Source organism: Xanthomonas sp. AM6, assembly GCF_025665335.1.
GTDB lineage: Bacteria > Pseudomonadota > Gammaproteobacteria > Xanthomonadales > Xanthomonadaceae > Xanthomonas_A.
Genome location: NZ_CP106869.1, coordinates 2,169,969 through 2,285,311 on the forward strand (window position 1 = coordinate 2,169,969; position 115,343 = coordinate 2,285,311).

Annotated in this window: 91 protein-coding genes, 1 tRNA gene and 2 pseudogenes (2 of these 94 cut by a window edge); 41 read left to right on the top strand and 53 right to left on the bottom strand. The window is 70.4% G+C overall.

The window, feature by feature from the left end; translation table 11 throughout:
- The 4 genes from OCJ37_RS09055 to OCJ37_RS09070 all read right to left on the bottom strand — a co-directional run.
- Nucleotides 1–597, bottom strand: partial view of an NAD-dependent epimerase/dehydratase family protein gene (locus tag OCJ37_RS09055; RefSeq protein WP_263113314.1) — the 5' portion only. The gene continues 297 nt to the left of window position 1, outside the view; 597 of the gene's 894 nt are visible here — the first part of the coding sequence; the start codon lies at nt 595–597; its stop codon lies beyond the left edge, outside the window.
- A 76-nt stretch (nt 598–673) separates the two neighbouring features.
- Nucleotides 674–3,424 carry a methionine synthase gene (gene metH, locus OCJ37_RS09060; RefSeq protein ID WP_263113315.1) on the bottom strand — a complete coding sequence of 917 codons (2,751 nt, stop codon included), beginning with the start codon at nt 3,422–3,424 and terminating at the stop codon, nt 674–676.
- A gap of 110 nt (nt 3,425–3,534) precedes the next feature.
- Nucleotides 3,535–4,650, bottom strand: a complete 1,116-nt coding sequence (locus OCJ37_RS09065) for a homocysteine S-methyltransferase family protein (RefSeq protein ID WP_263113316.1) — start codon at nt 4,648–4,650, stop codon at nt 3,535–3,537.
- On the bottom strand, nt 4,647–5,636 hold the full coding sequence (locus OCJ37_RS09070; protein ID WP_263113317.1) for an ArsR/SmtB family transcription factor: 990 nt from the start codon (nt 5,634–5,636) through the stop codon (nt 4,647–4,649). The genes OCJ37_RS09065 and OCJ37_RS09070 overlap by 4 nt, the downstream gene beginning before the upstream one ends.
- Nucleotides 5,637–5,763: 127 nt before the next feature.
- On the opposite strand from OCJ37_RS09070, the gene OCJ37_RS09075 reads away from it, so the two are divergent.
- Nucleotides 5,764–6,912, top strand: coding sequence for an acyl-CoA dehydrogenase family protein (locus OCJ37_RS09075; RefSeq protein WP_263113318.1), 1,149 nt, complete (start codon nt 5,764–5,766; stop codon nt 6,910–6,912).
- Nucleotides 6,913–7,079: 167 nt separating this feature from the next.
- Here OCJ37_RS09075 and OCJ37_RS09080 read toward each other — a convergent pair whose 3' ends face one another.
- Genes OCJ37_RS09080 through OCJ37_RS09090 form a run of 3 tightly spaced genes read right to left on the bottom strand, consistent with a single transcriptional unit; the run spans nt 7,080 to nt 12,190 of the window.
- Entirely contained in the window at nt 7,080–10,253 is a 3,174-nt protein-coding gene (locus OCJ37_RS09080) for a multidrug efflux RND transporter permease subunit (protein ID WP_263113319.1), read from the bottom strand.
- Between the two features lie 12 nt (nt 10,254–10,265).
- Nucleotides 10,266–11,540 (bottom strand): efflux RND transporter periplasmic adaptor subunit, encoded by a 1,275-nt coding sequence (locus tag OCJ37_RS09085; RefSeq protein WP_263113320.1) that lies wholly within the window; start codon nt 11,538–11,540, stop codon nt 10,266–10,268.
- Nucleotides 11,537–12,190 carry a TetR/AcrR family transcriptional regulator gene (locus tag OCJ37_RS09090; RefSeq protein WP_263113321.1) on the bottom strand — a complete coding sequence of 218 codons (654 nt, stop codon included), beginning with the start codon at nt 12,188–12,190 and terminating at the stop codon, nt 11,537–11,539. The genes OCJ37_RS09085 and OCJ37_RS09090 overlap by 4 nt, the downstream gene beginning before the upstream one ends.
- 252 nt (nt 12,191–12,442) lie before the next feature.
- On the opposite strand from OCJ37_RS09090, the gene OCJ37_RS09095 reads away from it, so the two are divergent.
- From OCJ37_RS09095 to OCJ37_RS09115, 5 genes are all read left to right on the top strand, one after another.
- A complete protein-coding gene (locus tag OCJ37_RS09095) occupies nt 12,443–17,563 on the top strand; it encodes an NAD-glutamate dehydrogenase (RefSeq protein ID WP_263113322.1) in 5,121 nt (1,706 codons plus the stop codon).
- Nucleotides 17,564–17,738: 175 nt separating this feature from the next.
- Nucleotides 17,739–18,440, top strand: a complete 702-nt coding sequence (locus tag OCJ37_RS09100; RefSeq protein WP_263113323.1) for a hypothetical protein — start codon at nt 17,739–17,741, stop codon at nt 18,438–18,440.
- 180 nt (nt 18,441–18,620) lie between these two features.
- Nucleotides 18,621–19,391, top strand: coding sequence for an NAD kinase (locus OCJ37_RS09105; RefSeq protein ID WP_263113636.1), 771 nt, complete (start codon nt 18,621–18,623; stop codon nt 19,389–19,391).
- Between the two features lie 180 nt (nt 19,392–19,571).
- Nucleotides 19,572–20,537 (top strand): 5'-nucleotidase, encoded by a 966-nt coding sequence (locus OCJ37_RS09110; RefSeq protein ID WP_263113324.1) that lies wholly within the window; start codon nt 19,572–19,574, stop codon nt 20,535–20,537.
- Nucleotides 20,534–21,343 (top strand): fused MFS/spermidine synthase, encoded by an 810-nt coding sequence (locus tag OCJ37_RS09115; protein ID WP_263113325.1) that lies wholly within the window; start codon nt 20,534–20,536, stop codon nt 21,341–21,343. The genes OCJ37_RS09110 and OCJ37_RS09115 overlap by 4 nt, the downstream gene beginning before the upstream one ends.
- A gap of 383 nt (nt 21,344–21,726) precedes the next feature.
- Here the strand turns inward: OCJ37_RS09115 and OCJ37_RS09120 are convergent, their stop codons facing one another.
- From OCJ37_RS09120 to asnS, 12 genes are all read right to left on the bottom strand, one after another.
- Entirely contained in the window at nt 21,727–22,263 is a 537-nt protein-coding gene (locus OCJ37_RS09120; RefSeq protein WP_263113326.1) for a DUF2939 domain-containing protein, read from the bottom strand.
- A gap of 109 nt (nt 22,264–22,372) precedes the next feature.
- A complete protein-coding gene (locus tag OCJ37_RS09125) occupies nt 22,373–23,059 on the bottom strand; it encodes a DUF2461 domain-containing protein (RefSeq protein ID WP_263113327.1) in 687 nt (228 codons plus the stop codon).
- A complete protein-coding gene (gene sbcB, locus OCJ37_RS09130; RefSeq protein ID WP_263113637.1) occupies nt 23,056–24,495 on the bottom strand; it encodes an exodeoxyribonuclease I in 1,440 nt (479 codons plus the stop codon). Before sbcB ends, OCJ37_RS09125 begins: the two co-directional genes overlap by 4 nt.
- A gap of 137 nt (nt 24,496–24,632) precedes the next feature.
- Nucleotides 24,633–25,997, bottom strand: a complete 1,365-nt coding sequence (locus tag OCJ37_RS09135) for an FAD-dependent oxidoreductase (protein ID WP_263113328.1) — start codon at nt 25,995–25,997, stop codon at nt 24,633–24,635.
- A gap of 49 nt (nt 25,998–26,046) precedes the next feature.
- Entirely contained in the window at nt 26,047–27,318 is a 1,272-nt protein-coding gene (gene kynU, locus OCJ37_RS09140) for a kynureninase (protein WP_263113329.1), read from the bottom strand.
- A 30-nt stretch (nt 27,319–27,348) separates the two neighbouring features.
- Nucleotides 27,349–29,481: an FUSC family protein gene (locus OCJ37_RS09145; RefSeq protein ID WP_263113330.1), complete on the bottom strand. Its 2,133-nt coding sequence runs from the start codon at nt 29,479–29,481 to the stop codon at nt 27,349–27,351.
- A gap of 28 nt (nt 29,482–29,509) precedes the next feature.
- Nucleotides 29,510–30,034 (bottom strand): 3-hydroxyanthranilate 3,4-dioxygenase, encoded by a 525-nt coding sequence (locus tag OCJ37_RS09150; RefSeq protein WP_263113331.1) that lies wholly within the window; start codon nt 30,032–30,034, stop codon nt 29,510–29,512.
- 39 nt (nt 30,035–30,073) lie between these two features.
- Nucleotides 30,074–30,736, bottom strand: coding sequence for a carbonate dehydratase (gene can / locus OCJ37_RS09155; protein ID WP_263113332.1), 663 nt, complete (start codon nt 30,734–30,736; stop codon nt 30,074–30,076).
- A 208-nt stretch (nt 30,737–30,944) separates the two neighbouring features.
- Nucleotides 30,945–31,568, bottom strand: a complete 624-nt coding sequence (locus OCJ37_RS09160; RefSeq protein WP_263113333.1) for an FMN-binding negative transcriptional regulator — start codon at nt 31,566–31,568, stop codon at nt 30,945–30,947.
- Between the two features lie 7 nt (nt 31,569–31,575).
- On the bottom strand, nt 31,576–31,890 hold the full coding sequence (locus tag OCJ37_RS09165) for a hypothetical protein (RefSeq protein ID WP_263113334.1): 315 nt from the start codon (nt 31,888–31,890) through the stop codon (nt 31,576–31,578).
- The gene (locus tag OCJ37_RS09170; protein ID WP_263113335.1) at nt 31,887–32,192 is read right to left on the bottom strand and encodes a hypothetical protein; all 306 of its coding nucleotides are present in this window, start codon (nt 32,190–32,192) and stop codon (nt 31,887–31,889) included. The genes OCJ37_RS09165 and OCJ37_RS09170 overlap by 4 nt, the downstream gene beginning before the upstream one ends.
- 19 nt (nt 32,193–32,211) lie before the next feature.
- Nucleotides 32,212–33,612 carry an asparagine--tRNA ligase gene (asnS, locus tag OCJ37_RS09175; protein WP_263113336.1) on the bottom strand — a complete coding sequence of 467 codons (1,401 nt, stop codon included), beginning with the start codon at nt 33,610–33,612 and terminating at the stop codon, nt 32,212–32,214.
- Between the two features lie 143 nt (nt 33,613–33,755).
- Between asnS and OCJ37_RS09180 the strand changes: the two genes are divergently transcribed.
- From OCJ37_RS09180 to zipA, 6 genes are all read left to right on the top strand, one after another.
- Nucleotides 33,756–34,109 (top strand): HesB/IscA family protein, encoded by a 354-nt coding sequence (locus OCJ37_RS09180; protein ID WP_263113337.1) that lies wholly within the window; start codon nt 33,756–33,758, stop codon nt 34,107–34,109.
- 268 nt (nt 34,110–34,377) lie between these two features.
- The gene (gene rpsF / locus OCJ37_RS09185; RefSeq protein ID WP_263113338.1) at nt 34,378–34,812 is read left to right on the top strand and encodes a 30S ribosomal protein S6; all 435 of its coding nucleotides are present in this window, start codon (nt 34,378–34,380) and stop codon (nt 34,810–34,812) included.
- 11 nt (nt 34,813–34,823) lie between these two features.
- Nucleotides 34,824–35,054, top strand: a complete 231-nt coding sequence (gene rpsR, locus OCJ37_RS09190) for a 30S ribosomal protein S18 (RefSeq protein ID WP_002804494.1) — start codon at nt 34,824–34,826, stop codon at nt 35,052–35,054.
- Nucleotides 35,055–35,294: 240 nt separating this feature from the next.
- Nucleotides 35,295–35,744 carry a 50S ribosomal protein L9 gene (gene rplI / locus OCJ37_RS09195; protein WP_263113340.1) on the top strand — a complete coding sequence of 150 codons (450 nt, stop codon included), beginning with the start codon at nt 35,295–35,297 and terminating at the stop codon, nt 35,742–35,744.
- 228 nt (nt 35,745–35,972) lie between these two features.
- Nucleotides 35,973–39,476 carry a chromosome segregation protein SMC gene (gene smc / locus OCJ37_RS09200; RefSeq protein WP_263113341.1) on the top strand — a complete coding sequence of 1,168 codons (3,504 nt, stop codon included), beginning with the start codon at nt 35,973–35,975 and terminating at the stop codon, nt 39,474–39,476.
- Between the two features lie 58 nt (nt 39,477–39,534).
- A complete protein-coding gene (zipA, locus tag OCJ37_RS09205) occupies nt 39,535–40,275 on the top strand; it encodes a cell division protein ZipA (RefSeq protein WP_263113342.1) in 741 nt (246 codons plus the stop codon).
- A 181-nt stretch (nt 40,276–40,456) separates the two neighbouring features.
- Here the strand turns inward: zipA and OCJ37_RS09210 are convergent, their stop codons facing one another.
- The gene (locus OCJ37_RS09210; RefSeq protein WP_263113343.1) at nt 40,457–41,578 is read right to left on the bottom strand and encodes a pyridoxal phosphate-dependent aminotransferase; all 1,122 of its coding nucleotides are present in this window, start codon (nt 41,576–41,578) and stop codon (nt 40,457–40,459) included.
- 440 nt (nt 41,579–42,018) lie between these two features.
- Here OCJ37_RS09210 and ligA point away from each other — a divergent pair, with 440 nt between their 5' ends.
- The 6 genes and pseudogenes from ligA (at nt 42,019) to OCJ37_RS09240 (ending at nt 53,517) form a co-directional block, all read left to right on the top strand.
- Nucleotides 42,019–44,535, top strand: coding sequence for an NAD-dependent DNA ligase LigA (gene ligA, locus OCJ37_RS09215; protein WP_263113344.1), 2,517 nt, complete (start codon nt 42,019–42,021; stop codon nt 44,533–44,535).
- A 40-nt stretch (nt 44,536–44,575) separates the two neighbouring features.
- Nucleotides 44,576–45,535 (top strand): EF-P lysine aminoacylase EpmA, encoded by a 960-nt coding sequence (gene epmA / locus OCJ37_RS09220; protein ID WP_263113345.1) that lies wholly within the window; start codon nt 44,576–44,578, stop codon nt 45,533–45,535.
- Between the two features lie 133 nt (nt 45,536–45,668).
- Complete coding sequence (locus tag OCJ37_RS09225; RefSeq protein WP_263113346.1) at nt 45,669–46,376, top strand: DUF3011 domain-containing protein; 708 nt, start codon at nt 45,669–45,671, stop codon at nt 46,374–46,376.
- A gap of 95 nt (nt 46,377–46,471) precedes the next feature.
- On the top strand, nt 46,472–47,536 hold the full coding sequence (gene mtnA / locus OCJ37_RS09230; protein ID WP_263113347.1) for an S-methyl-5-thioribose-1-phosphate isomerase: 1,065 nt from the start codon (nt 46,472–46,474) through the stop codon (nt 47,534–47,536).
- A 211-nt stretch (nt 47,537–47,747) separates the two neighbouring features.
- A pseudogene (gene gyrA / locus OCJ37_RS09235) lies at nt 47,748–50,459 on the top strand (DNA gyrase subunit A); the annotation flags it as partial.
- 574 nt (nt 50,460–51,033) lie between these two features.
- Nucleotides 51,034–53,517, top strand: a complete 2,484-nt coding sequence (locus OCJ37_RS09240) for a membrane-bound PQQ-dependent dehydrogenase, glucose/quinate/shikimate family (RefSeq protein ID WP_263113349.1) — start codon at nt 51,034–51,036, stop codon at nt 53,515–53,517.
- Between the two features lie 493 nt (nt 53,518–54,010).
- On the opposite strand, the gene OCJ37_RS09245 is transcribed toward OCJ37_RS09240, so the two are convergent.
- Complete coding sequence (locus OCJ37_RS09245) at nt 54,011–54,865, bottom strand: tetratricopeptide repeat protein (protein WP_263113350.1); 855 nt, start codon at nt 54,863–54,865, stop codon at nt 54,011–54,013.
- 142 nt (nt 54,866–55,007) lie between these two features.
- Here OCJ37_RS09245 and OCJ37_RS09250 point away from each other — a divergent pair, with 142 nt between their 5' ends.
- Entirely contained in the window at nt 55,008–55,409 is a 402-nt protein-coding gene (locus OCJ37_RS09250; protein ID WP_263113351.1) for a hypothetical protein, read from the top strand.
- A gap of 446 nt (nt 55,410–55,855) precedes the next feature.
- Here OCJ37_RS09250 and OCJ37_RS09255 read toward each other — a convergent pair whose 3' ends face one another.
- The 10 genes and pseudogenes from OCJ37_RS09255 to hutI form a co-directional block, all read right to left on the bottom strand.
- Entirely contained in the window at nt 55,856–56,248 is a 393-nt protein-coding gene (locus OCJ37_RS09255; protein ID WP_263113352.1) for a DUF3037 domain-containing protein, read from the bottom strand.
- Nucleotides 56,226–57,002, bottom strand: a complete 777-nt coding sequence (locus OCJ37_RS09260; RefSeq protein ID WP_263113353.1) for a HipA family kinase — start codon at nt 57,000–57,002, stop codon at nt 56,226–56,228. The genes OCJ37_RS09255 and OCJ37_RS09260 overlap by 23 nt, the downstream gene beginning before the upstream one ends.
- Nucleotides 57,003–57,146: 144 nt before the next feature.
- Nucleotides 57,147–57,281 (bottom strand): annotated as a pseudogene (locus OCJ37_RS09265) (tropinone reductase); the annotation flags it as partial.
- Nucleotides 57,282–57,405: 124 nt separating this feature from the next.
- On the bottom strand, nt 57,406–58,032 hold the full coding sequence (locus OCJ37_RS09270) for a TetR/AcrR family transcriptional regulator (protein WP_263113354.1): 627 nt from the start codon (nt 58,030–58,032) through the stop codon (nt 57,406–57,408).
- On the bottom strand, nt 58,032–58,289 hold the full coding sequence (locus tag OCJ37_RS09275) for an acyl-CoA-binding protein (protein ID WP_184410100.1): 258 nt from the start codon (nt 58,287–58,289) through the stop codon (nt 58,032–58,034). The genes OCJ37_RS09270 and OCJ37_RS09275 overlap by 1 nt, the downstream gene beginning before the upstream one ends.
- A gap of 215 nt (nt 58,290–58,504) precedes the next feature.
- Nucleotides 58,505–59,233, bottom strand: coding sequence for a hypothetical protein (locus OCJ37_RS09280; protein ID WP_263113355.1), 729 nt, complete (start codon nt 59,231–59,233; stop codon nt 58,505–58,507).
- A 455-nt stretch (nt 59,234–59,688) separates the two neighbouring features.
- Nucleotides 59,689–61,356 carry a urocanate hydratase gene (hutU, locus tag OCJ37_RS09285; RefSeq protein ID WP_263113356.1) on the bottom strand — a complete coding sequence of 556 codons (1,668 nt, stop codon included), beginning with the start codon at nt 61,354–61,356 and terminating at the stop codon, nt 59,689–59,691.
- Nucleotides 61,353–62,201: an N-formylglutamate deformylase gene (gene hutG / locus OCJ37_RS09290; RefSeq protein ID WP_263113357.1), complete on the bottom strand. Its 849-nt coding sequence runs from the start codon at nt 62,199–62,201 to the stop codon at nt 61,353–61,355. The genes hutU and hutG overlap by 4 nt, the downstream gene beginning before the upstream one ends.
- Before the next feature lie 108 nt (nt 62,202–62,309).
- On the bottom strand, nt 62,310–63,848 hold the full coding sequence (gene hutH, locus OCJ37_RS09295) for a histidine ammonia-lyase (RefSeq protein WP_263113358.1): 1,539 nt from the start codon (nt 63,846–63,848) through the stop codon (nt 62,310–62,312).
- On the bottom strand, nt 63,845–65,047 hold the full coding sequence (gene hutI / locus OCJ37_RS09300) for an imidazolonepropionase (RefSeq protein WP_263113638.1): 1,203 nt from the start codon (nt 65,045–65,047) through the stop codon (nt 63,845–63,847). The genes hutH and hutI overlap by 4 nt, the downstream gene beginning before the upstream one ends.
- A 63-nt stretch (nt 65,048–65,110) precedes the next feature.
- Between hutI and OCJ37_RS09305 the strand changes: the two genes are divergently transcribed.
- The 3 genes from OCJ37_RS09305 (at nt 65,111) to OCJ37_RS09315 (ending at nt 69,442) form a co-directional block, all read left to right on the top strand.
- Complete coding sequence (locus tag OCJ37_RS09305; RefSeq protein ID WP_263113359.1) at nt 65,111–66,508, top strand: formimidoylglutamate deiminase; 1,398 nt, start codon at nt 65,111–65,113, stop codon at nt 66,506–66,508.
- Between the two features lie 40 nt (nt 66,509–66,548).
- On the top strand, nt 66,549–67,280 hold the full coding sequence (hutC, locus tag OCJ37_RS09310; protein ID WP_263113360.1) for a histidine utilization transcriptional repressor HutC: 732 nt from the start codon (nt 66,549–66,551) through the stop codon (nt 67,278–67,280).
- A gap of 173 nt (nt 67,281–67,453) precedes the next feature.
- Nucleotides 67,454–69,442: an SDR family oxidoreductase gene (locus OCJ37_RS09315; protein ID WP_263113361.1), complete on the top strand. Its 1,989-nt coding sequence runs from the start codon at nt 67,454–67,456 to the stop codon at nt 69,440–69,442.
- Nucleotides 69,443–69,612: 170 nt separating this feature from the next.
- Here the strand turns inward: OCJ37_RS09315 and OCJ37_RS09320 are convergent, their stop codons facing one another.
- From OCJ37_RS09320 to OCJ37_RS09330, 3 genes are all read right to left on the bottom strand, one after another.
- The gene (locus OCJ37_RS09320) at nt 69,613–70,644 is read right to left on the bottom strand and encodes a restriction endonuclease (RefSeq protein ID WP_263113639.1); all 1,032 of its coding nucleotides are present in this window, start codon (nt 70,642–70,644) and stop codon (nt 69,613–69,615) included.
- Nucleotides 70,645–70,872: 228 nt separating this feature from the next.
- Nucleotides 70,873–71,508, bottom strand: a complete 636-nt coding sequence (locus tag OCJ37_RS09325) for a phasin family protein (RefSeq protein ID WP_263113362.1) — start codon at nt 71,506–71,508, stop codon at nt 70,873–70,875.
- Nucleotides 71,509–71,593: 85 nt separating this feature from the next.
- Nucleotides 71,594–72,868, bottom strand: a complete 1,275-nt coding sequence (locus tag OCJ37_RS09330) for a patatin-like phospholipase family protein (RefSeq protein WP_263113363.1) — start codon at nt 72,866–72,868, stop codon at nt 71,594–71,596.
- Nucleotides 72,869–72,955: 87 nt separating this feature from the next.
- On the opposite strand from OCJ37_RS09330, the gene OCJ37_RS09335 reads away from it, so the two are divergent.
- On the top strand, nt 72,956–73,675 hold the full coding sequence (locus OCJ37_RS09335; protein WP_263113364.1) for a DUF8198 family protein: 720 nt from the start codon (nt 72,956–72,958) through the stop codon (nt 73,673–73,675).
- A 79-nt stretch (nt 73,676–73,754) separates the two neighbouring features.
- Here OCJ37_RS09335 and OCJ37_RS09340 read toward each other — a convergent pair whose 3' ends face one another.
- The gene (locus OCJ37_RS09340; protein WP_145706328.1) at nt 73,755–74,030 is read right to left on the bottom strand and encodes a polyhydroxyalkanoic acid system family protein; all 276 of its coding nucleotides are present in this window, start codon (nt 74,028–74,030) and stop codon (nt 73,755–73,757) included.
- A gap of 119 nt (nt 74,031–74,149) precedes the next feature.
- On the opposite strand from OCJ37_RS09340, the gene OCJ37_RS09345 reads away from it, so the two are divergent.
- Nucleotides 74,150–74,950, top strand: a complete 801-nt coding sequence (locus OCJ37_RS09345; RefSeq protein WP_263113365.1) for an FHA domain-containing protein — start codon at nt 74,150–74,152, stop codon at nt 74,948–74,950.
- On the opposite strand, the gene msrQ is transcribed toward OCJ37_RS09345, so the two are convergent.
- On the bottom strand, nt 74,919–75,548 hold the full coding sequence (gene msrQ / locus OCJ37_RS09350) for a protein-methionine-sulfoxide reductase heme-binding subunit MsrQ (RefSeq protein ID WP_263113366.1): 630 nt from the start codon (nt 75,546–75,548) through the stop codon (nt 74,919–74,921). The two genes, OCJ37_RS09345 and msrQ, sit on opposite strands and share 32 nt — an antisense overlap.
- Nucleotides 75,549–75,655: 107 nt before the next feature.
- Nucleotides 75,656–76,624 (bottom strand): protein-methionine-sulfoxide reductase catalytic subunit MsrP, encoded by a 969-nt coding sequence (gene msrP / locus OCJ37_RS09355; protein WP_263113367.1) that lies wholly within the window; start codon nt 76,622–76,624, stop codon nt 75,656–75,658.
- A 147-nt stretch (nt 76,625–76,771) separates the two neighbouring features.
- Here msrP and serC point away from each other — a divergent pair, with 147 nt between their 5' ends.
- The 3 genes from serC (at nt 76,772) to aroA (ending at nt 80,572) form a co-directional block, all read left to right on the top strand.
- Nucleotides 76,772–77,857 (top strand): 3-phosphoserine/phosphohydroxythreonine transaminase, encoded by a 1,086-nt coding sequence (gene serC / locus OCJ37_RS09360; RefSeq protein WP_263113368.1) that lies wholly within the window; start codon nt 76,772–76,774, stop codon nt 77,855–77,857.
- Between the two features lie 76 nt (nt 77,858–77,933).
- Complete coding sequence (pheA, locus tag OCJ37_RS09365) at nt 77,934–79,100, top strand: prephenate dehydratase (protein WP_263113369.1); 1,167 nt, start codon at nt 77,934–77,936, stop codon at nt 79,098–79,100.
- Nucleotides 79,101–79,255: 155 nt separating this feature from the next.
- Complete coding sequence (gene aroA, locus OCJ37_RS09370) at nt 79,256–80,572, top strand: 3-phosphoshikimate 1-carboxyvinyltransferase (RefSeq protein ID WP_263113370.1); 1,317 nt, start codon at nt 79,256–79,258, stop codon at nt 80,570–80,572.
- Between the two features lie 79 nt (nt 80,573–80,651).
- Here aroA and OCJ37_RS09375 read toward each other — a convergent pair whose 3' ends face one another.
- Nucleotides 80,652–80,876 (bottom strand): hypothetical protein, encoded by a 225-nt coding sequence (locus tag OCJ37_RS09375; protein WP_263113371.1) that lies wholly within the window; start codon nt 80,874–80,876, stop codon nt 80,652–80,654.
- A gap of 106 nt (nt 80,877–80,982) precedes the next feature.
- Nucleotides 80,983–81,636, bottom strand: coding sequence for an energy transducer TonB (locus tag OCJ37_RS09380; RefSeq protein WP_263113372.1), 654 nt, complete (start codon nt 81,634–81,636; stop codon nt 80,983–80,985).
- A 140-nt stretch (nt 81,637–81,776) separates the two neighbouring features.
- Here OCJ37_RS09380 and serS point away from each other — a divergent pair, with 140 nt between their 5' ends.
- Nucleotides 81,777–83,057 (top strand): serine--tRNA ligase, encoded by a 1,281-nt coding sequence (gene serS / locus OCJ37_RS09385; protein WP_263113373.1) that lies wholly within the window; start codon nt 81,777–81,779, stop codon nt 83,055–83,057.
- Nucleotides 83,058–83,101: 44 nt separating this feature from the next.
- On the opposite strand, the gene OCJ37_RS09390 is transcribed toward serS, so the two are convergent.
- Complete coding sequence (locus OCJ37_RS09390) at nt 83,102–83,665, bottom strand: hypothetical protein (RefSeq protein WP_263113374.1); 564 nt, start codon at nt 83,663–83,665, stop codon at nt 83,102–83,104.
- Between the two features lie 145 nt (nt 83,666–83,810).
- Between OCJ37_RS09390 and OCJ37_RS09395 the strand changes: the two genes are divergently transcribed.
- The 3 genes from OCJ37_RS09395 to OCJ37_RS09405 all read left to right on the top strand — a co-directional run bounded on the left by OCJ37_RS09395 (nt 83,811) and on the right by OCJ37_RS09405 (nt 86,272).
- Complete coding sequence (locus OCJ37_RS09395) at nt 83,811–84,797, top strand: LysR family transcriptional regulator (protein ID WP_179564979.1); 987 nt, start codon at nt 83,811–83,813, stop codon at nt 84,795–84,797.
- 122 nt (nt 84,798–84,919) lie between these two features.
- A tRNA-Ser gene (locus tag OCJ37_RS09400) sits at nt 84,920–85,009 on the top strand.
- Nucleotides 85,010–85,624: 615 nt separating this feature from the next.
- The gene (locus OCJ37_RS09405) at nt 85,625–86,272 is read left to right on the top strand and encodes a response regulator (RefSeq protein WP_145706360.1); all 648 of its coding nucleotides are present in this window, start codon (nt 85,625–85,627) and stop codon (nt 86,270–86,272) included.
- Nucleotides 86,273–86,750: 478 nt separating this feature from the next.
- Here OCJ37_RS09405 and OCJ37_RS09410 read toward each other — a convergent pair whose 3' ends face one another.
- Entirely contained in the window at nt 86,751–90,308 is a 3,558-nt protein-coding gene (locus tag OCJ37_RS09410; RefSeq protein ID WP_263113375.1) for an Rne/Rng family ribonuclease, read from the bottom strand.
- 394 nt (nt 90,309–90,702) lie between these two features.
- Between OCJ37_RS09410 and OCJ37_RS09415 the strand changes: the two genes are divergently transcribed.
- Complete coding sequence (locus tag OCJ37_RS09415; RefSeq protein WP_263113376.1) at nt 90,703–91,695, top strand: RluA family pseudouridine synthase; 993 nt, start codon at nt 90,703–90,705, stop codon at nt 91,693–91,695.
- Nucleotides 91,696–91,830: 135 nt separating this feature from the next.
- Here OCJ37_RS09415 and OCJ37_RS09420 read toward each other — a convergent pair whose 3' ends face one another.
- The 4 genes from OCJ37_RS09420 to OCJ37_RS09435 form a co-directional block, all read right to left on the bottom strand.
- The gene (locus OCJ37_RS09420; protein WP_317633231.1) at nt 91,831–93,612 is read right to left on the bottom strand and encodes a DUF3300 domain-containing protein; all 1,782 of its coding nucleotides are present in this window, start codon (nt 93,610–93,612) and stop codon (nt 91,831–91,833) included.
- 123 nt (nt 93,613–93,735) lie between these two features.
- Nucleotides 93,736–94,557, bottom strand: coding sequence for a zinc transporter ZupT (gene zupT, locus OCJ37_RS09425; RefSeq protein WP_263113377.1), 822 nt, complete (start codon nt 94,555–94,557; stop codon nt 93,736–93,738).
- A 117-nt stretch (nt 94,558–94,674) separates the two neighbouring features.
- Nucleotides 94,675–95,118 carry an energy transducer TonB gene (locus tag OCJ37_RS09430; protein ID WP_263113378.1) on the bottom strand — a complete coding sequence of 148 codons (444 nt, stop codon included), beginning with the start codon at nt 95,116–95,118 and terminating at the stop codon, nt 94,675–94,677.
- A gap of 5 nt (nt 95,119–95,123) precedes the next feature.
- A complete protein-coding gene (locus tag OCJ37_RS09435) occupies nt 95,124–95,465 on the bottom strand; it encodes a 4a-hydroxytetrahydrobiopterin dehydratase (RefSeq protein WP_263113379.1) in 342 nt (113 codons plus the stop codon).
- Between the two features lie 91 nt (nt 95,466–95,556).
- On the opposite strand from OCJ37_RS09435, the gene OCJ37_RS09440 reads away from it, so the two are divergent.
- The gene (locus OCJ37_RS09440) at nt 95,557–96,153 is read left to right on the top strand and encodes an NfuA family Fe-S biogenesis protein (protein ID WP_263113380.1); all 597 of its coding nucleotides are present in this window, start codon (nt 95,557–95,559) and stop codon (nt 96,151–96,153) included.
- Nucleotides 96,154–96,686: 533 nt separating this feature from the next.
- Nucleotides 96,687–97,868 (top strand): hypothetical protein, encoded by a 1,182-nt coding sequence (locus tag OCJ37_RS09445; protein WP_263113381.1) that lies wholly within the window; start codon nt 96,687–96,689, stop codon nt 97,866–97,868.
- Between the two features lie 462 nt (nt 97,869–98,330).
- Here OCJ37_RS09445 and OCJ37_RS09450 read toward each other — a convergent pair whose 3' ends face one another.
- Both OCJ37_RS09450 and OCJ37_RS09455 read right to left on the bottom strand, forming a co-directional pair.
- A complete protein-coding gene (locus OCJ37_RS09450) occupies nt 98,331–98,792 on the bottom strand; it encodes a c-type cytochrome (RefSeq protein WP_263113382.1) in 462 nt (153 codons plus the stop codon).
- A gap of 7 nt (nt 98,793–98,799) precedes the next feature.
- On the bottom strand, nt 98,800–99,216 hold the full coding sequence (locus OCJ37_RS09455) for a c-type cytochrome (protein WP_263113383.1): 417 nt from the start codon (nt 99,214–99,216) through the stop codon (nt 98,800–98,802).
- Between the two features lie 218 nt (nt 99,217–99,434).
- On the opposite strand from OCJ37_RS09455, the gene OCJ37_RS09460 reads away from it, so the two are divergent.
- From OCJ37_RS09460 to OCJ37_RS09470, 3 genes are read left to right on the top strand one after another with little or no spacing between them, the layout of a single operon-like run.
- Nucleotides 99,435–100,559, top strand: coding sequence for an efflux RND transporter periplasmic adaptor subunit (locus OCJ37_RS09460; protein WP_263113384.1), 1,125 nt, complete (start codon nt 99,435–99,437; stop codon nt 100,557–100,559).
- A complete protein-coding gene (locus OCJ37_RS09465) occupies nt 100,559–104,077 on the top strand; it encodes an efflux RND transporter permease subunit (protein WP_263113385.1) in 3,519 nt (1,172 codons plus the stop codon). Before OCJ37_RS09460 ends, OCJ37_RS09465 begins: the two co-directional genes overlap by 1 nt.
- A complete protein-coding gene (locus OCJ37_RS09470) occupies nt 104,074–107,160 on the top strand; it encodes an efflux RND transporter permease subunit (protein WP_263113386.1) in 3,087 nt (1,028 codons plus the stop codon). Before OCJ37_RS09465 ends, OCJ37_RS09470 begins: the two co-directional genes overlap by 4 nt.
- A 159-nt stretch (nt 107,161–107,319) precedes the next feature.
- On the opposite strand, the gene OCJ37_RS09475 is transcribed toward OCJ37_RS09470, so the two are convergent.
- The 6 genes from OCJ37_RS09475 to ykgO form a co-directional block, all read right to left on the bottom strand.
- Nucleotides 107,320–108,612, bottom strand: coding sequence for a TraB/GumN family protein (locus OCJ37_RS09475; RefSeq protein WP_263113387.1), 1,293 nt, complete (start codon nt 108,610–108,612; stop codon nt 107,320–107,322).
- On the bottom strand, nt 108,605–109,141 hold the full coding sequence (locus OCJ37_RS09480; RefSeq protein ID WP_263113388.1) for a GNAT family N-acetyltransferase: 537 nt from the start codon (nt 109,139–109,141) through the stop codon (nt 108,605–108,607). The genes OCJ37_RS09475 and OCJ37_RS09480 overlap by 8 nt, the downstream gene beginning before the upstream one ends.
- 12 nt (nt 109,142–109,153) lie before the next feature.
- Nucleotides 109,154–110,056: a carbon-nitrogen hydrolase gene (locus tag OCJ37_RS09485; RefSeq protein ID WP_263113389.1), complete on the bottom strand. Its 903-nt coding sequence runs from the start codon at nt 110,054–110,056 to the stop codon at nt 109,154–109,156.
- Between the two features lie 291 nt (nt 110,057–110,347).
- Complete coding sequence (locus tag OCJ37_RS09490; protein WP_263113390.1) at nt 110,348–111,385, bottom strand: agmatine deiminase family protein; 1,038 nt, start codon at nt 111,383–111,385, stop codon at nt 110,348–110,350.
- Between the two features lie 118 nt (nt 111,386–111,503).
- On the bottom strand, nt 111,504–111,830 hold the full coding sequence (locus tag OCJ37_RS09495) for a hypothetical protein (protein ID WP_263113391.1): 327 nt from the start codon (nt 111,828–111,830) through the stop codon (nt 111,504–111,506).
- Nucleotides 111,831–111,958: 128 nt separating this feature from the next.
- Nucleotides 111,959–112,084, bottom strand: a complete 126-nt coding sequence (gene ykgO / locus OCJ37_RS09500) for a type B 50S ribosomal protein L36 (RefSeq protein ID WP_010342887.1) — start codon at nt 112,082–112,084, stop codon at nt 111,959–111,961.
- Nucleotides 112,085–112,257: 173 nt separating this feature from the next.
- On the opposite strand from ykgO, the gene cmk reads away from it, so the two are divergent.
- The 4 genes from cmk to OCJ37_RS09520 form a co-directional block, all read left to right on the top strand.
- Entirely contained in the window at nt 112,258–112,929 is a 672-nt protein-coding gene (cmk, locus tag OCJ37_RS09505) for a (d)CMP kinase (protein WP_263113392.1), read from the top strand.
- 238 nt (nt 112,930–113,167) lie between these two features.
- Complete coding sequence (gene rpsA, locus OCJ37_RS09510; RefSeq protein WP_128420018.1) at nt 113,168–114,847, top strand: 30S ribosomal protein S1; 1,680 nt, start codon at nt 113,168–113,170, stop codon at nt 114,845–114,847.
- A 78-nt stretch (nt 114,848–114,925) separates the two neighbouring features.
- Nucleotides 114,926–115,231 carry an integration host factor subunit beta gene (locus OCJ37_RS09515; RefSeq protein WP_003468670.1) on the top strand — a complete coding sequence of 102 codons (306 nt, stop codon included), beginning with the start codon at nt 114,926–114,928 and terminating at the stop codon, nt 115,229–115,231.
- Nucleotides 115,232–115,314: 83 nt separating this feature from the next.
- Nucleotides 115,315–115,343, top strand: the 5' end (the start) of a protein-coding gene (locus tag OCJ37_RS09520) for a hypothetical protein (RefSeq protein ID WP_263113393.1). 271 nt of this gene lie beyond the right edge of the window; the window shows 29 of its 300 coding nt (coding positions 1–29); its start codon is at nt 115,315–115,317; its stop codon lies beyond the right edge, outside the window.

A 115,343-nucleotide genomic window follows, 5' to 3' on the forward strand; every position in this document is an offset into this window, starting at 1 on the left:
ACCGGCATGGACCAGCGCCGCGGCGTGCGCGTCGGCCACGTCGCGCGCGTCGATGCCGCGGTGCAGGCGGAACACCGCCATCAGGTTGGCCGGTTCGGGGAAGCAGCGCGACATGCGCAGGATGCGCACGCTCGGCCCGCCCTGGGCGGCGGCCTCGCGCAGCAGCGCTTCGGCCTCCAGCTTGGTGTGGTGGTAGATGGTCTGCGGCTGCGGCGGCAGCGTTTCGTCGACCCAGGCGGCGCCGTCGCTGGGGCTGGCCGCGCTGCCGTACAGCGCGGTGGTGCTGGTGAAGACGATGCGGCGCACGCCGGCCGCGCTCGCCGCATCGAGCACGCGGCGGGTGCCGTCGACGTTGACCTGACGGAAGCGCGCGGCCGCGACGTGCGGCACGTGCGGCGCATGCAGCGCGGCGGTGTGCACCACCGCGTCCGCGCCCTGCATGGCGCGCGCCAGCAGCGCAGCATCGGCCAGGTCGCCGACCCAGGCGCTGGTGGAGGAGGGCGCGCTGTCGAAGCCCGCGACGCGGTACTGCCGCGACAGGCGGATATGGATCGCGCGGCCGATGCGGCCGCTGCTGCCGGTGACCACGATGTTCATGCGTGCCGTTCCGATGTCATGCGGCGAACCGCGCAGGCGCCGGGCGGACGAGGCCGCTGCGCGAACCCGGCGCGGTTCATTCCGGATCGTAGTCCAGGTTCGAGGCCAGCCAGCGTTCGGCCTGCAACAGCGGCACGCCCTTGCGCCGCGCGTAGTCGGCGACCTGCTCCTTGGTCAGGCGCCCGACCACGAAGTACTGGCTCTGCGGATGGCTGAAGTAGTAGCCGGACACCGCCGCGGTCGGCAGCATCGCGAAGCTCTCGGTCAGCGACATGCCGGCGTTGCGTTCGGCGTCGAGCAGCGCGAACAGGGTCTTCTTCTCGCTGTGTTCGGGGCAGGCCGGATAGCCGGGGGCGGGGCGGATGCCGCGGTACTTCTCGGCGATCAGCGCCTCGTTGTCCAGCGCCTCGTCCTCGGCGTAGCCCCAGAATTCGCGGCGCACGCGCTGGTGCAGGCGCTCGGCCAGCGCCTCGGCCAGGCGGTCGGCCAGCGCCTTGAGCAGGATCGCGTTGTAGTCGTCGTGCGTGGCCTCGAACCGCGCCACGTGCGGCTCGATGCCGAGGCCGGCGGTGACCGCGAACGCGCCGATCCAGTCCTGCTTGCCGCTGTCCCTGGGCGCGATGAAGTCGGCCAGGCAGAAGTCGGGGCGCTCGACGGGTTTGTCGACTTGTTGGCGCAGGAAGTGCAGGAGGAGCCGGGATTGGGAATTGGGGATTGGGGATTGGGCGGGCGGTTGCGCATCTCCAATCCCGATTCCCGAATCCCGGTGGTCCGCCAGGACCACCTCCACATCATCGCCCACGCTGTTCGCCGGCCACAGCCCGAATACCGCCTTGGCGGTCAGCCACTTCTCGCCGACGATGCGCTTGAGCATCGCGCGAGCGTCGCGGTACAGGTCGCTGGCCTGCTGGCCGACGACCGCGTCGCTGAGGATCGCCGGGAACTTGCCGGCCAGTTCCCAGGCCTGGAAGAACGGGGTCCAGTCGATCAGCGGCAGCAGTTCCTCCAGCGGGTAGTCGTCGAACACGTGCAGGCCCGGCTGGCGCGGCGCCGGCGGGGTGTAGGCGTCCCAGCCGCCGTCGAAGCGCTGCGCGCGCGCCTTCTCCAGCGACACCAGGCGCTTGGCGTCGCCGCGGTTGCGGTGGCGCTGGCGGATCTCGGCGTAGTCGGCGTCGTTGGCGGCGACGAAGGCCGCGCGCAGGTCCTTGGAGATCAGCGACTGGGCCACGCCGACCGCGCGCGAGGCGTCCTTGACCCATACCGTCGGCGCCGCGTAGTGCGGGTCGATCTTCAGCGCGGTGTGCGCGCGCGAAGTGGTGGCGCCGCCGATCAGCAGCGGCATCGAGAAGCCCTGCCGCTGCATCTCGCGCGCGACGTGGCTCATCTCCTCCAGCGACGGGGTGATCAGCCCGGACAGGCCGATGATGTCGGCGTTCTCGGCGCGGGCGCGGTCGAGGATGGTCTGGGTCGGCACCATCACCCCCAGGTCGATCACGTCGAAGTTGTTGCAGGCCAGGACCACGCCGACGATGTTCTTGCCGATGTCGTGCACGTCGCCCTTGACCGTGGCCATGACGATCTTGCCGTTGGACTTGCCGGTGTCGCCGGTGCGCAGCTTTTCCGCCTCGATGTACGGCAGCAGATAGGCCACCGCCTTCTTCATCACCCGCGCCGACTTCACCACCTGCGGCAGGAACATCTTGCCGGCGCCGAACAGGTCGCCGACCACGTTCATGCCGTCCATCAGCGGGCCTTCGATCACGTCCAGCGGGCGGGCGGACTGCTGCCGCGCTTCCTCGGTGTCCAGTTCCACGTAGGCGTCCACGCCGTGCACCAGCGCATGCGCCAGCCGCGCGCGCACCGGCTTGTCGCGCCAGCTCAGGTCCTCGACGCTGCTCTGGCCCTTCTTGCCCTTGTAGCGCTCGGCGATCTCCAGCAGGCGCTCGGTGCCGTCGCGGCGGCGGTTGAGGATCACGTCCTCCACGCGCTCGCGCAGGTCCGGGTCCAGGTCGTCGTAGATCGGCATGCCGCCGGCGTTGACGATGCCCATGTCCATGCCCGCGGCGATGGCGTGGTACAGGAACACCGAGTGGATCGCCTGGCGCACGGTCTCGTTGCCGCGGAACGAGAACGACACGTTGGACACGCCGCCGGACACGTGGCAGTGCGGCAGCGTCCGGCGGATGATGCGGGTGGCCTCGATGAAGTCCACAGCGTAGTTGTCGTGCTCCTCGATGCCGGTGGCCACGGCGAAGATGTTCGGGTCGAAGATGATGTCTTCCGGCGGGAAGCCGACCTGCTCGGTCAGGATCCGGTAGGCGCGGGTGCAGATCTCCACCTTGCGCGCGCAGGTGTCGGCCTGGCCCTGCTCGTCGAAGGCCATCACCACCGCGGCGGCGCCGTAGCGCAGCACCTTGCGCGCGTGCTCGACGAACACCGCCTCGCCTTCCTTCAGCGAGATCGAGTTGACCACGCTCTTGCCCTGCAGGCACTTGAGCCCGGCCTCGATCACGCTCCACTTGGAGGAGTCGACCATGATCGGGATGCGCGCGATGTCCGGCTCGGACATGATCAGGTTGAGGAAGCGGGTCATCGCCTTCTCCGAATCGATCAGGCCCTCGTCCATGTTGACGTCGAGGATCTGCGCGCCGCTGGCCACCTGCTGCCGCGCCACCTCCACGGCCTCCTCGTAGCGCTCTTCCTTGACCAGCTTGCGGAACTGCGCGCTGCCGGTGACGTTGGTGCGTTCGCCGACGTTGACGAACAGCAGGTCCGGGGTCAGCAGCAGCGGCTCCAGGCCGGACAGGCGGGTAATGCGGACGGACATGGGCTCAGCCTTGCGGGATCGTTGCGGTGGGCGCGCATGCGCCAGCGGCGGGTGCGGCGCTGGCAGCGCCGCGGGCGAATGCATGCAGCGGCAGCGGATGCGGCCTCATCTCAGGCCGCCTGCGCCTGCGCCGCCAGCGGCACGCGCGGCCGCAACCCGCGCACCGCCTCGGCGATCGCCTGGATGTGCGCCGGGGTGGTGCCGCAGCAGCCGCCGACCAGGTTCAGCAGGCCGGACTCGGCGAACTCGCGCAGCGTCGCCGCCATTTCCTCCGGCGTCTCGTCGTATTCGCCGAAGGCGTTGGGCAGGCCGGCGTTGGGATGCGCGCTGACGTAGCCGTCGGCGATCCGCGCCAGCGTCTCCACGTGCGGGCGCAGGTCGCTGGCGCCGAGCGCGCAGTTCAGCCCCACCGACAGCGGCCGGCCGTGCGCGACCGAGGCGTAGAACGCTTCGGCGGTCTGCCCGGACAGGGTGCGCCCGGAGGCGTCGGTGATGGTGCCGGAGATCATCACCGGCAGGCGCCCGCCGCGCGCGTCGAACACTTCCTCGATCGCGTACAGCGCCGCCTTGGCGTTGAGCGTGTCGAAGATGGTCTCCACCATCAGCGTGTCGGCGCCGCCGTCGATCAGGCCCTCGACCGCCTCGCGATAGGTGCCGCGCAGTTCGTCGAAGCTGGTGTTGCGGAAGCCCGGATCGTTCACGTCGGGGCTGATCGAGGCGGTGCGGCTGGTCGGGCCGAGCACGCCGATGACGAAGCGCGGCTTGTCGGGGGTCAGCGTCTCGACCGCATCGCAGCATTCGCGCGCGACGCGCGCGCCGGCCTTGTTCAGTTCGTAGACCAGGTGCTCCAGGTGGTAATCGGCCTGGCTGATGGAGGTGGCATTGAAGGTGTTGGTCTCCAGCAGGTCGGCGCCGGCGTCGAGATAGGCGCGGTGGATGCCGGCGATCACCTCCGGCCGCGACAGCAGCAGCAGGTCGTTGTTGCCCTTCAGGTCGTGGCCCTGCGGCGCGTGGTCGCAGCCGGGGCCGTGCACGTGCGCGCTGTCGTAGCCGGCGGCGAAGCGCTCGCCGCGGTAGTCGGCCTCCTGCAGGTCGTGGCGCTGGATCATCGTGCCCATCGCCCCGTCGATGATCAGGATGCGCTCGGACAGCGCCCGCAGCAGCTTCTCGGCGCGCTGCGGGCGCAGCCAGGGGAGTTGAGACTGGGGAGGTACGGTGGCGGTCATGCAGTCGCTCCTGCTTTCTCTTTTGCTTTTGCCATTCCCGAAGCCCCATTCCCCAATCCCGGCTTCACCGCGATCAACGAGATCACCTCGAAATGCGGCGGCCGCTTCTCGCGGGTCACGGTCTCCAGGCTGGACACGTCCAGCCCGGCCTTGTCCACGAACTTGCGCAGTTCCTTGGAGGAGAAGCCCAGGTTGACGTGGCCGTAGGCCTGCACCGCCGCCTTGTGCTCGTGGCGGGCCAGGCTGCACAGCAGCAGGCGCCCGCCGGGGCGCAGCACCCGCGCCGACTCGGCCACCGCCTGCGCCGGCCTGGCCGCGTAGGTCAGCGCATGCATCATCACCACCAGGTCGAAGCTGGCGTCGGCGAACGGCAGCGCGTGCATGTCGCCTTCGCGCACTTCCACGTTGCCCAGCCGGCGCAGGCGTTCGCTGGCCGCGGCCACCACCCGCGCGCTGGTGTCGATGCACACGTAGCGGCGCGCGTGCGGGGCGACCAGCTCGGCCAGCACGCCGTCGCCGGAGGCGATGTCGAGCACGTCGCCGGTCTCCAGCAGCGGCAGCGCGGTGCGCGCCAGCGCTTCCCAGGTGCGCCCGGGCGAATAGTGGCGTTCCATGTCGCCGGCCACCGAGTCGGCCCAGTTCTGGTCGGCGGCGCGGTTGGCTAGCACCGCGGCCACGCGTTCGGCGTCCTGGCGCAGCAGCGGGTCGTCGCTGCCGGTGCTCAGCGCCAGCCACAGCGCGCGCTGCGCCGGGTCCAGCAGGGTCTCGTCGAAGCGGTAGTAGGCCGACACCCCGGCGCGGCGGTCGCGCACCAGCCCGGCTTCCTTCAGCTTGGCCAGGTGGGTGGAAACGCGCGGCTGCGCCAGGCGGGTGATCGCCGACAGTTCGGCCACGGTCAACTCTTCCTGCTCCAGCAGCGCCAGCAGGCGCACGCGGGTGGCATCGGCGAACACCTTGAGCCGGGTCGACCAGTCCTCCAGGTCCATAATATCTTCCTATCGCGATATAGAGATATTCTGGTCCCGCAGGCGCGGCGGGTCAAGTCGTGCACACGCCGGCGTATGGTCCGGGTCGCTACAATGGCCTTACCAATATGCCCGGGAGGGGTTCTACGTGGATTTCAGCTTTACCGAAGAGCAATTGATGATCCAGGACGTGGCGCGACGCATCGCCCAGGAACGGATCGCCCCCAGCGCCGAGCACCACGACCGCACCGGCGAGTTCCCGTTGGAGAACATCCGCCTGCTCGGCGAGAACGGGCTGATGGGCATCGAGGTGCCCGAGGAATACGGCGGCGCGGGGATGGACCCGATCTCCTACGTGCTGGCGATGGTCGAGATCGCCGCCGGCGACGCGGCCCATTCCACCATCATGTCGGTCAACAACTCGCTGTTCTGCGCCGGCATCCTGAAGAACGGCAACGAGGCGCAGAAGCAGACGTACGTGCGCGCGATCGCCGACGGCAGCCAGATCGGCGCGTTCGCGCTGACCGAGCCGCAGTCCGGCTCCGACGCCACCGCGATGCGCTGCCGCGCCGTCCGCCAGGACGACGGCAGCTTCGTGATCAACGGCAAGAAGAGCTGGATCACCTCCGGCCCGGTCGCCAAGTACATCGTGCTGTTCGCGGTCACCGACCCGGAGCAGGGCTCGCGCGGCATCACCGCGTTCGTCGTGGACACCGACAAGCCCGGCTTCCACCGCGGCAAGACCGAGCCCAAGCTCGGCATCCGCGCCTCGGCCACCTGCGAGATCGAATTCCAGGACTACGTGGCGACCCCGGACGAGATCCTGGGCGCGCCGGGCGAGGGCTTCAAGATCGCGATGAGCGTGCTCGACGCCGGCCGCATCGGCATCGCCTCGCAGGCCATCGGCATCGCCCGCGCCGCCTACCAGGCCACGCTGGACTACGTGAAGGAGCGCAAGGCGTTCGGCTCGCCGATCGGCGCGTTCCAGATGACCCAGGCCAAGATCGCCGACATGAAGTGCAAGCTCGACGCGGCACTGCTGCTGACGCTGCGCGCGGCGTGGGTGAAGGGGCAGGGCCAGCGCTTCACCACCGAGGCCTCGGTAGCCAAGCTGACCGCCTCCGAGGCGGCGATGTGGATCACCCACCAGGCGGTGCAGATCCACGGCGGCATGGGCTATTCGAAGGAAATGCCGCTGGAGCGCTACTTCCGCGACGCCAAGATCACCGAGATCTACGAAGGCACGTCTGAGATCCAGCGCCTGGTGATCGCCCGCAACGAGACCGGGCTGCGCTGAAGAGCTGGGAGTAGGGAATCGGGAATCGGGAATCGGACCCGCACTGCGGCAGGCATTGCTGACCGATAAAACAAAAAAGCGGCCGTCAAGGCCGCTTTTTTGTTTGCATCAGGAATTGCGCGGCGCTCAAGGACCGGGGATTCCTGACGAATCCCCAATCCCGGCCCTCACCGATCCGGCTGGTTCCGCGACTGCCCTTCCTGCTGCAGCGCCGCGTATTCCTTCGACGGCTCGTCCAGCTTGTCGCCGAGCATGCGCCGCACCACCACGAAGAACAGCGGGATGAACAGCACGCCGAGCACGGTGGCGAACACCATGCCGCCGATCACGCCGGTGCCGATCGAGTGGCGCGCGTTGGCGCCGGCGCCGGTGGAGATCGCCATCGGCAGCACGCCGAGGATGAACGCGAACGAGGTCATCAGGATCGGGCGGAAGCGCAGGTGCGCCGCCTCGGTGGCCGCCTCGCGCAGGGTCTTGCCGGCCGCGCGCTGCTCCACCGCGAATTCCACGATCAGGATCGCGTTCTTCGCCGCCAGGCCGATCACCGTGATCAGGCCGATCTTGAAGTAGATGTCGTTCGGCAGGCCGCGCAGCAGCGAGAAGGTGATCGCGCCGAGCACGCCGATCGGCACCACCAGCAGCACCGACACCGGGATCGACCAGCTCTCGTACAGCGCCGCCAGGCACAGGAACACCACCACGATCGACAGCACCAGCAGCAGCGTGGCGGTGTTGCCGGCGATGATCTCCTGGTAAGACATGCCGCTCCAGTCGAAGCCGAAGCCCGGCGGCAGGTCGTTGTTGACGATCTCCTCCATCGCGCTCATCGCCTGGCCGGAACTGCCGCCCGGGGCCGGGTTGCCGACCACGTTGACCGCCGAATAGCCGTTGTAGCGGCTCAGCGACGGCGAGCTGTAGATCCAGTCCGACTTCACCACCGTGCTCAGCGGGATCATCTGCGGCAGGCCGTTGCTGTCGGTGGCGCTGCTGCTGGGCACGTAGAAGTTGCGCAGCGACTCCGGGCCGGTGCGGTACGGCGCGTCGGCCTGCAGGTTGACGCGCTTGATGCGGCCCTCGTAGAAGAAGTCGTTGACGTACACCGGCGCCAGCATCATCTGGATCGACTGGTAGATGTCGCTGACCGACAGGCCCATCGACTGCGCCTGCACGCGGTCCACGCTCAGCTGCAGCTGCGGGGCGTTCTCCAGGCCGTTGGGGCGCACGCCGGCCAGGGCATCCTGGCGCGCGGCGGCCTTGCCGAGCAGGATGTTGCGCGCCTGCAACAACGCTTCTTCGCCGGCGCCGGTGCGGTCCTGCAGCCACATGTCGAAGCCGCCGAACTGGCCCAGGCCCTGCACCGTGGGCAGGTTGACCACGAAGATCTGCGCGCCCTTGATGCCGTAGAAGGCGCCGTTGAGCTGCCCGATCAGGTCCGCGGCGGTGACGTCGCGGTCGGCCCATGGCTTGAGCCGGATGAAGCCCATGCCGACGTTCTCGCCGCGGCCCAGGAAGCTGAAGCCGGCGATCTGCAGCATGCCTTCCACCGCGTCCTGCTTGCCGAGGATGCCGCGCATCTGCGTGAACACCTCGTTGGTGCGCGCCTTGGTCGCGCCCGGCGGCAGCTGCACGATCGCCAGCGCGAAGCCCTGGTCTTCCTCGGGCAGGAAGCTGCCCGGCATGCGCGTGAACAGGAAGCCGCACAGCACCACCAGCAACGCGAACACCGCCATCCAGCGCGGCGCGCGGCGGATGGTGCCGCCGACCGCGCCGACATAGCGGGTGGCGAGCTTGTCGTAGTACTTGTTGAAGTTGCGGTAGACCCAGTTCGGGTTGTCGTTGTGGGTCGGCTTCAGGAACGCCGCGCACAACGCCGGGGTGAAGCTCAGCGCCAGGAACGCCGAGAAGCCCATCGACATGGCGATGGTGATCGCGAACTGCTTGTAGATCGCGCCGGCTGCGCCGGGCTGCATCGCCGAGGGGATGAACACCGCCGCCAGCACCACGGTGATCGCCACCACCGCGCCGGTGATCTGGGTCATCGCCTTCTGCGTGGCCGCCTTCGGCGCCAGGTGCTCGTCGGACATGATGCGTTCGACGTTCTCGATCACCACGATCGCGTCGTCGACCACGATGCCGATCGCCAGCACCATCGCGAACAGGGTCAGCTGGTTGATGGTGAAGCCGATCAGCCACATGCCCAGGAAGGTGCCCAGCAGCGCGACCGGGATCACCAGGGTGGGGATGATGGTGGCGCGGAAGTTCTGCAGGAACACCAGCATCACCAGGAACACCAGCACGATCGCCTCGATCAGCGTCTTGACCACTTCCTCGATCGAGATGCGCACGAAGGTGGTGCTCTCGTACGGGGTGAACCAGCTCACGCCCTGCGGGAAGCTGGGCTGCAGTTCGTCCATCTTGGCCTTGACCGCCTCGGACACGCTCAGCGCGTTGGCGCCGGGCAGCAGCTGGATCGCGAACGCGCCGGTGGGCTTGCCGTTGTACTGGGTGTCGAAGCCGAAGCTGGTCGGGCCGAACGCCACCCGCGCCACGTCCTTCAGCCGCACCACGGTGCCGTTGCCGTCCGCGCGCAGGATGATGTTCTCGAACTGCTCGGGCGAGCTGAAGCGGCCCTCGGCCGAGACCGTGGCGGTGAACGACTGCCCGGTCGGGGCCGGATCCGAGCCGATCGAGCCGGCCGCGAACTGCACGTTCTGCGCGCTGATGGCGTTGTACACGTCCGTCGCGGACATGTGGTAACCCTGCAGCTTCTCCGGGTTGAGCCAGATGTCCATCGCGTATTCGGCGCCGAACTGCTGGGTGCTGCCGACGCCGGGCACGCGCGAGATCTGCTCCAGCACGCGCGAGCCGACGATGTCGTTGAGCGCGTCGCGGTCGACCGACGGGTTCTCCGAGCGCAGCGCGAACACGGCGAGGAAGCCGGCGTTGGCCTTGGCCACCACCACGCCCTGCGCGGTCACTTCCGAGGGCAGGCGCGGCGTCGCCAGCGACACCTTGTTCTGCACCTGCACCTGCGCGATGTCGGCGTTGGTGCCGGTCTCGAAGGTCAGGGTGATGGTGGCGGTGCCGCTGGAGGACGACGAGGAGTTGAAGTACAGCAGGTGGTCGATACCGGTGAGCTGCTGCTCGATGACCTGGGTGACCGCGCGCTCGGTGGTGCTGGCGCTGGCGCCGGGGTAGGTCGCGGTGACCGTGACCTGCGGCGGGGCGATCGAAGGATAGGACTCGACGCCCAGGTTGAGGATGGCGATCACGCCGCTGAGCGAGATCAGGATCGCCACCACCCAGGCGAAGACCGGGTGTTCGATGAAGAACTTAGGCATGGCGGGGGTCCGTTACTGCTGCTCGGGCTTGGAATCGGCCGCGGCGGCCGGCGTGTCGCCGGTCGCTGCGCCCTGCGGTTGGGCGGCGGCCTGGCCCTGCGGCGCTGCGGCCTGGCCTTGCTGGCCTTGCGGCGCGCCAGCGCCCTGGCCCGGCGCGCCGCCCGGCGTCCACGGCGTGGCCTTGGCCGGGGTTCCTTCCTTGGCCTTCTGCAGGCCGCTGACGATCACCTGGTCGCCGGCCTGCAGGCCGGAGGTGATGATCCACTTGCCCTCCTGCTGGCCGACCGTGACCACGTCCTTGCGCCCCACCTTGCCGTCCTTGCCGACCACCAGCGCATAGGCGCCCTTGGCGTCGCGCAGGATCGCTTCCTGCGGGATCAGGAAGGCGTTGTTGCGCTGGCCCAGGTTGGCGGCGAAGGTCACGAACGCGCCGGGCAGCAGCACGCGGTCCGGGTTCGGCAACAGCGCGCGCAGGGTCACCGAGCCGGTGCTCGGGTCGACCGCGGTGTCGGAGAAGTCCAGGGTGCCGGACTGGGCGTAGGTGCTGCCGTCGCCGAGCTTGACCTGCACGGTCGACTTGCCTTCCGCGTTCAGCGCCACGTTGCCCTGCGCCTGCGCCTGGCGCAGCTGCGCCATTTCGTCCGAGCTCATCGAGAAGTTCACGTACAGCGGGTCGAGCTGGTCGATCGTGGTCAGCAGCGTGGTGTCGCCCTGGCCGACCAGCGCGCCTTCGGTGACCTGCTGCTTGCCGGCGCGGCCGGAGATCGGCGCGGTGACGGTGGCGTAGCCCAGGTTGATGCGCGCCGATTCCACCGCCGCGCGCGCCTGCTGCACCGACGCGGCCGAGGTGCGCTCGGTGGCTTCGGCGGCGTCCAGGTCGGACTTGGACACGTAGGACTGCGGGGCCAGGCTGCGCGCGCGGGAGGCGGCGACCTTGGCGTTGGCGTAGGTCGCCTCGGCCGCGGCCAGCTGGCCCTGCGCCGAGGCCAGCGAGGCGCGCAGCGGCGCCGGATCGATCTGGAACAGCGGCTGGCCCTCCTTCACGTCGGTGCCTTCGGTGTACAGGCGCTTCTCCAGCACCCCGGCCACGCGCGCGCGCACGTCGGCGCTGCGGTATGCGGACAGGCGCCCGACCAGTTCGCGCTGCAGCGGCAGCGACTGCGGCTTGGCTTCCAGCACGCCGACTTCCGGCGGCGGCATGGCCTGCTGTTCCTCTTTCTTCTTGCAGGACGCCAACACCACCACGACGGCGCAGGCCAGGGCGAGGGAACGCAACGGGGAGGTCATCGGGTGGTACTCCGGTCTGGTGTTGAAAACGAAAGGGAAGGGCGTGCGGCGAACGCGCGCAGAAAACTGTCGACGGCGAATTCGGCCCAGGCGCGCTGCGCGGCGGCATCGCTGCGATGGGCGGTGTGGAAGCGCTGCCGCTCGAAATCCATGCCGACGATCATGCTCAACAGCAGTTCGGCCATGAAGTGCGGATCGTCATGCCGCAACTGGCCGGCGGCGATCGCCAGCTGCAGGCGCTCGCTCAGGCTGTGCATCAGCGCCTGCGCGCTGTCGCGGAACAGGGCGCGGGCTTCGTCGGGGAAATGCCGCGATTCGGCGGCGATCAGCTGGGAGCTCTGCAGCACGCGCGGCTCGGACAGCTGCTCCAGGTGCTCGCAGGCGAAGCGCAGCAGGCTGCCGCGCAGGTCGCCCTGCGCCGGGCCCAGGTGGGTGATGCTCAGTTCCATGTGGTTCTGCAACACCCGCTGCAGCAGGTCCTGCTTGCTGCCGTAGCGGCTGTACAGGGTCTGCTTGGAACAGCCAGCGCGGGCCGCCACCGCGTCCATGCTCAGGCGCATGCCTTCCTCTGCCAGCAGTTCGCGCACGGCGTCGTACACGCGCTGATCGCGCGCCTGACGCAGGGAGGCGGGGGCGGGGGAGGTGCTCATCGAATGTGGACTATACCGTCCAGTTTAGAATTGGAACAGCCTTGACAGGAGCGCGCCGATCGCGACAAGGCGCGACAGCGGCGACGCTCCGCGGGCCCAGGTTATGGCGGCGTGAGGAGGGCGCGCCGCGACTTTGCGCGATATGGCGCGTCGGCGCGCGCCGGGCTCCGGTTTGCGCCATGCAGCAAGGTAGTTGAACGCGCCCCCGGTACAATTCCGGCTTTCCCATCGAGCATCGTTGTTGCTCCCGTCATGAAACCCAAACAAGCCGCTTCCCGTTCCCGCACGTCCTCGGCCGGATCCTCCAGCAAGTCCGCGTCCAAGCCCGCTTCCAAGTCCGCTCTGCCCACGCCCAAGACGCCCTCCCGGCCTGCGCTCAAGAAGGCCCCGGCCGCGCCGGCCGCCGGCAAGCGCGGCGCTGCGCGCGCGGACGCCAATGCGCGCGTGATCGACGCGGCGCCGGCTGCCGCCGCTGCCGGTTTCAGTCTGGAGCCGGTGTACGCGGCGCTGCGCAAGCGCTACCCGAGCGCGCGCCAGGCCGAGGCGCAGGCGTTCGCCGAGGAGTTCTACCGGCGCATGGAGGAGGACGAGTTCCCCCACCACAGCGCGCAGGAATGGGCGGCGCTGGCGGCCTCGACGCTGGAGTTCGCGCGCAGGCGCAAGCCGGGCACGGTCAACGTGCGGGTGTTCAACCCGAGCCTGAAGGAAGACGGCTGGGAGTCCTCGCACACGGTGCTGCAGATCGTCAACGACGACATGCCGTTCCTGGTGGACTCGGTGAGCATGGCGCTGTCGGAACTGGGCATCGGCGTGCACGTGCTCGGCCACCCGGTGCTGCGCATGAGCCGCGACAAGGGCGGCAAGCTGGAGGCGGTGGGCGAGGGCAAGCCGGAATCGCTGATGCTGCTGGAGATCGACCGCCAGCCGCCGGAGGACATGCCGCGGGTGGACGCGGCGATCCAGCGCATCCTCGGCGAGGTGCGCAACATCGTCCGCGACTGGAGCGGCATGCGCGAGAAGATGCTGGCGCTGGCCGACGACCTGACCACGCGGCGCCTGCCGGTGGACGACAAGGGCCGGCGCGAGGCGCAGGAATTCCTGCGCTGGGCCGCAGCCGACCATTTCACCTTCTTCGGCTACCGCGAGTACCGGGTCGAGAAGCAGGGCGGCGAAGACGTGCTGGCGCCGCTGGAGGACAGCGGCCTGGGCCTGCTGCGCGGCCACGACAAGTCGCCGGCGCGGCCGGTGCGCACGCTGGCCGCGCACGGCCTGAGCGAGTCCGGGATCAAGGACGCGCTGATCCTGACCAAGACCAATGCGCGCTCGCGGGTGCACCGCAGCGGCTACATGGACTACATCGGCGTGCTGGAGTTCGACGCCAAGGGCCGCATCGTCGCCGAGCAGCGTTTCCTCGGCCTGTTCACCTCCAGCGCCTACAACCGCCGGCCGTGGGAGATCCCGCTGGTGCGCGAGCGCTACGACTACGTGATGCGCAAGTCCGGGCTGACCCCCAGCAGCCACAGCGGCAAGGCGCTGCGCCACATCCTGGAGACGCTGCCGCGCGAGGAGCTGTTCCAATCCAACGAGGAAGAGCTGTACCGCACCGCGATGGGCATCCTCGGCCTGCAGGAACGGGTGCGCAGCCGCCTGTTCCTGCGCCGCGACAAGTACGGCCGTTTCATCTCCGCGCTGGTCTACATCCCGCGCGAACGCTTCAACACCGACGTGCGCCTGCGCATCGAGGCGCTGCTGAAGGACGCGCTGCACGGCGAGTACATCGACTCCAGCGTGGTGCTGGGCGAATCGCCGCTGGCGCAGCTGCACCTGATCGTGCGGCCCAAGCCTGGCGAGGCGCTGGAATTCGATACCACCGAGCTGGAATCGCGCCTGGCGCACCTGCTGCGCAACTGGCAGGACGACCTGCGCGAGGCGCTGGTCGCCAGCCGCGGCGAGCGCGACGGGCTGCGCCTGTCGGCCAGCTACGGCCGCGCGCTGCCGGCCGGCTACATCGAGGAATCCACCGCGCAGATCGCCGCGCGCGACGTCGAGCGCCTGGCCGCGCTGCGCGGCCCCGACGACCTGCACCTGAGCCTGCAGGCGCTGCGCCGCGACGGCGCCGACAGCCTGCGGCTGAAGCTGTACCGCCAGCGCGACGACCTGCCGCTGTCGGACGTGCTGCCGATGATGGAGAACCTGGGCCTGCGGGTGATCTCCGAGCGCCCATACCGGCTCACCGTGGACGGCACCGTGCTGTACATCCAGGACTTCGAGGTGGAGCCGCTGGCCGGCAGCATCGACGTGGAGCGCGCCGATGCGCCGCTGTGCGAGGCGTTCGTGCGCATCTGGCGCGGCGACGCCGAGAACGACGGCTTCAACCGGCTGATCGTCGGCGCCGGCCTGGGCTGGCGCCAGGTGGCGATCCTGCGTGGCTACTGCAAGTACCTGCTGCAGACCGGCGTGCCGTTCTCGCAGGCCTACGTGGAAGAGACCTGCAGCCGCTATCCGCTGCTGGCGCGGCTGCTGGTGGAACTGTTCGAAGCGCGCTTCGACCCGGCCACCGGCAACGAGAGCAAGGCGCAGATCGCCGACGGCCAGGCCGCGCTGGCGGCGCAGCTGACCCTGCTGGCCGGCGGCGACGAGGCCGCGCTGAAGGCGCTGCAACCGGTGATCGACGCGCGCCGCGGCAACCGCGACGCGCAGCTGGAGGCGGCCAACGCGGCGCTGCTGAAGCTGTTCGACCAGGTCGCCAGCCTCGACGAGGACCGCATCCTGCGCAGCTTCAAGGGCGTGATCGAGGCGACCCTGCGCACCAGCTACTACCAGACCGGCAAGGACGGCGGCCCGGGCCACTGCATCAGCTTCAAGCTCGATTCGGCCAAGGTGCCGGAGCTGCCCAAGCCGCGCCCGTACCGCGAGATCTTCGTGTACGGCCCGCGCGTGGAAGGCGTGCACCTGCGCTTCGGCGCGGTGGCGCGCGGCGGCCTGCGCTGGTCGGACCGGCGCGAGGATTTCCGCACCGAGGTGCTGGGCCTGGTCAAGGCGCAGATGGTCAAGAACACGGTGATCGTGCCGGTCGGCGCCAAGGGCGGCTTCTTCTGCAAGCGCCCGCCCGCCGGCGGCGACCGCGACGCGGTGCTGGCCGAGGGCATCGCCTGCTACAAGCTGTTCATCCAGGGCCTGCTCGACATCACCGACAACATCGTCGGCGGCAAGATCGTGCCGCCGCCGCAGGTGGTGCGCCACGACCAGGACGATCCGTACCTGGTGGTCGCCGCCGACAAGGGCACCGCCACGTTCTCCGACATCGCCAACGGGCTGGCGCTGGACCACGGCTTCTGGCTGGGCGACGCGTTCGCCTCCGGCGGCTCGGTCGGCTACGACCACAAGGGCATGGGCATCACCGCGCGCGGCGCCTGGGAATCGGTCAAGCGCCACTTCCGCGCGCTGGGCCGCGACTGCCAGAGCGAGGACTTCAGCGTGGTCGGCATCGGCGACATGTCCGGCGACGTGTTCGGCAACGGCATGCTGCTGTCGCGGCACATCCGCCTGCTGGCCGCGTTCGACCACCGCCACATCTTCCTGGACCCGAACCCGGACGCGGCCGCCTCGTTCGCCGAGCGCGAGCGCCTGTTCAAGCTGCCGCGCTCCAGCTGGGCCGACTACGACGCCAAGCTGATCAGCGCCGGCGGCGGCATCTATCCGCGCACGCTCAAGTCGATCGAGATCAGCGCGCCGGTGCGCGAGGCGCTGGGCCTGGAAGCGAGCGTCAAGCAGCTCTCGCCGAACGAGCTGATGAACGCGATCCTCAAGGCGCCGGTGGACCTGTTCTGGAACGGTGGCATCGGTACCTACGTCAAGGCCGCCAGCGAGACCCATGCCGATGTCGGCGACCGCGCCAACAACGGCCTGCGCGTCAACGGCGGCGAGTTGCGCTGCAAGATCGTCGGCGAGGGCGGCAACCTGGGCCTGACCCAGCTCGGCCGCATCGAGGCCGCGCAGGTCGGGGTGCTGCTCAACACCGACTTCATCGACAACTCCGCCGGCGTGGACACCTCCGACCACGAGGTCAACATCAAGATCCTGCTCAACGACGTGGTGCAGGCGAAGAAGCTGAGCGTGGAGGCGCGCAACACGCTGCTGGCGTCGATGACCGACGAGGTCGCCGAGCTGGTGCTGTGGGACAACATCCGACAGAACCAGGCGCTGAGCCTGATGGAGCGGATGAGCGCCAAGCGCCTGGGCTCCAAGCAGCACTTCATCCGCACCCTGGAAGCGCAGGGCCTGCTCGACCGGCAGATCGAATACCTGCCCTCGGACGCGGAGATCTCCGCGCGCAAGGCGCGCGGCCAGGGCCTGACCCGGCCGGAGCTTGCTGTGCTGCTGTCCTACTCCAAGCTGGTAGCGTTCCAGCAGCTGCTGGAATCGGACATCCCCGAGGACCCGTACCTGTCCAAGGAGCTGCAGCGCTACTTCCCGCAGCCGCTGCAGAAGAAGTACGCCGATGCGATGGAGCGGCACCGCCTCAAGCGCGAGATCATCGCCACCGCGGTCACCAACACCACCATCAACCGCATGGGCGCGACCTTCCTGATGCGCATGCAGGAAGACACCGGGCGCAGCATCGGCGAGGTGGCCAAGGCGTACACGATCAGCCGCGAGACGCTGGACGCGCGCGCGCTGTGGACGCAAATCGACGCGCTGGACGGGCAGGTGCCCGAGTCGGTGCAGATCGATGCGCTGGAAGTGATCTGGAAGCTGCAGCGCGCGTTCGTGCGCTGGCTGCTGTTCCGTCCCGGCCCGATGCCGGGCATCACCGCGGCGGTGGACCGCTACCACGAGCCGTTCAACGACATCCGCGTGGCCTCCGGCGTGCTGCCGGACGCGCAGCGCCCGCTGTACGAGGCGCTGGTGCAGGAATGGCAGGACAAGGGCCTGCCGCCGGCGCTGGCGCAGCAGCTGTCGGAACTGCGCTTCCTGGAGCCGGCGTTCGACATCATCGAGATGGCGCGCACCCGCAAGCTCAAGCCGGTGGAGGTGTCGAAGGTGCACTTCCGCCTCGGCGAGGCCCTGCAGCTGCCGTGGCTGTTCGAGCAGATCGACGCGCTGGAGGTCAACGGCCGCTGGCACGCGGTGGCCCGTGGCGTGCTGCGCGACGAACTGGCCAAGCACCACAGCGCGCTGGCCGGCCAGGCGCTGGCGTTGCCGGGCGCCAATGCCGAGGCCAAGGTGCAGCACTGGCTGCAGCGCGACGACAGCAGCCTGCGCTTCACCTTGAACATGCTGCAGGAACTGGCGGCGCAGAAGACGCTGGACTACCCGACCGTGTCGGTCGCGGTGCAGCGGCTCGGGCAGCTTGCGGCGCACGGGGTCTGACCCCGCGGTCAGGTCCGCGCCGCGGGCCTGACCGAACGTTGCAGGCGTCGGCTACGGCGCCCAGTCCCTGCAGCCGACGCCGCGCCCCCTTCGCCAAGGGGACTTTGCCTCAGAGGCCGCTGGTCGCAAGCCAGCGGCGCTCTTCGGTGCCGACGCCACGCTCCCGATGTGGGGCATGCGCCGTCGCGCCGGTCCATCCGGTTCGGCGCATGGCCGTTCGCCGCGCTTGCAGCGGCTCTGCCGGAAAAAGACCGTGATCTATCTTGCCATCCTCGCCATCGCCCTGCTGCTGATCGTGATCCAGGCCCGGCGGCCCTCGCTGGGCGTGCGGCTGGAGCGCGCGCTGCACGAAGCACGGCAAGGCAAGCTGGCGCCGTTGCGGGCGCTGTCAAAAAAATCCTTCGGCGATGCCGCGTATGCGCTGTTTCTGCATCTGGACGGCAACGGCGAGCAGGCAGCGGCCCTGGCCGCGTTGAAGCGCGCGGTCTATGCCCGTACCTGGCTGGACAACCGCTACAGCCTCGCGCAACGGGAATACGGCCGGCGTCGTTTTCTGGGGGTGGGCACCGAACCGGATCACGCCGCGCTGCTGGCGCAATGGGGCAGCCCTGGCTGGCGCGAGGGGGCTGGCTGGGAGCCCGAGCTGGCCTGGATACAGGCCTGCGGCCCGGAGGCGTGCAGGGACCTGCCGCGCGCGTGGTACTGGTTGTGCCTGGCCGATGCGCGCCAGCGCGAAAGCGTGGGCGACATCCAGTCCGTGGAGCTGGCCGACCGGCTCCGGGCAAGCCTGAGCGGCGTTCTGCCGGCGCCGGTACGGCAGGAAATGCAGGAACAGGCCGCGCGCACCGTCCACAACGATTACATGTCCGGGCGATAGCGCTGGCGGTATCGATGGAGCGCAGACTGCCCGGCCGAACACGCGGCGCAGGCCATCGGACCGTTGTCGGCCGGTACGCCGCGCAGACGCGCAATGGCGCACGAGCGCGGCCCGGTGTGCGGGGCCGCGCGCGCCGGTAACGGCGCGCCGGGTATGATCGGGGCCATGAATGCTTCCGTGCTGCCTTCCGCTCCCCGTATCTGTTTTCTTGCCAGCAGCGCGCCGCCTGCGCTGCAGGCGCGCGATCAGCTGATCGCGCGTTACGGCGACCACGCGCCGGCCGACGCCGACGTGCTGTGCGCGCTCGGCGGCGACGGTTTCATGCTGCAGACGCTGCATCGCCACGGCGGCCTGGGCAAGCCGGTGTTCGGCATGAAGCTGGGCACGGTCGGGTTCCTGATGAACCAGTTCCGCGACGACGACCTCGCCGTGCGCCTGGCGCAGGCCGAGCCGGCCAAGCTGCGGCCGCTGGAGATGCTGGCGCAGACCGAGTCCGGCACCACCACCGGCTCGCTGGCCTACAACGAAGTATCGCTGCTGCGGCAGACGCGCCAGGCTGCGCACGTCAGCATCGACCTCAACGGCCAGACCCGGGTCGACGAACTGATCTGCGACGGGGTGATGGTGGCCACGCCGGCCGGCAGCACCGCGTACAACTCCTCGGCGCACGGCCCGATCCTGCCGCTGGGCTCGCACACCCTGGCGCTGACCCCGATCGCCCCGTACCGCCCGCGGCGCTGGCGCGGCGCGATCCTCAAGGCCGATACCGAAGTGCGCCTGCGCGTGCTCGACCACTACAAGCGCCCGGTCAGCGTCACCGCCGACTCGCACGAGACCCGCGACGTGGTCGAAGTCACCATCCGCGAATCGCGCGACCGCCTGGTCACGTTGCTGTTCGATCCGGAGCACAATCTGGAGGAGCGGATCTTGAGCGAGCAATTCATGGTGTGAGGCGGGGATTGGTGCGTCGGGATTGGGGATTCGCAACAGCGGGTCTGCTGCTCCGATGCGCTCTCTCTTGCGTCCCGCCAGCAAGCCGCTTTTCCAATCCCCGATCTCCGATCCCAACAAGTCCGATCCAGCAAGCCGCTGTTGCCAATCCCGAATCCCCAATCCCGAATCCCCGCCCAAATGTCCGACAACGCCCCCCGCCTGCTGACCGTCGCGATCACCTCGCGCGCCCTGTTCGATCTGGAGGAGGGCCACGCGCTGTTCGAGCAGCAGGGCGTGGACGCGTACAGCGCGTATCAGCGCGAGCGCGAGGACGACGTGCTCGCGCCGGGCGTGGCGTTCCCGGTGGTGCGCAAGCTGCTGGCGTTGAACCAGGGCACGCCGCCGGAGACGCCGCCGGTGGAGGTGATCCTGCTGTCGCGCAATTCCGCCGACACCGGGCTGCGCATCTTCAATTCGATCCAGCACTACGGGCTGGGCATCGTCCGCGCCACCTTCACCTCGGGCGAACCGACCTGGCCCTACGTCAAGCCGTTCGGCACCGACCTGTTCCTGTCGGCCAATCCGGACTCGGTGCGGCGCGCGCTCAGCCACGGCATCGCCGCGGCGACGATCCTGCCCAAGCCGCCGGGCGAGCGCGCGCAGGAGGCGGCCGCGGCGGCCGGGGCGATCGATTCCGAACGCCTGTCCACCCAGCTGCGCATCGCCTTCGACGGCGACGCGGTGATCTTCGGCGACGAGGGCGAGCGTTTCTCGCGCGAGCAGGGGGTGGAGGCGTTCGGCCGCTACGAGCGCGAGAACGCGCGCGAGCCGCTGACCGGCGGGCCGTTCCGCAACTTCCTGTCCGCGCTGCATGCCCTGCAGTCCGCGTTCCCCGCCGGCGAGGCCTCGCCGATCCGCACCGCGCTGGTCACCGCGCGCTCGGCGCCGGCGCACGAGCGGGTGATCCGCACGCTGCGCGAGTGGGGCGTGCGCCTGGACGAGGCGCTGTTCCTCGGCGGCCGCCACAAGGGGCCGTTCCTGCAGGCGTTCGGCGCCGACATCTTCTTCGACGATTCGCAGCACAACATCGACAGCGCCGCGCGCGAGCGCGTGGCCGCCGGGCACGTGCCGCACGGCGTGGCCAACCTCATCGCCAAGCCGTGAGCGCGGCGTCCGGCAGCGGCGGCGGCCGCTGGGCCACGTTGCGCCGGCTGCTGCGGCCGGACCGCTCCGAGGCGGGCGCCGTGCGTCCGGGGCGGCCCTACGTGGAGCGCGGCTGGCGCTACACCAGCCTGCAGTTCAAGGGCGAAGTGACGCAGAGCCGGATGCACACCTGGTGGCCGCACGTGCTGCACGTGGGTTATACCCGCAGCATGCTCGGCGCGCTGCTGCTGCGCCCGGATCCGCGGTGCGTCGGCATCGTCGGCCTGGGCGGCGGCTCGCAGGCCAAGTTCTGTTATCGGCACCTGCCGCAGGCGCGGATCGAGGCGATCGAGGCCGATGCCGACGTGCTGGCGCTGCGCGCGGCCTTCCACATCCCGGCCGACGACGCGCGCTTCCAGGCGCTGCACGGCGACGGCGCGCAGCTGTTGCCGCAGCGCCGCGGCCGCTACGACCTGCTGCTGCTCGACGCCTACGACGCCGACGGCATCCCCGCGGCGCTGCGCACCCGCGGCTTCTACGACGACTGCCACGCCGCGCTGGCGCCCGGCGGCGTGCTGGCGGTGAACCTGTACGACACCGACACCCGCCAGCACCTGGCGCACCTGCGCAAGAGCTTCGGCGGCCGCGTGCTGCGCCTGGACGAGCCGGAGATGGACAACCATGTGGTATTCGCCTGGACCGGCGACGTGCAGGCGCTGGATGCGCGCGCTGCGCTGGCGCGCCTGCCGTGGTCCGCGCGCTGGCAGCTGCGCCCTGCGTTCCAGCGCCTGCAGCAGGCGTTCGAGGCGACCGCCTGGCGCCGCTGAGCGGTGCGCCCCCTGCGCCCTGCCGCAAGCCCCTGTGGAGCGACTTCACTCGCGACGCGCGGAGCCGGACACTGCCATGGCGTCAGTGCCTTGTCGGGCGGACACATTGAGCAGTCGGGACTGAAGTCCCTCCCACAGTGCACCCAGCCGGCTTGACGCAAGCCCCTGTAGGAGCGACTTCAGTCGCGACGAGCGGAGCCGGATATCGGCATGGCGTCGGAACCTTGTCGGAGCCGATGCATTGAGCAGTCGGGACTGAAGTCCCTCCCACAGTGCGCCCAGCCCGCGTGCCGCAAGCCCCTGTAGGAGCGACTTCAGTCGCGACCCGCGGAGCCGGACCGACACGCCGATGTCGCGGCTGGGCTAGGCCACGCCGCGCGGCTCTACAACGGCAGCAGGATGTTGCTGAGCTTCCAGCGCAGCCCGTCGCGGGTGAACACGCACGGCACGGCGGTGCCGTCGTCGGTGTGGAGGGTGGCGACGAAGCGCGAGGTCGATTCGAAGCGGTGCTCGGCCTGCCGCAGCGGCTGGACCGGGCGCGGCGCGGCGTAGGTGTCGCCGCCGACGGTGTCGCCGCGGGCGCGCTTCCACAGCGCATCGCCCTGCAGCAGCGCGCCGATCCCGGCCGGGGTGACCATCGCGTCCACGCCCATGCCGCCGACGCTGCCGGCCAGCGACAGCAGCGCGCCTCCGAACAGGCCGGCCTGCAGGTCCGGTCCCGCGCGGCGCAGCAGCGCATCGTCGACCTGCGCCTTCAGGTTGACCCGCAGGGTAGGGAAGTCGACGTAGCGCTCCAGCGCCGCCGCGTCGCGCTGTTCCAGCGCCTGGCTGATGCCGCGGATCGCCAGGTACGGCCCGGCGACGACGTAGCCGCCGAGCGCGAGCAGGGCGAGGAACAGCAAGGCCAGCCATTTCTTCATCGCGTGTCTCCCGGGTGGCAAGCTTTTGTAGGAGCGGCTTCAGCCGCGACAGGCATACCGACAACGCCCGTCGCGGCTGAAGCCGCTCCTGCAGGAAACGGTGCCGTCACTAGAATTCCAGATCCAGCGCCGCGCACAAGTAATCCACGAACGGCCCCAGCGTCTGCAGGTCGGCGGCGATCAGCGCACGCAGCTTCGGCCCGGTCATCGTGGCGTCGTCGAGCTGGCGCCAGAACACCCAGTTCTTGTGCTTGAGGTCGTCGATGAACTCGAACTCGGCCGGGAAACCGCGCGGCGGCCGCACCAGCACCTCGGTCTGCTCCAGTTCGAAGCGGCGGCGCAGCTTGGGTGCGTGCGCGGCCGCCTTCCAGCTGCCGGGATTGTCGAAGATGAACTGGCGCACCTTGCGCTGCGTGTCCGGTTCCGGATGCCACAGGCCGGCGCCGACGAAGCTCTCGCCCGGCTGCAGGTGGATGTAGAACGACGGCGCCGGCACCTGCTTGCGCCGCTCGTGGAACAGGCGCGCGCCCTGCCAGGTCTTGTACGGCGACTTGTCGTGGGAGAAGCGCGCGTCGCGATGGATGCGGAACAACGAGCCGCCGACGCCGCGCGGGTCGGAACGGAAGTGTTCGCTGACCTGGGCCAGGTCCGGCTGCAGGTCGGTGATCAGGCGCAGGAACGGCTGGCGCACGTGGTCTTCGTACTTGTGCCGGTTGTCGTTGAACCAGGTCTTGTCGTTGTGCCGCGCCAGGGCACGCAGGAACTTGAAGCTGGCGTCGCTGAAGTAGGTGGTCATAGGGTGCGTTGCAGGTCTTTGCCCCAGGCGGCCAGCTGGTCGAGCAGGGCCTGCTTAGTAGCATCGGTGGAATGAGCCAGACGTAAATCGGCGAGCTGCGCGTAGTAGGCGTCGAAATTCAGCTCGGACAGGCCGCTGTCGTCGACCAGACGCCGCCGCCGGTAGTCGTCCCAGCGGCTTTGTTCGACGATCGACAGGGTCTGCGGCCAGTTGCGCGCGCGGTAGCGGAACAGCAGCTCGGGCAGGCGCGGATCGCGGAAGGCGCCTTCCAGCGGCGCCAGCTGCGCCGGCGGGGTCGCGCGCACCTGCGCCATCGCGCGCTTGTCGGCGTCGGCCAGGAAACCGTCGTACAGCGAGGCATCCACGTCGGCCGGGGCCGAGGCGCGCTCGTTGCCGAACACGCGGCGGACCTTCTCGGCCAGCTCCGGCCCGGCCTCGCGCAGGCGCGCGGCCTTGGCCAGGACCTGCGCCGGATCGATCTGCAGGCGGGCGAAATCGGGCTCGCGCAGGTGCGACCAGGCGACCAGCGCCGGCGCCTTGTTCAGGTGCACTTCCTTCAGCGGGATGCGCTGCTCGCCCTCGGGCAGGTCGGCCTGCGGCGTGTACAGGCGGTCGGCGATCTGCTCGGGCGTGTAGCGCAGCAGCGGTTCGACGTCGCCTTCCAGGTCGAACACCAGCACCCGGCTGTCGATGCGCGGGTGCCGCGCCAGCGGCAGCACCGGCGCCGCGCACAGGCGCGTGGCCGGGTAGCGCATCGACACGTGCAGCACCGGCTGCATCGCCACCACGTCGAGCAGGCCGCCGCAGAAGCGTTTGTCGCGCAGCTTCAGCGCGTAATCCCACAGCCGCGGCTGGCGCTCGCGGAAATGCCGGGCCATGCCGATGGTGGCGTACACGTCCGACAGCGCCTCGTGCGCGTCGCCGTCGCGCACGCCGTTGGCCAGCGCCAGCTGTTCCAGCTTGAACGAGGTGGCGCCGTCCTCGCGCTGCGGCCAGACGATGCCGTCCGGACGCAGCGCGTGCATCAGCCGCAGCATGTCCAGCAGGTCCCAGCGCGAATTGCCGCCGCGCCACTCGCGCTCGTACGGGTCGTGGAAATTGCGGAACAGCCCGTGGCGCACGAACTCGTCGTCGAAGCGCAGCGAGTTGTAGCCCAGCGTGCAGGTCTGCGGACGCGCCATCTGCTCGGCGATGCGCGCGAACGCGTCGGCCTCGTTGACTCCGTCGCGCCGCGCCTGCTGCGGGGCGATGCCGGTGATCAGGGTGGCGATCGGCGAGGGCAGCAGGTCGTCGGCCGGTTGCACGAAGAAGCTGATCGGCTCCTCGACCACGTTCAGCTGCGCATCGGTGCGCACCGCCGCGAACTGGGCGATGCGCGTGCGCCGCGGATCGGCGCCGAAGGTTTCCAGGTCGTAGAAGAGGAAGCTGTCGGGCATCGGGAGGTGGGCGGTGGGTGGTGGCGGACCTGGGTGACGCATGGCCCGCCTGCATGGGAGCGGCTTCAGCCGCGACAGGCGTTACCGGGAATGCCTGTGGCGGCTGGAACCGCGCCTACAGGGTAAGGCAGATCGGCTCAATGCGCGCCGTCCAGCGGCGCCAGGCGCTCGTGCACGATCCGCTGCAGCCAGGCCCAGTCGATCCGCGACAGGTCGCGGTGGCCCTGCGTGGCCTGCACCAGGATGTCGCGCTGGATCTCGCTGCGCTGCAACGCCAGGGCGTACGGCGTACGCAGGAAGGTGACCATGGTGTAGTGCGGCACGAAGCGGGTCGGGTGGCGCGCCTGCAGCGCCTGCTCCAGCTCGCGCTGCAGCAGGAAGCCGGCGTCGCCGACGCGGTCGCGCATCTCGATGTAGTTCTCCAGCGCCATCTGCTGGATCGCGCTGGCGTTGGGCTTGCGCTCGGCCTCGAACGCGGCGTAGGCGCGGCCCAGGTCCGGTTCGCGCTGCAGGTGCGCGGCCAGCGCCACGCAGTCCTCGAACGCGCAGTTCATGCCCTGGCCGTGGAAGGGCACCATCGCGTGCGCGGCGTCGCCGAGCAGCACCGCGCGCCCGTCCAGGTGCCAGCGCTGCAACCGCAGCGTGCCGAGCAGGCCCGGCGGATGCTGCTCCCAGTGCTCGGCCAGTTGCGGCATCAGCGGCAGCGCGTCGGCGAAGTCGCGCCCGAACAGCGCCAGCGCCTCCTCGCCGTTGCGGGTGGTGGCGAAGCTGGGCTCGCCGGTGTTGGGCAGGAACAGGGTGACGGTGAAGGTGCCCTCGTCGTTGGGCAGGGCGATGCACATGTAGTGCCCGCGCGGCCAGATGTGCAGCGCGTTGGCCTCGATGCGGAAGCTGCCGTCGGCGTTGGGCGGGATCTCCAGTTCCTTGTACGAATGGTCCAGGAACTCGGTGTGCTCGGCCATCGGCGCCTTGCGCTGCATCGCCGCGCGCAGCGCCGAGCCGGCGCCGTCGGCGCCGATCATGCTGTGGAAGCGGATGTCGTGCGGCTGGTCGTCGCGGTCGTCGATGAAGCGCGCGTAGCCGGCGTCGAAGTCCACCGTGTGCAGGCGGCGGTAGAAGTGGATGCGCGCGCCGGCCTGCTCGGCCAGTTGCAGCAGGGTGATGTTGAGGTCGTTGCGGTGCACCGACCAGATCACCTCGCTGTCGTCGCGGCCGTAGCGCTGCAGCTGCTGGCGGCCGTCGGCGAAATGCACCATGCGCCCGCGCATCATCACCGCCTTGGCCATCACCGCGGCGTCGGCGCCGGCCTGGCGCAGCGCGTGCAGGCCGCGTTCGGCCAGGGCCAGGTTGATCGAGCGGCCGCGCTCGTAGTCCTGGATGCGCGGATCGCCGCGGCGTTCGTAGACGGTGACGCGCCAGCCCTGGCGCGAGAGCAGGATGGCGAGCAAGGAGCCGGCCAGGCCGGCGCCGATCAGGGTGATGCTGCGGGGGGAGTCGCTCAAGGAGAAATCCGGCAAGACGCGCGGCCGCGGCCGCGCAGGAGAGGGCGGCTCAGACGCCGGCCCAGGTTTCCACTTCCTCGACGAAGCGGTAGACGTCGCGATAGCGGGTGTACAGCGGCACCGGGCTGATCCGGATCACGTCCGGTTCGCGCCAGTCGCCGAGCACGCCGACCGATTGCAGGTATTCGAACAACGCACGGCCGTGCTCGCGCCCGCCGGCCACGCGCAGCGACAGCTGGCAGCCGCGCTGCGCCGGGTCGGCGGGGGTGAGGATCTGCAAGGTCTCGCCCAGGCGTGCGCGGATCAGCGTTTCCAGGTAGCCGGTGAGCTGCAGGGACTTGCACCGCAACGCCGGCAGGCCGGCACGCTCGAACAGCTCCAGCGAGGCGCGCAGCGGCGCCATGCTCAGGACCGGCGGATTGCTCAGCTGCCAGCCGTCGGCGCCGGGCGCGGCGACGAAGTCCGGCCCCATCTGGAAGCGCGTGCGCTTGTCGTGGCCCCACCAGCCGGCGAAACGCGGCGTGTCGCCGTGGCCGTGGCGCTCGTGGACGAAGGCGCCGGCGACCGCGCCGGGGCCGGCGTTGAGGTACTTGTAGTGGCACCACACCGCGAAGTCGGGCGCGGTGTCGTGCAGATGCAGCGGGACGTTGCCGACCGCATGCGCCAGATCGAAGCCGACCGCCGCGCCGGCCGCGCGCGCCAGCCGCGTGATCGCGTCCAGGTCGAAGGCCTGGCCGGTGCGGTACTGCACGCCCGGCCACAGCACCAGCGCCAGGCGCGGGCCGTGTTCGGCGATGGCGCGTTCGATCGCGGCCATCGACACGATGCCGTCGTCGCCGTCGGGCCGCACTTCGATCAGCTCGGTGGCCGGATCGAAGCCGTGGAAGCGCAGTTGCGAGGCCACCGCGTGCTGGTCGGACGGGAACGCGCCGGCCTCGATCAGGATCGCCGGGCGTTCGCGGGTGGGGCGGTAGAAACTGACCATCAGCAGGTGCAGGTTCACCGTCAGCGTGTTCATCGCCACCACTTCGTGCGGCAACGCGCCGACCAGCCGCGCCAGCGGCGCGGCGAGCAGCTCGTGGTAGGTCATCCACTGCGTCTCGCCGGTGAAGTGGCCCTCCACCGCCAGCGTCGACCACTTGTCCAGCACCTCCTGCACCGCGGCGCGAGCGCCGCGCGGCTGCAGGCCCAGCGAGTTGCCGACGAAGTAGGCCTGGTCGGCGCCCTGGTGCTGCGGGAACAGGAATTCGCGGCGCAGCTCGCGCAGCGGGTCGGCGGCGTCGAGCGCGGTGGCGTGGGTGCGGGTCAGGATGTCGTTCATCGGCGGCGGGTGACGGGACGAGGGCACAGTCTACCGGTCGCGGCGCGGCGCTTCGTCGGCGCCCGCGGCGGCCGGCAGCATCGCACCGCGCAGCAGGTGGGTGAGGGTGCCGACGCTGTCGGCGACGCGGTCGCTGGTATCGGCCAGCGCGGACAGGGCCGCGGCATCGGCGGCGTCGGCCTGGCGCGCGGCCAGCGCCTCGGCCAGGCGCCGTTCGTCGGTGCGCAGGCTGGCCTGGGCCGGGGCGTTGCCGCTGCGCAGGCTGTCGGCCAGCTGGGTCAGCGCCGCATGCGCCTGGCGCTGGAACTGCTGCAGTTCCGGCAGCGGCGGCAGCGCCGGGCTGTCGCGCAGCACCGCCTCCAGCGCCAGCGAGGCGCGGATCAGGCGGTTGCCGTTGGCCAGCACCGATTCGGCCAGCGTCAGTTCGCGCAGGTTGCGCTTGCGCCGCGGTTCGCCGCGCAGGCGCTCGATCGAGGCCTGCACGTTGGTGCGCGCGGTGCGCGCCGCCGCGCGGGTTTCCGACAGCGCCTGCAGGCGGCCCTCCAGCAGCGCGGCGAGGTGGTCGCGGTAGGCCAGCAGCAGTTGCGCCAGGGTGGCGCGGATGTGCCGCCGCTCCCAGGTCGGCCACAGCGCATAGGCGACCAGCGCCAGCGCGCTGCCGAGCACGGTGGCCTCGATGCGCGCGCCGATCGCCTCGCCCGGCGCCACGCCTTCGAACGACAGCAGCAGCACCAGCATGCCGGTAAGCGAGGCCACGCCCAGGCCGTAGTTGACCTGGGTCAGCAGGCGGAAGCCGAGGCAGAACACGGTCAGCAACAGCAGCCGCACCACCGTGCCGTCCATCGTGAAGTGGGCCAGCACGGTGGCCAGCAGCAGCCCGGCGAAGGTGCCGGCCACGCGCAGCGCGCCGAAGCTCAGGGTGCCGCCGAAATCCGGCTTGAGCACGATCGCGGTGGTCATCGGGATCCAGTAGCCGTGCGGGATCGCCTGCCAGCGCTCGAACAGCACCGCCAGGCTCAGGCACACGCCGCAACGCAGCGCATGCCGGAACGCGACCGAGGAGAAGCCCAGGTTGGCGCGCAGGGTCTGCAGCGGCGCCAGCGGGCGCAGCGCCGCCGGCAGCCGCGCCTCGGCCAGCTCGGCCTGGATCTCGCCGCGGCTGCTGGCCCAGTGGCCGTTGCGCACCAGCGCGCGCAGCTGCCCGCCCAGGCCCTGCGCGCGGGCCACGGCGATGCGCAGCAGGCGCCGCTCGCGGGTGTCCTGCGCCTGCGCCTGGACCTGCGCGGCGGCCTCGACCAGGTCGTCGAAGCCGGTCATCGAGGCCTCGGCCGCGGCCGGATCCTCGGCGTTGTCCAGCGCGTGGGCGAGCTGGTCCAGCACCACCGCGCTGCGCTCCAGCACGCGCTCGATCGGCAGCCGCGCCGGCGACGCCGCGTCCAGGCGCCCGTGCAGGTCGGCCAGGGTCAGCAGTTCCAGCCGCGCGCGTTCGCACAGCTCGGCGATGATCCGGAACGACTGCACCGCCAGCCCGCGCGAACGGTGCTCGCCGTGCAGCATCACCATCGCCTCGAGTACCGCCTCGGTGGCCGGCGGCGCCAGCGTCGCGCTCGGCCGCTGGCGGGCGATGCCGGCCAGCTGGCGCATCAGTTCGGCCAGCGCGAAACGCTCCGGGCGGTAGCGCTGCAGCGGCCAGGCGGCCAGCGCCATCAGCATCTGCAGCACGCCGCCGGCGAAGATCAGCGCGGCCACGCCCGCGCTCTGCGCCGCCGGCAGGCGCACGTCGGCGCTGACCACCAGCAGGATCATGCTGGTCAGCCCGACCCGCGCGGCGACCGGGCCCAGCGCCACCAGCAGGCCGCCGCCCAGGCCCAGCAGCAGCGCCGCCAGCGCCAGCGCCGGAGTGTGCGCGCCGATCAGCATGCCCAGCAGCGCCGCGCCGCCGGCGGCCAGCGCCGCCATCAGCATGCGCTGCATGCGCGCCCGGTAGGGCCCGGGCTGGTCGGAGAACATCGTGTTCAGCGCGCCGGTGGCCATCGCCAGGCCGAGCGCGGCGTGGCCGCTGGCCACGCCCAGCGCGAGCGGGGCGACCACCGCGAAGGTGTTGCGCAGCGCGACGCGCAGCGGGACGTCGCGCGGTTTCAGCGCGATCAGGCTGTGCAGCATCGCGGCCTGGGATGGTCGGCGAGGGCGCTCACGGCGCGGCGGCGGGCGCCGGCGCCGGGTGCACCTGCCCGCAGCGGCCGCAGGTGCGCAGCGCCTCGGAGGCGTAGAAGCGCGCGAACACCGGCGGGAAATCGGTCTCGATGTCGCGCAGCGGGAAGTATTCTTCGTACAGCAGGTGGTTGCAGTGCTCGCAGTACCACTGCAGGCCGTCGTTCTCGTGCGGCAGGCGGCGCCGCTCGATCACCAGGCCCACCGAATCGGGCAGCCGCTGCGGCGAATGCGGCACCTTCGGCGGCAGCAGGAAGGTCTCGCCGGCGCGGATCGGGATCTCGCGCACCGCGCCGTCCTCCTGGATCTTCAGCACCATCTCGCCTTCGAGCTGGTAGAACCACTCCGGGCCTTCGTCGTAGTGGAAGTCCGAGCGCGCGTTCGGCCCGCCGACCGCCATCACGATGAAGTCGCCGGCGTAGATGCACTTGTTGCCCACCGGCGGCTTGAGCAGGTGCCGGTGCTGTTCGATCCAGGCGTGCAGGTTCAGCGGGGCAGGAAGCATGGCGTGTCCTTCGAAGGAGGCGTCGGCGCGGGCGCCGGGTCAGCGGTCCTCGCGATCCTGGCTGATCCGCGCCAGCGCCGCATCGTAGCGCGGCGCCAGGTCCTCGATGCGTTCCAGTTCCATGCCCAGGTCGTGCACGCGGCCGTCGCGCAGGCTGTAGACCCAGCCGTGCACGGTCAGTTCCTGGCCGGCGCTCCAGGCGTCGCGCACGATCGAGGTGCGGCTGACGTTGACCACCTGCTCGAGCACGTTGAGCTCGCACAGCCGCGCGTGCTGCAGGCTCAGGTCGCCGGCCTGCTGCAGGCAGGCCTCGTGCTTTTCCGCCACGTCGGTGACGTGGCGGATCCAGTTGTCGACCAGGCCCAGGCGCGCGCGGGTCAGTCCCGCGTGCACGCCGCCGCAGCCGTAGTGACCGACCACCAGGATGTGCCGCACCTTCAGCACCTCCACCGCGAACTGGATCACCGACAGGCAGTTGAGGTCGGTATGCACGACCACGTTGGCGATGTTGCGGTGGACGAACACCTCGCCCGGCGCCATGTCGATGATCTGGTTGGCCGGCACCCGCGAGTCCGAGCAGCCGATCCACAGGTATTCGGGGGTCTGCTGCTTGGACAGGCGGCTGAAGAACTCCGGGTCCTCGCGATTGATGCGCTCGGACCAGGCGCGGTTGTTGTGCAGCAGCTGATCGATTTTGCTCATAGCTGCGCATTATTCCAGAAGCCGGCGCGGGCATGGGCGTGGCGCGCCGGCCGCGGGCGTGGCGCGGTTCATCGGCGCGGCGGCGGGCCGCTTGCGCACGCCGGCGTATGGTGGATCGGGACGGCAGGCGCCTGCGCGATCGGGCGACGCCGCCGCCGCAGGCGCGCGGCGCCGCGTCGGTGGTCGATGGCGCCGCGGCAGGCGCCGCTCAGCGCTGCGGCAGGCGTTCGCGCATCAGTGCGGCCACGGCCTGCGCGCCGGGATCGGCCTGCGCCTGCAAGGCCGCGCTCACCGCCGCCACGTTCGCGGCCGGGTGGTTCTGGCTGAGCTTGAATTTCAGCTCCACCCGCTCGGGTTCGAAGCGGAAGCCGACGATGCCGCGCAACTGGCGGCGATGCGTCTGGCGCTGCGGCTCGTAGCGCCAGTCGCTGCCGATCGCGGTTTCGTGGCGCTCGCTGAGCCGCGCCACGATGTCGGCCAGCAGCGCTTCGTCGTCGCTGATCTGCAGCCGGCCGTGCAGGTGCGCGGTGGCGTAGTTCCAGGTCGGCACGCGCGCCATCGGCTCCTTGTCCGGATACCAGCCCGGCGACACGTAGGCGTGCGGGCCGTGCACGATCAGCAGCGCCGGGCCGGCATGCCGCGACTGCGGGTTGGCGCGCGCCCAGTGGCCCTCGATCACGATGCGCGTGCCGTCGCGCCGGTACAGCACCGGCAGCGGCGTGGCGCAGGGCAGGCCGTCGGCGACGGTGACCAGGGTGACGAACGGATCGCGCGCGATCAGCGCGTCGAGCGCGCCCAGGTCGGTCTCGGCGAACGCCGGCGGCACGTGCATCGGCGGCTCAGACGCGCGTGCCGAGGGTCTGGGTCATGCGCCCGCGCAGCGCCGCGTCGTCGTCGGCCTGCGGCGGCGCCACTTCGCTGAGCGAGAAGCCGCGCGCCAGCGCGTCGTCCTCGTCCAGGCCGTCGTAGGCGACGAACTCGGCGTCGAACAGCGCGGCCTGCGCGGTGTCCTCGCTGTCGTAGCTGAGCGTGTTGCCGTCGCTGTCCAGCACCTCGGCGGTGCCGGCCTCGCGCACGCGCAGGCGTGCCCACACCAGGATGCGGCCGAGGCTGGCCAGGTACCAGCGATCGGCGGCGGAAGCGTCTGAAGTCATGAAGTCACCACAGAAAGCAGCCAGAGCAGGGCGGCCATGCCCAGGCCGAAGAAGATGGTCAGCAGCGACAGCCAGGCCGGCGTGGCCAGCCCGGACAGCGAGCGGTCGCGCAGCGGGCGGTAGCGCCGCGCCAGCAGCCAGCCCAGCGCCGCCGGCTTGAGGAAGGCGCCGGGACCGAACGCGGCCACCAGCGGCGGATGCCGGTCGCGGATGTGCACCAGGGTCAGCGGCCAGAAGATCACGAACGCGCTGAAGCCGGCGATCGCCACGCCGACGAAGCACAGCGCGAAGAACAGGATCATGGCGTGGCCCCGGGCCGCATCAGAACTCGGCGCTGCCCGGCGCGCGCGGGTAGGGGATCGCGTCGCGGATGTTGCTCAGCCCGCAGACGTAGACCACCAGGCGCTCGAAGCCCAGGCCGAAGCCGGCGTGCGGCACCGTGCCGTAGCGGCGGAAGTCGCGGTACCAGCCGTAGTGCTGCGGGTCCAGGCCGAACTGCACCATGCGCGTGTCCAGCACGTCCAGGCGCTCCTCGCGCTGGCTGCCGCCGATGATCTCGCCGATGCCCGGCGCCAGCACGTCCATCGCCGCCACGGTCTTGCCGTCGTCGTTCAGGCGCATGTAGAAGGCCTTGATGTGCTCGGGGTAGTTGGTCACCACCACCGGGCGGCCGACGTGCTGCTCGGTCAGCCAGCGCTCGTGCTCGGTCTGCAGGTCCAGGCCCCATTCCACCGGGAACTCGAACTTGTGCCCGGACTTCTGCAGCAGCGCGATCGCATCGCTGTATTCGATGCGCTCGAACGGCGAGTTGATGAACGCCTCCAGCTTGCTGATCGCGGTCTTGTCCACGCGCTCGGCGATGAACGCCAGGTCGTCGCCGCGCTCCTCCAGCACCGCGCGGAACAGGTACTTGAGGAAGTCCTCGGCCACCCGCGCGTCCTCGGCCAGGTCGGCGAAGGCGATCTCCGGCTCGATCATCCAGAACTCGGCCAGGTGCCGGGTGGTGTGGCTGTTCTCGGCGCGGAAGGTCGGGCCGAAGGTGTAGACCTTGCTCAGCGCCAGGCAGTAGGCCTCCACGTTGAGCTGGCCGGACACGGTCAGGAAGGTCTCCTTGCCGAAGAAGTCGCGGCCGAAATCGACCTGGCCCTTGCCGTCGCGCGGCAGGTTGGCCAGGTCCAGGGTCGACACGCGGAACATCTGCCCGGCGCCTTCGGCGTCGGAGGTGGTGATGATCGGGGTGCTGATCCAGTTGTAGCCATTGAGGTGGAAGTAGCGGTGCACCGCCTGCGCCAGGCAGTTGCGGATGCGGGTCACCGCGCCGAACAGGTTGGTGCGCGGGCGCAGGTGCGCGACCTCGCGCAGGAACTCCAGCGAATGCGCCTTGGGCTGGATCGGGTAGGTCTCCGGGTCCTCGACCCAGCCCACCACCTCGATGCCCTCGGCCTGGATCTCGAAGCTCTGGCCCTGGCCCTGCGAGGCGACCAGGCGCCCGCGCGCGACCACCGCGCAGCCGGCGGTCAGTCGCTTCACTTCCGACTCGTAGTTGGGCAGTTCGGCCGGCGCCACCACCTGGATCGGGGCGAAGCAGGAGCCGTCGCTGACGTTGACGAAGGACAGCCCCGCCTTGGAATCGCGCCGGGTGCGGACCCAGCCGCGTACCGTCACCTCGCCGCCCGCCGGGATCTTCCCGGCCAGCGCATGCTCAACGCTCACCACCGTCATGACTTGAATCCTCGCCGTAGCGACTCGATATGGAACGGGCAAGTGTACTGGCTGAACCGCAGCGCTTGCGAGGCGCGGCGCGCAGCCGCCGTCCCGGTTCCTCCCTATAATGACCGTTCGCTGTTCCCGGAGTCGTTCTCGCCATGGCCATCCACCTCACTCCCGCCGCCTTCGAGCGCGTGCAGCGCTTCCTCGCTCAGACCCCCGGCGCGCTGGGCCTGCGCTTCGGCGTCGCGCGGACCGGCTGCTCCGGCTGGGGCCACGTCACCGACCTGGCGCGCGAGGCGCATTCGGACGACGCGGTGTTCGAGCAGGACGGGGTGCGCATCTACGTCGATGCCGCCAGCCTGCCGCTGGTCGACGGCACCGAGATCGACTTCGCCAAGCAGGGCCTGGGCGAGACCTTCATCTTCCGCAATCCCAACGCCACCGCCGAATGCGGCTGCGGCGAGAGCTTCACCACCGACGCCGAGCATGCGGCTGCCGACCAGCACTGAGCGCTGAATGCCGAAGCCAGCGCCGCGCACAGCGGATCGCTGCCAGGTCCCCAGGCAGGGACACGTCCAGGCGCGGAGCTGAGCGCGCCACGGCCAGCATGGCGCCCGGCGCGCCCGGCGCGCGGGCGTCCGGCCGTGGCCTTGCGGCCCGGCGCCCACGCTGCCATACTTTCCGGCTTCCTGCGCCTGTCGTGGCGGGAACCCTTGCCCCACCGCAGCCCGCGGGGGGCTGTCCGGCCCTCGGGCCACATCCGAAAGGTACAACCACATGAGTCGTCATTACGAAATCGTGTTCCTGGTCCATCCGGACCAGAGCGAGCAGGTCCCGGCCATGATCGAGCGCTACAAGTCGCTGGTCGAGAACGGCAGCGGCACCATCCACCGCCTGGAAGACTGGGGCCGCCGCCAGCTGGCGTACCCGATCCAGAACCTGGTGAAGGCGCACTACGTCATGCTCAACATCGAAGTGGACCAGGCCATCCTCAGCGAGCTGGTCGAGAGCTTCCGCTTCAACGACGCCGTGCTGCGCCACCTGGTGATCAAGCGCGACGGCCCGGATACCGAGCAGTCGCTGATCATGAAGAGCAAGGACGAGAAGGGCGACAAGCCCGAGCGCAGTGAGCGCCGTCGCCGCGACGACGAGGAAGGCGATGCGCCTGCCGCCGCCACCGATACCGACGGCGACGCCGCCGAAGCCGCCTAAGGAGCACTGCCATGTCCAAGTTCTTCCGTCGCCGCAAGTTCTGCAAGTTCACCGCCGAGGGCGTCAAAGAGATCGACTACAAGGATCTCAACACCCTGCGCCAGTACCTCACCGAGAACGGCAAGATCGTGCCGAGCCGCGTGACCGGCACCAAGTCCAAGTACCAGCGCCAGCTGGCCACGGCGGTCAAGCGCGCGCGTTTCCTGGCGCTGATCCCGTACACGGACAACCACGACGTTTGATGCGATCGCTTCGGAAGAACCCGCACACCCGCGGGTCCTTCCGTAAAGCCCGCACCTCCACGTGCGGGTTACTCAACAGAAGTCTGGCGATTGAAGAGTGCGGTGGTGGTCGGGGATCCTGCGATTCCCGATTCCCGATTCCCGATTCCCGATTCCCGATTCCCGATTCCCGGCTTCTCCTATTCGGACAGCAAGCGTTGCGTCGGCCGAGCCGGCGCTAACGAATAACGGAGCAACACCATGCAACTGATCCTCCTGCAGAAAGTGACCAACCTGGGCGGCCTCGGCGACAAGGTCGACGTCAAGCCGGGCTACGGCCGCAACTACCTGGTGCCGCAGGGCAAGGCCGTGCCGGCCACCGCCGCCAACATCGCCGAGTTCGAGGCCAAGCGCGCCGAGTACGAAGCCAAGGCCAAGTCGATCCACGACGACGCCGAGGCCCGCGCCGCCAAGCTGGAAGGCGCCAGCGTGACCGTCAAGGCCAACGCCTCGACCGAAGGCAAGCTGTACGGCTCGGTCGGCCCGCGCGACATCGCCGAGGCGTTCACCGCCGCCGGCCTGCCGCTGGAAAAGGGCGAAGTGGTGCTGGGCGAAGGCGCGTTCCGCAACATCGGCGAGTACGAGGTGCTGGTGCGCCTGCACGCCGACGTCGAGACCACGGTCAAAGTCGTGGTCGAAGCCGAAGCCTGATCCCTGGCTTCCACGCTGTACCTGAAACGGGCGCCGCAAGGTGCCCGTTTCGTTTGCGGCCTCCGGCCCCGGCGCCCGCCAGGGCCGTTATACTCACCGGTTCGTGCCTGTTTCCTGTCCGGCGATCATAGTCGTATCAAGGGCTTGGAAGCAGGACTTCACCTGGATATTCATTAGCGGCAGCGCGTGCCGGCCTGCCGGCCGCGCCTGCCATGGAATGCCTGCCCCATGCGCCTGTCGACCATCAAGCTGTCCGGCTTCAAGTCCTTCGTCGATCCGACCACGCTGCACCTGCCGACCAACATGACCGGCATCGTCGGTCCGAACGGCTGCGGCAAGTCGAACATCATCGACGCGGTGCGCTGGGTGATGGGCGAAAGCTCGGCCAGCCGGCTGCGCGGCGATTCGCTGACCGACGTGATCTTCTCCGGCTCCTCGGCGCGCAAGCCGGTGTCGCAGGCCACGGTGGAACTGATCTTCGACAACACCGACCACACCATCTCCGGCGAGTACGCCTCGTTCAACGAGATCTCGGTCAAGCGCCAAGTCAGCCGCGACGGCAGCAGCAGCTATTACCTCAACGGCACCAAGTGCCGCCGCCGCGACATCACCGACCTGTTCCTGGGCACCGGTCTGGGCCCGCGCAGCTACTCGATCATCGAGCAGGGCATGATCAGCCAGATCATCGAGGCGCGCCCGGAAGACCTGCGCGTGTACCTGGAGGAGGCGGCCGGCATCTCCAAGTACAAGGAGCGGCGCAAGGAGACCGAGACCCGCATCCGCCACACCCGCGAGAACCTGGAGCGGCTGGGCGACCTGCGCGAGGAGATCGGCAAGCAGCTCGAGCACCTCAAGCGCCAGGCGCGCCAGGCCGAGCAGTACCAGGCGCTGCAGGAAGAGCGCCGGGTCAAGGATGCGCAGTGGAAGGCGCTGGAATACCGCGGCCTGGACGGCAAGCTGCAGGGCCTGCGCGAGGCGCTGGGCCAGGAAGAGACGCGCCTGCAGCAGTTCATCGCCGAACAGCGCGACGCCGAGGCGCGGATCGAGACCGGCCGCGTGCGCCGCGAGGAAGCCGCCGACGCCCTGAGCAAGGCCCAGGCCGAGGTCTACCAGGTCGGCAGCACGCTGGCGCGCATCGAGCAGCAGATCCAGCACCAGCGCGACCTGTCGCAGCGTCTGCACAAGGCGCGCGACGAAGCGCAACTGGCGCTGGCCGAGCTCGGCCAGCACATCAGCGGCGACGAGGCCAAGCTGGCGCTGCTGCGTGAGTCGGTGGACGTGGCCGGGCCGCAGCTGGAACAGCTGCAGGAAGACAACGAATACAAGCAGGAAGCGCTGCGCGAGGCCGAGGCCAGGCTGGCCGACTGGCAGCAGCGCTGGGAGGCGCACCAGCGCTACACCGCCGAGGCCTCGCGCGCCGGCGAAGTGGAGCGCACCCGCGTCGACTACCTGGACCGGCAGTCGCTGGAAGCCGAGCGCCGCCGCGAGGCGCTGGCCGCCGAGCGCGCCGGGCTGGACCTGGACGCGCTGGCCGCCGCGTTCGAGCAGGTGGAACTGCAGCACGAGACCCAGCGCGCCGCGCTGGACGGGCTCAACGAACAGGTCGAGACCCGCAAGCAGGCGGTGGCGGCGCTGCAGGAACAGCAGCGCGGCGCGCAGGCCGAACTGGCCGAGGTGCGCAAGCAGGCGCAGGCCGCGCGCGGCCGGCTGTCGTCGCTGGAGACCCTGCAGCAGGCCGCGCTCGGCCAGGAGCAGGGCGCCGCGGTGGCCTGGCTGCAGGCGCGCGGGCTGGATTCGGCGGCGCGCGTGGGCGAGCGCATCAGCGTGGAGCGCGGCTGGGAGAACGCGGTCGAAGGCGCGCTCGGGCAATTGATCGAAGGCGTGCTGGTCGAGGCGCCGGAGACCCTGGTCGAGGCGCTGGGCGAACTCGGCGAGGGCCGCATCGCCCTGGTCAGCAGCGACGAGGACGCCGGCAGCTTCGCGCCGACCTCGCTGGCGGCCAAGGTGCAGGGGCCGATCGCGATCCGCCGGCTGCTGTCGCGGCTGCACGCCGCCGAGGACCTCGCCGCCGCGCGCGCGTTGCTGCCGCAGCTGGGCGAGGGCGATTCGGTCATCACCCGCGACGGCGCGCGCCTGGGCGAGGGCTGGCTGCGCGTGTCGCGCTCCGGCGCGGCCAAGCAGGGCGCGCTGCTGCGCGAGCGCGAGATCCAGGACCTGCGCGGCCAGATCGACGCGCTGCAGGACCGCGAAGCGGAGCTGGACCAGCGCCTGGCCGGCCTGCGCGAACAGTCGCTGGCCGCCGAACAGCAGCGCGAGGAAGCGCAGCGCCAGCTGTACCAGGCGCACCGCAGCGTCTCCGAGCTGGCCGGCCAGTTGCAGAGCCAGCAGGGCAAGGTCGACGCCGCGCGCACCCGCATCGAGCGCATCGAGGCGGAGATCGCGCAGCTGCTGGAAACCCTGGACAGCAGCCGCGAGCAGGCGCGCGAGGCGCGTTCCAAGCTGGAGGACGCGGTCACCAGCATGGGCGACCTGGAGACCACCCGGCACGCATTGGAGAGCGAGCGCCGCCAGCTCACCGAAGCGCGCGACCTGGCCCGCGATGCCGCGCGGCGGGTGCGCGAGGCGGCGCACGCGCTGGCCCTGACCCTGGAATCGCAACGCGCCCAGATCGCCTCGCTGAGCCAGGCGCTGGAGCGCATGGGCAACCAGCGCGGGCAGCTGGATTCGCGCCTGGGCGAACTCAGCGCGCAGCTGAGCGAAGGCGATTCGCCGGTGCACGCGCTGGAGGCCGAACACCAGGCCGCACTGAGCGAGCGCGTGCGCACCGACCGCGTGCTCGGCGAGGCGCGCGCGCTGCTGGACGGCATCGACAACGAATTGCGCGGCCTGGAGCAGACCCGCCAGCAGCGCGACGAGCAGGCCCTGGCGCAGCGCGAGCGCATCGCCCAGCGCCGCCTCGACCAGCAGGCGCTGGTGCTCAGCGCCGAGCAGCTGTCGGCCGCGGTGGTCAAGGCCGGCTTCGTGCTCGAAGACGTGATCAACGGCTTGCCCGAGCACGCCGATCCGGCCGAATGGGAGCAGGCGGTGCAGCAGATCGACGGGCGCATGCGCCGGCTGGAGCCGGTCAACCTGGCCGCGATCAGCGAATACGGCGAGGCCGCGCAGCGCGCCGAATACCTGGAAGCGCAGGACGTGGACCTGAACACCGCGCTGGAAACCCTGGAAGACGCGATCCGCAAGATCGACCGCGAGACCCGCGGCCGCTTCAAGGACACCTTCGATCGGGTCAATTCCGGCGTGCAGGCGCTGTATCCGCGCCTGTTCGGCGGCGGCCACGCCTACCTGGAGCTGACCGGCGAGGACCTGCTCGACACCGGCGTGGCGATCATGGCGCGGCCGCCGGGCAAGCGCGTGTCCAGCATCTCGCTGCTGTCCGGCGGCGAGAAGGCGATGACCGCGGTGGCGCTGGTGTTCGCGATCTTCCAGCTCAACCCGGCGCCGTTCTGCCTGCTCGACGAGGTCGATGCGCCGCTGGACGAAGCCAACGTCGGCCGCCTGGCGGCGATGGTCAAGGAGATGAGCGAGAAGGTGCAGTTCCTGTTCGTCAGCCACAACAAGGCGACGATGGAGGCGGCGCACCAGCTCAGCGGCGTCACCATGCGCGAACCGGGCGTCAGCCGCCTGGTCAGCGTGGATCTCGAGGAAGCCGCGCGTTTGGCGGGCGCGGCCTGACGTGACATGCTAAATACGTTCTCTTCCCCCTGCGCACCCCTGCCGGAGTAACCCCGCAATGTCCGACATGGCAATGCTACGCATCGGCATCCTCGCCGCCGGTCTGCTGCTGATCGCGGCGATCTTCCTGTTCGGCCGCCCGAAGAAACCGACCCAGGGCCGGCGCGTGGAAGCCGCCGATCCGGTCGCGCCACCGCGGCGCGAGCCCTCGCTCGGCGACGCCGCGCTCTCCGCCGACGGCGAGGCCGTCGCCGCACCCGACCAGGACGGCGCCCTCGGCCAGCCCGAACTGGGCCTGGCCGACACCGAATCGGCCACGGCCGAACTCGGCAAGCGGCCGAGCCAGGATTTCGACAAGATCGTCTCGCTGTACGTCGCCGCGCGCGCCGGCCAGGTGCTGCGCGGCGAGGACATCGTCGTCGCCGCCGAGAAGACCGGACTGGTGTTCGGCCACATGAACGTGTTCCACCGCCTGGTCGAAGGCCACCCCGAGCGCGGCCCGATCTTCAGCATGGCCAGCATCATGAAGCCGGGCAGCTTCGACATGGCCCACATCCGCGAGATGGAGACCCCGGCGATCGCGTTCTTCCTGACCCTGCCGGCGCCGCTGACCGCGCTCGACGCCTGGGAAAAGATGCTGCCGACCGTGCAGCGCATGGGCGAACTGCTCGACGGCGTGGTCCTGGACGACAGCCGCAACGCCCTCGGCCGCCAGCGCATCGCCCACATCCGCGACGAACTGCGCGCCTACGACCGGCAGCACCAGGCGCCGCCGCTGACGAAGGCGCCGCGCTGGTAGGGTGGGGCCGGGAGTGGGGATTGGGGATTGGGGATTCGTGAAAGCGAATCCACTGACGCCTCCCTTCTTCCATCGGGAGAAGGTGCCCCGAAGGGACGGATGAGGGTACGGAATGGGCTAGGTAGGCGGCGAAGCCCGCTTTTACGAATCCCCAATCCCCAATCTCGAATCCCGAGGCGCGCTACTTGCGCGCCTTCAGGAACGCCTCGCGGAACCGCATCATCTCCGCCTCGGTGCCGACGGTGACGCGCACCAGCTTCGGCCAGATCGGCCAGCTGCGGCCGACCATCACGCCTTGCTTGGCCATCGCCGCGGCGAACGCCTTGCCGTCGCGCTTGACGTCGACCATGAAGCAGTTGGACTGCGAGGGCAGGCACTTGTAGCCCTTGCCCTGCAGCCAGGCGACGGTGTCGTTGCGGATGCGCGCGTTCTCGGCGCGCCGCGCCGGCACCAGCTGCACGTCGCGCAGGCTGGCGATGCCGGCCGCGACCGCGGTCACCGCCACTGGGTTCTCGCCGAACGCGGCGAGCTTGGTCAGCAGTCCGGGCGAGGCCACCGCCAGGCCCAGGCGCAACCCGGCCATGCCGTACAGCTTGGAGAAGGTGCGCAGCACCAGCAGGTCCTGGCGCTGGCCGATCAGGTCGATCACCGACGGCTGATCGCTGTAGTGGATGTAGGCCTCGTCGACCAGCAGCACGCTGGAGGCGGGCTTGTTGGCCAGCAGCCATTCGATGTCGGCACGCGCGGTGATCGAGCCGGTCGGGTTGTTCGGGTTGCACAGATAGATCAGCCCGGCGTTCGGATCGGCGCTGGCCATCGCCTTGACGTCGTGTCCGCCGTCGGCGCGCAGCGGCACCCGCCGCACCGGCGCGCCGTTCGCGGCGGCGACGTCGGCCACCGCCTCGAAGGTCGGGTCGGCCACCACCACGCCGGCGCGGGCCGAGGTGAACGCACGCGCGGCGCGGTTGAGCGGGTCGCTGGAGCCGGGGTAGACCGCGATGTGGTTGCTGGGCAACTGGTGCTCGCCGGCGAACAGGGCGATCAGGTCGTTGGGCAGCTCGAACAGGTAGCGGCCGGCGCGCGGCAGGATCGCCTGGGCGGCCTCCAGCGCGGCCGGGGAGGGGCCCAGCGGGCACTCGTTGAAGTTCAGGTAGACCGGCCCGACGGCCGGCGCCACGCCAGGCGCCGCGGCCGCCGCCTTGCGCCTTGCCGCCTCCGCACCGGGCGCCAGGCCCAGTGCACCGACCGCCAGGCCCGAGGTGGCGAGGGAAAGGAAGGAACGGCGCGAAACGGGTAGCGACACGGGACTCTCCAGGCGAAGCGTCGAAACAAGAAACGCAAAGCTAACGTTCCCTTAACGTTGGGGCAAGGCTTTGGGGCCGGGATTCGGGATTCGGGATTGGGGATTGGGGATTGGGTGGGGCTCTGGACCCGGGACTCGGGACTCTCGGGGCTTGGGAAAGCGTGGGCGGCGCGTGGAGCATCCGTTTAGCCCCTCTCCCGCCGGGAGAGGGGTTGGGGTGAGGGTACGGCCGCCCATGAACCCAGGACGTTCGGCGGCAGGCGTACTCAGCCACCCCTTCGGGGGCACCTTCTCCCGAGGAGAGAAGGGAATGATCTCGGCCTCATTCAGGAGCGTGCAATCCCGAATCCCCAATCCCCAATCCCGGCCCCACCCGCATTTCCCCTTGCCGGGCACGCAGTTACTATCGCCCCCCTCTCCGCCACCACGCCCGGCCGCGCATGACCGCTCCATCCGATCCCCAGCAGCGCGCCGCCGAGCTGCGCCAGCGCATCGAAGACGCCAACGATCGCTACTACGTGCACGACGATCCGTCGATCACCGATGCCGAGTACGACGCGCTGATGCGCGAGCTGGAGGCGCTGGAAGCCGAGCACCCGCACCTGGCGCGCGAGGACTCGCCGACCCGCACCGTCGGCGCGCGCCCCGACGGCGGCTTCCCGGAAGTGCGCCATGCGATCCCGATGCTGTCGCTGGCCAATGCGTTCGAGACGCCGGGCGTGGCCGACGACGCCGACGATCGTACCCGCTTCGCCGAGGTCGCCGATTTCGAGCGGCGCATCGAACGCGAACTGGAACTGGCCGCGCCGGTGTTCTCGGTCGAGCCGAAGCTGGACGGCCTGGCGATCAGCCTGCGCTACGAGCACGGCGTGTTCGTGCAGGGCGCCACCCGCGGCGACGGCGCCACCGGCGAGGACGTCACCGCCAACCTGCGCCAGGTGCGCTCGGTGCCGCTGAAGCTGCGCGACGTCGGCACGCCGTTCCCGGCGGTGCTGGAGGTGCGCGGCGAGGTCTACATGCCGCGCGCGGCCTTCGCCGAGTGGAACGCGAAGGCGCTGGAGCGCAACGAGAAACTGCTCGCCAACCCGCGCAACGGCGCGGCCGGTTCGCTGCGCCAGCTGGATCCGGCGGTCACCCGGCGCCGGCCGCTGGCGTTCTTCGCCTACTCGGTCGGCGAGGTGCGCGGCCTGGAACTGCCCGAGACCCACTCGCAGACGCTGGAGCTGCTGCGCCGCTTCGGCTTCCCGGTGGCGCCGGAAGTCGCCACCGCCACCGGCTTCGACGGGCTGATCGCATATTTCCGCCGCATCGGCGCCAGGCGCGACGCGCTGCCGTACGACATCGACGGGGTGGTCTACAAGCTGGACGACTACGACCAGCAGGCGGCGATGGGCTTCGTCTCGCGCGCGCCGCGCTGGGCCCTGGCGCACAAGTTCCCGGCGCAGGAACAGTCCACCGTGCTGCGCGCGATCGAAGTGCAGATCGGCCGCACCGGCGCGGTCACGCCAGTGGCGCGGCTGGAGCCGGTACAGGTCGCCGGCGTCACCGTCACCAATGCGACGCTGCACAACGCCGACCAGATCGCGCGGCTGGACGCGCGCGAAGGCGACACGGTGATCGTGCGCCGCGCCGGCGACGTGATCCCGGAAGTGGTGCGGGTCATCGCCGAGCGCCGCCCGGCCGGCACGGTGCCGTGGACGATGCCGGCCACCTGCCCGGTGTGCGGCTCGGAGCTGGTCAAGGAAGAGGACGCGGTGGCCTGGCGCTGCAGCGGCGGGCTGGCCTGCGCGGCGCAGCGCAAGGAAGCGGTGCGCCATTTCGCCTCGCGCCGGGCCATGGACATCGAAGGGCTGGGCGACCGCCAGGCCGATGCGCTGGTCGAGTTCGGCTTCGTGCGTTCGCTGGCCGACCTGTACGCGCTCAGCGTCGAAGATCTCGTGCGGATGAAGACCGCGTTGGATGCGCCGACCGCGGCCGACCTGGCGCAGGCGGTGGCCGACAGCAAGGGCGCGCTGGCGCTGGACGCGCGGGGGCAGAAGGTGCTCGCGCAGGACACGCCGGACTGGAAACGCGCCGAGTTCCTGCGCGCGTATCTGGCGGTGGACCTGGGCGGCAAGCTCGCGACGAAATGGGCGGAGAACCTGGTCGCCGGCATCGACGCCAGCCGCAATACCACCTTGCCGCGCTTCCTGTTCGCGCTCGGCATCCCGCACCTGGGCGAGACCACCGCCAAGGCGCTGGCCCACTGGCTCGGCTCGCTGGCATTCGTGCGCACCACGCCGGCGGTGCTGCTGCAGGCGCTGCCGGACATCGGCGGCGAGGTCGCGCGCTCGATCGCCACGTTCTTCGAGCAACCCGGCAACGCCGCGGTGGTCGATGCGCTGGTCCAGGCCGGCATCCGCTTCTCCGACGAGGGCGCGCCGCCGGCGGAACTGCGCGCGCGCCTGGACCTGGCGCACCTGCTGACCACGCTGCCGGTGGACAAGCTCGGCGGCAAAAGCGCGCAGCGCCTGGCCGCGACCTACGGCACGCTCGATGCGTTGCTGCGCGCCAACGAAAGCGGCTGGACCGGCGCGGGGCTGTCGGCAGCGGGCGCGGCCAATCTCGCCGCCTATCTCGCCGACGCAGCGAGGCTGCAGGCGCTGCGCGACGCCGAAGCGGCGATGCGGCGCCTGCTCGATGCGGCGCCGGCGCAGGCCGAGCGCCGCGCCGCGCCGCTGGACGGGCAGACCGTGGTGCTGACCGGCACGCTGCAGCAGCTCAGCCGCGACGCGGCCAAGGCGCGGCTGGAGGCGCTGGGCGCCAAGGTCGCCGGCAGCGTGTCGAAGAAGACCAGCTTCGTCGTCGCCGGCGCCGAGGCCGGTTCCAAGCTGGACAAGGCGCAGGAACTGGGCATCGCGGTGTGGGACGAGGCGCAGTTGCTGGCCTTGCTCGGCGAGCACGAGGGGCAGGGATGAGCCGTCCGCACGCGCCACGCCGGGCGTTCGGAGCGCCGCGATGAGCGAGGCCGTGGACCTGGACGCGCTGCGCCTGCGCGCCGCGCTCAACGCACGCATCCGCGCCTTCTTCGCCGCGCGCGACGTGCTCGAGGTGGAGACGCCGATGCTGTCGGCGGCCGGCAACACCGAGCCCAACATCGACAGTTTCCAGACCCGCTTCAGCGGCCACGTCGACGCCGGCCCGGCGCTGCGCTGGCTGCGCACCTCGCCCGAATATCCGCTGAAGCGCCTGCTCGCCGCCGGCGTCGGCGACTGCTACGAACTGGGCCGGGTGTTCCGCAACGGCGAGGCCGGCGGCCGCCACAATCCCGAGTTCACCATGCTCGAGTGGTACCGGGTCGGCTGGAACCACCTGCAGCTGGTGGACGAGACCGTGGCGCTGGTGCGCGAGGCGCTGACGCTGGTCGCGCGCACGGCGACGCTGCAGGTGGTCACCTACCGGCAACTGTTCCTGGATACGCTGGGCCTGGATCCGTTCCTGGCCCCGCTGGAGGCGCTGCAGCAGCCGTTGCGCGACGTGCGCATCGACGCGGCGGGGCTGACCCGCGACGACTGGCTCGACCTGCTGATGACCCATCGCCTGCAATCGGCCTTCCCGGCCCAGCGCATCACCGTGGTCCACGACTGGCCGGCCACGCAGTGCGCGCTGGCGCGCATCCGCGACGCGCAACCGCCGGTGGCCGAGCGCTTCGAGCTGTACCTGGGCGGCTACGAACTGGCCAACGGCTACCACGAACTCAACGATGCCGCCGAGCAGCGCCGCCGCTTCCTGCGCGACCACGCGCTGCGCGAGGTGCGCGGCGCGGTGCTGCCGCCGCTGGACGAGCGCTTGCTGCAGGCCTTGCCGGCGCTGCCGGACTGCGCCGGCGTCGCCGTCGGCGTGGATCGCCTGCTGATGGCGATGCGCGGCACCGCGCGCATCGGCGACGTGCTCGCCTACGATTTCGCGCAAGCCTGAACCGCGCGGCGTTCAGCAAGCGTCTTCTTGCTTTGTCGACACCGATGATGGTTTGATCCAGCCAAGCATGCGGTCGATGCGCGATGGAGTGGTCTTCGTTGTTCAGGTTCTACGCATGGGGGCAGCGCCAAGCATGAAGTGGTCGTACGGGCTCGGCAGCTGGTGTTGGCTGGGATTGGCGGTCTGGGCATGGCCGGCGGCGGCGCCCGCGCAGGTGTCCGACGGCTATGCGGCCGCGGTGGTGCGCTGCGAGTCGCGCGACATGGGCTGGGTGCATTGCCCGATGCAGACCGAGCAGGGCGTGGAACTGGTCCGGCAGCTGTCCGACAACGACTGCATCCGCGGCAGCGAGTGGGGCTCGGACAGCACCGGCGTGTGGGTGACGCTGGGCTGCCGCGCCGAATTCCGCTCCAATCCGCCCGAACCTACGCGCAGCGCGATGCGCCGCGTGCTGCGCTGCGAATCCGATGGCCGGGTCGAGAGTTGCCCGGTGATGCTGCGCGGCGCGCCGGTGCGGCTGATGCGCCAGTTGTCCTCGGTGCCGTGCCGCGAGGAGCGCAGCTGGGGCGTGCGCCGCAACGAGATCTGGGTGTCGCGCGGCTGCCGCGGCGAATTCGAGATCGGCGCCAGCGACGGCTCCGGCTTCCCGGTCGGCGCGCGTCCGGTGCTGTGCGAATCCAAGGGCCGCTCGCGGCGCCGCTGCGGGGTCAGCATCCACGGCGGCGTGCAGCTGCGCCGGCAGCTGTCCGGCACCGCCTGCGTGCAGGACGACAGCTGGGGCTGGGACCGCGACGGCATCTGGGTCGACAAGGGCTGCCGCGCCGAATTCAGCGTCAACTGAGCGCGCCGCCCGGGGCCGGAGTCCGCCCGTGGCGGCGACGCCACCGCCTTTGCGAATCCCCAACCCCCGATCCCGCGCCGTTCTACAATATGCCGATGAACGCCGCCCAAGACATCGACTACGCCCGCTACGACCATATCCGCCCGATCCTGTGGACCGGCGACGCGCTGGAGCTGCTGGACCAGCGCAAGCTGCCGTTCGTGGTCGAGCACGTGCAGTGCACCGACAGCGACCAGGTCGCCGCGGCGATCCACACCCTGGCCGTGCGCGGCGCGCCGGCGATCGGCATCGCCGCCGGCTGGGGCGTGGTGCTGGCCGCGCGCGAGATCCAGGCCGACGACGGCGCGCAGGCGCTGGCCAAGCTGGAACCGGCGCTGCAGCGGCTCAATGCCGCGCGCCCGACCGCGGTGAACCTGGCCTGGGCGCTGATGCGCATGCGCAAGGCGCTGGCCGCGGCCGGCGCCGACTGGCGCGAGGCGATCGCCCGCGAGGCGCAGGCCATCGCCGAAGAGGACCTGGCCGCCAACCGGCACATGGGCGCGCTCGGCGCCGGCCTGATCGCGCCCGGCAGCGGCGTGCTGACCCACTGCAACACCGGCTCGCTGGCCACCGCCGGCTTCGGCACCGCGCTGGGCGTGATCCGCGCCGGCATGGCGCAGGGCCGCATCGGCAAGGTGTTCGCCGGCGAGACCCGGCCGTGGCTGCAGGGCGCGCGGCTGACCGTGTGGGAACTGCAGCAGGACGGCATCGACGCGACCCTGATCGCCGATTCGGCCGCGGCGCACCTGATGAAGACCGGCGCGGTGCAGTGGGTGATCGTCGGCGCCGACCGGATCTGCGCCAACGGCGACACCGCCAACAAGATCGGCACCTACCAGCTGGCGATCGCCGCGCGCCACCACGGCGTCAAGTTCATGGTGGTGGCGCCGTCGTCGACCGTGGACATGGACACGGCCGACGGCGCGCAGATCGAGATCGAGCAGCGCGACCCGGGCGAGCTGTTCGGGGTGGGCGGGGTGCGCACCGTGGCCGACGGCATCGCCGCCTGGAACCCGGTGTTCGACGTGACCCCGGCCGAGCTGATCGACGCCATCGTCACCGAGCGCGGGGTGATCGAGCGCCCGGACGCCGAGCGCATGCGCGCCGCCTTCGCCGGCTGAGCCGCAGCACGGCCGCGCGGCGCCCCGCAGCGGCCCGCCAGCGCACGCAAGTGCTTGTTCGGGCCGGCAAAAACCGGGCATTCGCGCGCCCTTCATGCTAGAATCCGGCGGTTCGATCGACCGCTGCGCGCCGTAGGTTTTCGGCGCCGGCAGGCCCGCTTGCCGCGGGCCGGCGTCCTGGTCGATTAGCCACCAGACTTACGGAACCCGAATGGCAGAATCCGCCAAGGAAATCATCCAGGTCAACCTGGAAGACGAGATGCGCAAGAGCTACCTCGATTACGCGATGAGCGTGATCGTGGGGCGTGCCCTCCCGGATGCGCGCGACGGCCTCAAGCCGGTGCATCGCCGCGTGTTGTTCGCGATGAACGAGCTGGGCGCGCACAGCAACAAGCCCTACTACAAGTCGGCGCGTATCGTCGGCGACGTCATCGGCAAGTACCACCCGCACGGCGACCAGTCGGTGTACGACACGCTGGTGCGCATGGCGCAGCCGTTCTCGCTGCGCTACCTGATGGTGGACGGGCAGGGCAACTTCGGCTCGGTCGACGGCGATTCCGCGGCGGCGATGCGTTACACCGAGGCGCGTATGTCGCGCCTGGCGCACGAGATGATGGCCGACATCGACAAGGAAACCGTCGATTTCCAGCCCAACTACGACGAGAAGGAACTGGAGCCGACGGTCATGCCGACCCGGTTCCCGAGCCTGCTGGTCAACGGCTCGGCCGGCATCGCGGTGGGCATGGCGACCAACATCCCGCCGCACAACCTGACCGAGTCGATCAACGCCTGCCTGGCGCTGATCGACAATCCGCAGATCGACGTCGACGGGCTGATGGAATACATCCCCGGCCCGGATTTCCCCACCGCCGGCATCGTCAACGGCACCAGCGGCATCGTCGCCGGCTACCGCACCGGCCGCGGCCGCGTGCGCATGCGCGCCAAGGCCGAGATCGAGATCCAGGACAACGGCCGCGAAGCGATCGTGGTCACCGAGATCCCGTACCAGGTCAACAAGGCGCGGCTGATCGAGAAGATCGCCGAGCTGGTCAAGGAAAAGAAGCTCGAAGGCATCAGCGAACTGCGCGACGAGTCCGACAAGGACGGCATGCGCATCTACATCGAGATCAAGCGCGGCGAAGCCGCCGATGTGGTGCTGAACAACCTGTACCAGCAGACCCAGATGGAGTCGGTGTTCGGCATCAACATGGTGGCGCTGGTCGACGGCCGCCCGCAGCTGCTGAACCTCAAGCAGATGCTGGAGGCGTTCGTCCGCCACCGCCGCGAAGTAGTCACCCGCCGCACCATCTTCGAACTGCGCAAGGCGCGCGCGCGCGCACACATCCTCGAAGGCCTGACCGTCGCGCTGGCCAACATCGACGAGATGATCGAGCTGATCAAGACCTCGGCCAACCCGACCGAGGCGCGCGAACGCATGCTGGCCCGGCGCTGGGAAGCCGGCCTGGTCGGCGCGCTGCTCGGCGCCGCCGGCGCCGAGGCCTCGCAGCCGGAAGACCTGCCGGCGGGCGCCGGCCTGGTCGCCGACGGCTACCAGCTGACCGAGGTGCAGGCCACGCAGATCCTGGAGATGCGCCTGCACCGCCTGACCGGGCTGGAGCAGGAGCGCCTGACCGAGGAATACAAGCAGCTGCTGGACACGATCGCCGGGCTGATCCGGATCCTGGAAAATCCCGACGTGCTGTTGCAGGTGATCCGCGAGGAACTGGTCAACATCCGCGAGGAGTACGGCGACGCGCGCCGCACCGAGATCCGCCACAGCGAGGAAGACCTCGACATCCTGGACCTGATCGCGCCGGAAGACGTGGTGGTCACGCTGTCGCATGCCGGCTACGCCAAGCGCCAGCCGGTCAGCGCCTACCGTGCGCAGCGCCGCGGCGGCCGCGGCCGCAGCGCGGCGGCGACCAAGGAAGAGGATTTCATCGACCAGCTGTGGCTGGTCAACACCCACGACACGCTGCTGACCTTCACCAGCAGCGGCAAGGTGTTCTGGTTGCCGGTGTACCAGCTGCCGGAGGCCGGGCCGAACGCGCGCGGCCGCCCGATCATCAACTGGATCCCGCTGGAGAACGGCGAGCGCGTGCAGGCGGTGCTGCCGGTGCGCGAATACGCCGACGGCCGCTACGTGTTCTTCGCCACCCGCAACGGCATGGTCAAGAAGACCCCGCTCAGCGAGTTCGCCTACCAGCTGCGGCGCGGCAAGGTCGCGATCAACCTCGACGAGGGCGACGCCCTGGTCGGCGTGGCGCTGACCGACGGCGAACGCGACGTGCTGCTGTTCGCGTCCAACGGCAAGACCGTGCGCTTCTCCGAGCGTCCCAAGGACGATGAGGCCGAGGACGGCGCCGTCGAGGAGGGAGCGGGCGAGGACAGCGCCGGCGACGACGAGGACGTGGCGTTGGCCGAGGACGGCGACGACGCGCGCAGCCCGCGCCGCAAGAGCCGCGGCGGGGTCAAGCCGACCGGCCGCAGCAGCCGCGGCGTGCGCGGCATCAAGCTGGCCAGGAGCGAATACGTGGTCAGCCTGATCGTGGCCGAGCCGGCCGTGGGCCAGGACGAGGACGCCGAGGACATCGAACCGGCCGCCGAGGCGGACGCCGACGCCGATGCCGAGAGCGTGGTGCGCAACGGCGACGAGGCCGATGCCTACATCCTCACCGCCACCGAGAACGGCTACGGCAAGCGCACCCCGCTGGCCGAGTACCCGCGCAAGGGCCGCGGCACGCAGGGCGTGATCGGCATCCAGACCAGCGGCCGCAACGGCAAGCTGGTCGGCGCGGTGCTGCTCAGCGCCCGGGACGAAGTGCTGCTGATTTCCGATGGCGGCACCCTGGTGCGCACCCGCGCCTCGGAGATCTCCCGCGTCGGCCGCAACACCCAGGGCGTGACCCTGATCCGGCTGTCCAAGGGCGAGAAGCTGCAGGCGGTGGAACGCCTGGACGGATCGCTGGCCGAGGAAGAGCCGATCGAGCCGATCGCCGGCGAGGAAGGCAACATCGAAGTCGCCAGCGAGTTGCCGCCGGAAAGCTGATCGCGCATGCGGGCAGCACAGGACGACGCCGGCGCAATGCCGGCGTCGTCGTTTGCGGCGCGCATCGCCGACGCCATCCCGCTCGCATGCGCTGCTGCGGGTCGCGCCGGCGGCGTCCGCAATGGGGAACGCCGCGAAATAAGCCCGTTTTCGCTCCGGAGCGGGGCGTGAGGGTATGAGGCGAAGCCCTCGAAATCTCCGGCGGCACGCGGCTTCGCCAAGCCATCGTCCGCCCCCGCGCGGCGCCTTCAAGGAAACGGACAAAGTCCCGACGGAGAGGACGTTGCGGTCAGTAACAACGCAAGCTGTCTGGAACAAAGCATTGCCACTGTCTGCCGTGATAGAACGCACGCCGTTCACCGCCGGCTTGGGATAACGGTGCGCGGCGCGATCGCGCCCCGGTCGCAGCGGATGCTCCGCGCGGCGGTTTTTCCTGTGAGGAACGGCAATGAACAATCTTGATCGAACGGGGCGTCGCGGCGGTTGGCCGCTGCTGCTCCTGGGCGGCGCGTGCGCGCTGATCGGCCTGGTGCTGGCCGTCGGCGGCGCGTGGCTGCTGGCGCTGGGCGGCGCCTGGTACTACCTGGTCGGCGGGCTCGGCCTGCTGCTGTCGGGCGTGCTGCTGGCGCGCGGCCGGCGCAGCGGCGCACTGTGGTTCGCGGCGACCTTCGTGCTGACGCTGCTGTGGGCGGCGTGGGAGTCCGGCGCCGATTACTGGCGCTGGGTGCCGCGCATGGGCCTGATGGTGTTCCTCGGCCTGCTGCTGGCGCTGGCGCTGCCGCGGCTGGATCGCCCGGTCTCGCGCGGCGTATCGCGCGGCCTGGCCGGCGCGCTGGCGCTGGTGTTCGTGGTCGCCTTCGCGCTGGCCTTCGTGCCGTACGGCGTGACCGAGGCCGACGGCCTGCTCGCGCACGCCGCGGGCATCGCGGCGGCGGTCACCACGCCGCGTGCCGGTGCGCAGCCGGCCGAGGCGCCTGCCGACGCCGACTGGGCCGCCTACGGCCGCGACAACGCCGGCAGCCGCTACAGCCCGCTGCGGCAGATCGCGCCCGGCAACGTGGCGCAGCTGCAGACCGCGTGGACCTTCCGCACCGGCGACCTGCCGGCCAAGCGCTGGGGCGCGGAGACCACGCCGCTGAAGATCGGCGACAGCCTATACCTGTGCACCGCGCGCAACCAGCTGATCGCGCTGGACGCGCGCAATGGCCGACAGCGCTGGCGCTACGATCCGAAGGTGGCGGACAAGTCCATTCCGTACACCGCCGCCTGCCGCGGGGTCAGCTATTACCAGGTGCCGGACGCGGCGAATGCGCCGCCGGCGCCCGGACAGGACGGCGCGTCGGCGCCGGACGCGCTGGCCGGCGCGCAGCGCGCCTGCCGCAGCCGCATCATCGAGGGCACCCTGGACGGCCGCCTGATCGCGGTCGACGCCGCCAGCGGCACGCCGTGCGAGGACTTCGGCACGCACGGCCAAGTCGACATCACCGCCGGCATGGGCGACACGCCGCCAGGCTACGTGTCGATCAACTCGCCGCCGACCATCGTCCGCGGCGTGGTCGTCACCGGCCACCAGGTGCTGGACGGGCAGCAGCGCTACGAGCCGTCCGGCGTGATCCAGGGCTTCGACGCGGTGACCGGCAAGCTGCGCTGGGCCTGGGACATGACCCATCCGGAATGGAACGGCGCACCGCCGCCGGGCCAGAGCTGGACCCGCGGCACGCCGAACATGTGGACCTCGGCGGCCGGCGACGAACAGCTCGGCTACGTCTACCTGCCGATGGGCAACTCCACGGCCGATTACTGGAGCAGTTCGCGCACCGCGCCCGAGGACAAGTACGCGACCTCGCTGGTGGCGCTGGACGTCACCACCGGCAAGCCGGTGTGGAACTTCCAGACCACGCACATCGACGTGTGGGACTACGACCTGGGCTCGCAACCGACGCTGGTGGATTTCCCGCGCGACGGCGGCAAGGTGCCGGCGGTGGTCCTGCCGAGCAAGCAGGGCGAGATCTACGTGCTCGACCGGCGCAACGGCCAGCCGCTGGTCGGGGTCCAGGAGCGCGCGGTGCCCGGCGGCGGCGTCGAACCGCAGCGCCGCGCCAAAACCCAGCCGTTCTCGCTGTACCACTCGTTGCGCAAGCCGGACCTGACCGAGCGCGACATGTGGGGCATCACCCCGATCGACCAGCTGGTGTGCCGCATCCAGTTCCGCAGCGCCAGCTACAAGGGCATCTACACGCCGCCGGAGGCCGATCGCCATTCGATCGAGTATCCCGGCTACAACGGCGGCTCGGACTGGGGCAGCGTGGCGGTGGACCCGCAGCGCGGGGTGATCGTGGCCAACTACAACGACATGCCCAACTACAACCTGCTGGTGCCGCGGGCCAAGGCCGACAAGCTCGGCTGGGCGCCGCGCGACCAGGTGCGCGGCGACGATGGCGGCGCGGAAGGCGCGGGCGACCCGCAGGCCGGCACGCCGTACGCGATCAACGTCAACGCCGGCTGGCGCCTGCCGTTCACCGGCCTGCTGTGCAAGCAACCGCCGTACGGCGGCATCCGCGCGATCGACCTGGCCAGCGGCAAGACCCTGTGGGACCGCCCGCTGGGCAGCGCCCGCGGCAACGGCCCGTTCGGCATCCACTCCGGCCTGCCGATCGAGATCGGCACGCCGAACAATGGCGGCGCGGTGGTCAGCGCCAGCGGCCTGGTGTTCATCGCCGCGACCACCGACGACATGATCCGCGCAATTGAGCTGTCCACCGGCAAGACCGTATGGCAGGCCAAGCTGCCGGCCGGCGGCCAGGCCACGCCGATGCTCTATGCGGTCGACGGCCGCGAATACCTGGTGATCGTGGCTGCCGGCCACCACTTCATGGAGACCAAGAAAGGCGACTACGTGATCGCCTATGCCTTGCCGACGTCGAAGCCGTAATCGCGGCGAAGGGCGGTGTGCGCGGCGTGCGGGAGCGTTCCCGCCGCCGCGCATCCGCGGGCGCAGGCCGAAGACCTGCGCTGGCGACGCCGGCGGCACGGTTACGCAGGGCAGCAGCGGTTACGCCAAGCAGGAGCGGATGCGCGCGCCTAGGCCGGCCGCCCTGACGCAAGCGATGCCACCTGTAGGAGCGACTTCAGTCGCGACGGGGCTTTACCGGCAAGGTCCATCGCGATCGACGGCCACGCCTCTCGAAGCTCCCACAACCTTCGCCAGCCATAGGTATCCGAGCCAAATGATTGATCGTCGTTGCGCGTCGCAGGCCCCGTTCGTACGACGCACGCGGAGCGTGGATGCGTGGACTAGCTGATACGCCAATGCGGCGAGAGCGACGCTGGCTGCCTGCGCGGCCCGTTGCAGGAAGCGCGCCTGCAAACAGGCGCTCGATGCCGGAACCCCTGCAAAAAGCCCACTGCGGCGTGCCCTCGGCCCGCTACTCCAACTGATCGCGCGCGAACGCCGCGTCCAGCGCTTCCATCGCATCGCGCGGCTTGAGCTTGGCCGCCTTCTCGAATTCGGCGGCAGCCGCATCCTCGCGCTTGTCGCCATGCAGCAGCAACAGCACGTTGGCGTGTTCGACGTGCGCGATCGGCGCGTCCGGGGTCAGCTTCAGCGCCTGCTGGATGTGCTGCTCGGCGGTTGCGGCCTTGGCGCCGTAGGTCAGCCCGCCGATCATCGCGCCGACCTTGCCGATGATCTCGGCGTGGTACAGCGCTAGTGCCATGTGCGCCTCGGCATGCTTGGGTTCCAGGTCCAGCGCGGTCTCCAGCGATTGCCGCACCTTGCCGGCGATGCCTTGCTTGAGCGCCTTGACGATGCTCAGCCCCTGGCTGTAGCGGCCCAGCGCGAAGGCGTGCCGGTAATGGCTGTTGGCCTCGTCCGGCAGCGCGGCGATCGCCGCTTCGGCCAGCGCCGCAGCCTGCTGCAGGCGTTGCAGTTTGTCCTTGTCGTCCTCGACCAGGTAGCTGGCGTGGATGCCCAGCGCCTTGACCGCCACCGAGGCGCCGAACACGCCCAGCGCCTGTCCGGCGCTGTAGGCCTGCTGGAACTGGCCCTGGTGGAAGGCGCGCCAGGCCTCGATCAATGCCGCCGACAGCGACGCCGGGTCGTGGCCTTTCGCGGCCTTGCCGGCGGCGGCGAGCAGCGCCTGCGCGCGCGCCGGGTCCGGGTACGGCTCGCGGTCGCCGGCATGCAGCTTCGGCCAGGCCTTCTTCAACGCCTCGCCCGGATAGGCGTAGGCGGTGGCGTCGTGCGGGAACGGCGCCCATGCGGTCGGTTTCGCTGCCATGCCTGGCCTCCCTGTGGTTCGCGCCGAGCATGGCGCCGCCGTCGCCGCCTGGCAAGCTGCAGTGCGGATAGTGTGTTTGCTCAAGCCGCTGCCGCCAGCATGCGTCGCATCGGTGCCGCTGCCGGCACCCGGGAGACCTGCGATGGCGACGAAGAAACGTTCCACCTCCGCACAGCGTGCCGACACGCTGGCGCCGCGGCATCTGTGGCTGGCCGGCCTGGGCCTGGTGTCGCTGACCCGCAAGCGCGCGCTGGCCGTCGTGGCCGACGCCACGGTCGGCGCGAATACCGTGAAGGCGCTGGTGGCGCAGCTGGCCGACGGTGCCGAAGCCAGCGTGCGCGAGGGCGCCGCGGCGCTGCGCGGCCAGGTGCAGCCGTTGAGCGCCGAGGTCGAGGCGCGGCTGCAGCCGGTGCTGGTCAAGCTCGGCCTGCAGCCCACGCCGCGGGCCGCGCCGCGCAAGCGCACGGCGGCGACCAAGACCGCCAAGCGGGCGGCGAAGAAGACCGCCGCGCCGTCGCGCCGGCGTAGCGCGCGCGCTCAGTAGCTCGGAGCGGAGCAGGGCGCGCGGCGGACGGCGGCAGCGTTCGGCATCAGCAACAACAGCACCATGCCGACCGCGTGGACAGCAGCACGCGCTGGAGATGCGCAAGCGCCTCCAGCGGGCCGCCAGCGCCACCGGCGAGGCCGTGCATGGCGCCGTACTGCGCGTGGGGCGGACGCGGTGGCAAACGCCGTGCTGTGCAGCCCGGTGGATGCCGCGGTTGAACTCCTGCAGGAGTGCGCGCGTGTTTGATGCGCTGGAGGAGGGGTCGGCCTCCACGGTAATCCGGCGCCGGAAACCTTGCCGCTTCGCCGGTCGCGGCTGAAGCCGCTCCTACAGGTGTTGCGACGGGCGTTCTGGGCTGCGGGAGAAGTTCTTGGCTCGGCGCTGCCGCCGACCGGCCGAGTTGCGGCAACGGATGGATGCAGCGGCGCACTCGGCGCAGCCGGCTAGCGCGGTGGCCGCACCATGCGCTCGAGCAGGTGCTCGAGCACGCGCTCGGGCTGGGTGGTGCGGCCGACGTGCGCCGAGGACATCTGGATGACCGAGCTGCGCCGCGCGGTCAGCCAGTGGAAGCGTGCGCGCGGAGGCAGCAGCGCGATCGGGCCGGCGTCGGCGTCGCCGCGGCAGATCGCCGGGATCGCGTCGAGGTAGGGCCGCAGGCGTTCGATGTCCAGGGTCGGGTCCAGCGCGTGCAGCCGTGCCGGCTGCAGTTCGATCGCCGCCTGCAGCAGCTTGGAAGTGGGGCACGACACGATCACCCCGACGTTGACGAACTCCTCGCGCTCCACCCGCGGCACCACGCGGATGATCGCGTAGTCATACGTGTGCGGCGTGGGCACGGAGCGCCTCCTCGACGAAGCCGGCGCGCAGCGCGAGCCGCCGTTTCAGGTAGTCGGCATACGCCTGGCGATGCGCGTCCAGGTTGTCGAAGCAGGCCTCCGCCTGCAGCCATGCGTCCGGGATCCGCGCCACGATCGCGTCGATGACCGCATCGCTCAGCCGCGGTGCCAGCGCCGCGTCGGCCTCGGCGATGGCGCTGGCGTAGGGCAGCAGCACGTGGTCGCGGATGCGCGCGAACGCCGAGGCGCAGGCGTTGCCGGCATTTTCCCAGTCGTGGTGGAAGTACAGCGCCGCGCCGTGGTCGATCAGCATCAGCTTGCCGTGCCAGACCATCAGGTTGGTGTTGCGCGCGGTGCGGTCGACGTTGGTCACGTACGCATCGAACCAGACGATCGCCGAGGCCAGCGCCGGATCCGGGCGCAACGCGGCCGGGTCGTAGTTGATCGCGCCGGGCAGGTAGTCCAGCGCCAGGTTCAGGCCTTCGCTGGCGCGGATCAGGTCCTGGATTTCCGGATCCGGTTCGGTGCGCGCGAACTCGCGGTCGAGCAGCGCGAACACCAGTTCCGGCATCGGCAGGCCGAGCGCGCGCGCCAGTTCGCCGCCGAGCAGTTCGGCGATCAGCGCCTTCGGGCCTTGCCCGGCGCCGCGGAACTTCAGCACGTACAGGCCGTCGTCGTCGGCCTCGACCACGGCCGGCAGCGAGCCGCCTTCGCGCAGCGGGGTCACGTAGCGGGTGGCGACGACGGTTCTCACGCGGATTCCGGGCGGAGGCGAGGGCAGGGCGGCAAGCCTAGCCGATGCCGGCGGCGCTTGGCGAATCGGTGGGCACCGTGCGTGGGGCTCCAGCGCTGCGGCGGTGCCTTGCGGTGCCGCGCAGACGCATTGGCCAGTTCGTCAGAGCGCATCGATGTCGCGTGCCGCCCGCGGCCCGGCGCCGAAGCCGCGTGGTTCGCGCGCGATAGCCAAGCCGATATCAGCGCTGGGGCCAGTGATCAGTGCGGACCATCCATCCAGCCGCCAATGTCGCCGCATCGGCTTGCCTGTGCGTCCGGGCCGCTGTATGCGCGCAGCGAAAGAAGCGATGCCCCGATCAGTGCTTCGTCGCGCCGTGCCCCGCGGCGCCGATGGCGGCCGCGATCGGCGGTGCGTCCCGCGCTCAGTCCAGATAGGCCTGCATCAGCGTGGCCAGGTGCGCGCGCTCGGCCTCGCGCAGGAACGGGCTGATCAGCAGCATCACCTGCACGATGCCGTGGCGGATCGCCAGTTGCTCGTCCTTCTCGCCGCGCGCGGCGGCGTAGTTGAGCCAGAACGTGGCCACCACCAGCACGTTGGTGGCGATGCCGCCCAGTTCCTGCGCGGTGGCACGCATCGCCCCGGCCTGCGCCAGGCCCTGGAACACCGCCTGGGCGCTGTCGTCGGCGCGGCGCAGGATGCGCGCGAAGCGCAGGCGCAGGCGCCGGCTGCGGCTGAGGATCTCGATCAGGTCGCGGTACAGGAAGCGGTAGTCCCAGATGCACTCGAACACCAGGTGCAGCTGCAACCAGATGTCCTCCAGTCCGGGCAGGCGCGCGCTCGGCAGCTCCAGCGCCGCGTCCATGCGCTCCTCGTAGCGCGCGAACAGGTGCTCGATGATGTCGTCCTTGTTGCGGAAGTGGTAGTACAGGTTGCCGGGGCTGATCTCCAGCTCGTCGGCGATGTGGTTGGTGGTGACGTGCGGCTCGCCCTGCGCGTTGAACATCGCCAGGGCCGTGTCGAGGATGCGCCGGCGGGTGTCGCGTGCCATCAGGCCAGCAGCTTCTTCACCAGGTCCACGTACTTCTTCTGCGCCTCGGCCTGCGGCATGCCCTTGAGCTTGGCCCAGGCCTCGTACTTTGCGGTGCCGACGAAATCGAAGAAGCCGGGCTTGGCGCCGGCGACGTCGCCTTCCGCGCCCTGTTTGTACAGCGCGTACAGGCGCAGCAGGGTGTCGTTGTCGGGACGCTCCTCGCGTTGCTTGATGTCCTTGGCCGCTTTCTCGAAGGCCGCCTTGATGTCTGCCATGTCGCTGCTCCCGCCCGGATCGGGACGCATCACAGCACGGGCGACTGGCCCGGTCAACGCGGGTGGGCCCGGCGCGGTGGCCCGGCGCGCCGGGCGGCCTGCAGGCCCGCGTTCGCGGCGGGCGGGCACACCCAGCGCCGCCGGCACCAGTGGTTGCCTGTCGGCACCGGCGGACCTCGCGTATGCCCGCAGGCGCGCGTGCCCTTGCGCGCGGGTCAGGCGAGGGACGTCGCCTGCGCCTGCGCGCTGGCCTGCGTCTGCGCCTGCCGGGCCAGCGATGCCTTGGCCGCGATCGAGCGGATGGCGTCGGTCACGTCGGCGAGCGGGACGTGGCTGCTCAGGCGCTGGAAGGTGTCGCGGCTGTTGTAGCCGGAGCCGTCCTTGAGGTACTGCTCGTACATCGACAGCAGTTCGGTGCAGGCCGCGGTCAGGGTGTCGACGTTGCCCCTGGCCAGGGCGTGGCCGATCTGGTCGAGACTGTGCAGGCAGTCGGACAGCCAATGCAGGTCGTAGCGCGCGCTGCTCAGCTCCGGCGCGTTGTGGCCGCGGCTGTAGGCGCTGTAGCGGCGGATGCTGCGGGCCACCCGCGCCACGTGCGCGAGCAGCGTGCCGATCTCCGCGGCGATGTCCAGGTGTTCCATCACCAGGATCGGCATCGGCAGCCGCTCCACGGCCTCCTGCGCGGGCGCAGTTTCCTGCGCCTGCAGTTCCAGCGTCTGCCGCAGGCTGGCGTAAGCCTGCTGCAGCGCCTCGAACTCCCGCGCGCTGACCGCCGCGCGCGCCTTGAGCTGCGACAGCGCCGCCTGGTGGCGCGCCAGGCTGTCCTGCGCGCTGGCCTGCTGCTGTTGCTCGCGGCGCAGGCGCCCGAAGAAGATCCAGGCCAACACGGTGGCGGTGAGGGCCCAGAGCGCGACGGCGGGAGTCAGATAGATCAGGATGCCCATGAAGGCTCCTCGAAACGTTGCATCTCTTGTCGGCGTGCAGCCGGCGATCTTGAGCCCCAGTGTCGCAAGGCGTGACCGCGATCGCGCTGCGCGATCCGGAGCGTTCGCCGATGCATCGGTCCATGCGAAGCGCCAGCGCGCTCCCGCTCACGCGCCGCATCCGTCGCCGGGCGCGGCGTCCTGGGCCGCGCAGCGGCGGTTGCCGAGCTTGCGCAGCTCCAGCCCGTCTTGCCAGCGGCTGCCGGGGCGCCGTCGCCGCGGCGGTTGCCGGTTGTCGTGTGGCAGCGGGCGGCGGCGTCCGCCACCGTCTTCGAGGCGCACTCGCGCTCGAGCGCGGCGTGTGCGTCGGCGCCATGCGCGTGCCAGCGGCCTCCATCGCCCCTGGGCACGACCGCGTTTGCGCTGGTGGACCGCGGTGCGCCGCCGCGCCTGCTGCGTGTTCGCAGGCCTTGGCCTCAGCCCAGAATTCCCGGCAGATCCAGGCCCTTGTCCTTCGCGCAATCGAGCGCGATGGCGTACCCCGCGTCGGCGTGCCGCATCACGCCGCTGGCCGGGTCGTTCCACAGCACGCGCGCGATGCGCTTGGCCGCCGCCTCTGTGCCGTCGCAGACGATGACCATGCCGGCGTGCTGGGAGAAGCCCATGCCGACGCCGCCGCCGTGGTGCAGCGAGACCCAGGTGGCGCCGCTGGCGGTGTTGAGCAGGGCATTGAGCAGCGGCCAGTCGGACACGGCGTCGGAGCCGTCGGCCATCGCCTCGGTCTCGCGGTTGGGCGAGGCGACGCTGCCCGAATCCAGATGGTCGCGGCCGATCACCACCGGCGCCTTCAGTTCGCCACTGGCGACCATCTCGTTGAACGCCAGGCCGAGCCGGTCGCGATCGCCCAGGCCGACCCAGCAGATGCGCGCGGGCAGGCCCTGGAACTTGATCTTCTCGGCGGCCATGTCCAGCCAGCGGTGCAGGTGCGGGTTGTCCGGGATCAGTTCCTTGACCTTGGCATCGGTCTTGGCGATGTCCTCCGGATCGCCGCTCAGCGCGGCCCAGCGGAACGGGCCGATGCCGCGGCAGAACAGCGGGCGGATGTAGGCGGGCACGAAGCCGGGGAAGTCGAAGGCATTCTCGACGCCTTCCTCCAGCGCCATCTGCCGCAGGTTGTTGCCGTAGTCCACGGTGGGCACGCCCAGCGCGTGGAAGGCGAGCATGGCGCGGACGTGGTTGGCCATCGAGTCGCGCGCGGCGGCCTCGACGTCCTTCGGCGCGCTCGCACGTTTTTCGTCCCACGCTTCGACGCTCCAGCCCTGCGGCAGGTAGCCGTTGACCGGGTCGTGCGCGGAGGTCTGGTCGGTCAGCAGGTCCGGCTTGACCCCGCGCACCAGCAGTTCGTCCAGCACGTCGGCGACATTGCCGAGCAGGCCGACCGACAGCGGCTTCTTCGCCGTGCACGATTCCTCGATCAGGCGCAGCGCTTCGTCCAGGTCGTCGGTCCAGGTGTCGAGATAGCCGGTGCGCAGGCGCATGTCGATGCTGGACTTGCGGCATTCCACCGCCAGGCACGAGGCGCCGGCCATCACCGCGGCCAGCGGCTGCGCGCCGCCCATGCCGCCGAGGCCGCCGGTGAACAGCCACTTGCCGGCCAGGCTGCCGCCGTAGTGCTGGCGGCCCATTTCCACGAAGGTCTCGTAGGTGCCCTGCACGATGCCCTGCGCGCCGATGTAGATCCAGCTGCCGGCGGTCATCTGGCCGTACATGGCCAGGCCTTTTTTATCCAACTCGTTGAAGTGGTCCCAGGTGGCCCAGCGCGGCACCAGGTTGGAGTTGGCGATCAGCACGCGCGGCGCGTCGGCGTGGGTGCGGAACACGCCGACCGGCTTGCCGGACTGCACCAGCAGGGTCTGGTCGTCGTCCAGGCGCTTGAGCGCGGCGACGATCGCGTCGAAGGACTCCCAGTCGCGCGCGGCGCGGCCGATGCCGCCGTACACCACCAGTTCCTGCGGGCGCTCGGCCACGTCCGGATGCAGGTTGTTCATCAGCATGCGCAGCGGCGCTTCGGTCAGCCAGCTCTTGCAGGTCAGGGTGCTGCCGGTGGGCGCGTGGATCGTGCGGGCGGTGTCGAGACGGGTCATGCGGCGCTCCGGGAGTGGGCGAATTCGAGGCAGGTCGCGAGCACCTGCTGCAGCGTGCGGCGCAGCGGCGCGGCGCGGTCGGGGTCCAGCGGCGTGGGCCAGGTGTGTTCGTCCACGCGTTCGGGTTCGTGCATGTAGCCGCGGCAGGCCAGTTCCATCTGCAGCGCGTGCACGCCGCCGGGGACGTTGCTGTAGTGGCGGGTGATGTAGCCGCCCTTGAAGCGTCCGTTGCGCACATGGCGCATGCCGCTCGCCGCGCACAACTGTTCGACCGCGTCGGCGAGCGCGGGGTCGCAGCTGGTATCGGGCGCACCGGCGGGGCCGGCGGTGCCGATGTTGAACTGCGGCAACTCGCCGTCGAACAGGTGCGGGATGTGCGAGCGGATCGAGTGCGCGTCGTACACCACCACGGTGCCGTGGAGCGCGCGCAGGCGGGCGATCTCCGCGGCCAGCGCGGCGTGGTAGGGCGCGAACCAGGTGGCGCGGCGGTGGGCGATCTGCGCCGCGTCCGGGCCGTGGCCGTCGCGGTACAGCGGCTGGTTGTCGAAGGTGGTCAGCGGGCACAGGCCGGTGGTGTTCTGGCCCGGGTACAGCGAGACGCCGCTCGGGTCGCGATTGAGATCGATCACCGAGCGCGACACCGTGGAGCGCAGCGTGGTCGCGCCCATGTCGCGGGCGAACGCGTACAGCTCGTGCACCCACCAGTCCGCGTCGCGGCGCGCCAGCCACGGCGAGACGAAATCCGCGGCCAGGGCGTCCGGCAGCTCAGTGCCGGTGTGCGGAAAGCTGACGATCAGTGGCGCGTCGCCGCGGTGGATGTCGAGCCAGTCGGGCAGGGATGTCATGCAAGGCCTCGCGTTCTTGCGTTCTTTCTGTAGGAGCGGCTTCCACCGCGACCGAGTGTCATCGGGAAAGCGCGGTCGCGGCTGAAGCCGCTCCTACAGGGAGCATGGTCAGGAAACGGCATCGGGCAGCGGCAGGCCGATCGTCTCGGCCAGCGCGCCATCGCGCACCAGCGCGGTGGCGGCCAGCATGTCCGGATGGAAATAGCGGTCGTCCTGCAGCGCCGGCACCTGCGCGCGCAGCAGCGCGCGCGCCGCCTCCAGCGCGGCGCTGGAGGTCAGCGGCGCATGGAAGTCGCAGCCCTGCGCGGCGGCGAGCAGCTCGATGCCGACCACGTTGGCCGCGTTCTCGGCCATCGCCAGCAGGCGCCGTGCGCCGTGCGCGGCCATCGACACGTGGTCTTCCTGGTTGGCCGAGGTCGGGATCGAATCGACGCTGGCCGGGTAGGCGCGCTGCTTGTTCTCCGACACCAGCGCCGCGGCGGTGACCTGCGGGATCATGAAGCCGGAATTGAGCCCCGGCTTCGGGGTCAGGAACGCCGGCAGCCCGGACAGCGCCGGGTCCACCAGCATCGCCACGCGGCGCTCGCTGATCGAACCGATCTCGCACACCGCCAGCGCCAGCATGTCGGCGGCGAAGGCCACCGGTTCGGCGTGGAAGTTGCCGCCGGACAGCGCCTCGCCGGTGTCGCTGAACACCAGCGGGTTGTCGGACACGCCGTTGGCCTCGATCGCCAGCGTGGTCGCGGCCTGGCGCATCACGTCCAGCGCCGCGCCCATCACCTGCGGCTGGCAGCGCAGGCAGTACGGATCCTGCACGCGCACGTCGTTGTCGCGGTGCGAATCGCGGATCGCCGAGCCGCGCATCAGTTCGCGCAGCGCGGCGGCGGTAGCGATCTGCCCGGGCTGGCCGCGCAGGGCGTGGATGCGCGGATCGAACGGGGTGTCCGAGCCTTTCGCCGCTTCGGTGGACAGCGCGCCGGCGACCAGCGCGGCATGGAACACGCGCTCGATCTCGAACAGCCCGGCCAGTGCGTAGGCGGTGGAATATTGGGTGCCGTTGAGCAGCGCCAGGCCTTCCTTCGCGCCCAGCGCCAGCGGCTGCAGTCCGGCCTGCGCCAGCGCCTCGTGCGCCGGCAGGCGCCGGCCGCCGACGAAGGCCTCGCCGACGCCGATCATCACCGTCGCCAGGTGCGCCAGCGGCGCCAGGTCGCCGGACGCGCCGACCGAGCCCTGGCACGGCACCACCGGCACCACGTCGTGGCGCAGCAGCGCTTCCAGCAACGCCAGCGTGGCCGGGCGCACGCCGGAGGCGCCCTGCGCCAGGCTGGCCAGCTTCAGCGCCATCATCAGCCGCACCACCGGCGCCGGCATCGGCTCGCCGACCCCGGCCGCATGCGACAGCACGATATTGCGCTGCAAGGTGTCCAGGTCCTCGCGCTCGATGCGCACGCTGGCCAGCTTGCCGAAGCCGGTGTTGATGCCGTACACGGGATCGCCCTTGGCGACGATCGCCTCCACCGTCCGCGCGCTGCGCAGCACCGTGTCGGCGCAGGCCGGGTCCAGGCGCACGCCGGCGCCGCGGTACACGTCGCGCCAGTGCGCCAGGCTCACCGCGCCGGGGCGCAGCAGGATCTCGTGGTCGTTCATTGTCCCCTCCAGATGCGCGCATGCAGCGGATTGAAGCCCATGCGGTAGACCAGTTCGGCCGGTTCCTCGATGTCCCAGATCGCCAGGTCGCAGTGCAGCCCGGCGCGCAGCCGGCCGACCTGCTCCTGGCGTCCCAGCGCGCGCGCCGCCTCGCGGGTGAAGCCGGCGATGCATTCGGCCACGGTCATGCGGAACAGCGTCGCCGCCAGGTTCATCGCCAGCAGCGGGCTGGTCAGCGGCGAGGTGCCGGGATTGCAGTCGGTGGCCAGCGCGCGCGGCACGCCGGCGGCGCGCAGCGCGGCGATCGGCGGCAGCTGCGTATCGCGGGTGAAGTAGAACGCGCCGGCCAGCAGCACCGCCACGGTGCCGGCGGCGGCCATCGCGGCGACGCCGGCGGCGTCCAGATACTCGACGTGGTCGGCCGAGCGCGCGCCGTAGCGCGCCGCCAGCGCCGCGCCGCCCTGGTTGGACAGCTGCTCGGCATGGATCTTCAGCGCCAGGCCGTGGCGCTGCGCGGCCTGGAACACCTGCTCGGTCTGCGCCGGGGTGAAGGCCAGGTGCTCGCAGAACACGTCCACCGCTTCGGCCAGGCCCTGCGCGGCGACCGCGGGGATCATCCGTTCGCAGACCTCGTCGATGTAGGCCTGCGCATCGATGCCGGGCGGCACCGCATGCGCGCCGAGGAAGGTCGGCGATACCGCGACCGGGCGCAGTTCGCCCAGGCGCCGCGCCACGCGCAGCAGGCGCAGTTCGTCGTCCAGGCTCAGCCCGTAGCCGGACTTGATCTCCACCGTGGTCACGCCCTCGGCCAGCAGCGCGTCCAGCCGCGGCAGGCTGGCGGCGAGCAGCGCATCCTCGTCGGCGGCGCGGGTCGCGCGCACGGTGGAGAGGATGCCGCCGCCGGCGCGGGCGATGTCGGCGTAGCTGGCGCCGAGCAGGCGTTGCTCGAACTCGCCGGCGCGGTTGCCGGCGTAGACCAGGTGAGTGTGGCAGTCGATCAGGCCGGGACCGATCCAGCGCCCGCCGCAGTCGACGCTGTTCAGCGCGGCCAACGGTTCGGGCAGCGCCGCGGCGGCGCCGGCATAGACGATGCGGCCGTCGCGGCAGGCGACCACGCCGTCGCGGACCAGGCCCAGGCCACCGTCCTCGGCATCCAGCGTCATCAGGTGGGTGTTGTGCCAGAGCGTGTCGCAGGGCATGGTCACGGGCAGGCTCGTCGGTTATTTTGTATATACAATATTGCGGGCGATGGAGGGTGTCCAGTGCAGACCCTGGTGCAGCAGCAGGCGGGCGGGAACGAGGCGACGACCGGTTTCTGGTGCGCGCAGGCGCTGCTGCCGGATGGCTGGGCGCGCGACGTGCGGATCGCGCTGCGGGGTGGCCGCATCGCCGCGGTGCAGTCCGGCGTGGCCGCAGTGCCCGGCGACCACGCACTGGCGATCGCCGTGCCCGGCCTGGGCAACCTGCACAGCCACGCGTTCCAGCGCGGCATGGCCGGGCTGACCGAACTCGGCGGGCGCAGCGGCGACAGCTTCTGGAGCTGGCGCGAGCTGATGTACCGCTTCCTGCAGCGGCTGGACCCGGACAGCATGCAGGCCATCGCCGAGCAGGCCTACGTGGAAATGCTCGAGGCCGGCTTCACCCGCGTCGGCGAATTCCATTACCTGCACCACGCCGCCGATGGCCGGCCGTACGCCGACCGCGCGGAAATGGCGCAGCGCCTGGCCGCCGCCGCGCACACCAGCGGCATCGGCCTGAGCCTGTTGCCGGTGTTCTACGCGCATGCCGACTTCGGCGGCGCCGCGCCGAACCCCGCGCAGCGGCGGCTGATCCACGACGTGGACGGCTACGCCGAGCTGCTCGACGGCAGCCGTCGCGCCCTGCGCGGCCTCGACGACGCGGTGCTCGGCATCGCGCCGCACAGCCTGCGCGCGGTCACCCCGGACGAGCTGGCCGCGCTGCTGCCGCTGTGCGACGGCCCGGTGCACATCCACATCGCCGAGCAGACCCGCGAGGTCGAGGCCTGCCTGGCCTGGAGCGGGCAGCGGCCGGTGCAGTGGCTGCTGGCGCATGCGCCGGTGGACGCGCGCTGGTGCCTGGTCCATGCCACCCACGTCGATGCCGACGAAGTGCGGGCCATCGCCGCCAGTGGCGCGGTGGTCGGCCTGTGCCCGATCACCGAGGCCAATCTCGGCGACGGGCTGTTCCCGATGCGCGCGTTCGTCGACGCCGGCGGCCGCTTTGGCGTCGGCTCCGATTCCAACGTGCTGATCGATGCGGCCGAGGAACTGCGCCTGCTCGAATACGGCCAGCGCCTGCAGCTGCGCGGGCGCAACGTGCTCGCCGGCGACGCCGCGGTCTCCAGCGGCCGCTTCCTGTTGCAGTCCGCCGCGCAGGGCGCGGCGCAGGCGCTGGGCGTGGCGCAGGGTCTGTGCGCGGGCGCGCCGGCCGATCTGGTCGAACTGGATCCGGCGCATCCGGCGCTGTGCGCGCGCAACGGCGACGCCTTGCTCGACAGCTGGATCTTCGCCGCGCGGCGCGGTGCGGTGCGCTCGGTCTGGCGCAACGGCCGCGCGCTGGTGCGCGACGGCCGCCACCATCGCCGCGACGCGGTCGCCGCAGCCTATGCGCGGGCGCTGACCGCGCTGCTGGACGCATGATGCCGCGCCGCCTGCTGCGCGCCGCCGTGCAGGAGCGCCGATGAGCCAGCCCCGGCGCGCGGCCACGCTCAACCAGCGCATCCGCAGCGACATCGAAGGCCGCATCCGCAGCGGCGAATGGCCGCCGGGCCATCGCATCCCGTTCGAGCACGAGCTGATGGCGCAGTACGCCTGCTCGCGGATGACGGTCAACAAGGTGCTGGCGCTGCTGGCCGACGCCGGCATGATCGAACGCCGCCGCCGCGCCGGTTCGTTCGTGGCGCGGCCGCATCCGCACATGGAGCAGGTGGCGCTGGAGATCCCCGACATTCCGGTCGAGGTCGCCGCGCGCGGCCACGCCTACCGTTTCGAACTGCTCGAGCGGCGCCAGCGCGCGCCGCGCGCCGCGTTGCCGCAGGAGGCCGCCGTCGCCGCCGCCGGCACGCTGCTGTCGCTGCATTGCCTGCACTACGCAGACGGGCGCCCGTTCGCGCTGGAGGAGCGGGTGATCAATCCGGTGGCGGTGCCCGAGGCCTTGCAGATGGATTTCGCGGTCACCGTGCCCGGCAGCTGGCTGCTGCAGCACGTGCCGTGGACCCGCGCCGAACACCGCATCAGCGCAGTCGGCGCCAGCCCCGCGCAGGCGGCGCGCCTGCAGGTGGCGGCCGGCACCGCCTGCCTGCTGATCGACCGGCAGACCTGGCGCGGCGAACAGGCTGTGACCTTCGTGCGCCAGGTATTCCTCGGCGACACCTACGACCTGGTGGCGCGGTTCTCGCCGGGCGCGCGCTGAGTTCGGCGCGGTCGCGGAAACCCTCGTGCCGGCGGCGCCCGATGCTGCGCCGCCGCACGGCGGCATGCCCGCGCCATACCCCGGCGTGCGTTTGTCCTGCCTGCCGCACTCTGGCAAGTTAGCGCCCAGGACGGGGCGAGGGGCCGCGGCCGCACAACGAGGGATGGTTGGGCATGACGTATTTCGTGACGGGCGCCACCGGTTTCATCGGCCGTTATCTGATGGCCAACCTGATGCGGCGCAAAGGCCTCATCCACGTCCTGGTCCGCAAGGAGTCGCAACGCAAGTTCGACGCGCTGGTGCGCGAGCAGGGCTGGGACGCCAAGCGCCTGGTGGTGCTGCACGGCGACGTCGGCGCCGACTGCTGCGGCCTGGACAACGCGCAACGCAAGGCGCTGCACGGCAAGGTCCGGCACTTCTTCCACCTGGCCGCGCTGTACGACCTCACCGCCAAGGCCGAGGCGCAGCGCGTGGCCAATCTCGACGGCACCCGCAACGCGCTGGAGCTGGCCGCGCAGATCGGCGCCGGCATCTTCCACCACACCAGCTCGATCGCGGTGGCCGGGCTGTATCCGGGCATCTTCCGCGAGGACATGTTCGAAGAGGCCGAAGGCCTGGACGATCCCTACCTGCGCACCAAGCACGACGCCGAGGCGCTGGTGCGCGCGGAAACCCGGATCAAGTGGCGCATCTACCGCCCCGGCATGGTGGTCGGCGATTCGCGCACGGGCGCGATCGACAAGATCGACGGGCCGTACTATTTCTTCCCGCTGATCAAGAAACTGCGCCAGCTGCTGCCGCCGTGGGCGCCGATGCTCGGCATCGAGGGCGGGCGCATCAACCTGGTGCCGGTGGATTTCGTCGCCGACGCGATGGACCACATCGCGCACAAGCCCAAGCTCGACGGCCACACCTTCCACCTCACCGATCCGGAACCATTGCGCGTGGGCGAGGTGCTCAACGTGTTCTGCCGCGCCGGCCACGCGCCGGAGATGACCCTGCGGGTGGACGCGCGGATGTTCGCGTTCGTGCCCTCGGGGATCCGCGCCGCGCTCGGCGGCCTGCCGCCGATCCGCCGCTTCACCGGCATGCTGCTGCGCGACTTCCGCATCCCGCGCGAGGTGCTGAAGTTCATCACCTATCCCACGCGCTTCGACAGCCGCGAGACCGAGCGCGCGCTCAAGGGCAGCGGCATCGCCGTGCCGCGGCTGGAGGACTACGCCTGGCGCCTGTGGGACCACTGGGAACGGCACCTGGACCCGGACCTGTTCGTCGACCGCACGCTCAAGGGCAAGGTGCGCGGCAAGGTGGTGCTGATCACCGGCGGTTCCTCCGGCATCGGCCTGGCCACCGCGCAGCGCGTGGCCGAGGCCGGCGCCACCACCATCATCGTCGCGCGCGGCGAGCAGGAGCTGCACGCCGCGCGCGATGCGATGAACGCCAAGGGCGGCAAGGTGTTCGCCTACACCGCCGACCTGTCCGACCTGGCCGGCTGCGATGCGCTGCTCAAGACCGTGCTGGAGGCGCACGGCCACGTCGACGTGCTGATCAACAACGCCGGCCGCTCGATCCGCCGCTCGATCGAGCTCAGCTACGACCGCTTCCACGACTTCGAACGCACCATGCAGCTGAACTACTTCGGCAGCCTGCGCCTGATCATGGGCGTGCTGCCGGGCATGACCGCGCGGCGCAAGGGCCACATCATCAACGTCAGCTCGATCGGCGTGCTGGCCAACTCGCCGCGCTTTTCCGCCTACGTGGCCTCGAAGGCGGCGCTGGACGCGTGGAGCCGCTGCGCGCAGGGCGAACTGTCGGGCAAGGGCATCAGCTTCACCACGGTCAACATGCCGCTGGTGAAGACGCCGATGATCGCGCCGACCAAGATGTACGACAGCGTGCCGACGCTGAGCGTGGACGAGGCCGCCGACCTGATGGTCAAGGCGATCATCGAGCGCCCGAGCCGGGTGGCCACGCGGCTGGGCATCTTCGCCGCGCTGGTCAACGCGGTCGCGCCGAAGGCCTACGAAGTGGTGATGAACACCGCCTTCGAACTGTTCCCGGACTCGGCCGCGGCCAAGGGCGACCGCAAGGCGATGCGCGAAGCCAAGCCGAGCCAGGAGCAGATCGCGTTCGCGGCGCTGATGCGCGGGGTCCATTGGTGAGGGGCCGGGATTCGGGATTGGGGATTGGGGATTCGTAAGAGCGGCTTTGCCGTGCCGGATGCAACACCGGCACGATGGACTCGCATTAGCCAACACGCTTGCGAATCCCTGTTCCCGGATCCCGAATCCCGCTCAGAGCCAATCCCGAATCCCCGATCCCGAATCCCGGCTCACATCGTCCTGCACTGTCGCCAGCGCACCGGCTCGTCGTGGCCGGGGCGCGGATTAAGCTGGATGCGCACGGTGCGCAGCGAGGGGTAGCGCTCCACTTCCCTGCAGATCCGCGGCAGCACCTGCGCGTCGTCGCCGCTGCGGTCGATCACCAGCGTCATCTGGGTCTGCCAGATGCCGCGGATCACGCCCGGCGTCCTGGCCAGGGCCTTGGAGAGCGCCTGGCGATAGCCGGCTTCGGTGGCGGGGTCGGGCTCCGTGGTCGACGGCGTGGCCCCGGCCACGGGCGCTGCGCTGGGGCGCGCTGCGGCGCGTGTTGCAGCGGTGGCGGCCGGGCGCGTGTCGGGCGCGACGGCCGGTGCTGGTGCGGACGCGGCAGGGGCGGACGCGGCAGGAGCGGGTGCGGGAGGTGCAGGCGTGCCGGGGGCGGGCAGCGCGGCGCTGGACGCGGCATCGGCGCTGCGCTGCTGCAGCGCCAATCCGCCCAGCCCCACCAGCAGGCCCAGGGTCAGCGCGGCCAGCGCGGCGATCGCGGTGTGCCGCTGCGCACGCCGGCGGCTGGCGCCGATCACGCCGTCCTCCAGTTCGCTGGGCAGGTAGGGCTTGAGCATCGGCCAGATGCGGCGGCCGTCGAGGATCTCCACCGACTGCTTGTCGGCAGCGGCGATGCCGTCGCGCTGCACCTTGCCCTCGGTGATCAGGATGCCGCCCTGCGCGCCCATCAGCCGCGCCGCGGCGCCCAGTTCGTTGACCGCGGCCGAGCCGATCCGGTAGGCGCGGCCGTGCTTGCACGACAGCAGCCAGCGCGCATCGCCGCGGGTCATCACGAAATCGCTTTGCGGCTCCAGCGCCGCGTCCGCATCGGCCGCGTCGTGCAGGTCGCGTTGCTCGCGCATCGCGCGCCGCACCATGCGCGAGAAGTCGCGCCAGTGCAGTCCGGCCAGGGCGTGCAGTCCGGCAGTGGTCTCGTTCTCGCGGCGGCGCACCAGCCACAGGTAGAGCGTGGCAGCGAGCCAGGCCGCGACTGCCAGAACCATTGCCACTATCCAGTGAAACATGCACGCACCCGCATCACGCTGATCGATGACGCCAGTTTATCGCCAGCGTGTCACGGCGCCGGGAAGGCGACAGCGGGGAACGGCGGACAGAAGAAGACCCGCCAGTCCGAAGCCGAGAGGGGAGGGGAGCAAACGGTCTTCAGATGGACTGGCGGGTCCGTCCCGATTGTCCGAAAAAATCTGCTGCTTTGCAACAAATCGTCATTCGGACGTGGCGGGCGGCGCGGCGCGCTTGCGGCTGGCGCGCTTGGGCGCGGGCGCGGCGCTGGCCACGACCGGGCCGGCGCGGCGGCGCGCCGGCGCCTGCTTGGCCGGGGCGGACTTGGGCGCGGCGGGCTTCTTCGCCGCTTTCCTGGCGGCCGGCGCCTTGGCCGGGGCCTTGCGCGCGCTGCGTCCGCCGCCGAGATTGCGCAGCTCGGCGTTCAAGGCGTCCACCCGCTCGACCAGGGTGCCGAGGTCTTCGCGGCTGGGCACTTCCAGCCTGCGCAACGCGCGCTGCACCCGGTCCTCGAACACCTTCTCCAGCCGGTCCCAGGTATCGACGGCGCGTTCGCGCGCCTGGCCGACCCGGTTCTCGACCGCATCGCGGACCGCATCGACGCCGCCGCCGGCCAGCTTGCGCGTGCTCTGTTCCAGGGTCAGTCCTTCCTTCACCAGGGTCTCGAACAGCTTGCCGCCTTCGGCCTGGGCGCGGCCGAACGCGCCGACCCCGGCCAGCCACACCTGCTGCGCCGATTCGCCCAGGCGCTTGGACAGCTTTTCCGCCTGCGCCTGCAGGCCCTCGTCGCTGGCGGCGGCAGTCTTCTTCTTGCGTGCGGACTTCTTCAACGTGGCCATGGCGATGTGGTTCCTTCGGGCGGTTGGGTGGCGGGTTCGAGACTCACGGCGTTGGTTAGAGTAATCACACCAGCGCCACGGCGCCTCAGTCGGCGGGAGCCGGCGGCGGACGCCGCGTGCGGCGGGCGGCGCGGCGCCTGGCGATGACCTGGTCGACGTCGTCGAGCGCGCGGCGCAGGCGTGCGGTGGTCTCGGTCATGCGCCGCGGCTGCACGTCCACGCCATCGGTGAAGGTGCGATGGCGATCGTTGAGGATCTGGTGGCGCAGGGCGATGCCGTGCGCGGCCAGCATCGGCTCCAGCACTTCGGCATTGCGGCGCAGGTCGGCCAGGGTGTTGCGGTAGGCCAGCTGGCAGACGCGGTGGCGCGCGGCGTAGCTGAACAGATTGGTGAAGAACAGTTCGCTGTTGTCGGCGTTGGGCTCGAACACCAACTGGTCCACGCGCGGATATTGCCGCGCGTACTTTTCCAGCCCGACCTGCATGCGCGATTGCAGCAGGGTGCGGAAGGTCTGCGACAGCACCGCCGGCAGGCCGCCGCTGAGCAGCCGCGCGCGGTCGACCTGGCCATTGCGGCGCGGCGCGTGGGTGGCGTCGTAAGGCACCAGCGGGTTGATCCCGATCATCAGGTCGATGCCGCGCTCCAGCAGGGTGGAGGCGTGCATCGTGCGCCGCAGCGCGCCATCGACGTAGTGGCGGCCGTCGATCTCCACCGGCGGGTACAGCCCCGGCAGCGCGGCGCTGGCCTGCACCGCCAGCGAGATCGGCACCTGGTCCAGGCCCGGCTCGCCGAAGCGCACGGTGCGGCCGCTGTCCAGGTCCACCGCGACCACGAACAGGTCCGCCTCCAGCGTGCGGAAATCGTTGCTGCGGCCGCGCCGGCTGAACACGTCCTGCATGAAGCGCTCGACCCCGGCGTTGTCGAACAGGCCGCTCGGCACCAGCCCGCCGAAGCGGGTGATCAGGTCCGACCAGCGGGTCTTGCGCGGTTCGGTCAGCAGGTCGTACCACCAGCCGTAGGCGAGCTTGGGCAGGGTCGCGGCGCGGCGCAGGTACTCGTAGACGTTGGGGCGCAGGAAATCCTCGGGCCGGAAGTGCGCATCGTCGCTGTTGCCGGTGACGAAGATCCGGCAGATCTCGGCGCTGCTGATGCGATTGGCCAGCCCGGCGGTCAGGAACGCGCCGGAACTGACCCCGACGTAGCAGTCCAGCCGGGTCAGGTCGAGCCCGTCCAGGGCATCGTCCAGCGCACGCAGCGCACCGAGTCCGTACATGCCGCCGATCGGGCCGCCGCCGGCGATGGCCAGGCCGATGCGGCCATGGGAACGGGGGCGTGGCGAGGCGCTGTGGAGGGAAAGCATGCGCGGTCCGCAAGAGGCGTTGGCCCGAGTGTAGCCGAGCGGCATGATGCTTGCGGTCGTGCTCGGCTGCGACCATCATCGGCGCCCATGGCGCGCAGCTCTCCCGTCCTGGAACGACTCGGCCGCCGTCTGGCGTGGCACCAGGCCGTGCACGATCCGGCGCACGAACCGCGCAACGCGCTGCGCTGGCTGCAGGAACTGCGGCGCTGGCAGTCGCAGCGGCTGGAGCGCAGCTTCGAGCATTTCCTGGAAGACCCGCAACGGCGCCCGGCGGCGATGTTCTTCCTCACCGACGTCTATGGCGACCGCGATTTCAGTCGCCGCGACGCCGACATCGTCAAGGTGCTGCCGATGATGCAGCGGCTGATGCCGGCCACGCTGCTGGACACGGTCGCCGACGGCATCGAATTGGGCGCGCTGACCCACGCCCTGGACCTGCGCATGGCCGAGGCGCTGCAGGCGCTGGCGCCGCGCCGCAAGCGGCTGGACGACGACCTGTACGCCGAGGCCTATCGGCAGACCGGCCTGCGTCGCCTGCGCCTGCACCAGATCGACCTGATCGCCAGCGTCGGCCTGGGCCTGGCCACCGCGGTGCACACTCCGGGCGTGCGCATGCTGCTGCGCTTCGCGCGCGGCCCGGCCAAGGCGGCGGGCCTGTCGGAGTTGCAGGGGTTTCTGGAGCGCGGCTTCGACGCGTTCTCCAAGCTCGGCGACGCCGAGGGCTTCATCGGCGACATCGAGAGCACCGAGCGCGAGGTGTCGCGGCGCCTGTTCGCCGGGCACCCGCAGCCGTTCGCGTTCGATTGAGCCGGCGCGGCGCAGCGAGTCGCGTTCGCGCCGTACCCTCACCGTCACCCCCTCTCCCGAGGGGAGAAGGGCTCGCCGCTCAGCCCAGCTTTTCGGCCAGCACGCGGCGGATCTCGCTTTCCACCGTGCCCTTCAGCGCCGACAGCAGGAAGCCCAGCTCGGCGGTGACGTGCACCTGCTTGGGCAGCAGTTCGATGCGCCCGTCCACGCCGGAGCGCGAGAACAGCAGCGCGTCGCCGTCCCAGCGCGATTCCAGGTCGAAACGTTCGGACAGCTTCTTGGCGGCGGTTTCGATCGCCTTGCGCGCCTGCGCGGGGGTCTTGTCGTGGTCGTGGCGGATGTCGATGCTGGACATGCTGGCTCCTGTGCGGGCATGCGGCCCGCGTAAACGATCAGGCATTGTGCGTATGCGCGAAGTGTTGTCCAGCCGCGGCGCGCTTCTTCCGGCGCGGGCAACCTGCTAGGCTCCCCGCCGTGCCCGACCTGCAAGTCCATTTCAGCAACCGCCAGCAACCCGACCGGCCCCTGCGCGCGGGCGTGCACCGCATCGTGCGGCAGGCCTCCGGGCACGTGGGCGTGGTCGACGACACCCAGGGCGCGCTGCTGCTGGCGCAGTTCTGCCTGGACCGGCGCGGGCTGTGGCTGCAGGTGGCCAACGGCGCCCGCGGCATCCACGTGAACGGGCGTCCGGTGCGGCGCATGGCGCTGCTGCGCGCCGGCGACGCGGTCTATGCCGATGGCGTGGAAATGGTGGTGCAGGGCGTGTGCGCGCCGCTGCAGCGCCTGCCCGACGTGGCCGACGGCGAGGTCGACGATCCGCGGCTGGTGCTGCGCGGCGTCGGCGGCCAGCACCATGGCCGCAGCTACACCCTGGACCGCGTGCGCTGCATCGGCCGTCTGCGCGACTGCGACATCTGCATCGACGATCCGGCCTTCGCCGAGCGCCACGCGCGCCTGGAACGGCATGGCGAGCGCGTGCTGCTGCGCGGGCTCGGCGATGCGCAGACCCAGGTCAACGGCAACGCAGTGCACGATTGCTGGCTGCAGCCGGGCGACCAGTTGGTGTTCGACGCGCAACACCGCTTCGTGCTGGAAGTGCCGCAGGCCGCGGCCGGCGAGCCGCTGAAGCACGATCCAGCCAGCGCCGCGCCGGCGGCGGACACAGCGGACGCCGTCCCACGCACCGCCACCGCCTTGCGTTGGCCGTGGCTGCTGCTCAGCGCGCTGCTGCTGGCGGCCGCGCTCAGCGGGCTGCTGTGGTTCGGCGCGCGCTGAGCGCCCGCCAGCCGCGCCAGCCCAGCAGCAGCGCCAGGATCGCCGCGTACAGCAGCGGTTCGCGGATGTCCGACTTCACCAGCCACCAGAAATGCAGCACCGCCAGCACGCCGATCGCGTAGATCGCCTTGTGCAGCTTGCCCCAGTTGCGCTTGAGCCGGCGCATCCAGCCCTGGGTGGACGTGACCGCCAACGGGATCAGCAGCAGCCAGGCGGTGAAGCCGACGGTGATGTAGGGGCGCTTGACGATCTCCTCGAAGATCTGCGCCCAGTAGCCGCGCAGGTCCAGGCCCAGGTATACGCCCAGGTGCACGCAGGCATAGAAGAACGCGTACAGCCCGAGCATGCGCCGGAAGCGCAGCAGCGCCGGTTGCCCGGTCAGCTGCCGCAACGGCGTGATCGCCAGGGTCAGCAGCAACAGGCGCAGCGCCCACAGCCCGGTGCGGTGCTCGATCTCGGCCACCGGGTCGGCGCCGAGCGCATCGCTGCCGGCCTGCCAGACCTGCCAGAACTGCCAGCCCAGGTAGGCCAGCGGCGCCAGCGCCAGCGCGTGCACCAGCGCCTTGGCCACGATCAGAGAAGCGGACGTCTTGGCCATGCGATCTCAGTGCGTCCCCGGACGCGAGTCATCCATCCCATCGCGCGCGCGCGTGCAGGCCGGCCGCGCGCCGGCCCAATCCCGAATCCCCATTCCCCGATCCTGGCTCAATACCATTTCTTCAGGTCCATCCCCGCATACATCCCCGCCACCTGCTCGGCATAGCCGTTGAACGGGCGGGTCGGGATGCGTTCGGCGAACAGCTTGCTGGCCTTGCCGGCGATGCGGCGCTCGGTCTTCTGGCTCCAGCGCGGATGGTCCACCGCCGGATTGACGTTGGAGAAGAAGCCGTACTCGGACGGCTGCAGCTCGTGCCAGGCGGTTTCCGGCATGCGCTCGACGAAGCGGATCTCGACGATCGACTTGATGCTCTTGAAGCCGTATTTCCACGGCACCACCAGCCGCAGCGGCGCGCCGTTCTGCTGCGGCAGCGGCTTGCCGTACAGGCCGGTGGCGAGCAGGGTGAGCGGGTTCATCGCCTCGTCGATGCGCAGTCCCTCCTTGTACGGCCAGTCGATCGAGCGGTAGCGGATGCCGGGCATCTGCTGCGGGTCGGCCAGGGTGGTGAAGGCGACGTACTTGGCCTTGGCGGTCGGGGCGAAGCGCTTGAGCACCGCGGCCAGCGGCACGCCCAGCCACGGGATCACCATCGACCAGCCCTCCACGCAGCGCAACCGGTAGATGCGCTCCTCGGGCGTGTTGCCCTTGAGCAGGTCGTCCAGCGCCAGGGTGCCGGGCTTTTCGCATTCGCCGGACACCTTCACCGACCACGGCACGGTGCGCAGGGTCTTGGCCGCCTTGGACGGATCGGTCTTGTCGGTGCCGAACTCGTAGAAGTTGTTGTAGCTGGTGACATCCTCGTAGCGGGTCAGCTCCTCGCTGGTGCGGAAGCCGCTGCGCGCCTGTTCCGGCGTCACCACGGTCTTCGGCGGGGCCGGCGGTTCGGCCTCGGCGCAGCCGGCCAGGCCGATCGCCGGGGTCAGCGCCAGCGCCTGCAGCAGGCGCCGCCGGTCGCGGTAGACCGCCTCGTCGGTGATCTCGCGGCTGGGAATGTTGAGCACATCGCGCAATGACATGACTGACTCCTGGAGGACGGGCGACCGCGGACGACTTCGCTACAGACTACGCCTGCGCCGGCGAATGGATGCAAATGCAACCTAAATTGCCCGGGCCGCAAGCTGGTGCGCTGCGGCATACTACGGGTCTTGTCCGATAGGTGCCCCATGACGCGCGCGTTCAATTTCAGTGCCGGCCCCGCTGCATTGCCGGAATCGGTCCTGCGCCAGGCGCAGGCGGAGATGTTGGAGTGGAACGGCGTGGGCGCCTCGATCGTGGAGCTGAGCCACCGCGGCGCCGAGTTCATGGCGGTGGCCGCCGAAGCCGAGGCCGACCTGCGCCGCCTGATCGGCATCTCTGACGACTACGCGGTGCTGTTCCTGTCCGGCGGCGCCACCACCCAGCAGGCGCTGCTGGCGCTGAATTTCGCCGCACCCGGGCAGACCGTGGACTACGTGGTGACCGGGCACTGGGGCAAGACCGCGATCAAGCAGGTCACCCCGTACGCCAACGTGCACGTGGCCGCCAGCAGCGAGGCCGGCGGCTTCCACGACCTCCCGCCGCGCGACAGCTGGCGGCTCAGTGCCGACGCCGCCTACGTGCACATCACCGCCAACGAGACCATCCACGGCGTGGAGTTCCGCGATGCGCCGGACGTGGGCCAGGTGCCGCTGTTCGCCGACTTCAGCTCCAGCATCGCCGCCGAGCCGATCGACGTGTCCAAGTACGCGGTGATCTACGCCGGCGCGCAGAAGAACCTGGGCCCGGTCGGGGTGGCGGTGGTGATCGTCCGCAAGGACCTGTTGCAGCGCAGCGGCCAGCCGCGCGCCGACATCTTCGACTACCGCTCGCACGCCGCGCGCGATTCGATGCTCAACACGCCGCCGACCTGGAACTGGTACCTGGCCGGGCTGGTGTTCAAGTGGATGCTGGCCGAGGGCGGGGTGGAGGAATTCGCGCGCCGCAACCAGGCCAAGTCGGCGCTGGTGTACGCGGCGATCGACGGCTCCGGCGGCTTCTACCGCAACGACGTGGTGGCCGGGGCGCGCTCGCGGATGAACATCCCGTTCTTCCTGCCGGACGAGACCCTCACCGCGCGCTTCGTCGCCGAGTCCAAGGCGGCCGGGTTGCTGGCGCTGAAGGGCCACAAGGCGGTCGGCGGCATCCGCGCCTCGCTGTACAACGCGATGCCGGTGGCCGGCGCGCAGGCGCTGGTCGCGTTCATGCGCGACTTCCAGCAACGCAACGGCTGAGCCGTCCCCTGTAGGAGCGGCTTCAGCCGCGACCGGATCGCCCACAGGCGATCCGGAACATCGAGGAACACGATCCATGGCTTCAAAGCCGAAGAAATCCCCAGCCGCAGACGCCAAGCCGAGCAAGGCGAAATCGAGCGGCACCGCCAAGGCCGCGGCCGCGGCGCCGGCCCTGGCCGACGTGCGCGCCAAGATCGACGAGATCGACCGCAGCATCCAGGCGCTGATCGCCGAGCGCGCGCAGTTCGCGCACCAGGTCGGCAAGGCCAAGGGCAAGCTCGCCGCGGCGGTGGACTACTACCGACCCGAGCGCGAGGCGCAGGTGCTGCGCATGGTGGTGGACCGCAACCAGGGCCCGCTCAGCGACGAAGTGCTGGTGCACGTGTTCCGCGAGATCATGTCGGCGTGCCTGGCGCAGCAGGAGCCGCTAAAGATCGGCTACCTCGGCCCGGAAGGCACCTTCAGCCAGCAGGCGGTGCTCAAGCACTTCGGCCGCTCGGCGGTGGGCCTGCCGATGGCGACGATCGAGGAGGTGTTCCAGGAAGTGGAGAGCGGCAACGCCGATTTCGGCGTGGTGCCGGTGGAGAACTCCGGGCAGGGCACGATCCAGGTCACCCTGGACATGTTCCTGACCTCGAACCTCAAGATCTGCGGCGAGACCGAACTGCGCGTGCACCAGTATCTGCTGTCGCGCAGCGGCCGGCTGGATGCGATCGAGCGGATCTATGCGCATCCGCAGTCGTTCGCGCAGACCGCCGGCTGGCTGCGCGCGCACCTGCCGAAGGTGGAGAAGATCCCGGTGTCGAGCAATGCCGAGGGCGCGCGGCGCGCGCGCAATGCGGAGGATGCGGCGGCGATCGGCGGGGAGAGCGCGGCGCATGTGTATGCGCTGAAGAAGGTGATCATGAAGTCGATCGAGGACGACGACGACAACACCACGCGCTTCCTGGTGATCGGGCGGCAGATCTTCCCGCCGTCCGGGCACGACCGCACCTCGGTGCTGGTGTTCATCCACGACAAGCCGGGCGCGCTGTTCGACGTGCTCAGTCCGTTCGCGCGGCATGGGATCAGCATGAACCGGATCGAGTCGCGGCCGTCACACCAGGCGAAGTGGGAGTACGGATTCTTCATCGATCTGGCCGGGCATGTGGAGGACGAGGCGATGAAGCAGGCGCTGGCGGAGTTGAAGGCGCATTCGGCGCAGATCAAGGTGCTGGGGTCCTATCCGGTGGCGGTGCCTTGATCTTGCTGGTGTAGCTGCTGGAGCTGGCGCGGCGGCAACGGCACTGCAAAATCGGCATCGAGGTCGGCAGCAACAGCACAACCACAAAGCCATAGCGGCAGCACCGCAGATCAACAGCGCGTCCGATCGGGGTCGCGACGGCAATTTCAGGAACGATGATGAGCAACCAGCAGTACTGGATCGCGACGAAGGGCTCCGCTTTGCAGGGGGCGTTGAATGTGCCGGGCGACAAGTCGGTGTCGCATCGGGCGGTGATGTTCGCGGCGCTGGCCGATGGGGTGTCGCGCATCGACGGGTTCCTGGAGGGCGAGGACACGCGGTCGACCGCCGCGATCTTCGCCAGGCTCGGGGTCAGGATCGAAACGCCGTCGCCGTCGCAGCGGATCGTGCACGGGGTCGGGGTCGATGGCCTGCAGGCGCCGCAGGGCGAGCTGGACTGCGGCAATGCCGGTACCGGCATGCGTTTGCTGGCCGGGTTGCTGGCGGCGCAGCCGTTCGACAGCGTGCTGGTCGGCGACGCCTCGCTGTCCAAGCGGCCGATGCGCCGGGTGACCGAGCCGCTGGCGCTGATGGGCGCGCGGATCGACACCGACGCCAATGGCGTGCCGCCGCTGCGCATCCATGGCGGGCAGCCGCTGCACGGCATCGATTTCGTCTCGCCGGTGGCCAGCGCCCAGGTCAAGTCCGCGGTGTTGCTGGCCGGGCTCTATGCCGACGGCGTCACCTCGGTGCAGGAGCCGCATCCGACCCGCGACTACACCGAGCGCATGCTGTCCGCGTTCGGCGTGGAGATCGCGTTCGCGCCCGGCCATGCGCGCCTGCGCGGCGGCCAGCGCCTGCGCGCCACCGACATCGCGGTGCCGGCCGATTTCTCCTCGGCGGCATTCTTCATCGTCGCCGCCAGCATCGTTCCCGGCTCGGACATCACCCTGAAGGCGGTCGGCCTCAATCCGCGCCGCACCGGCCTGCTCGCCGCGCTGCGGCTGATGGGCGCGGACATCGTCGAGCACAACCACAGCGAACACGGCGGCGAGCCGGTGGCCGACCTGCGGGTGCGCCATGCGCAGCTGCGCGGGGCGCAGATCCCGGAAGCGGTGGTGCCGGACATGATCGACGAATTCCCGGCGCTGTTCGTCGCCGCCGCCGCGGCGCAGGGCCGCACCGTGGTCAGCGGCGCGGCCGAACTGCGGGTCAAGGAATCCGACCGCCTGGCGGCGATGGCCACCGGCCTGCGCAGCCTGGGCATCGTCGTCGACGAGACGCCCGATGGCGCCACGATCCACGGCGGCGCGCTGGGCAGCGGCGTGATCGAAAGCCACGGCGACCATCGCATCGCGATGGCGTTCGCGATCGCCGGGCAGCTGGCCGAGGGCGAGGTGCGGATCAACGACGTCGCCAACGTGGCCACCTCGTTCCCGGGCTTCGATACGCTGGCGCGCGGCGCCGGCTTCGGTCTGGCCGCCGCCGACTGAACCCGGCCGCGGCCATCCCGGTACGATCGAGATACCGGCATGAATCGCCGCGCGAGTGGCGATGCAGCCAGGAATGCGTTTACGGCGCGTGTGGCGGGTCGTTGGCCGGCGTCGCCGGCGCCGGCGCGGTGGAGGAGGGCGCTTGGAGCCCGCGATCGCGGCCCAGCCACCAGCCGCTGGCCGCCAGCACCAGCGCGAGCACGACCACCCATGCCCAGGGCGAACCGCGATGGGCGCGGGAACGCGCGGCCTTGTCATTGCGGTTGCGCGGATACAGGTCCTGCGTATCGTGCGGTCTGGACATGGCCATGCTCCTTGGGTCGTGGGACCCAACCAGTCTTGCCCCGATGCGGCGACAGGTGTGTCAGCCGCTCGTGAACGCGGCGCGCGCGCCGCAAGCACGGTTCAGCTTACGGACCCGGCTTGAAATCGAACGGGATCTCGAGGCTGCCGGCCACCGCCTGGCCCTTCTGCTGGGCCGGACGGAAGCGCCAGCGGCGCACGGTTTCCATTGCGGCGCGATCCAGGTCGCGCGAGCCGCTGCGCCTGACCAGCGCCACGCCGGCGGGAGCGCCGCTGGCATCCACGTCGACCCGCACCACGACCGTGCCGCTGTCGCCGCGGCGCAGGGCCGCCGGCGGATAGCGCGGCGGCGGCATCTGTCCTTCCAGCGGCACCGGACGATCGCCCGGCGCCAGCGCCGCGTTCGGCGCGCTGCCGCCGCCATCGGTGGCCGCGGCCGCCGGCGCCATGGCGTCGGGCGGCGGCGGCGGCGCGGTCTCGACCAGCTTGGGCGTGTCTTCGGCCGCGGCCGGCTTGGCCTGCGGCATGTCGCTGGCGCCGCTGCCGGCGGGCAGCGGCTCGGGCAGCGGCTTGATCTGCGCCGCATCCTGCTGCACCTGCGCAGGCTGCGGCTTGTAGAAGTCGTTGTCCTTGCGCCCGGCCAGCCACACCACCAGGAACAGCAGCAGCCCCGCGCAGAAGGCGATGCCGACGATCACGAGGAGGCGCCGCGGCAGGCGCAGCACGATGCCGGTGTTGGAGGAGGGAGGCGACGTGGACATGGGACTCACCGTGGGGAACCGCTGGATTCTGGCATAGCCGCGGTGAATCGGTCGCGCAGCGCGGCGGCCTCGCCGTTTTCGGCAAAAGCGCGACCGACAGGCGATAATGCGCGGCTCCGATCCATCCACGTGCCGCGCCCATGCTCGATCCCGTCCTGCTCCGCCAACAGCCCGCCGACCTCGCCGAGCGCCTGCGCACCAGCCGCGGCTATGCGCTGGACGTGGCCGCCCTGGAGGCCCTGGAGGCCGACCGCAAGCGCATCCAGGTGCGCACCCAGGAACTGCAGAGCCTGCGCAACAGCCGTTCCAAGGCGATCGGCCAGGCCAAGGCCAAGGGCGAGGACGTGGCCGCGCTGATGGCCGAAGTCGCCGGGTTCGGCGACGAGCTGAAGGCCTCCGAGCAGCGCCTGGACGAGATCCGCGCGCAGCTGGAGACGCTGGCGCTGGAGATTCCCAACCTGCCGCAGGCCGACGTGCCGGCCGGCAAGGACGAGGCCGACAACGTCGAGGTGCAGCGCTGGGGCACGCCGCGCGCGTTCGATTTCGAGGTCAAGGACCATGTGGAACTGGGCGCGCGCCACGCCTGGCTGGACGGCGAGACCGCGGCCAAGCTGTCGGGCGCGCGCTTCACCGTGCTGCGCGGGCCGATCGCGCGCCTGCACCGCGCGCTGGCGCAGTTCATGCTCGACCTGCACACCGGCCCGCACGCATACCAGGAAACCAACGTGCCGGTGATCGTCAACGCCGACAGCCTGTACGGCACCGGCCAGTTGCCCAAGTTCGAAGAGGACATGTTCGCCACCCACCTGGGCGAGCAGAAGCGCTACCTGATCTCGACCTCGGAGATCTCGCTGACCAACCTGGTCCGCGACGAGATCGTCGAGGCCGAACGCCTGCCGCTGCGCATGACCGCGCACTCGCTGTGCTTCCGCTCCGAGGCCGGCAGCGGCGGCCGCGACACCCGCGGCATGATCCGCCAGCACCAGTTCGAGAAGGTGGAACTGGTCAGCATCTGCCGGCCCGAGGACAGCGCCGCCGAGCACGAACGCATGACCCGCTGCGCCGAAGTGGTGCTGGAGACGCTGGGGCTGCCGTACCGCAAGGTGCTGCTGTGCACCGGCGACATGGGGTTCTCCGCGACCAAGACCTACGACCTGGAAGTCTGGCTGCCGTCGCAGCAGACCTACCGCGAGATCTCCTCGTGCTCCAACTGCGGCGATTTCCAGGCGCGGCGCATGCAGGCGCGCTGGCGCAACCCGGCCACCGGCAAGCCGGAGCTGCTGCACACGCTCAATGGCTCCGGCACCGCGGTCGGCCGCGCGATGATCGCGGTGATGGAGAACTACCAGAACGCCGACGGCTCGATCACCGTGCCCGATGCGCTGCGTCCGTACATGGGCGGCCTCGACCGGATCGGTTGAGCGTCCGCCGCGTTCGCCTGCGCGCCCTCGGCGGACAGGGCGGATCAGCTGGCAGCACCATCCGGCGCAAAGCGTCGGTGCGGATCGCCCCGATCCAGTGTTTCGGCTTGGCTGCCGCCGCCATGTAGGAGCGACTTCAGTCGCGACAGGCTTGACCGAGACACCTGCCGCGACCGACGTGCTCGACTGGCTATAGCCGACTGCAGGAGACATCTGGCAGCCATGCCGGCAGGCCCAGCCTGCTGTGCAACCAACTTGGCTGCACATCGTCCACCGGCAGGGTTTTGGGCGGCCCACATCTCGCCGCCTCGCTGACGGCCGCCCATTTCCGATGGCATCAGCGCACCATCCACCAAGACGCTGCTGCCGCGTGTGCTGGAATCTTGGTTTCGTCCATCCAGCAGTTCGCGAATGGGCAGCGAGCGTTCGGTGTGCCGCTCACCGGTGGCATTGGCTTGGTCGCGTCGCGACTGAAGTCGCTCCCACAAGAACGCGATCGGAAGATGGCCGCCAGCCAGCACAGCGAAGCCTGCGCAGGAGACGCCTCCAGGCCGTGCCATCAGCGACGAAACCTTGCCAACCACGTCGGAAAGGAGACGGATGACCATCCCCGATCGGATGCGCCGCGGTCCTGCCGCCGGGTAGGGCGCTGCGTTGGGAGCCGGCCGCCAACGCATTTGCACAGCCAGCATCGTTGTGGGAGTAGAATGAACCCAATGCGATTTCATTCATCGTTCTAAATATCGAAAGAACATGCACGATCTCAACGACCTGTACTACTTCGCGATGGTGGTCGACCACGGCGGTTTCGCCGCCGCCGAGCGCGCCCTGGGCATCCCCAAGTCGCGCCTGAGCCGCCGCATCAGCCAGCTGGAAACCGACCTGGGCGTGCGCCTGCTGCAGCGCTCCACGCGCCGCTTCGCGGTCACCGACCTGGGCATGAGCGTGCATCGCCACGCGCAGACGATGCTCGCCGAGGCGCAGGCGGCGCGCGAGGTGGTGGACCGGCTCAGCGCCGAACCGCGCGGCCTGGTGCGGGTCAGCGTGCCGGTGTCGCTGGCGCAGATGCAATTGCCCAAGCTGCTGCCGATGTTCCTCGACCAGTACCCCAAGGTGCGCTTGCAGTTGAACATCAGCAACCGCCGCGTGGACATCATCAACGAAGGCTACGACGTCGCGCTGCGCGTGCGCTCGCGCCTGGACGACGACGGCAGCCTGGTGATGCGCAGCTTCGGCCAGGTGCAGGAGCTGCTGGTCGCCAGCCCCAAGTATCTCGACCGCGCCGGCCGCCCCAAGGACCCGGAAGAACTGGCCTCGCACGTGACCCTGAGCATCAGCGAGGACGAGGCGCGGCAGCGCTGGGAACTGCACGGACCGGCCGGCGAAGTACGCCGCGTCGACCTGCAACCGCGCGTGGCCGGCTTCGACTTCCCGCTGCTGCAGTCGATGGTCAAGGACGGCTTCGGCATCACCCTGCTGCCGGAGACGGTCTGCGCCGACGCCGTGCGCAACGGCGAACTGGAAGTGGTGCTGCCCGAATGGTCGCTGCCGCAGGGCATCTGCCACGCCGTGTTCGCCTCGCGCCGCGGCCTGCTGCCGGCGGTGCGCGTGTTCATCGACTTCCTCGCCGAACACCTGCCGCGCCAGATCGAGGCCTCGCGCCTGGACTGCAGCGGCTGCCCGGAGCGGATCAAGGTCAAGCACTCGACCCTGGGCGCGATGGCGGTCGAGGCCGGCTGAGCAAATCCGGCGCGGCCGTGCGAAAATGCGCGGCCGCAGCGCTCACGGCCAGCGGTCCGCGATGTTCCGGCGAGCGCAAGCGCATGCCCGGCGATCGGGCGAGAAGCGGGGTAGTCGCAATCGGAGAGATGGCCGAGCGGTTTAAGGCACCGGTCTTGAAAACCGGCGAAGGGTCAAACCTTCCGTGGGTTCGAATCCCACTCTCTCCGCCATTCAATCCCGATTCCCCGTATGGCGTGCGGCTCGCCAGCAGTGTTCCCTGTGTCGAATGGGACCTGCCTATCTCAGGCGACCATAGGTGCTGCTTGATCGACTCGCTGAGCACCGATGGCTTGCTTGCCGCTATCGTGGCGAGAAGTATCGACGCCCTGCCATGTCGGCACCGTTCGAGCGCGCTGTGCCACGAGCGCCCATCACGAGCACTCCAAGCCGAGACTGCGAACACATGGGATCGGAAAACCCCGATCTGGCGTGCCAAGCGACGGCGGGATCGCTGCTCGGATTCGGCGCCGGACGAGGTCAGGAAAATCTGACCCGATATCAGGCTTTGCCCTGATAACGTTGTCGTCCGCAAGCCGTGATACTGCGCCTGCCTGACGCAGGTACCGCCGCGCTTTCCTAGAGGAGCGAACAGGCTGGTCACTCGCCCTGCGTGCCGAGCCTTGAGTAAGCCCGGCGTGGTGTTTTTTTCGCCATGATGACAGCACCCAGCGCCTTGCTTAGCGTGCTGTGAAATCTGGATGATTTGTCTACAAATTCTTGTTGCCCTGAACAATTCACGCCGCTAGTCTGGCTGCGTGGCGTTCGCTGCGTTGGGGTTATACGAGATGGCCATCAGGGTTTTTTTGGTCGACGATCACGCTCTTGTCCGTACCGGCATGAAGCTGATCCTTTCGAATCAGACCGATATCGAAATCGTCGGCGAGGCCGAGAGCGGCGAAGCCGCGATGCCGCAGATCCGTCAGCTGAAGCCCGACATCGTCCTGTGCGATCTGCACATGCCCGGCGTCAGTGGCCTGGAAGTGACCGAGCGCATCGTCAAGGGCGACCACGGCACCAAGGTCATCATCGTGTCGGTGCTGGAGGACGGTCCGTTGCCCAAGCGCCTGCTCGAGGCCGGCGCGTCTGGCTATGTGGGCAAGGCCGGCGATGCGCAGGAACTGCTGCGCGCGGTACGCGACGTGGCAATGGGCAAGCGCTACCTCGGCGCCAACATCGCGCAGAACCTGGCGCTGGCCAACCTGGAGGGTGGGGGGTCGCCGTTCGACGCCTTGTCTCCGCGCGAACTGGAAGTCGCGCTGCTGCTGACCCGCGGGCTGCGCCAGGAAGACATCGCCAAGCGCCTGAGCCTCAGCGCCAAGACGGTCAACACGCACAAGGCGCGGCTGTTCGAGAAGGTCGGCATCCACGACAACATCGCGCTGGCGCGTCTTGCCACGCAGTACGGGTTGCTGGATCCGGCGCATCCGCTGTAGCGCCACCGACTCACCTTCGCGCGAAAGAAGCGGCCTGACGGTCGCTTTTTTTGTGCATGCACGGCTGCCGGTAGCTTTTTCGGCAGCGGTGGCTTTGTGGGTCTTTCGGATTTCCGAGAGCGGTCGGCTGGTGGCCGGGTGGCTGCGAGTGGTCCGGGCGGTCTCGGCCATCGGTCGCGATGGGCATTACCGGTAATGCCCGTCGCGACTGAAGCCGCTCCCACACGCTGGTTCCTGCAGGGCGGCAGCTGGATCGATTGATGCGGCTGCGCGTTGGTGGACACCACAACGGCCAGGTTTCGCGAACTACATGGCCGTGTGTGTGCGGCGGATGCCGCGCGACAGGATCGTCCGCGGCGCTTCGGCGCGTCTGCATGCCGGGTTGCGTCCAGCGCGTGAGGCGGAGGATGGCGATGGAGAGGCGCAAAAAAAAGCGGCCCGAAGGCCGCTTTTCTTGCTGCGAAGAACGGACGCCGGATCAGCTGGCGCGGTCCTTGTGCTCCTTGTCGTCGTCGCTGTCGTCGGCCCTGGCGCGCGGCGGCTGGTGCTGGGCGACCGCGACCGGCGCATCGGCCGGAGGGGCGGGCGGTGCGTCGAACAAGCCGTTGCCGGTGGGCTCGGCAGGTGCCGTTTCGGCCTCGCTGGCGCGGCTGCTCTCGGCGGCGTTCGCCGCCGGGGCTGCAGCGATCGGTGCCGGTGCCGGCGTCGTCGGTGCGACGGCGGCGGCCGGCTCCTCGGGGAAGGCGTCCAGCAGCGTGGTCTGCACCGGCATGTAGGCCGGCTTGCTGGGTTCTTCCTCGGCGAGCGGCTGCGGTGCCGGCGCGGCGTCCTGCTGCGGCTTGGCAGCCGTCGTGGACACCACTGCCGATTCCTCGACCGGCGCGGCCGATGCCGCCACCGTTTCCGTTCCGGCTGCGCGCGTCGTCGTGGCGACCGGGACCGGCTGCTCGACGATCGGCGCCGGTGTCGGCTGCAGTGCGTCCTCGATGGTCTGCGCAGGCGACGCTTCAGCCGCCGGCTCGGTGACGATCGGCGCAATGCGTTCCGCGGCAGGCGCTGCCTCGGAATGCGCCACTGGCGTCTCGCTGACGGGCGCCACAGGCACCGCCGCTACCGGCGCTGCGTTTTCCGTCTGCGCGGTGCCGACCGGTGCCACGTCGACTGCTGCCGGCGCGGCAACGGCAGGCGCCGTTGCGATCGCTGCGGCTGCGGCAACCGGCGCGGCCTGGGCCGGAGCCGTGTGGCTTTCGGCATGCGGCACTGCGGAGGTTGCAGCATCCGGCGCAGCCTGCGCCGGAGCGGCGTCGCCCTCGGCCTGCGGCGCTGCGGTTGCGGCAGCAGCGTTCGGTGCCTGCGCGGCAGCCGCTCGCTCGGGGCGCGGCTCGCGCTTTTCCCGCGGCGGACGCGGCGCCTGCTGCGGCTTGGCCGCGGTGGCGTCGGCCGGGCTGGCATCGTCGTCGAAGTCGAACTCCGGCTGGCTGCGGCTCGGCGCCGGCGCGGTCTCGCCGTCGCTATCGCCGTCGCCGGCATCCAACTCGTTGTCGTCGAACGCTGCGCCTTCGCTGCCGCTGCCGGCCTCGCCGTTGCCGCGGCGACGGCGACGGCCGCCGCGACGGCCGCGACGGCGGCGGCCACCGGCCTCGCCGTTGACGTCGTCGGCGTCGCCGGTCTCGCCGGCCGGGACGGCCTGCGCGGTCTCTGCGGCGCTTTCGCGTTCATCGATGCCGGACGGCGCCACCTGCGGCTGCGCCGCAACGGCGGCCGGCGCGGTGGTGGTGGCCTCATTGGTCGGCGCATCGTTGCTCAGCGCGGCGGCGCCACCGGCCACGGCGGCTGCCGCGATCGTGGTGGCATCCTGCGCGACAGCGGCCGGCGCCGTCACCGGCTTGGGCGCGGCGTCGTCCTGGCGCGGCTGGCGCTGCGGCCTGTCGCCCTGCAGCGCGGCCTGGGCCGGCTCCTGCTGCGGCTTGGGCTGGCGCGGCGGGTTCTGCGGCTGCTGCTGCTTCGGCGCCTTCGGCTGCTGCTGCGGCTTGGCCTGCTGCGGCGCCTGCTCGTTGCGCGGCGGCTTGGACGCCAGGTTCTGCTGGCCGCCCTGCGCGTTGCCACCGCCATTGCCCGGACGGCGTTCGTCGCGGCGCATGTTGCCGCCGTTGCCGCGCGCGGCATTGCCGCCCTGGCCGCCGTTGCGGTTGCCGTCGCGGCGCGCGTTGCGGTCGCCGCGATCGTTGCGGTTGCGGTTGCCGTCGTGGGCGCGCTGGCGCTGCGCCGGCTCGCTCGCGGCCGGGGCCGGAGCCGGGCTTTCGCCGGCGCCGAAGATCCGCTTCAGCCAGCCGACCACGCCGGTGGCCGGGGCCGCGACGGGGGCCGGAGCCGGAGCCTGCACCTGCACGGGCGCGGCGACCGGTTCGGGCGCCTCGACCACTTCGCGCACCGGGGCCGGCTGCGAGTGCTTCACGTTGGTCACCGCGGGCGCCGGAATGTTGAGCTGCGCCTTGGTCAGCGCGTGCACCGGCAGCTTGCGCGGGGTGTTGCGCTGGTAGCTGGGCTTGGCGCTTTCCTCGCCGAGCTCGTTCTCGCGCAGGCGGGTCACCTCGTAGTGCGGAGTGTGCAGCTGCTCGTCGGCGACGATGACGATCGGCGCGTCGTGGCGCTTCTCGATCTCGCTGAGCGCGCGGCGCTTCTCGTTGAGCAGGTAGTTGGCGATCTCCACCGGGGCCTGTACCAGCACCTGCCCGGTGTTCTCCTTCATCGCGTGCTCTTCGGCGACGCGGATGATCGACAGCGACATCGACTCGACGCTGCGCATGCGGCCGTGGCCGTCGCAGCGCGGGCACACGATCTGGCTGGACTCGCCCAGCGACGGGCGCAGGCGCTGGCGGCTCATCTCGAGCAGGCCGAAGCGCGAGATGCGCCCGATCTGCACCCGCGCGCGGTCGTACTTGAGCGCGTTCTGCAGGCGGTTCTCGACTTCGCGCTGGTGCTTGTTGGAGGCCATGTCGATGAAGTCGATGACCACTAGGCCGCCGAGGTCGCGCAGGCGCAGCTGGCGCGCCACCTCTTCGGCGGCCTCCAGGTTGGTCTGGAACGCGGTGTCCTCGATGTCGCTGCCCTTGGTCGCGCGCGAGGAGTTGACGTCCACCGCGGTCAGCGCCTCGGTCTGGTCGACCACGATCGAGCCGCCGGAGGGCAGGCGCACGCTGCGCTCGTAGGCCGCCTCGATCTGCGATTCGATCTGGAAGCGGTTGAACAGCGGGATGTCGTCGGTGTAGTGCTTGAGCTTGCGCAGGCTCTGCGGCATCACCTGCTGCATGAACTCCTGGGCATCGCCGTACATCTCGGGGGTATCGACCAGGATCTCGCCGATGTCGGCGCGCAGGTAGTCGCGCAGGGCGCGGATGATCAGCCGCGATTCCTGGTAGATCAGGAACGGCGCCGGCTTGGCCAGGGCGGCCTCGGCGATCGACTTCCAGACCTGCAGCAGGTAGTCCAGGTCCCACTGCAGTTCTTCGGCATCGCGGCCGACGCCGGCGGTGCGGATGATCACGCCCATGTCGTCGGGGATGTTCAGCTTGTCCAGCGCTTCCTTCAGCGCGGCGCGGTCCTCGCCCTCGATCCGGCGCGAGACGCCGCCGGCGCTGGGCGAGTTCGGCATCAGCACCATGTAGCGGCCGGCCAGGGAGATGAACGTGGTCAGCGCGGCGCCCTTGTTGCCGCGTTCCTCCTTGTCCACCTGGACCACCACTTCCTGGCCCTCGCGCAGCAGTTCGCGGATCGTCGCCTTGTTGTGGTCGACGCCGGCCTGGAAGTAATCGCGGGAGATTTCCTTCAGCGGCAGGAAGCCGTGGCGCTCGCCGCCGTATTCGACGAAGGCGGCTTCGAGCGAGGGTTCGAGCCGGGTGATGCGGCCTTTGTAGATGTTGGACTTCTTCTGTTCCTTGGACGGCTGCTCGATGTCGATGTCGTACAGGGTCTGGCCGTCCACGATGGCCACACGCAGCTCTTCGGCCTGCGTGGCGTTGATCAGCATTCGCTTCATTGTTGCGTTCCTCGCGCTGCTACCGCGCGGAACGCCATGGGGTTTCGCTTCTGGTCACGCTTCGCCGCCCATCGCGCAGGCGCGGGGAGGGCGGCTTGGGTTTCCAGCGCTACGACACCACGGCGAGCCGCGGGAGCGCTTCTTTCTTTTAGGTGGTTCAGGACCGGCGGCGACTCCAGCCAGGCTGGGCGCCGCACGGGGCATGTTCAGCGCGGACGCTTGCGGCGTCCGGCGATGGCCGGGCAGGCCGGTGAGCCGCTAACATGGCCGCCCCGGGGGCGGTGGTCGCGCACTGTGCCGGAATCGTCGCAAGCCGGGCTTCTGGCCCTTAGCTAACTTCCAACGAAATCAAACCCTTATCTCGCCCCCCGAGTGTAACAGAATAAACTGCCCGATGACTTCCCCCCCGATCCCTCCCAAGCCGCGCGACGTCGCGACCAGTGCGGTGCGCATTCTCAAGGTCCCTGAAGACAGGGCGGGACAGCGCGTAGACAATTTCCTGCTCGGCCAGCTCAAGGGCGCCCCGCGCAGCCTGATCTACAAGCTGATGCGCAGCGGCCAGGTGCGGGTGAATGGGGGCCGCACCAAGGCCGAGCGCAAGCTGGAGGCGGGCGACGAGGTGCGCATCCCGCCGGTGCGGCTGAACGAAGAGGGCGAGAAGACCGCGCCGCCGGACGCGTTCATGGCCCGGCTGGAGGCGGCGATCGTCTACGAGGACGCGCGGCTGCTGGCGCTGAACAAGCCGTCCGGGGTCGCCAGCCATGGCGGCAGCGGGATCAGCTTCGGCGCCATCGAGACCCTGCGCGCCCTGCGCCCGAACCAGAGCCTGGAGCTGGTGCACCGGCTCGACCGCGACACCTCCGGGCTGCTGATCGTGGCCAAGAAGCGCTCGGCGCTGACCGAGATGCAGGCGCTGATGCGCGAGGACGACCGGGTCGAGGGTCGCGGCATCAGCAAGCGCTACCTGACCCTGCTGGCCGGGCGCATGCCCGACGGGGTGATGAGCGTGGACGCGCCGCTGCACATCGGCCTGCGCCAGGGCGGCGAGCGCCACGTGCAGGTGAACGCGGCCGGCAAGGAATCGCTGAGCCATTTCCGGGTGCTGGAGCGGCGCGGCGGGCACTCCTATTGCGAGGTGCGGATCGAGACCGGCCGCACCCACCAGATCCGCGTGCACGCGCAGCACCTGGGGCACCCGGTCGCCGGCGACGACAAGTACGGCGATCCTGCAGTCAACAAGCGCCTGCGCGAGCAGATCGGGCTCAAGCGCCTGTTCCTGCATGCCGCGTCACTGGAGTTCACCCTCGACGGCGGCAAGACGCCCTATCTATTGAATGCGCCGCTGGCCGACGAACTGGCCGAGGCGCTGAACCGCCTGGGCGGCTGAGCGCCGGGCGAGCCGGCTGGCGTTGCGCGGGCAGGTTGGCCAGGTCGTTCTTGATCTGGTCGGCGTCGCGGCGCCGACCAGCCGCTGGCGCCGGTTGCTGCGAGCGAGGACGCCGCCACCGGTGCGGGTGGGCATTTATCCGTCGCGCTTGTCGTGCTCGTGTCCGTGGCGGGGCTCGGAGTGCGCTTGTGCCGGCCGCGGGGCCGGGCGCGGCGCGGGCGCGGGCGCGTGCATGGGCTGCGGCCGCGGTGGCGCGATCCGGGCCATGCGCTGCTCCTGCAGCGGCGGCCGCTGCTGTTCCTGTCGCGGCATGGCCTGAACACGCTCCGGGAACTCCCGCATCGCTGCCTCCCGGTGCGTGGGTGCCGGCTGCTGGGCACTGAAGGCGGCGAGCGGGTGCGGTGCCTGCCGTGGCGGCTCGGGGGCGAACCGGGCCTGCTGCGCACGCGGATCGTCGCGGTGCGGTGCCGGCATGGACATCGCCTGTGCCGCAGGCGCCGTCCGCATGCTCGGCATCGGCGCGTTGCCGCGCATCGCCTGGAGCATGTCGCGCCGCCGCGCTTCAGCGGCGTTGGCCATCGGCAGCGCGTGGCGGGGATCGGCCGCGGATATCGGCATGGGCGCGTGTGGCGATTGCGCGAACGGCGGCTGCGCATGCGCCTCGCGTGCGGCAGCCGTAACGTTCGCGCCGTTCAGCCCAGGCAGCGGCGGCCGCTGCACCGCGTTCGCCACGACCGGGCGACCCGGCTGCAGCATCCGTTCATTGAAATGCGGCGTGGACAGCTGCGCATAGTCGACCGCGCGGCGTGGCGTCGCCGCCGGTGCGAACTGCGGTGCGGGGCCGCGCGGGGTCTGGGCCAGATGCGGCGCCAGGGCGATGGCGGCCGCACCCGCAGGCAGCGCCGCCTGCGGCGGAACGCTGCGGTTGTCGTCATGCACGAAGCGGCGCGTGTCGATCCGGTTGTTGGTGATGGTGTTGACGATGGTGGTGCGCGGCGCATAGACGCGGTTCTGGTAAACCACGTAGTGCGGCGCCGAGGGCGGGGCGTTCCAGTTCATGCCCCAGCTGTTCCAGCCCCAGCGGTGCCAGGCCGGCGCCGGCGCAAGCCAGCCCAGCGGGCCGTGGTGGCGGTGCTCGAGCGCGTCGCCGACCAGCACGCCGACGCCGAAGGAGACGATGCCGGCGGTGACCAGGTCGCCTTCGCTGTACGGCCGCGGGCGATAGCGGTACGCGCGGTAGACGTCGACCGGCGCGCCGTAGACCACGTCCGGGTCGTAGCGCGGGACATAGACCACGTCCGGCTGCGCCGGTTCGATGACGATGGTCTGCGGCGGCGGCGGGATCCGGTCGTCGGCGTAGGTCGGCTCCACCAGCGTGCGCCGCACCACCTGCACGCGTTGCTGCGGCGTGCTGCGCAGGTGGCCCTGCGCCTGCGCGCGGCCGCGCATGACCTGGATCGCGTCGAGCACCTCGTTGGGGTCGTGCGCATAGGCGTCGCCGAGCGCGCGGGTCCAGTCGCCGTTGCCGGCCAGTTGGGCGACCACCTCGGGAAACGCGATCAGCGCCTTGACGCTGGGATCCCACGGCTGCGCCGCGGCCGCCTGCAGGCGGTCGGCGGCGGCCACGCCGCTGTTGTTGCGCAGCCAGGTTTCGGCGTCGGCGAGCTGGTCCGGGTACACCGAGGCGGCCAGGGTCTGCGCGAGCAGCTTGTCGGGGAACAGCGCGATCGGCGCCACCAGCTTGTACAGCTGGTCGGCGCTGGGCGGCACGTACGGCGCTGGCGCGGGAGCGGCGGTCGCCGCGGCCGGTGCCGGCGGCGCCGGTGGTTGCCGCTGGCAGGCGCTCAGCGCCAGGACGCTCGCGGCGGTGGCCAGCGCCAGTGCCAGCCTGGTGGACGGCAGGGAGCGGGTTTCCATGCTGCACCTCTCGACACGCTGTTCGACGATGCGCGCAGGATGCGCAGGCCTGCATGTCTGCAAGCTTTCTTCGGCCGCGCCTGCGCCATGCCGCGCTGGCCTGCGTTCAGCCGCGCGGCCGGCTCAGGGCGTGGTGGACAGGCGGAACAGCACCAGGCTCAGCGCCAGCGTGGCCATGCCGGCGACCAGCCCGTACACGGTCTCGTGGCCCTTGGCGTAGCGCTTGGCCGCGGGCAGCAGTTCGTCCAGGGCCAGGAACACCATTACCCCGGCGATGACCCCGAACACCGCGCCGAAGATCGCCTCGGACAGGAACTGCGACAGCGCCACGTAGCCGATGATCGCGCCGATCGGCTCGGCCAGGCCCGACAGCAGGCTGGCGGCGAAGGCGTAGGACTTGCGCCCGGTGGCGTAGTGCACCGGCACCGCGATGGCGATGCCTTCGGGAATGTTGTGCACGGCGATCGCGAACGCCAGTGGCATGCCGACGGTAGGGCTCTCCAGCGTGGCGAAGAACGTCGCTAGGCCTTCGGGGAAATTGTGCGCGGTGATCGCCACCGCGGTCAGCAGGCCGACGCGCTTGATGTAGGCGCGGTTGTCCTCCCGGAACAGGGGGTCCTTGGCGTTGAGGCTTTCGTGCGGGTTGGGCACCAGCCGGTCGATCACCACGATCAGCGCCATGCCGGCCAGGAACGCCAGGGTGGCGTAGGCATAGCCCAGGTTCGGATCGAAGGCTTTGGTGAACGAGGTGATCGACTTGCCGAGGATCTCGGTCAGCGACACGTACACCATCGCGCCGCCGGCGAAGGCCAGGCCGAAGGCGAGCAGGCGCGGGTTGGGGCCCTTGGTGAACAGCACCAGCACGCTGCCCAGCGCAGTGGCCAGGCCGGCGGCCAGGGTGACCGCCAGGGCGATCCAGACGTTGTGCAACGGAATATCCAGCATGCGCCAGTCGGCTCCTGTGTCGGGACGGCGATGAAAGCGGGCGCGGGGCTGGCGGAGTGTGAAGACGGCGCACCGCCGTGGCCGGCGGAGCGCTCGCGGGGCGGCGCGCGGGCCGGCTCAGCCGGCGCCGTGCGCCTGCGCATCGAGCGCGAAACAGCGGTCCGGACGCGGTTGCGGCACGGTGAAGTTGACCGGCACCTGGATCGTCCACGGCACCGCCTTGCCGTTGCGGGTGGCGGGCTTGAACACCCATTCGCGCACGCGCTCCTGCGCCGAGGCGTCGAGCTTGGGCTGGCCGCTGCTGCCGACCAGCTGCACGTCGGTCGGCTTGCCCTCAACGCCGACCACCACCTTCAGCACCACCTTGCCGCCGAGCCCGGCGCAGGCCAGTTCGATCGGGTAGTCCGGCGGCGGGGTCTGCACCGCGGCGACGTCGGTCGGCGGCGCCGCCACGGCCTGGGTCTGCGACTGCTCGGACTTGCCGCAGCCGCCCAGCAGCAAGGCCGCCGCAAGGCCGGCGAGCGTCGGGAGGCGCACGAAACGAGGGGACAGGACGGGCATGGGAGTCATTCCGGAAGGGCCGACGCCTTGGCGGCGCAGATGAAGTCGTTTTCGCTGAGGCCGCCGACGTCGTGGGTGGAATAGCGCACCACCACGCGGTCGTAGTGCACGCCCAGGTCGGGGTGGTGGTCCTCGCGGTGCGCGATCCAGGCCAGCGCGTTCACGAACGCCAGCGTGCGGTAGTAGTCGGGGAAGCGGAACGTGCGGCTGATCGCCATGCCGTTCTCGACCAATTCCCAGCCGGGCACCTGCGGCAGCAATTCGGCCAGGCGCGCCTGGGTGAGCTTGTATTCGCTGCCCTTGCAGGGCGAGCAATGGGCCCGTTCGAGCGGGATCAGGTCGTTCATGTTCGGAACCTCTGCGGCGGGGCGGCTGAACGCGCCGGCCAAGGGAAACGCCCGCGGTGAGCCGGGGGCGTGGAAGCGCTAGAATAACCGCATGATCCAGATCTCCGACAACGCGCAGACCCATTTCCGCAAACTGCTCGAACGCGAGGCCGTGCCCGGCATGGGCGTGCGCCTGAGCGCGGTCGATCCCGGCACCGCACGCGCCGACGCGCGGCTGGAGTTCGCCGAACCGGCGGACCTGGCCGGCGACGAATGGGCGATCGACTGCGCCGGCTTCACCCTGTACGTCGCCGCCGACAGCGTCGGCTGGCTGGACGGCGCGGAGATCGACTACGTCACCCAGGGCACCGGCCAGCAGCTGACGATCAAGGCACCGAAGATCAAGGGCGAGGCGCCGGGCGAGGCCGCCTCGCTGGTCGAGCGGGTGCGCTGGGTGGTCGAGAACGAGGTCAACCCGCAGCTCGCCCAGCACGGCGGCCGGGTGGCGGTGCAGGAAGTGTCGGCCGAGGGCGTGGTGCTGCTGCGCTTCGGCGGCGGCTGCCACGGCTGCGGCATGGCCGACGTGACCTTGAAGCAGGGCATCGAGAAGACGCTGATGGGGCGCGTGCCGGGCATCACCGCCGTGCGCGACGCCACCGACCACGACAGTGGCAGCGCGCCGTACATCCCGCGCGACACCGCGGCCTGATTCCTCCGCACCGCCGGTGACGCGCGCCACCGACATCCTCGACGCGCTGTTGGCGCGCTCGCCACGCAAGCTGCTGCGCGATCGCCGGACCGGCCTGCCTTACGGCTGGGCGCACTGGATCGCCTCGCAGCCGGTGGCGCCACGCCCGTTCGTGTCCTCCGAACTGATCGCGGCGCTGCCGCAGCCGCCGCCGGCGCCGCGCGTGCGCTTGCCGGCACTGAGCGCCTGGCAGGCATTCCGGCGCCTGTGGTGGCAGGACTGGGAGCCGGCACCGTACGACCAGCGCTGGTGGCGGCGGATCGCGGCGCTGGTCAGCCTGGCGCTGCACCTGCTGTTCGCGCTGTTCCTGCTGTGGGTGGCGTTCGTGCGCTTGCTGCCGCCGCGCCCGGACGCGGGCGAGGCCGGGCGCGTGCAGGTGGAATTCGTCGGCCGCGGCACGCCGGCCGAGACCGGTGGCGGGGCGGCCGCGCAAGATGCCGCCGCCGCTGCCGCCACGCAGCAGGCGCAGGCGGCTGCGGCACGCGCGCCAGGCCGTGGCGGCCGCCACGGCGCAGACCGACGCCGCGGCGGCGCGTGCCGACTCCGCGGCGCCCGCCGCAGGCGCCGCGCAGGCCGTGTCCAGCCCGCCGCCTCCGCCGCCGGAGCAGCCGCTGCAGGTCACCGAGACCGAACAGCCGAGCCGCGATTTCGTGCTGCCGCCGCCCAGCGTGCGCGAACCGGCGCTGGCGCCGCGCGAGATCGCGCCGCCGAGCGTGCAGGTGACCGAGCGCGAGGTCGAGGTGGTCACCGAAGTGCCCGTCGTGGCGCAGATCCGTCCGCGCGAAGTGCCGCTGCCGGGCCCGCCCGCGCCGCAGGTGCAGGTGCGCGAGCGCGAAGTGCCGGCGCCGCTGCCGCAGGTCCAATTGCAGGTGCCGCAGATCCGCCCGCGCGATCCCGTGCCGACGCTGCGCAGCGCGCAGGCGCCGCAGGTGCGTCAGATCGAACTGCCGACGCCCGCCACGCCGGCGCCGGCCGTGGCGCCGCCAGCGGCTCCGTCGGAGGCGGCGGCAAGCGCGGCGGCGAACGCCGCGGCCTCCACGCAGCCGGCACCCCAGGCCAGCGCCGCCCAGGGCCAGGCCGAGAGCCGGGCGCCGGCCGGTAGCGGCGCCGCGCCGCCCGGCAGCCAGGCGGCGGCGCCGGGCAGCGGCCCGGCCGCGGTCGCGCGCGATGGCGGCTGGGCGACGCCGCAGCGCGGCGACGACTGGGGCGCGTCGGCACGCAACCGCGCCGGCGACGCCGGTGCCGGCGCCAGCCAGCGCAACGGCCTGTTCAACGGCGACGGCAGCGTGCGCGTGCCGGGCGAGGGGCAGGGCAAGGCCGCCGCGCCGCGCGGCGCGCCCGGCACCGAGACCGACAGCTGGTCGCGCGACCAGATCGCCAATGCCGGCCAGTGGCTCAAGCGCCCGCCCTACGACTACAAGCCGACTTCGTTCGACAAGTACTGGCTGCCGAACGCGACGCTGCTGGAGGAATGGGTGCGGCGCGGCATCAAGACCGTCAACATCCCGATTCCCGGTACCACCAGCAGCATTTCCTGCGTGGTCTCGATCCTGCAGTTGGGCGGCGGCTGCGGCATCACCGATCCGAACCTAAACGACCAGCCCGCCGGCGCGCGGCCGCCGCCGGACGTGCCGTTCAAGCCGGGCCTGCAGGACGACAACGGCAGCGTGAGATAGGCGTCGGCAGCGCGCGGTCACGGTGCGCGGATCGCGCCAGCGCGGTGCGCGCGCGGATCTGCGCCTCGTGCGTGCGACCTTCCGGACCGATCCTGGCGGCGCGCGGCGAACGGGAGCCGCAGGCGAGGATCGGTGCGCAGCGTGGCGGCGTCTTGCGCCATCGGCGGCGGGCCGTCGCCCTGGTTGTCTTTGCGCTGCGGCGTTCGCTCGACTGCAGCCGCGGCGTGCAGGCGACAACCGCGGCTGCGCATGCGGCATCCGCGACGATCGTGTGGTGTCCGTGCGCAACGCGCATCGCGACGGAATCGGCACTGAGCGCAGCGGGAACGCTTGCATCGGCGCAGATCGCGCGCCGGCGCGCTTGAGTCCGTGCCCGTACAGCGACGGCCATGCGGCACTGGCCGCGGTCGCCATCGCGGACCGCGGCGGGAAGCGGCGCCGGCGAAACGCCGGCGGCCGCGGTTACTTCAGGTCGTGCATGTCGCGCAGCTGGGTGGCGCGCGAACCGAAGTAGGCCGCCAGGTCGGCGATGTCCTGGTCGCTGAGCGGCGCGGCCTGCGGCGTCATCAGCGCATGCTGGCGATCGCCGGTGCGGTACGCCTGCAGCGCATGCGCGACGTAGTCGCCGTACTGGCCGCCGAGCTTGGGATAGGTCGGATCGATCGGCGCGTTGCCGTCGGCGCCGTGGCAGTCGATGCAGCTCTGCCCGGTGGCCTTGCCCTTGGCCTGGGCCAGCTTCTCGCCGGCGGCGATGCGTCCGCTGGGCAGGCCGGCGGAGGAGCCGGAACCGTGTTCGCCGCTGGCATGGCCGGGGTCGCCGGCGGACTGGCTGGTGGATTCAACCTGCGATTGCGAACATGCCCCCAACCACAGGGCAGCAAGCAGGACGATGGCGGGACGCAGTGCGTGCTCGGCTTTCGGCATGGGAAGGCTACTTGAGGGTGGTCAGGAAAGCGGCGATGTCGGCGATATCCTGGTCGGAGAAGCTTTCCGCCTGGGCCTGCATGGTCGGGTGCTTGCGCTTGCCGAGCCGGTATTCGGTCAGCGCCTGGGTCAGGTACTGCGCCGACTGGCCGCCGATCTTGGGAATGCGGTAGCTCGGGTAGGCGTTCTTGTAGCCGGTGACCCCGTGGCAGCCCTGACAGGTATAGGTCAGCAGCTTGCCGTTGGCGGCATTGCCGGCGGCGGGCGCGGCGGTGGCCGGCGCCGGGGTGGCGGCTGGGGCGGGAGCGGCGGCTGGGGCGGGAGCGGCGGCGGGCGCCGGCGCGGTCTGCGCCACTGCCGGGGTGATCCCGAGAGAAGCGAGGACGGCCAGGGCAAAACAAGCGGCTAGCGGCTGCGTGCGCATGGTTTCGTGGTCCGGAGGACGGGACTGGGGGTTCCGGCGTGGGGGAACACGGAACGGCCCGAGTATAGCCTGGCCTTTCGCGGCTCCGAAACAGTCCCGCCGGATCCTTTGCGGTGCAAGGCGGACGGGCACCATGACCTTTGGCTCATTCACCTTGGCGTCATCAGGTGATCTACTTCGCTACAACACCATTCACGCCATCCACCAGGGACACGACGATGACGCGATATTCCACGCGCCGACGCACCGCCAGCTGCGCCGCCGCGCTGTTGATCACCTCCGCGCTGCTGCTCGGCGGCTGCAAGCCGGCGGCCGGCGATGCCCAGGCCAAGCAGAAGGAAGCCGAAAAGGCGCCGGACGCGATCCCGGTCGAGGTGGCCAAGGCGACCCGGCGCGCGGTGGCGGCCAGCTACAGCGGCACCGCCGCGCTGGAAGCGCGCGCCGAATCGCAGGTGGTGGCCAAGACCTCGGGCGTGGCCCTGGCGGTGCTGGCCGAGGAAGGCCAGCAGGTCCGCGCCGGGCAGCCGCTGGTGCGGCTGGACCCGGACCGCGCGCGGCTGGCGGTGGCGCAGAGCGAGGCGCAGCTGCGCAAGCTGGAGAACAACTATCGGCGCTCGCAGCAGCTGGTCGGCCAGCAGCTGGTCAGCGCCGCCGACGTCGACCAGATCAAGTACGACCTGGCCAACGTGCGCGCGCAGCACCAGCTGGCGGCGCTGGAACTGTCCTACGCCACCGTGGTCGCGCCGATCTCCGGGGTGATCGCCTCGCGCTCGATCAAGACCGGCAACTTCGTGCAGATCAACACCCCGATCTTCCGCATCGTCGACGACTCGCGCCTGGAGGCCACGCTCAACGTGCCCGAGCGCGAGCTGGCCACGCTCAAGGCCGGGCAGCCGGTGACGCTGCTGGCCGATGCGCTGCCGGGCAAGCAGTACCTGGGCAAGGTCGACCGCATCGCGCCGGTGGTGGATTCGGGCAGCGGCACGTTCCGGGTGGTGTGCGCGTTCGAAGAGGGCGCCGAAGCGCTGCAGCCGGGCATGTTCGGACGCATCCGCATCGACTACGACCAGCGCGCCGATGCGCTGGTGGTGCCGCGCCTGGCGCTGCTCGACGACGGCGAGCCGGCGGTGTTCAAGGTCAATGCCGGCAAGGTCGCGCGGGTGCCGGTGACGCTGGGCTATTCCGAAGGCCCGTGGGTGGAGATCCGCGCCGGCCTGCAGCCCGGCGACCAGGTGGTCACCGCCGGCAAGGTCGCGCTGCGCGACGGCAGCCGCGTGCAGGTGATCGCGCCGCAGCGCGAGGTCGCCGACGCCGGCGGCAATGCCGCGGTCGGAGCGCACTGATGACCAGCGCCGGTTCCGATCACGGCAGCGATCCGCACGAACACAGCCCGCCGGGCGTGCACGGCGGCGGGCTGGTCGAATTCGCCACGCGCCGCCGCGTGACCATCGCCATGGCCACGGTGACGCTGCTGCTGTTCGGCGTGATCGCGCTGAACAGCCTCAAGGTCAACCTGCTGCCCGACCTGAGCTATCCGACCCTGACCGTGCGCACCGAGTACACCGGCGCGGCGCCGTCGGAGATCGAGACGCTGGTGACCGAGCCGGTCGAGGAAGCGGTCGGCGTGGTCAAGAACCTGCGCAAGCTCAAGTCGGTGTCGCGCACCGGGCAGAGCGACGTGGTGCTGGAGTTCGCCTGGGGCACCAACATGGACCAGGCCAGCCTGGAGGTGCGCGACAAGATGGAGGCGCTGGAGCTGCCGCTGGAAGCCAAGGCGCCGGTGCTGCTGCGCTTCAATCCCTCCACCGAGCCGATCATGCGCCTGGTGCTGGCGAGCAAGACCACCCCGGCCAGCGACGCCGATGCGGTGCGCGCGCTGACCCAGTTGCGCCGCTACGCCGACGAGGACCTGAAGAAGAAGCTGGAGCCGGTGGCCGGCGTGGCCGCGGTCAAGGTCGGCGGCGGGCTGGAGGACGAGATCCAGGTCGACATCGACCAGCAGCGGCTGGCGCAGCTGAGCCTGCCGATCGACAACGTCATCACCCGGCTCAAGGAAGAGAACATCAACATCTCCGGCGGGCGCCTGGAACAGGGCTCGCAGCGCTACCTGGTGCGCACGGTCAACCAGTTCGCCGACCTGGACGAGATCAACAACCTGCTGCTGACCACCCAGGGCGCCGGCAGCAATGCCGCCGACGCGGCGATGCAGCAGATGTACGCGATCGCCGCGTCCACCGGCTCGGAGGCGGCGCTGGCCGCGGCCTCGGCGGCGCAGAGCGCTTCGTCCAGTTCCACCACCACCATCGCCGGCGGCATGCCGGTGCGGCTGAAGGACGTGGCGCAGGTGCGGCAGGGCTACAAGGAGCGCGAGGCGATCATCCGCCTGGGCGGCAAGGAGGCGGTGGAGCTGGCGATCTACAAGGAGGGCGACGCCAACACCGTGTCCACCGCCGCGGCGCTGCGCAAGCGCCTGGAGCAGCTGAAGGCGCAGGTCCCGCCGGACGTGGAACTGACCACGCTGGAGGACCAGTCGCGCTTCATCGAGCACGCCATCGGCGACGTCAAGAAGGACGCGGTGATCGGCGGCCTGCTGGCGATCCTGATCATCTTCCTGTTCCTGCGCGACGGCTGGAGCACGTTCGTGATCAGCCTGTCGCTGCCGGTGTCGATCGTGGCCACGTTCTTCTTCATGGGCCAGCTGGGGCTGAGCCTGAACGTGATGTCGCTGGGCGGGCTGGCGCTGGCCACCGGCCTGGTGGTGGACGATTCGATCGTGGTGCTGGAGAGCATCGCCAAGGCGCGCGAGCGCGGCCTGAGCATCCTCGACGCGGCGATCGCCGGCACCCGCGAGGTGAGCATGGCGGTGGTCGCCTCGACCCTGACCACGATCGCGGTGTTCCTGCCGCTGGTGTTCGTCGAGGGCGTGGCCGGTCAGCTGTTCCGCGACCAGGCGTTGACCGTGGCGATCGCGATCGCGATCTCGCTGGTGGTGTCGATGACCCTGATCCCGATGCTGAGCTCGCTGAAGGGGCGCCCGCCGCTGGCGTTCCCGGCCGAACCGGAGCAGCCGCGGTGGGAGCCGCAGCGCGGTTGGCTCAAGCCGGTGGCGTGGGGCCGGCGCGGCGCTGCGGCCGCGGTGCGCGGCGGTTTCTTCGGCGCGGCGTGGCTGGTGGTGCGGCTGTGGCGCGGCGGCGTGGCGGTGATCGCGCCGGTGATGCGCAAGGCCAGCGACCTGGCGATGGCGCCGTATGCGCGCGCCGAGCGCGGCTATCTGCGGCTGCTGCCGGGCGCGCTGGCGCGGCCGTGGCTGGTGCTGGGCCTGGCCGCGCTGGCGTTCGCGGCGACGCTGGCGGTGGTGCCGATGCTCGGCGCCGACCTGATCCCGCAACTGGCGCAGGACCGCTTCGAGATGACGGTGAAGCTGCCGGCCGGCACGCCGTTGCGGCAGACCGATGCGCTGGTACGCGAACTGCAGGAAACCCACGGCAAGGATGCCGGCGTGCAGGCGCTGTACGGAGTCAGCGGCAGCGGCACCCGGCTCGACGCCAGCCCCACCGAGAGCGGCGAGAACATCGGCAAGCTGACCATCGCCATGGCCGGCGGCGGCAGCGAGCAGTTCGAGGCGCAGCAGAGCGATCGCATGCGCGCGACGATGCGCAAGCACCCGGGCGTGCAGGTCGGTTTCAGCCGCCCGGAGCTGTTCAGCTTCTCCACGCCGCTGGAAATCGAACTGCGCGGGCAGGACCTGGAGACGATCCAGCACGCCGGGCAGAAGCTGGCGGCGATGCTGCGCGGCAACGACCACTACGCCGACGTGAAATCGACCGTGGAAGAGGGCTTTCCGGAAATCCAGATCCGCTTCGACCAGGAGCGCGCCGGCGCGCTGGGCCTGACCACGCGGCAGATCGCCGACGTGGTGGTGAAGAAGGTGCGCGGCGACGTCGCCACCCGCTACAGCTTCCGCGACCGCAAGATCGACGTGCTGGTGCGCGCGCAGCAGAGCGATCGCGCCAGCGTCGACAGCATCCGCCGGCTGATCGTCAATCCCGGCAGCAGCAAGCCGGTGACGCTGGACGCGGTCGCCGACGTGGTCGCCACCACCGGCCCCAGCGAGATCCACCGCGCCGACCAGATCCGCGTGGCGATCGTGTCGGCCAACCTGCGCGACATCGACCTGGGCGGCGCGGTGCGCGAGGTGCAGGACATGGTCGCGCGCGAGCCGCTCGGCGCCGGCGTGGGCATGCACATCGGCGGGCAGGGCGAGGAGCTGGCGCAATCGGCCCGGTCGCTGCTGTTCGCGTTCGGCCTGGCGATCTTCCTGGTGTACCTGGTAATGGCCTCGCAATTCGAATCGCTGCTGCACCCGTTCGTGATCCTGTTCACCATCCCGCTGGCGATGGTCGGCGCGGTGCTGGCGCTGCTGCTGAGCGGCAAGCCGGTGTCGGTGGTGGTGTTCATCGGCCTGATCCTGCTGGTCGGGCTGGTGACCAAGAACGCGATCATCCTGATCGACAAGGTCAACCAGCTGCGCGAGGACGGCGTGGCCAAGCGCGAGGCGCTGATCGAAGGCGCGCGTTCGCGGCTGCGCCCGATCATCATGACCACGCTGTGCACGCTGTTCGGCTTCCTGCCGCTGGCGGTGGCGATGGGCGAGGGCGCCGAGGTGCGCGCGCCGATGGCGATCACCGTGATCGGCGGCCTGCTGGTGTCCACGCTGCTGACCCTGGTGGTGATCCCGGTGGTCTACGACCGCCTGGACCGCCGCGCCGACAGCTACTACGCCGAGCGCGGCCAGCGCGCGCGGCGGCGCCTGCAAGGCCTCGGCCGCGGCGCCGGCGACGATGCGGGTGCGCCGGCATGAGCGTCGCCGAGTTCAGCATCCGCCGCCCGATCACCACCATCATGTGCTTCGTGTCGCTGGTGGTGGTCGGCCTGATCGCCGCGTTCCGGCTGCCGCTGGAGGCGCTGCCGGACATCTCCGCGCCGTTCCTGTTCGTGCAGCTGCCGTACAGCGGTTCGACCCCGGACGAGGTCGAGCGCAACCTGGTGCGGCCGACCGAGGAAGCGCTGGCGACGATGACCGGAATCAAGCGCATGCGCTCGACCGCCACCGCCGACGGCGCCAACATCTTCATCGAGTTCACCGACTGGGACCGTGACATCGCCATCGCCGCGTCCGACGCGCGCGAGCGCATCGACGCGATCCGCGCCGACCTGCCGGAAGACCTGCAGCGCTACCACGTGTTCAAGTGGTCCAGCAGCGACGAGCCGGTGCTGAAGGTGCGCCTGGCCGGCGCGGCCGACCTGACCGGCGCCTACGACATGCTCGACCGCGAGTTCAAGCGGCGCCTGGAACGCATCCCCGGCGTGGCCAAGGTGGAGGTGTCCGGCGCGCCGCCGAACGAGGTCGAGATCGCGATCGCGCCGGACCGGCTCAGCGCGCACAACCTCAGCCTCAACGAGCTGAGCGAACGCCTTGGCAAGCTCAACTTCTCGCTGTCGGCCGGGCAGATCGACGACCACGGCCAGCGCCTGCGCGTGCAGCCGGTCGGCGAGCTGCGCGACCTGCAGGAACTGCGCGACCTGGTCATCGACAACAAGGGCCTGCGCCTGGGCGACATCGCCGACATCCGGCTCAAGCCGACCCGGATGAACTACGGCCGGCGCCTGGACGGGCGCCCGGCGGTGGGCCTGGACGTGTACAAGGAGCGCAGTGCCAACCTGGTCGAGGTGTCGCGCGCGGTGCTGGCCGAGGTCGAGCAGATCCGCACCCAGCCGGCGCTCAGCGACGTGCAGGTCAAGGTCATCGACAACCAGGGCAAGGCGGTGACCTCGTCGCTGACCGAACTGGCCGAGGCCGGCGCGGTCGGCCTGCTGCTGTCGGTGACGGTGCTGTTCTTCTTCCTGCGCCACTGGCCCTCCACGCTGATGGTGACCCTGGCGATCCCGATCTGCTTCACCATCACCCTGGGCTTCATGTACTTCGCCGGGGTCACCCTCAACATCCTGACCATGATGGGCCTGCTGCTGGCGGTGGGCATGCTGGTGGACAACGCGGTGGTGGTGGTGGAGAGCATCTACCAGGAACGCGAGCGCATGCCCGAGCAGCCGCAGCTGGCCTCGATCGTCGGCACCCGCAACGTCGCCATCGCGCTGTCGGCCGGCACCCTGTGCCACTGCATCGTGTTCGTGCCGAACCTGTTCGGCGAGACCAACAACATCAGCATCTTCATGGCGCAGATCGCCATCACCATCTCGGTGTCGCTGCTGGCCTCGTGGCTGGTGGCGGTGAGCCTGATCCCGATGCTGTCGGCGCGGATGCGCACGCCGGCGCTGGTGCGCTCCGAGCGCGGCCTGATCCCGCGCCTGCAGCGCCGCTATGCGCGGGTGCTTAGTTGGTCGCTGGCCCATCGCGGCTGGAGCGTCGGCGCGATCGCGCTGATCACCGCGGTCAGCGTGGTGCCGATGCTGCAGACCAAGAAGGACATGTTCGGCGGCGACGGCGGCGAGCAGATCTTCATCGGCTACGAGTGGAAGGGCTCGTACACGCGCGAGCAGCTGTCGGCGGAAGTGGCCAAGCTCGAACGATTCATCGACGCGCGCCGCAAGCGCTACCACGTCACCCAGGTGTATTCGTGGTTCAGCGAGGTGGAAGGCAGCAGCACCACGCTGACCGTGGACCTGAAACAGGTGCGCGACCTGCCGGCGCTGATCGAGCAGATCCGCAAGGAACTGCCGCGCTCGGCGCTGGCCAACTACAGCGTCGGCAGCAACGGCAACGGCCAGGGCGGCGGCAGCGGCGCGCAGAGCGTGCAGGTGCAACTGGTCGGCGACTCCACCCAGGCGCTGCGCGCGATCGCCGACGACGTGGTGCCGCTGCTGGCGCGGCGCAAGGAACTGCGCGACGTGCGCGTGGACACCGGCGACCGCACCACCGAGCTGGCGGTGCGGGTGGACCGCGAGCGCGCCGCGGCGTTCGGCTTCAATGCCGAGCAGGTCGCCAGCTTCGTCGGCCTGGCGTTGCGCGGCGCCTCGCTGCGCGAGTTCCGCCGCGGCGACACCGAGGTGCCGGTGTGGGTGCGCTTTGCCGGCGCCGAGGAGACCACGCCGGAGGACCTGGACAGCTTCAACGTGCGCACCAAGGACGGGCGCAGCGTGCCGCTGCTGAGCCTGGTCGACGTGCAGACGCGGCCGGCGGCGACCCAGATCGGGCGCACCAACCGCCAGACCACGCTGACCATCACCGCCAACCTCGGGCTCAAGGTCACCCCGCCGGAGGCCAAGCAGGCGATGGAGGAGACCCTGAAGGGCGTCAGCTTCCCGGCCGGCTACCACTACAGCTTCGACGGCGCCGACGGCCAGGACGACGACAAGGCCGGCCAGCAGATGATGTTCAACCTGCTGATCGCGCTGCTGATGATCTACGTGGTGATGGCCGCGGTGTTCGAATCGCTGCTGTTCCCGGCGGCGATCATGAGCGGCGTGCTGTTCTCGATCTTCGGCGTGTTCTGGCTGTTCTGGCTCACCGGCACCAACTTCGGGATCATGGCCTTCATCGGCATCCTGGTGCTGATGGGCGTGGTGGTGAACAACGGCATCGTGATGATCGAGCACATCAACAACCTGCGCCGGCGCGGCCTGGGCCGCACCGAGGCGCTGGTGGAAGGCTCGCGCGAGCGGCTGCGGCCGATCATGATGACGATGGGCACGGCGATCCTGGCGATGGTGCCGATCTCGCTGACCACCACGCAGATGTTCGGCGACGGCCCGGCCTACTATCCGATGGCGCGCGCGATCGCCGGCGGCCTGGCGTTCTCCACCGTGGTCAGCCTGCTGTTCCTGCCGACCATCTACGCGATCCTCGACGACCTCAGCGGCGGCGTGGCCCGGCTGGTGCGCCGCGCCCGTGGCGGCCGCGGCGTGGCGGCGCCGGTGGTGTCCTGACGGCGTCGCGCGCCGCATCGCGCAGAACGACGTGTGGGAGGGGCTTCGGCCCCGACGCCTTACCGATAAGGCGTCGGGGCCGAAGCCCCTCCCACAATGTTCAACGACACGGCGACGGTGCAATCGGGCAGGGCACATGGCCCTGCCGCCGCGAAACGCTCAGCCGGCCAGCTTGCCGAAGATGCGGAATCCGGCCAGCCACACGCCGAGCATGCTGCCCAGGTTGGTCAGCAGGAAGGTCAGCACCACCCGCGAAACGCGGTTGCGGTACCAGCCGCGCAGGTTCTGCGCGTCGTCGCGCAGCGCCAGGAAGTCGCCGTAGGCCGGCTTGCGCATGTGCACCTCCACCAGCGCGCTGAACGCGCCGGCCGGCACGCCGGGACGGAACGGCTTCAGCGGCGCGGCGATGGCGCCGGCGACGATGCTCAGCGGATGGCCGCCGGCCAGCAGGCAACCCAGCCCCGCCAGGCCGCCGGTGAACAGCACCCACTGCAGCAGCAGGTCGGTGCCCAGGGCGAAGCCGCCGCGCCAGTAGCCCCAGGCCACGCCGCCCAGCACCAGCGCGGTCAGGGTCAGGGTGATCCACGGCACCTTCTTCTTGGTCGGCACGTCTTCCAGCGCCTTGCGCAGCGAGGCCGGATCGTCCTGGTCGTCCTGCAGGTGCCTGGCCAGGCCGGCCAGATGGCCGGCGCCGACCACTGCCAGCACCTCGCGAATGCCGGCGGCGCGCGCGGCGTCGAGGTAGTCGGGGGCCGCGATCGGGGTCTGGCTGGGCAGGGTCCGCTGCGCGTGTTCCTCGCGCAGGCGCGTGGCCATGTAGCGGTCGCGCTCGGCGATGATGGTGTCGTACAGCGCCGGGCTCTCGCTGGCGAAGTCGCCGAAGCTGGCCTCGAGCATGTCGCCCTGCTTGAGCTTCTCGATCTCCGCCTCGCCGACCTCGTCGGAGGCGAACAGGCCGCCGAGCAGGCCGCTGCCGAGCTTGAGCTTGCCGAAGAAACCGAGCCGGCCGGAGGCGCGCTTGAAGGTCAGCCCGACCTCGCGGTCGATCAGGTACACCGGCAGCTGCCGCTCGCGCGCCAGCAGCACCGCGCGCTTGAGCTCGGCGCCGGGCTCGATGCCCAGTTGCTCGGCCAGGCGCCGCTGGTAGGCGGCCAGCGCCAGGTTGGCGGCGAACAGCGCCACCCGGCCCTTGCGGATCACCTGCACCAGGTCCAGCTTGGTCAGCGCGTCCGGATCGGTCAGCGCCTGCAGCCGTTGTGGGTCCAGTTCCACCGCGACCGCATCGAAGCGGCCGCTGTCGATCGCCCGTTCCACCGCGGCGACGCTGGTCAGCGACACGTGCGCGGTACCGAGCAGGGTGTAGCGCACGCCATCGCGTTCGACGATGCGGTACGGCTGGCCGGCGAACAGTGCTTCGTCGGCCTGGGAAAGTTCGTTCATTCCATCACTCATCGGAGGGCGCCTGGTCGGCGCCGGGGCCCAGCGGGCGTTGCATCTGCAGCGTGTCCAGCCAGCGCCCATGCTTGCGGCCGAGACCGCTGAACACGCCGACCGGTCTAAAGCCGAAGCGCTGATGCAGGCGGATCGAGGCATGGTTGGTCGACTCGCCGATCACCGCCACCATCTGCCGGAAGCCGCGCGCCTCGCAGTCCGCGATCAGCGCCTGCAGCAGCGCAGAACCGACACCGCGGCGGTGCAGCGCCGGGTCCACGTAGACGGTGTTCTCCACGGTCCAGCGGTAGGCGACGCGGGCCCGGTAGCTGCTCGCATAGGCGTAGCCGGCCAGGCGGCCGTCGGCGGCATGCGCGACCAGGTAGGGATAGCCGCGTGCGACCACGTCCTGCATCCGCCGCAGCATCTCGGCCTGGTCCGGCGCATCGTACTCGTAGGTGTTGACGTGGCTACGCACCTCTTCGGCGTACAGCGCAGTGATCGCGGGGATATCGGCGGCCTCGGCGGCGCGCAGCTGCAGATCGTCCAAGGCGGTGGCGGCTCAGTCGATGTAGCGCTTCAGCAGATCGCCGTAGGCGTCGATGCGGCGGTCGCGCAGGAACGGCCAGATCCGCCGCACGTGCTCGCTGCGCTGCAGGTCCACGTCGCAGACCAGCACGGTCGGCTCGGCGCCGGCTTCGGCGATGAATTCGCCCTGCGGGCCGAGCACGTGGCTGTTGCCCCAGAACTGGATGCCGGCCGCGCCGACCACGCCATCGGCGGCCAGCGGCGAGGCTTCGTGGCCGACCCGGTTGCAGCTGAGCACCGGCACGCCGTTGGCCACGGCATGGCCGCGGTGGCTGAGGATCCAGGCGTCGCGCTGGCGCTCCTGTTCGGCCTGCTCGTCGCTGGGGTCCCAGCCGATCGCGGTCGGGTACAGCAGCAGTTCGGCGCCGGCCAGCGCCATCAGCCGCGCCGCTTCCGGATACCACTGGTCCCAGCACACCAGCACGCCGAGGCGGCCCACCGAGGTCTGGATCGGGGTGAAGCCGAGATCGCCCGGGGTGAAGTAGAACTTCTCGTAGAAGCCCGGGTCGTCGGGGATGTGCATCTTGCGGTACTTGCCGAGCAGGCTGCCGTCCTTCTCGAACACCACCGCGGTGTTGTGGTACAGGCCGGCGGCGCGGCGCTCGAACAGCGAGGCCACCAGCACCACGCCATGGCGCTTGGCCAGCGCGCCCAGGCGCTCGGTGCTGGGCCCGGGAATCGGCTCGGCCAGGTCGAATTCGTCCACCGACTCGTGCTGGCAGAAATACGCGCCGTTGTGCAGTTCCTGCAGCAGCACCAGCTGCGCGCCCTGCGCCGCGGCCTCGGCCACGCGCAATTCGATGACCGCCAGGTTCGCCGCGGCATCGCCATGGTTGCGCTCCTGGATCAGCGCGACGGAAAGAGTGTTTCGGCTCATTGCGGGAAGAATGGTCGGCGAAAGCGCGCATGGTAGCGCGGATGGCGCGGCGGCAGGTTCCCGGCAGATGAATGCCGCGCCGGGCCGATGCGTTCACTGCGGCCTTGGCGGGGCGGGCGTTGCCGTTGACTCATGCCGCCGTGCCGACGCGGGCGCCGCGGTGGCGGCGCGGCGCCGGGATCGCCGTCCGCCTCGCCGCGGCCGTGGCAGTTTCGTTCTGTACGACGTGCTGCCTGACGATCCGGAAGGTTGCGCTCCCGCCCGCCGTCACGCACCCGGTGCGCCGGCGCGTCAGGCCGCCAGCACGCCCTCGGGCAACTGCATGGTGATGCAGTGCAGGCTGCCGTTCTGCCAGATCAGCGCGCGGCACGGGATCGGCACGATCTCGTGGCGCGGGAACGCCTGCGCCATCACCGCCTGCGCCTGCGCATCGGCGGCATCGCCGTAGGCCGGCATCAGCACCGCGCCGTTGACGATCAGGAAGTTGGCGTAGGACGCGGCCAGACGCCGGCCCTGGTCGATCACCGGCTGCGCCCACGGCAGCGGGAACAGCCGGTACGGGCGGCCGTCGGCGGTGCGCAGCGCGGCCAGTTCGGCGCCCATCGCCTGCAGCTCGGCGTAATGCGAGTCGCCGGCATCGTCGCAGGCCTGGTAGACGATCGCGTCGGCGCTGGCGAAGCGGGCGAGGGTGTCGATGTGCGCGTCGGTGTCGTCGCCTTCCAGGTAGCCATGGTCCAGCCACAGCACCCGCTGCTGCGCCAGCCAGTCGGCCAGGTCGTGGCTCAGCGATTCGCGCGAGCGCTGCGGATGGCGTTCGTGCAGGCACTGCCAGGTGGTCAGCAGGGTGCCGGCGCCGTCGCTGTCGATCGCGCCGCCTTCCAGCGCGAAATCGATGCTGCGCACGCTGCTGCCGGCGAACAGGTTCTGCGCCGCCAGCGCGCCCACCAGCTGGTCGTCGCGGCTGGCCTGGAACTTGCCGCCCCAGCCGGTGAAGCGGAAATCCAGCAGCTGGAAGCCGCCGTCGGCGCGGGCCAGGGTGATCGGGCCGGAGTCGCGCAGCCAGGTGTCGTCGTACTCGGCCTCGACGAACCGCACGCGCTGCATGTCCACCCGCGCCGACCGCAACCGCGCCTCGGCGTAGATCTGCAGGTCGGCATCGGCGACGCAGATCAGCACACGCTGGTAGCGCACGATCGCCGCGACCAGCGCGATGTAGGTCTCCTCGACCTCGGCCAGGCGCTCGGCCCAGTCGGTGCCGGCATGCGGCCAAGCGATCAGGATGGCGGACTGGGGTTCCCATTCCGCGGGAAGGCGAAGGCGATCAGTCATTGCAACCACTACTCACGTCATGCCCGAGCCGAAGCCGGGCTTTCATTTGATCCCCGCACATGGATGTGCGGGCTCTTGCGAAGGACTCGCATAAACCGGGCTCTTGCGAGGGCTCGCATCACCGAATGGCAGGCTTGGGACCGACCTCGTTGGCATCGGCCTTGTTGGCGACCACGTCGACCACTTTTTGCTTCTCGAAGTACACGGTGAAGGCCGGGTACACCCAGCGGTTGATGGTCGGCCACTGCCGCTTCTGGCCGCCGCGCGGGTCCAGCCTCTGCTGCGGGGCGCCGTAGCGCGCTTCGACCTCGGCCATGCTCAGCCCGCGCGCCGGCATCGCCGCGGCGGGTTCCTGCTTGACCCGCTCGACCAGCAGGGTCTCGGCGTGGGCGGCGCCGGCCACGCCCAGAACGGCCAGCAGCAATGCGGACAGACGATGCTTCATCACGGTGTGCTCCCCAGAGGACGAACGGCGATTACAGCAAACTTCGGCAACAAAAAACCGCCCGAAGGCGGCTTTTGTCGATGACCCGCCACCGTGCGCGCGGTGCCGCAGGGCGGGGCGTCGCCGGATCAGCGCTGGCGAGCCTTGAAACGCGGGTTCGACTTGCAGATCACGAAGACCTTGCCGCGGCGGCGGACCACCTTGCAGTCGCGGTGACGGGCCTTCGCCGACTTCAGGGAGGACAGGACTTTCATGGCACACCTCGGCGTAAACTTGTGGATTCGAAAGGGGTGCGGCGCGGCGAAAACCACGTCGCTGGATCAGTAAGCCGGCGATTGTAGCCTGGTTTTCTTCATGGTTTCAACTGCTTGCGCCAGCATGGCCGGCACCGGCGCTACAATGCGCCGCCCCCCGCCCGAGGAACCGCATGAACGACCCCGCTCCCGTCCTGACCATCGATGGCCCGTCCGGGGCCGGCAAAGGCACCGTCAGCCGCATCGTGGCCGGCCGGCTGGGCTGGCATTACCTGGATTCCGGGGCGCTGTACCGGGCGGTCGGGGTGGCTGCCAGCTGGGCCAACCTGGACATTTCCGACGCCGCGGCGCTGGTGCGCTGCACCTTCGACACCCGGGTGACCTTCGAGGACGTGGCCGGCGGCGGCCTGCGGGTCAGGATCAACGACGTCGACGCCACCGACGAACTGCGGCTGGAGACGACCGGCGCGGTGGCCTCGGCGATCGCCGCGATCCCGGAGGTGCGCGCGGCGCTGAAGCAGCGCCAGCGGGCGTTCCGGCGCCCGCCGGGGTTGGTCGCCGACGGCCGCGACATGGGCACGGTGATTTTCCCCGATGCCCCGTACAAGGTGTTCCTGACCGCCAGTGCCGAGGAGCGCGCCATGCGCCGGCATAAGCAGTTGAAGGAAAAAGGAGTTTCCGTTATATTCGACGACCTGCTGCGCGAGATCATGGCCCGCGACGCACGCGATGCCCAACGTTCGGTGGCGCCCTTGAAGCCGGCAGACGATGCCGTCCTCCTGGACACCACCGGCATGGACATCGACCACGTGGTCGGCCGCGTCCTGGAGTTGCTGCCCGCCTGAGGGCCGTGCCGGAAGAGGGCAGCAGCATGGCGCCGGTCCGGCGCCGTGGAGGCGAGTTTCACCGCAGTGCGCTTCACCGCAATACCGCAATACCGTTGTTCCAAAGGCGCCGCCGCGCAATGTCGCGCTGCGGTTTTTCCCATTTCACACCCGGCCGCGGTTTGGGCCGACTAACAGGTGGGCAGTCGCCGTTTCCAGAAGAAACGCACTGTCCGTGTGTCCACTAGAGTAATTTCAAATGACCGAATCTTTTGCCGAACTGTTCGAAGCCAGCCAAGCCAATCTGGCGAAGCTGAAGCCGGGCTCCATCGTCACCGGTACCGTCGTGGAAGTCCGCGGCGACGTGGTGGTGATCAACGCCGGCCTGAAGTCCGAAGGCATCGTGCCGATCGAACAGTTCCGTAACGACGCTGGCGAGATCGACGTCGCCGAAGGCGACCTGGTCAAGGTCGCCCTCGACTCGCTCGAGAACGGCTTCGGCGAAACCGTGTTGTCGCGCGAGAAGGCCAAGCGCGCGATGGTGTGGGACGAGCTGGAAGAAGCGTTGGAAAAGAACGAGACCATCACCGGCCGCATCAGCGGCAAGGTCAAGGGTGGTTTCACCGTGGACATCAAGGATGTCCGCGCGTTCCTGCCGGGTTCGCTGGTCGATGTGCGCCCCGTGCGCGACCCGGCCTACCTGGAAGGCAAGGAGCTGGAGTTCAAGCTCATCAAGCTGGACCGCAAGCGCAACAACGTGGTCGTGTCCCGCCGCGCGGTGGTCGAGAGCGAGCACTCGGAAGAGCGCGAGCAGCTGATGGACAAGCTGCAGGAAGGCGCGATCCTGAAGGGCGTGGTCAAGAACCTGACCGACTACGGCGCGTTCGTGGACCTGGGCGGCATCGACGGCCTGCTGCACATCACCGACATGGCCTGGAAGCGCGTGCGCCATCCGTCCGAAGTGGTCAACGTCGGCGACGAGCTGGACGTGCGCGTGCTGAAGTTCGACCGCGAGCGCAACCGCGTTTCGCTGGGTCTGAAGCAGCTGGGCGAGGATCCGTGGGACAACATCGCGCGCCGCTACCCGGCCAACAGCCGCGTGTTCGGCAAGGTCTCCAACGTCACCGATTACGGCGCGTTCGTCGAGATCGAGCCGGGCGTGGAAGGCCTGGTGCACGTGTCGGAAATGGACTGGACCAACAAGAACGTCAACCCGTCCAAGGTCGTGCAGGTCGGCGACGAGGTCGAGGTCATGGTCCTGGACGTGGACGAGGAGCGTCGCCGCATCTCGCTGGGCATGAAGCAGGTCGCCGCCAATCCGTGGGAGACCTTCGCCGCCACCCACAAGAAGAACGACAAGGTGTCCGGCCAGATCAAGTCGATCACCGACTTCGGCATCTTCATCGGCCTGGACGGCGGCATCGACGGCCTGGTGCACCTGTCGGACATCAGCTGGAACACCACCGGCGAAGACATCGTGCGCAACTTCAAGAAGGGCGACACGCTGGAAGCGGTGGTGCTGGCGGTGGATCCGGAGCGCGAGCGCATCAGCCTGGGCGTCAAGCAGCTGGAGCAGGACCCGTTCGGCCAGTACATGGCGGCCAACCCGAAGGGTTCGAAGGTCGAGGGCGTGGTGCGTGAAGTGGACGCCAAGGGCGCCACCATCGACCTGGCCGACGGCATCGAGGGCTACGTCGCCGCGCGCGACATCGCCAACGAGCGCGTCGACGATGCGACCCAGCACCTGAAGGTCGGCGACAAGATCGAAGCCAAGTTCGTGGGCATGGACCGCAAGGGCCGCACCCTGCAGCTGTCGATCAAGGCCAAGGACGATGCCGAAATGCGCGAAGTGCTGGAGGAATACCAGTCCGCGTCGGGCGGCACCACCCAGCTGGGCGCGCTGCTGCGTGCGCAGTTGAACGGCAACAAGTCCGAGTAATCCGCCACACGCAGCGTTACTGGCACGGCCCGGTCGATCCGGGCCGTGTCGGGTTGCGACCCCACCGCACGAATCCGAATGACCAAGTCCGAACTGATCGAAATCCTGGCGCGCAAGCAGGCGCATCTGAAGGCGGACGACGTCGATCTGGCGGTGAAATCGCTGTTGGAGATGATGGGCGGCGCGCTGTCCGGCGGCGACCGCATCGAGATCCGCGGTTTCGGCAGTTTTTCCCTGCATTACCGGCCGCCGCGCCTGGGACGCAATCCCAAGACCGGCGAGTCCGTCGCGCTTCCCGGCAAGCACGTGCCGCACTTCAAGCCAGGCAAGGAATTGCGCGAACGCGTCAGCGGCGTGGTTCCGGTCGAGTCCGATACGCCCTGAGCCAACCGAGGCCGTGGCCCTGCGGGTTTTCCGGAATCCCGGTCCGTTCGGCTAATCTAGCGTTCCCGACGCTGGAGACCTCCATGAAAATTGCCCGTCTGCTGATCTTGCT

Coding starts and splice junctions, on each gene's coding strand:
- metH (WP_263113315.1), bottom strand. CDS start 3,424: ATGTCCGTCCGCATTACCCGCCTGTCCGGCCTGGAGCCGCTGCTGCTG.
- OCJ37_RS09065 (WP_263113316.1), bottom strand. CDS start 4,650: ATGACCGCCACCGTACCTCCCCAGTCTCAACTCCCCTGGCTGCGCCCG.
- OCJ37_RS09070 (WP_263113317.1), bottom strand. CDS start 5,636: ATGGACCTGGAGGACTGGTCGACCCGGCTCAAGGTGTTCGCCGATGCC.
- OCJ37_RS09080 (WP_263113319.1), bottom strand. CDS start 10,253: ATGCCTAAGTTCTTCATCGAACACCCGGTCTTCGCCTGGGTGGTGGCG.
- OCJ37_RS09085 (WP_263113320.1), bottom strand. CDS start 11,540: ATGACCTCCCCGTTGCGTTCCCTCGCCCTGGCCTGCGCCGTCGTGGTG.
- OCJ37_RS09090 (WP_263113321.1), bottom strand. CDS start 12,190: ATGAGCACCTCCCCCGCCCCCGCCTCCCTGCGTCAGGCGCGCGATCAG.
- OCJ37_RS09095 (WP_263113322.1), top strand. CDS start 12,443: ATGAAACCCAAACAAGCCGCTTCCCGTTCCCGCACGTCCTCGGCCGGA.
- OCJ37_RS09100 (WP_263113323.1), top strand. CDS start 17,739: ATGCGCCGTCGCGCCGGTCCATCCGGTTCGGCGCATGGCCGTTCGCCG.
- OCJ37_RS09110 (WP_263113324.1), top strand. CDS start 19,572: ATGTCCGACAACGCCCCCCGCCTGCTGACCGTCGCGATCACCTCGCGC.
- OCJ37_RS09120 (WP_263113326.1), bottom strand. CDS start 22,263: ATGAAGAAATGGCTGGCCTTGCTGTTCCTCGCCCTGCTCGCGCTCGGC.
- OCJ37_RS09125 (WP_263113327.1), bottom strand. CDS start 23,059: ATGACCACCTACTTCAGCGACGCCAGCTTCAAGTTCCTGCGTGCCCTG.
- sbcB (WP_263113637.1), bottom strand. CDS start 24,495: ATGCCCGACAGCTTCCTCTTCTACGACCTGGAAACCTTCGGCGCCGAT.
- kynU (WP_263113329.1), bottom strand. CDS start 27,318: ATGAACGACATCCTGACCCGCACCCACGCCACCGCGCTCGACGCCGCC.
- OCJ37_RS09145 (WP_263113330.1), bottom strand. CDS start 29,481: ATGCTGCACAGCCTGATCGCGCTGAAACCGCGCGACGTCCCGCTGCGC.
- OCJ37_RS09150 (WP_263113331.1), bottom strand. CDS start 30,034: ATGCTTCCTGCCCCGCTGAACCTGCACGCCTGGATCGAACAGCACCGG.
- can (WP_263113332.1), bottom strand. CDS start 30,736: ATGAGCAAAATCGATCAGCTGCTGCACAACAACCGCGCCTGGTCCGAG.
- OCJ37_RS09160 (WP_263113333.1), bottom strand. CDS start 31,568: ATGCACGTGCCGCCGGCGTTCGCCGAGACCGACCTGGGCGCGCTCGAC.
- OCJ37_RS09165 (WP_263113334.1), bottom strand. CDS start 31,890: ATGACTTCAGACGCTTCCGCCGCCGATCGCTGGTACCTGGCCAGCCTC.
- OCJ37_RS09170 (WP_263113335.1), bottom strand. CDS start 32,192: ATGATCCTGTTCTTCGCGCTGTGCTTCGTCGGCGTGGCGATCGCCGGC.
- asnS (WP_263113336.1), bottom strand. CDS start 33,612: ATGACGGTGGTGAGCGTTGAGCATGCGCTGGCCGGGAAGATCCCGGCG.
- OCJ37_RS09180 (WP_263113337.1), top strand. CDS start 33,756: ATGGCCATCCACCTCACTCCCGCCGCCTTCGAGCGCGTGCAGCGCTTC.
- rpsF (WP_263113338.1), top strand. CDS start 34,378: ATGAGTCGTCATTACGAAATCGTGTTCCTGGTCCATCCGGACCAGAGC.
- rpsR (WP_002804494.1), top strand. CDS start 34,824: ATGTCCAAGTTCTTCCGTCGCCGCAAGTTCTGCAAGTTCACCGCCGAG.
- rplI (WP_263113340.1), top strand. CDS start 35,295: ATGCAACTGATCCTCCTGCAGAAAGTGACCAACCTGGGCGGCCTCGGC.
- smc (WP_263113341.1), top strand. CDS start 35,973: ATGCGCCTGTCGACCATCAAGCTGTCCGGCTTCAAGTCCTTCGTCGAT.
- zipA (WP_263113342.1), top strand. CDS start 39,535: ATGTCCGACATGGCAATGCTACGCATCGGCATCCTCGCCGCCGGTCTG.
- ligA (WP_263113344.1), top strand. CDS start 42,019: ATGACCGCTCCATCCGATCCCCAGCAGCGCGCCGCCGAGCTGCGCCAG.
- epmA (WP_263113345.1), top strand. CDS start 44,576: ATGAGCGAGGCCGTGGACCTGGACGCGCTGCGCCTGCGCGCCGCGCTC.
- OCJ37_RS09225 (WP_263113346.1), top strand. CDS start 45,669: ATGAAGTGGTCGTACGGGCTCGGCAGCTGGTGTTGGCTGGGATTGGCG.
- mtnA (WP_263113347.1), top strand. CDS start 46,472: ATGAACGCCGCCCAAGACATCGACTACGCCCGCTACGACCATATCCGC.
- OCJ37_RS09240 (WP_263113349.1), top strand. CDS start 51,034: ATGAACAATCTTGATCGAACGGGGCGTCGCGGCGGTTGGCCGCTGCTG.
- OCJ37_RS09245 (WP_263113350.1), bottom strand. CDS start 54,865: ATGGCAGCGAAACCGACCGCATGGGCGCCGTTCCCGCACGACGCCACC.
- OCJ37_RS09250 (WP_263113351.1), top strand. CDS start 55,008: ATGGCGACGAAGAAACGTTCCACCTCCGCACAGCGTGCCGACACGCTG.
- OCJ37_RS09270 (WP_263113354.1), bottom strand. CDS start 58,032: ATGGCACGCGACACCCGCCGGCGCATCCTCGACACGGCCCTGGCGATG.
- OCJ37_RS09275 (WP_184410100.1), bottom strand. CDS start 58,289: ATGGCAGACATCAAGGCGGCCTTCGAGAAAGCGGCCAAGGACATCAAG.
- OCJ37_RS09280 (WP_263113355.1), bottom strand. CDS start 59,233: ATGGGCATCCTGATCTATCTGACTCCCGCCGTCGCGCTCTGGGCCCTC.
- hutU (WP_263113356.1), bottom strand. CDS start 61,356: ATGACCCGTCTCGACACCGCCCGCACGATCCACGCGCCCACCGGCAGC.
- hutG (WP_263113357.1), bottom strand. CDS start 62,201: ATGACATCCCTGCCCGACTGGCTCGACATCCACCGCGGCGACGCGCCA.
- hutH (WP_263113358.1), bottom strand. CDS start 63,848: ATGAACGACCACGAGATCCTGCTGCGCCCCGGCGCGGTGAGCCTGGCG.
- hutI (WP_263113638.1), bottom strand. CDS start 65,047: ATGCCCTGCGACACGCTCTGGCACAACACCCACCTGATGACGCTGGAT.
- hutC (WP_263113360.1), top strand. CDS start 66,549: ATGAGCCAGCCCCGGCGCGCGGCCACGCTCAACCAGCGCATCCGCAGC.
- OCJ37_RS09315 (WP_263113361.1), top strand. CDS start 67,454: ATGACGTATTTCGTGACGGGCGCCACCGGTTTCATCGGCCGTTATCTG.
- OCJ37_RS09325 (WP_263113362.1), bottom strand. CDS start 71,508: ATGGCCACGTTGAAGAAGTCCGCACGCAAGAAGAAGACTGCCGCCGCC.
- OCJ37_RS09330 (WP_263113363.1), bottom strand. CDS start 72,868: ATGCTTTCCCTCCACAGCGCCTCGCCACGCCCCCGTTCCCATGGCCGC.
- OCJ37_RS09335 (WP_263113364.1), top strand. CDS start 72,956: ATGGCGCGCAGCTCTCCCGTCCTGGAACGACTCGGCCGCCGTCTGGCG.
- OCJ37_RS09340 (WP_145706328.1), bottom strand. CDS start 74,030: ATGTCCAGCATCGACATCCGCCACGACCACGACAAGACCCCCGCGCAG.
- msrQ (WP_263113366.1), bottom strand. CDS start 75,548: ATGGCCAAGACGTCCGCTTCTCTGATCGTGGCCAAGGCGCTGGTGCAC.
- msrP (WP_263113367.1), bottom strand. CDS start 76,624: ATGTCATTGCGCGATGTGCTCAACATTCCCAGCCGCGAGATCACCGAC.
- serC (WP_263113368.1), top strand. CDS start 76,772: ATGACGCGCGCGTTCAATTTCAGTGCCGGCCCCGCTGCATTGCCGGAA.
- pheA (WP_263113369.1), top strand. CDS start 77,934: ATGGCTTCAAAGCCGAAGAAATCCCCAGCCGCAGACGCCAAGCCGAGC.
- aroA (WP_263113370.1), top strand. CDS start 79,256: ATGATGAGCAACCAGCAGTACTGGATCGCGACGAAGGGCTCCGCTTTG.
- OCJ37_RS09375 (WP_263113371.1), bottom strand. CDS start 80,876: ATGTCCAGACCGCACGATACGCAGGACCTGTATCCGCGCAACCGCAAT.
- OCJ37_RS09380 (WP_263113372.1), bottom strand. CDS start 81,636: ATGTCCACGTCGCCTCCCTCCTCCAACACCGGCATCGTGCTGCGCCTG.
- serS (WP_263113373.1), top strand. CDS start 81,777: ATGCTCGATCCCGTCCTGCTCCGCCAACAGCCCGCCGACCTCGCCGAG.
- OCJ37_RS09390 (WP_263113374.1), bottom strand. CDS start 83,665: ATGGTCATCCGTCTCCTTTCCGACGTGGTTGGCAAGGTTTCGTCGCTG.
- OCJ37_RS09395 (WP_179564979.1), top strand. CDS start 83,811: ATGCACGATCTCAACGACCTGTACTACTTCGCGATGGTGGTCGACCAC.
- OCJ37_RS09405 (WP_145706360.1), top strand. CDS start 85,625: ATGGCCATCAGGGTTTTTTTGGTCGACGATCACGCTCTTGTCCGTACC.
- OCJ37_RS09410 (WP_263113375.1), bottom strand. CDS start 90,308: ATGAAGCGAATGCTGATCAACGCCACGCAGGCCGAAGAGCTGCGTGTG.
- OCJ37_RS09415 (WP_263113376.1), top strand. CDS start 90,703: ATGACTTCCCCCCCGATCCCTCCCAAGCCGCGCGACGTCGCGACCAGT.
- OCJ37_RS09420 (WP_317633231.1), bottom strand. CDS start 93,612: ATGGAAACCCGCTCCCTGCCGTCCACCAGGCTGGCACTGGCGCTGGCC.
- zupT (WP_263113377.1), bottom strand. CDS start 94,557: ATGCTGGATATTCCGTTGCACAACGTCTGGATCGCCCTGGCGGTCACC.
- OCJ37_RS09430 (WP_263113378.1), bottom strand. CDS start 95,118: ATGCCCGTCCTGTCCCCTCGTTTCGTGCGCCTCCCGACGCTCGCCGGC.
- OCJ37_RS09435 (WP_263113379.1), bottom strand. CDS start 95,465: ATGAACGACCTGATCCCGCTCGAACGGGCCCATTGCTCGCCCTGCAAG.
- OCJ37_RS09440 (WP_263113380.1), top strand. CDS start 95,557: ATGATCCAGATCTCCGACAACGCGCAGACCCATTTCCGCAAACTGCTC.
- OCJ37_RS09450 (WP_263113382.1), bottom strand. CDS start 98,792: ATGCCGAAAGCCGAGCACGCACTGCGTCCCGCCATCGTCCTGCTTGCT.
- OCJ37_RS09455 (WP_263113383.1), bottom strand. CDS start 99,216: ATGCGCACGCAGCCGCTAGCCGCTTGTTTTGCCCTGGCCGTCCTCGCT.
- OCJ37_RS09460 (WP_263113384.1), top strand. CDS start 99,435: ATGACGCGATATTCCACGCGCCGACGCACCGCCAGCTGCGCCGCCGCG.
- OCJ37_RS09465 (WP_263113385.1), top strand. CDS start 100,559: ATGACCAGCGCCGGTTCCGATCACGGCAGCGATCCGCACGAACACAGC.
- OCJ37_RS09470 (WP_263113386.1), top strand. CDS start 104,074: ATGAGCGTCGCCGAGTTCAGCATCCGCCGCCCGATCACCACCATCATG.
- OCJ37_RS09475 (WP_263113387.1), bottom strand. CDS start 108,612: ATGAGTGATGGAATGAACGAACTTTCCCAGGCCGACGAAGCACTGTTC.
- OCJ37_RS09485 (WP_263113389.1), bottom strand. CDS start 110,056: ATGAGCCGAAACACTCTTTCCGTCGCGCTGATCCAGGAGCGCAACCAT.
- OCJ37_RS09490 (WP_263113390.1), bottom strand. CDS start 111,385: ATGACTGATCGCCTTCGCCTTCCCGCGGAATGGGAACCCCAGTCCGCC.
- OCJ37_RS09495 (WP_263113391.1), bottom strand. CDS start 111,830: ATGAAGCATCGTCTGTCCGCATTGCTGCTGGCCGTTCTGGGCGTGGCC.
- ykgO (WP_010342887.1), bottom strand. CDS start 112,084: ATGAAAGTCCTGTCCTCCCTGAAGTCGGCGAAGGCCCGTCACCGCGAC.
- cmk (WP_263113392.1), top strand. CDS start 112,258: ATGAACGACCCCGCTCCCGTCCTGACCATCGATGGCCCGTCCGGGGCC.
- rpsA (WP_128420018.1), top strand. CDS start 113,168: ATGACCGAATCTTTTGCCGAACTGTTCGAAGCCAGCCAAGCCAATCTG.
- OCJ37_RS09515 (WP_003468670.1), top strand. CDS start 114,926: ATGACCAAGTCCGAACTGATCGAAATCCTGGCGCGCAAGCAGGCGCAT.